Source organism: Enterobacter sp. Acro-832 (genome assembly GCF_011752745.1).
GTDB classification, from domain to species: Bacteria; Pseudomonadota; Gammaproteobacteria; order Enterobacterales; family Enterobacteriaceae; genus Enterobacter; species Enterobacter quasiroggenkampii.
In genome coordinates, this window is the sequence record NZ_VWWX01000004.1 from 230,686 (window position 1) to 344,700 (window position 114,015).

Genomic DNA, 114,015 nt, shown 5'->3' on the forward strand with positions numbered 1-114,015 from the left:
AGTGCGCACGCCTGCGCCGTTAGAGACGCCAACGATCGCTTCGGCCAGCGCCTCAGAGAGTTCATAGGTTGGCATAAACGCGCCGCTGCCTACCTTCACGTCCATCACCAGCGCGTCCAGCCCTTCTGCCAGCTTCTTCGCCAGGATAGAGGCGGTGATCAGCGGGATGGAGTCAACGGTCGCGGTGATGTCGCGGGTCGCGTAGAAACGCTTGTCTGCCGGAGCAAGAGAGCTGGTCTGGCCGATAATCGCCACACCAACGTCTTTAATAATGTCGCGGAAGCGGTTGTCATCCGGGAAGATATCGAAGCCCGGAATGGCTTCCAGTTTATCGAGCGTACCGCCGGTGTGGCCCAGGCCGCGTCCGGAGATCATCGGGATGTAACCGCCACAGGCTGCCACCATTGGGCCGAGCATCAGGGAGGTCACGTCACCCACGCCGCCGGTGGAGTGTTTATCCACAATCGGGCCGTTAAGGTTGAGGCTTTTCCAGTCCAGAACGGTTCCTGAATCTCGCATCGCCATGGTCAGCGACACGCGCTCAGGCATCGACATATCGTGGAAGAAAATGGTCATCGCCAGAGCCGCAATCTGCCCTTCTGAGACGGTGTTATCACGAATGCCGTTAATGAAGAAGCGGATCTCTTCGTCGCTTAATGCATGACCATCACGTTTTTTACGAATAATTTCTTGTGCGAGAAACACGGTAACCTCCATGCGGAATCGGGGGAATTGTGGCGGGTGGCGCTACGCTTACCCGCCCTACGATCCTGTAGGCCGGATAAGCGAAGCGTCATCCGGCATTGTTGGCAATCAGTAGCTGCTTGCGCTCTTACCGTCGCCGTGACCCAGCGCTTTCAGCAGGCTGGCCAGCAGGCTGGACGCACCGAAGCGGTAGTGACGGGAATCGGCCCAGTCGGCGCCGAACAGTTCGTCGGCAATCGCCAGGAACTGCTGCGCGTCTTCGGCGGTACGCACGCCGCCCGCAGGTTTGAAGCCTACGGTTTTGGACACGCCCATGTCGCGGATCACTTCCATCATGATGCGCGCGCTTTCCGGGGTCGCATTTACCGGCACTTTACCGGTAGAGGTTTTAATGAAATCCGCGCCGGCTTTGATGGAGATTTCAGACGCTTTACGAATCAGCGCCTCTTCTTTCAGCTCGCCGGTTTCGATGATCACTTTCAGCAGCACGTTTGCCGCCGCACACGCGTCTTTACAGGCCTTCACCAGGTCAAAACCGACCTGCTCGTTACCGGCGATCAGCGCGCGGTAAGGGAACACCACGTCAACTTCGTCTGCACCGTAGGCAATCGCCGCGCGGGTTTCTGCCAGCGCAATCTCGATATCGTCGTTGCCGTGCGGGAAGTTAGTCACGGTTGCAATGCGCACATCCGGGGTGCCCTGCTCTTTCAGCGTCTTACGGGCAATCGGGATAAAGCGCGGGTAGATACAAACGGCTGCGGTGTTACCCACTGGCGTTTTCGCCTGATGGCACAGGGCGATGACTTTCTCATTGGTGTCGTCATCGTTCAGGGTAGTCAGGTCCATCAGTTTCAACGCGCGCAGGCTGCTTGCAGTTAAATCGGTCATAACAATCTCCAACGGCAGTGCCGTATAAATTTTACCTTGCGGGTCTGTGAGTATTCTAACATCCACCCGCATCCACACTTCGACATTCATCACAGTTAATGAAAACTGCGTACAAATTTGCATTACTGTAATGAGATCTTCTTCAAACTTTAGTGCGCAGATTGCCGACTAAAGCAGCAATACCCCCTGTGGGATCAAAAGCGCCAACAGGCAGGCTTTCTACAATCCGTTCATCATCCGCAGAACATTCAAGGAAGCGAATATGCCTCACTCCAGCCTCGACGCCCTGCAGCAACGTTGCCAGCAAATTGTGACAAGCCCGGTGTTAACCCCGGAACAAAAACGTCATTTTCTGGCGCTGGAAGCGGAAAACAACCTGCCGTATCCGGCACTTCCTGAAGCTGCGCGCGCCGCGCTAGACGAGGGGTTTATCTGTGACATGTTCGAAGGCCATGCGCCTTACAAACCCCGTTACGTTCTGCCGGATTACGCAAAATTTCTGGCTAACGGTTCAGAATGGCTGGAGCTGGAAGGCGCAAAAGATCTCGACGATGCCCTCTCGCTGTTAACCATCCTCTACCATCATGTTCCGTCCGTCACATCGATGCCGGTCTATCTCGGCCAGCTTGATGCGCTGCTGCAACCGTATGTTAGAATTCTAACACAAGAAGAAATCAATAGCCGAATAAAACGTTTCTGGCGCTATCTTGACCGTACGCTGCCGGATGCCTTTATGCATGCCAATATCGGGCCGGAAGATACGCCCATTACCCGTGCCATTCTGCGTGCCGATGCAGAGCTGAAGCAGGTCGCGCCGAACCTGACCTTTATTTATGATCCAGAGATCACCCCGGATGATTTACTGCTTGAGGTGGCGAAAAACATATGTGAATGCAGCAAACCGCATATTTCTAATGGCCCGGTGAATGATAAAATTTTCACAAAAGGCCGTTATGGCGTGGTGAGCTGTTACAACTCCCTGCCTCTGGCTGGCGGTGGCAGCACCCTGGTGCGTCTCAACCTCAAGGCCATCGCCGAACACAGCACGTCAAGTGAAGACTTCTTCAGTCGCGCCCTTCCGCACTACTGCCAGCAGCAAATGGCCATCATTGATGCCCGCTGCGATTTCCTGTATCAACAATCCGGCTTCTTTGAGAATAGCTTCCTGGTGAAAGAGGGGCTGATAGATGCCGATCGGTTTGTGCCGATGTTTGGCATGTACGGTCTGGCAGAAGCGGTAAACGTGCTCTGTGAGAAAGCAGGCATCGCGGGACGTTACGGAAAGGATGAACAGGCCAACGCGCTGGGCTACCGCATCAGCGAACAGCTTGCGGCGTTTGTCGAAAACACGCCGGTGAAACACGGCTGGAAGCAGCGCGCGATGCTCCATGCGCAGTCGGGGATCAGCTCCGATTCGGGCACCACGCCGGGCGCGCGCCTGCCCTACGGCGACGAGCCGGATCCCATCAGCCACCTGCTGGTGGTGGCTCCCCATCACAAGCACTACTCTTCCGGGATAAGCGATATCCTGACGCTGGATGAAACGGTAAAACGCAACCCGCAGGCGGTGGTCCAGCTGTGCCTGGGCGCGTTCAGGGCGGGTATGCGCGAGTTTACCGCCAACGTCGCGGGTAACGATCTGGTGCGCGTCACCGGGTATATGGTGCGGCTATCGGATCTGGAGAAATACCGGGAAGCAGGGTCGAGAACGAACACCACGTGGCTGGGGGAAGAAGCCGCACGCAATACCCGCATTCTGGAACGTCAGCCGCGCGTGATTAGCCATGAACAGCAGATGCGCTTTAGTTAGTCAGGTCATCCCTTTTTCCTGCGTGGACGGGCCGGGCAGCCGCCTGGCTCTGTTCCTGCAGGGCTGCAACCTGCGCTGTAAAACCTGCCACAACCCGTGGACGATCGGCCGCTGCAACGACTGCGGGGACTGCGTGCCCCACTGCCCGCACGACGCGCTGACCATTCAGGCCGGGCGCGTCTGGTGGCAGGAGAACGACTGCCAGCAGTGCGACACCTGCCTGCACCTGTGCCAGCAGCAGGCGACGCCCATGGCGCACCGCCTGAGCGTGGAGGAGATCCTCACCCAGGTCCGCAAATCCGCACCGTTTATCGAGGGGATCACCGTGAGCGGCGGTGAAGCCACAACGCAATTACCGTTTTTAGTGACGCTGTTCACCGCGATCAAAGCCGATCCCGCCCTGCGTCATCTGACCTGTCTGGTCGACAGCAATGGTCTTTTAAGCGAAACCGGCTGGCAAAAGCTGCTGCCGGTACTGGATGGCGCGATGCTGGACCTTAAAGCATGGGAGAACGCGCATCACCGCTTCCTGACCGGGCGCGACAATCCGCAGATCAAGCAGAGTATCCGCTGGCTGGCAGAACGCCACCGTTTGACGGAGCTCCGCTTGCTGGTCATTCCGGGGCAGTGTGATTACCTGGAACATCTGAAGCCGCTGACGGCGTTTATCCACGGGCTGGGAAACGTGCCGGTACGCCTTAACGCGTTTCATGCGCACGGCGTATACGGTGAGGCAGCGTCATGGCGTAGCGCCACGCCGGAAGACGTTGAACCGCTGGCGCGGGCGCTGGAAAAACAGAGGATAACGGTGATTCGCCCGGCGCTTTATCTATAGCGTGATGCCAAATACCGAACGCGTATTTTCCAGCAGCGCATCGGCAATTACCTCTTCTGGCTCCTGTCGCAGTTCACACAGGGTGGTGAACACGCGCGCCGCCTGTTCCGGGCGATTCGGCTGTCCCTGAAAACCGTTCAGCGGCATATCCGGCGCGTCAGTTTCCAGCAGAAGCGCCGACAGCGGCAGCTGTGCCATCACGTCACGGGTTTTACTGGCGCGCGGATAGGTGATGGTGCCACCCACTCCAATTTTATAGCCCAGTTCAATGAAACGCTGCGCCTGCTGCAGGCTGCCGGAGAAACCGTGCACGACGCCCCTGCGCGGCAGATCGATGCGTTTCAGGTGCATCGCCAGCTTATCGTGCGTGCGTCTTGAATGAAGGATCACCGGCAGATCGTGACGCTTCGCCAGCCTGAGCTGCGCGTCGAGGATCGTCTGCTGGCGCTCAAACTGCGGGTCCTCGCGATAAAGATCGAGGCCGATCTCCCCGATGGCGACAAGCTTGTTCCCTGCGGTCCGCAGGATCTCATCAAGTCTCTCAATGTGCTCATCACGATGCCGCTCAATCACGATCGGATGCAGGCCAAGCGCGGCATAGAGCGCAGGATGACGCGTGGAAAGATCCAGCACGCGGGAAAAGTACGCCGCTTCTACTGACGGCACAATAATGGCCTGAACGCCTGCGTCAGCCGCTTTCGCAATACTGTGTTCTTCATCTCCCGTAAACGGCGGGAAATCAAAGTGGCAGTGGGTATCGATAAAGCGGTGCATCACGCCAGATCCTCGTTATCCAGTAAAGCGTCATTCGCCTGCGGAATGTCCACCAGGGGCACCGTCAGAGCGTCGTTGGCGACAATCGCAGGCGGCGTAATAATGCGTTTATGGCGATGAAGCGGCGGTTGCTCCGCCAGCATTTTCCCCACCGTCGCCAGGAAGTAGCGTCCACACAGCCGCCCCGTTTTGTAATCCATGCGCAGCGCAGGGACGCGGCTGCCCAGCGCCATGCTCAGCAGCGGCTTAGGCGGATAAATTTCAAAAATACGCAGCTTACCCGGTGGCTTTTCAATGAAACGCTGCATCGCGCCGTAGGTGGTTTCATGCTGCTTCGCGATGTTCACCAGCGGCTGCAGGCTGCTGTCGCCCAGCCAGCGCTCCATCCGCTTAAACCACTGTGGGGTGTAATACATTTGCGACGGTACGGTACGGATCACCACAATGGTTTTCGCCCCGCGACGGGCGGCTTCCTGCACCGGCACGGCGTCACTGATCCCGCCGTCCAGATAGCTAATGCCGTCCAGCAGCGCACCGGTACGATAAAAACCGGGAATGGCGCTGGAGGCGCGGATGATGTCCAGCCAGTTCTCCTTCTGCGGAGAAAAATAGCCCGGCGAATAGTCATCCCCCCGGCTGGCGCACATCCAGAATTCTTTACCGCTATCAAACAGGCGGGCCGCGGTGTCCATGGCCAGCGGCATCTGGCTGGAAGTTGATTCCAGCAGCCAGTCGAGGTCGATCAGGTTACCGCCGCGCACAAAGCGCACCGGATTAAAAAATTCTTTCGCCGTGGTGTAGCGCATGATGACCTTTCGCGCGTATCCGGGCTGGTTACAGACATAGGCAGAAAGATTCTGTGCCCCGGCAGACGTGCCGAAGTACAGGTCAAACGGGTTGAACTGCGCGCGCATAAATTCGTCCAGCACGCCAGCGGTGAAAATGCCGCGCTGTCCGCCACCCTCGCAGACCAGCGCGAGTTGACCTGCGCGAAACGGTTTTAACGTCAGCGGCGCAATGTTGCCGAGCGTAACGGGAATTCGTTGCCCCACCTCTGCTTTCCTGTTTTGATTATTTTATAACACCACAGTAACGCACCCGACCTGTTACGCAAATAAGAAAAAGCCAGTCGCAGTGACTGGCTTTATTTTGTTGACGGAATATTGCGTTTGCTACGGACGTCGACGCCCCGTAAACAGGCTGACCAGGAACAGAATAATACCGACAACGAAGACAATTTTAGCTGCCCATGCCGCTGTACCTGCCAGTCCACCAAAGCCCAATGCGGCGGCAATTAACGCGATAACCAGAAATATAATGCCCCAACGAAACATAAGCTTCTCCTTTACCATAGTTAATGTCGGCCGCTAAACGTGAGCGCTCAGGTCACTCACCGGCGTTTTTCCAGAGTCGTTCTTATATCGCCCGCAGGTTTTAGCCAGACGGGCGAATGGTCCAGATTTACTTCGTTTTCAGATCGTTTTTAACGCTTTTCACACCATCAATCGCTTTCGCAATGGACTCGGCACGCTCACTTTGCGCCTGCGAATCTACCGTACCGGAAAGCTGAACCACACCATCGGTGGTTTCCACTTTCACCTTACGGGACGGCACGATGTCATCTGCTAAAAGTTTAGCTTTGATTTCGCTGGTGGTGGCTGCATCACCGGCATAACCTTTCACCGACGCATTTTTGCCGTCACGGACATGCAGCTTATCGCTGACGGAGGCAACGCCTTCGACGCCTTTCGCCACTTTCACCGCCTGTTCTGCCTGAGCCTGGCTTTCAACAAAGCCGCTCAGCGTGACCACTTTTTTGTCGGTCTTAACGGAAATATCGGTGCTCTTGATGGCTTCATCATCCACCAGTGCGGCTTTCACTTTTGCTGTGATAGAGCTGTCATCCATGAAATTGCCGACTTTATTCATAGAGCTATCGATTTTTTGCCCTGCGCTGTCAGCCGTGGATTGTGCTTTATCCATGGTGCTGCTTTCCGCCAGGGCGGAGCCGCTCACCAGAACGCTACCCAGTGTTACAGCCAGCAGAGTTTTAGAAATCTTCAGTCTTGTCATATTCATCGATCTATTCCTGTGTTGACCCGTTATTCGGGCTACGTACTTCCTTAGTAGTGATATATATTGCGAATAAACACGCGGGCAAAATGGATAACCTAAAGCCATGCATTGAACAGTTAATTTATCCACACCCGGTGTTAAACACTGAGTTAAATATAGATCACTCTCACAGAGCCGCTTTCAGAATTGGGTAAAAAATGGGCGAATAGCGTGAAATTGCGTTGAATTAAGAACATTCCGCAAGGGATTAATAAGACAGGAATAAAAGAAGAGCACGGCTGCTGCCGTGCTCTGAGAGGGGATTAGTGCTCGCGGGTTTTACGGAACTGGACGTCAGGATAACGCTCCTGCGTCAGATTCAGGTTCACCATGGTTGGGGCAATATAGGTCAGGTTATCGCCGCCATCCAGCGCCAGCTGAACTTCATTCTTACGCTTAAATTCTTCGAATTTCTTCACGTCAGAACACTCAACCCAGCGCGCGGTCGCGACGTTCACCGATTCGTAAATCGCTTCTACGTTGTATTCGCTCTTCAGGCGCGCAACAACCACGTCAAACTGCAGCACGCCGACCGCGCCAACGATCAGATCGTTGTTCGCAATCGGGCGGAAGACCTGCACGGCACCCTCTTCGGAGAGCTGAACCAGGCCTTTCAGCAGCTGTTTCTGCTTAAGCGGATCGCGCAGACGAATGCGACGGAACAGTTCCGGTGCGAAGTTCGGAATACCGGTGAACTTCATCATTTCACCCTGCGTGAAAGTGTCGCCGATCTGGATGGTGCCGTGGTTGTGCAGACCGATGATGTCGCCCGGATAGGCTTCTTCAACGTGCGAACGGTCACCCGCCATAAAGGTCAGCGCGTCGGAGATGACAACGTCTTTCCCGATACGCACCTGACGCAGCTTCATGCCCTTTTCATATTTACCGGACACCACGCGCATAAAGGCCACGCGGTCACGGTGTTTCGGATCCATGTTGGCCTGAATCTTAAATACGAAGCCGGTGAACTTCTCTTCTTTTGCTTCCACTTCACGGGTGTCGGTTTTGCGCGGCATCGGCTGCGGCGCCCACTCCACCAGACCGTCGAGCATGTGGTCAACGCCGAAGTTACCCAGTGCGGTACCGAAGAAGACCGGGGTAATTTCGCCGCTCAGGAACAGCTCTTTGTCGAATTCGTGAGACGCGCCCTTGACCAGCTCCAGCTCGTCGCGCAGCTGCGCGGCCAGCTCTTCCCCGACCGCCGCGTCCAGATCCGGGTTGTCCAGACCTTTAACAATGCGCACTTCCTGAATGGTGTGGCCTTTACCGGTCTGATACAGGTAGGTTTCGTCTTTATAGAGGTGATAAACGCCTTTGAATAGCTTACCGCAGCCAATCGGCCAGGTGATTGGCGCACAGGCGATCTTCAGCTCGTTTTCCACTTCATCCATCAGCTCCATCGGATCGCGGATGTCACGGTCGAGTTTGTTCATAAAGGTGAGGATCGGCGTATCGCGCAGACGGGTGACTTCCATCAGCTTACGGGTACGATCTTCTACACCTTTCGCGGCGTCGATCACCATCAGACAGCAGTCCACCGCCGTCAGGGTACGGTAGGTATCTTCGGAGAAGTCTTCGTGGCCCGGGGTGTCCAGCAGGTTCACCAGGCAGTCGTGATACGGGAACTGCATCACGGAGGTGGTAATCGAAATACCACGCTGTTTTTCCATCTCCATCCAGTCGGATTTTGCATGCTGGCTGGAGCCACGGCCTTTAACGGTACCCGCAGTCTGGATCGCCTGTCCGAACAGCAACACCTTCTCAGTGATGGTCGTTTTACCGGCATCGGGGTGCGAGATAATGGCAAAAGTGCGGCGCTTGGCCACCTCTTGCAGATAAGGAGACAACGTCATAATTAAATCTTCTTTTATAAGCGCGGCAGCACGCCACGCATCATGGAATACAAAATTGCGGCTATTTTACCCATCAACGGGGGGCAGGCAATCATTGTTTACACAGGAGTTGCTCCAGTTCGTTCAACGACGTCACGGTCCAGGTCGGCTCGATGCCGTCAGGCTTCTCACGGCCATGCGCATTGAGCCACACGGTCGACAGACCGGCCTTCATGCCGCCCAGAATATCTGACTCTGCCGTATCCCCCACCATCAGGACACGATCGCGGTCGGGATTGCCGGCCTGCGCCAGCGCGTAGTCGAAAATTCGCGGATCTGGCTTCGGCACGCCAACCTCTTCCGAGATCACCAGCGCGTCAAAATGATCGCGCAGGCCGGTACGCTCAAGGCGGATCTGCTGCAGGGCGGTAAAACCGTTGGTGATGATCCCCAGTTTCACCTTGCCTTTCAACGCATTCAGCAGGGAAACCGCGCCCGGCAGCGGCGCACAGATATCGGCCATGGCGTTAAGGAAAGCCTCGTTAAGCGTCCCCGGACTGACCTTTAAGCGTTCCGCCCAGACGTCAAAGCGCTGATGCTGAAGCTGTAACGCGGTGATGGCACCGTTCTGGTAATCCACCCACAGCGGTTTGTTGACCGCCTGATAGTCCTGAAAATCTTCAGCGGTGAAGGTTACGCTATAGTCGAGAAACATCCGCTGCAGGCCGCCGAACGAGTCGAACGTAAACAGCGTTTCGTCGGCATCAAAGAAAATCCAGTCCCATTTCATCGTTACAACCTTATTTTTTATTATCCAATCGGCAGAGCCATTATGATGGCGTCTTCACGTCCCTCTGCGGTGGGGTAGTAGTTACGGCGGATTGTCGCCTCGTTAAAGCCTAAGCTTTCATAAAGCGCGATGGCGGCGACATTCGACGCGCGCACCTCCAGCCACAGGGTGAAAACGTCACGGGTTTCGAGCTCACGGATGAGGTGCTCAAGCAGTTCTCTTCCCAGCCCACGGCGCTGAAACGCGGGATCAACCGCGATATTAAACAGCGTCGCCTCATCAAGAACAACCTGCGTGATCGCGAAAGCGGCCATGGTGCCGTCAACGTCCAGGCGGTAGTTCAGATACCGTTCGCCCTGATTGCTGGCGAAGGTTTTTTCGCTCCACGGAAACGCGTGGGCGCGTGTTTCAATCGCGAACGCTGTGGACAGGTCAGGCGTCGTGAGGGAAGAAATCGTGTTCATATTCGCAGATTTGTTGCCATAGCGCGCTGCGCGCTTTTGGGTTGGCTTTCAGTTCGTCCAGCGCTGGCGAGCAGATCTGGCTCCCCTGAAGAGAGATCTCATTCGCCTCACCGATACGCCAGCTGTTACAGCGGCTATCAGGAGGCAGCATCGCGACACGCTCTGGCGTCAGCGGTAAAACCTGGTCGGCCGTCAGCTTCAGGCTGCGAAGGACATCATCGATCAGGGGGTCATTCAGGGCAGGCAGTTCTTCCGCCACCATCACCAGACGAACGTGCGCCGGGATGGAGATGGCGATTTCGCCCTGCAACGCCGTCGGGCGACGCAAAGCCCACTGGGTGATGCCCAGCTGCTGCAACTGCCAGTCTCGTCGGGATGTCATAGGGAAAACTCCTGTCTCTCAGGCGCGCAAATATAGCAAATGTGTCGAAAGTGCGCCATCTACCTACTATAATCCCCGGCTGAGTTTATTGAGGAACAATTCATGTCTGCATTTACCCCGGCAAGTGAAGTCTTGCTGCGTCACAGTGATGATTTCGAAGAAAGCCGTATTCTGTTTGCCGGAGATATGCAGGATGACCTGCCCGCGCGTTTCGACTGTGCTGAAAGCCGTGCCCACACCCAATACTACCACCACTGGCAGGTGCTGAGCCGCCAGATGGGCGAGCGCGCGCGCTTTAGCCTGGTGGCAGAGCAGAGCGATATCGCCGACTGCGATACGCTGATCTACTACTGGCCGAAGAATAAACCGGAAGCTCAGTTCCAGCTGATGAACCTGCTCTCCCTGCTGCCGGTCGGCTGCGATATTTTCGTGGTCGGTGAAAACCGCAGCGGCGTGCGCAGCGCGGAACAGCTGCTGGAAGGCTATGCGCCGTTGAACAAAGTCGACAGCGCTCGCCGCTGTGGTCTGTACCATGGCCGTCTGGAAAAACAGACAACATTTGATGCGCAGGCATACTGGGATGAGTACCAGCTTGACGGCCTGACCATCAAAACGCTGCCGGGCGTGTTCAGCCGCGATGCGCTGGATACGGGCAGCAAGTTGCTGCTTTCCACTCTGACGCCGCACACCAAAGGCAAAGTGCTGGACGTGGGCTGCGGCGCGGGCGTGCTCTCTACCGTGCTCGCCAGCCATTCGCCAAAGGTGCGTTTAACCCTGTGTGACGTGAGCGCCCCGGCGGTTGAAGCCAGCCGCGCAACGCTTGCCGCAAACGGCATTGAAGGCGAGGTGATTGCGAGCAACGTCTTCTCCGACATCACCGGTCGCTTCGACATGATCATCTCTAACCCGCCGTTCCACGACGGTATGGAGACCAGCCTGGAAGCAGCACAAACGCTGATCCGTGGTGCAGTCCGTCACCTCAACAGCGGCGGTGAGCTGCGTATCGTCGCGAACGCCTTCCTGGCGTACCCGAAAGTGCTGGACGAAACCTTTGGCTTCCACGAAGTCATCGCCCAGACCGGCCGCTTTAAGGTCTATCGCACCGTGATGACGCGTCAGGCCAAAAAGTAATCGCCTCCCTGTAGGCCGGATACGCGAAAGCGCCATCCGGCGATACATGGCGCGTCCATCGGCCATTTTTCCATCAATCAAGGCATCACGCGCACTTTTCTGTTGACGTAAAGCTGAAAACATCTAGAATGCGCCTCCGTGGTTACGATACTTTTACAGTATCGATGGTATGCGAAGGTGGCGGAATTGGTAGACGCGCTAGCTTCAGGTGTTAGTGTCCTTACGGATGTGGGGGTTCGAGTCCCCCCCCTCGCACCATAAATCACGATGATATTGCTCGCACTGGGCGAAGGTGGCGGAATTGGTAGACGCGCTAGCTTCAGGTGTTAGTGTCCTTACGGATGTGGGGGTTCGAGTCCCCCCCCTCGCACCAACGAGGCGATATCAACATAGCAATAAAAAGTAAGATGACTGTGCGAAGGTGGCGGAATTGGTAGACGCGCTAGCTTCAGGTGTTAGTGTCCTTAGGATGTGGGGGTTCGAGTCCCCCCCCTCGCACCAATTATCTTACACTCCCTCTGAATATCTTCTTTTCCCTGTTATTTCAAACTCATCAGTATCACCAGAATTCCGCTGACCAGCGCGACACACGATGGCAGTAAAACAAAGTGACGTAGTTGCTTATGCCAGATCATGCCTGACGTGACTAACAGTCCTGACACAATGATGGCTTTCCAGGTATCAAGAGAGAGATCGGCAAACGTCAAACCGCCGAGAATGGCTCCCGGTAGCAATACCCCCCAACCGCTGCCCAGCGCCCTGTTCAACATGATCTGCCCTCTTTCAACGATAATGATAACCAATATCATATGACAGAGATTATCATTTGTCAGCTGAATGAATCAAAATCCATCGACCTTTACCTTTCCCGTAATGACAGGAATTGCCTAAGGTGATAAATTGCGCACCTGTTAACAACGTCTAAAGATTTTCTGATAATTACTCTTTGCGCTTTTTGCATATTTTATTGCGAAACGACATCTATTTATTTGTTTTAATTAAATTTTAATAAAAACACACGACTATGACATCACAATCCTGGCGGTCTTTGGTTCACAGAAAATATCAATTATCGTTACGTTTATTTTTATTTCTGAACGCAACCTCGGCAGTGTTCTCGGTAACAAACCCGCTCAATTCTGTACGCCTGTTTTCCGCCCCTCTGATTGCTATTTTCTCCATCAGTACCGGCCTGTTCATCTGGCACTGGAGAAAGCGCGCGCGGAAGATAAATATTCCTGTCGTTTCAGGGATCTTCGGTATTTTGTGGGCCTGGCAAATTGTCTCCAAATTCGCCTTAATTACCCACGATCATGCGACGTATTTGTTAATCGCGCTTTTAACGGTGCTTTTTATCGGCACGCTGGCGTTCGCCAGTAATATCAAAGCCTTTACGCTGCATTCACTGCCCACCTTTATTGTCTGCCTGTGGTTAAGCGATCACGATATATGGCTGAGAATGACCTATTCTTTCGCACTTCCTGTGGTGGCAATTGCTATTCATAACATTTTGCAAAGACGCAACGACCGTTTCGCTCAGGAGCTGCTCTCTCGCCTTCTGGAAGAACGAGAAACCCTTACCGATCTCAGCATGATGGACCCGCTTACCGGGCTCTATAATCGTCGCGGTCTGCAAAGCCGTCTGGAGAATCTGCCCACGGTAGAAAATGGCGAGCACTTTGTTCTGCTGATGGATATCGACCACTTCAAAGCCTATAACGACCATTACGGCCATATGATGGGCGACCAGGCGCTGAAGCGCGTCTCTGCGGCAATCCGCGATGCCGTGCGTTCTCGCGATATTGTGGCGCGTTTTGGTGGGGAAGAGTTTATGGTGCTGCTGACCAACATTTCACTCGAACACGCCCGCCAGACGGCCGAGCGGATCCGTCAGAAAGTCTATGATTTGAAAATCCCGCATCTGTTTAACGAAAGCGTCGCGACAAACGTCACCATCAGCATTGGTATCGCCATTTTCGAGGATGAAGACGTGGAAGGCGCGCTGGAAAAAGCGGACAAAGCCCTCTATGAAGCAAAGCATATGGGACGCAATAACATTCTGTTAAGTGAAGAGATTCAGACGGCGTAGACATAACGACGATGTAACCCGGACAAAAGTCTTGCCATTGGTATGAGCAATAGTTAGGATTGGCAATCATTATCATTTAGATTTCTATCTATACTATGGCCACGCATACTGCACACATCGTCGAACCTCTCCTCTGGCGAGCGCCGCTCACCAGCGGGAATGCTTCGCTTGCAGATGCGATACGGGACAAAATTGCGGAAACGCGCGCCCACCTGCTGGATTTTATCCGGCTTGATGAAGCGCCCCCGTCCCACGCGATGACACTCTCAGAGTGGCGACAGCCGTCAAAGCTGCAATCGCTGCTGGCCACCTATTCCGACCATATCTATCGCAATCAACCCACCCTTACGCGGGAAAATAAACCCCTGCTCTCTCTCTGGGCGCAGTGGTATATCGGGTTGATGGTGCCGCCGCTCATGCTGGCGCTGTTAACACAGAAGAGCATGCTGGAACTCTCGCCGGATAATTTCCATGTTGAGTTTCACGAAACCGGACGTGCTGCCTGCTTCTGGATTGATCTCCACGAAGACCATAGCGCTGAACGCCTGACGGCTCAGGAACGTATGGAGCAGCTCATCACTCAGACTCTGATCCCGGTGGTGGAAGCGCTGGAAGCGACGGGAGAGATTAACGGGAAGCTTATCTGGAGCAATACGGGCTATTTAATCCACTGGTATTTAACGGAAATGAAGCCGCTGCTCGGTGATGAGAACGTTGAGGCCCTGCGTCAGTCCTGTTTCTTTGCCAGGCAGCTTTCCGATGGCCGTGACAACCCGCTATTCCGCACCGTTGTACTCCGTGACGGGCTTCTGGTTCGCCGCACCTGCTGCCAGCGTTATCGCCTGCCGGACGTTAAGCAGTGTGGGGATTGCACGCTGAAGTAGAGCAGTGAATTGCCCGGTGGCGCTTCGCTTACCGGGCCTACAAAAACTAAAAACGGCAACCTGCGTTGCCGTTTTTTTTTTACCTATGCCACCTGTTGATTGTCCTCTTCCGCGCTACGCTGCGCTTCTTCCGCTTCCTGCTCCAGCAGCTGCTTCTCATACACTTTGAAGAACGGGAAGTAGATGATCGCCGATACGCAGGCCAGAACCACAACCAGAATAGCCGCGCGGAAGTCCCAGCCCAGGGCCCACGCTGCGCCTATCGGCGCCGGTGCCGTCCAGGGAACGACCGAGATGACGCGCCCAATCAAATCAAACGTCATCGCCGCCCACGCCAGCACGGCGTTGACCATCGGTGCCAGCAGGAACGGAATAAAGAACACCGGATTCATTACAATCGGTGTACCGAAAATGACCGGCTCGTTGATGTTAAAGAAGCTGGGAACCACGCTCAAACGGCCAATAGAGCGTAAATGCGCTGAACGACTGCGCAGATAGCAAATCACCAGCCCCATCGTGGCGCCCGACCCGCCAATCACGATAAAGAACGTCCAGAACGCCTCCATGAAGATATGCGGCAGAGGCTGGCTGGCGGCCAGTGCGGTCTGGTTAGCGCCCAGGTTAGTCAGCCAGAACATCTGCAACATTCCGGAGACGATGGCGGCGCCGTGGATCCCGGCGAACCACAGCAGATGACCAATCAACACGGCCAGCAGGATCGCAGGCAGGGAATCCGCCGCGGAAACCAGAGGTTTAAAGACCGACATAATGGCCTGCGGGATCAGCATGCCGAACTGAGACTGAATCACCAGGCTCAGAGGATAGAGGGTCACCACCACCACCAGCACCGGGATCAGCAGATCAAAAGAGTTTTTGATCATCGGCGGGACCTGGTCCGGCAGTCGAATGCCGATGTTATGCGCTTTGAGGAAACGCATCATCTCAACACAGTAAATCGCCACCAGAATCGCGGTAAAAATGCCCGTTCCCCCCAGACTGTCGACAGGGAGCGTGCCTTTGGTTTTGGGTGCCGCGACCAGCAGAAACGCCATCAGCGACAGCATGGCGCACATAAACGGGTCCAGCTGATGAGATTTGACGTAGTGTTTGCCAAGGTTATAGGCAATCGCCGCACAGATATAAATGGACATAATGCCCATTGTCATATCAAACGGCGTCAGGATTTGGCCTTCAAACTGCTTCGCCATATCCAGCCAGGCGCGGGCGAAACCCCAGGTGGTATCAGGCGAAAAAGGTGGGTAAGCGAACACTAACAAAAACGAACCCACAATCATAAATGGCATCGCGGAGATGAACCCGTCACGAATAGCCATAACATGACGCTGGGAAGAGATCCGCCCGGCTATCGGGCTGACGTAATTTTCGACGAAACGGAATATCAGGTTAAACGCAGCATGGTTGGCAGACATGGCAGATCTCCTGTCAGACGTTTGTTACGGGCACATACGCGCCGCACGTTGTTCCATACATCAGCTTCACAACCTTGCTGGCTTGCCAACCAGCGGTACTGCTCAGACGAAATGGTTTCATATTTGGCTCTTATTATTGGATACAGGGGACGTTACGTACTCAGTATTAATCTACGCTTCCCGCTCTGCAACCGGTTACTGTAACCGGTTTCTGTGATTGTGAAGAGGATCCAGAAATCAGCCGTTTGGGATATTTGTTACTTAAGAGATATTTACAGAGCATAATTTCTTATGACAGATTACGCAGGATATTTGTCAGGAGGAAACAATGAGTTTGCAGTCTGTACAGCAGTTTTTTGCCGACAACGCGCCGGATATAGACGTTATTGAGCTTAGTCAAAGTACTGCTACCGTTGCGTTGGCTGCTGCCGCCCATCGTGTCGAGCCGGGACAAATCGCCAAGACCCTGTCACTCAAGGTTAAAAATGAGGTGATTCTGGTCGTGGCGAAAGGCGATGCGCGTCTGGATAACAAAAAGCTGAAAGACACGTTTGGTGCGAAAGCGCGCATGCTCAGCAGTGATGAAGTGGTGACCATCACCGGTCATCCCGTTGGCGGCGTATGCCCGTTCGGGCTGGAAAACCCGCTCGCGGTATATTGCGATATCTCTTTAAAGCAGTACGCCGAAGTGCTGCCTGCCGCAGGCGCAATTCACAGCGCTGTGCGCATTTCACCTGACAGAATGGCAGAGCTGACTTCCGCAAAATGGGTGGATGTCTGTATCTGATTGACGCGCCAGAGCGTATCTGGCGCGCAAAAAACGGTTTATAAAAAGGTGGGCGTGAGGAGAGTCAAACATTGCGGCTCTCTTGCAGGAAGATGCGTAATAATATCTGCCGCATCGAGTAACCCTACGTCTGAATTCACGCCCAGTTTCACCATCGCATTAAACTTATGTGCCCGGATGGTCTTAATATTCCGTTCAAGATGTGCCGCGATTTCAGGGATGGAATACCCGCAGGACATATAACGCAATATTGCCCGTTCTGTGGGGCTCAGCATCCTGTTTTGGCTCCGGTACCAGTGATTCAGCATATTGTCATTGATACGCAGCGTTTCGCTCAGCAACTCCACGAGTTCCTTCTGCAGATGCTCAAGCGTCACCGATTTACTGACGACACCGTGCAGGCGTGATGGTGAAAGATGGCTAATTAGCCGTGCTTCCATCTCGTCAGAAACCAAAATGATGCGCTGGATATGGCCGTGCGTAAACGCAAGGTCCCGCAGGTGCGCCAGGCAGTTACGGCGCTCCTCTCGCGCATCGGAAAGGGAATAGATCAGCGAGAAAAAATTAACGTGACGAAGTGCATTCTTAAAGCTGTCAAATTCACTAAACAGGTGTAGCTGATAATGGCTCAGGCCGGGCATCGCAAAAAGATGCTGTAGCCCGACAGCCGTCATCGTGCAACTTTCGATGATGGCGATATGTCTTGTTGAATCGGTTTTTTCCATTCCTCGAACTCTCCATAGGCTGACAACAAACTCAGCTCTCTCATTCCCTGTGTACTGTTGATCCAGGCGTACATATCCGCATTGCTGCGTAATGAAAGCCGTCGCATCGCACTGTTTTTCTGCGCACTGATGGTTTTATTGCTCTTCTTAAGCAATGTGGCGATTTGGTTAATCCCCCATCCTTTCCCTAACAGACGCAGGACCTTACGTTCGGAGTGCGTAAGCGCGATAACCTGTTCGTTTTCATCCTCCGCGCCCTGAGGCTCCGGGGTTAATAACGTCTGGCTTATCCGCTCTGCCCGCTCACTCCCTGCCCGAATCGCGTTAACCACGCCTTCAATGGGTTCCATATCAGAAAGCAACGTACTTTCCGGGCGCATAAGTAACTCAACCGCAATAGGGTAAAGCGGACGCGAGACTAAAAAGATCCAGTGAATGTCCCGGTATTGATTCAATAAACTGTAATATTCTTCAAGCGCACCCCGAGGATTCCTGTATTCGCCTGAAATATCGGCAATAATGACGTCCGCGCGGCGTAACTGGAGCAGCGTTAATTCCTGCAATGAGCGGCAATAGCTCAATTCAAAATCGGGGAAATGACGTGCCATCACGCCCCCTAACCCGTTTTGCATCACGGGTATCCGGCTAATGACAACGCCATGCTTACCATGCAATGACAACATAGACCCTCCGTGTCCATTTTTCATTTGATGAGTAACGTTAAAACACATCAACGTATGACTATTTCGTCCCTGAGTGTAAGACTGGTTAATACAAGCAGAAGATGAGATGTATGCTTAGTTTAAGAAATGCCTAAACAGCAGTAATATCTCACAAAGCGAAATAAAATTTAATTGTGGAGTCATTAAAATAACGACAATTTAAAATTAGAATAACTAAATACAAATATTTTATATTTTGATATTAATAATTCACGGCATTAATAAATTAATCCCGCCCCCTTTCACGACACCGCCTGCCACTGTTTGCACAAACCTTGATCTGGCCCACAGCAAGAGGGACTGCACTTTGTGCTAAAAGTACTCATTATGGGCTAACCGGCAACCTCTCCATCTTTTTCAGGACACGACATGCAGGCAGAGCGGTCAACGCAGCGTGCTATCACGCGGCTATGTATTCAGTGCGGTCTTTTTCTGCTCCAGCACGGCGCGGAAAGCGCGCTGGTTGAGGAGCTTTCCACCCGGCTGGGGCTGGCGCTAGGGATGGACAGCGTCGAAAGTGCCATCTCATCCAATGCCATTGTGCTGACCACGATCAAAGACGGTCAGTGCCTGACCTCCACGCGCAAAAACCATGACCGCGGCATAAACATGCACGTCGTGACCGAAGTGCAGCACATTGTCATCCTCGCTGAACATAAGCTTCTCGATCTCAGGGAGATTGAAAAACGATTCAACCAGATCAAGCCATTACGTTATCCGCGCTGGCTCGTTGTGTTGATGGTAGGACTCTCGTGCGCCTGCTTTTGTAAGCTCAACAAAGGCGGATGGGACGGAGCAATCATCACCTTTTTCGCCAGCAGTATCGCCATGTATGTTCGCCAGATGCTGACGCATCGGCAGCTGCATCCGCAAATTAACTTCTGCATTACCGCATTTGTCGCCACCACGGTTTCTGGCCTGCTGCTGCGTCTGCCGCAGTTTGCCAACACCCCGACCGTTGCCATGGCCGCCAGCGTGCTTCTGCTGGTTCCGGGCTTTCCGTTGATCAACGCTGTCGCCGACATGTTTAAAGGGCACATCAATACCGGTCTGGCACGCTGGGCGATCGCCAGCCTGCTGACGCTGGCGACCTGCATCGGCGTGGTCATGGCCATGACACTCTGGGGGCTACGCGGATGGGCGTGATCGATTTTCTGCTGGCGCTGGCGCAGGACATGCTTCTGGCCGCGATTCCGGCCATCGGATTCGCGATGGTATTTAACGTCCCGCAACGCGCTCTGCCTTGGTGTGCCCTGCTGGGCGCGATTGGCCATGGATCACGCATGGTGATGATGACGGCGGGTTTTAACATCGAATGGTCGACATTTATGGCCTCCATGCTGGTCGGCAGTATCGGCATTCAGTGGTCGCGCTGGTACCTGGCACATCCCAAAGTGTTCACCGTTGCCGCAGTGATCCCGATGTTCCCGGGCATATCGGCCTATACCGCAATGATTTCCGCGGTGAAAATCAGCCATTTCGGCTATACCGAGCCTCAGATGATCCTCCTCCTGAGCAACTTTCTTAAGGCGTCATCCATCGTCGGCGCGCTCTCCATCGGGCTGTCGATCCCCGGCCTGTGGCTATACCGCAAACGCCCACGCGTTTGATATTTGTGTTATTTCGCTGCCGTGGAGATAATCCGTCTGGTCCGTTTGGTGAAAATAAGGAAAGGATGTGGCTAACCCTGGCAGCGAACACCCCGAGCACAGTGAAGAATCCAGCCTGAAAGAAAAAATCTTTCAGAGCGCCATCGCGCTTTTTGCCGAGTATGGATTGAACGGTGCACGGATGGAGCAGATTGCAGAGAAAGCGGGCACCACCAAACGCATGGTGGTTTACCATTTCAAGAATAAAGAGAACCTCTATCTCCTGGTACTGGAACATGTTTACACCCAGATTCGCGCCAGTGAAAAAGCGCTAAGCCTGACGGGAATGCCCCCGGTCGAAGCGCTGGTCAATCTGGTTGAAGCCACCTTTGACTATCATGCCGACCACCCTGACTACATCCGGATTATCTGCATGGAAAACATGCAGCGCGGCCGCTTTATGCAGCAGTCGAGCTATCTCCGCCAGGTCAACCGCAGCGCGCTCGACCTGCTGGAGGAGATCCTGCGCCGGGGGAAAGAAAAACAGCTTTTCAGTGAGACGGTTGACGCCCGCGATCTTCATCGTCTGATAAGCAGCTTCAGCTTTCACTACGTTGCCAACAGCTACACCTTTACGCTGCTGTTTGAAGAAGGCGCAGACGAGCAGGCTCAGCGCCAGCACTACCGCAAAATGGCCGTTCAGGTGGCGCTCCGTTACACCTGCCCATAAAATTGCTTGCAATTAAATCGTACACTACCTATATTCATCTCATGAACGCGAAAACGAACGATGCAACCGCTGCGCTCAAGCTGGATAACCAGCTCTGCTTTGCCCTCTATTCGGCAAATCTGGCGCTTAACAAGCTGTACCGGCAGTTGCTGGCACCGCTGAACCTGACCTATCCACAATATCTGGTGATGCTGGTGCTGTGGGAGCAGGATGATATGACGGTGTCGGACATCGGTGAACGGCTGTTTCTTGACTCTGCGACCCTGACGCCGCTGTTGAAGCGTCTGGAAAGCGCCGGGCTCATCAACCGCCACCGTTCACGCAAAGACGAACGTCAGGTCGCCGTCACCCTGAGTGAAGCGGGACGTGAGCTCCAGCAGCAGGCTTTGGGTATCCCTCATGCGGTGGGGTGCGCAGCGCAGTGTGATACTGACACCCTGCTGGCGCTCAAACAGCAGCTCGAACTTTTGCGACAACAGCTACACCGCGCGTAACGCTATACTTTACGCGTGATTATTTACCCATATATATCGCACGCTATTTAATAGCACACGTTAAAACAAGATGAGGAACCTGCCATGTCTTTAGAAAAAGTTGTTTATACCGCCAAAGCAAAAGCCACCGGTGGCCGTGACGGTCGTGCCACCTCCTCCGATGGCATACTGGACGTCAAACTGGGTGTGCCAAAAGAGATGGGCGGCATGGGGGGAGACGTGACAAACCCTGAGCAGCTGTTTGCCGCGGGCTACTCTGCCTGCTTCCTGGGCGCGATGAAATTCGTGGCCGCTCGCGACAAATTTACCCTGCCTAAAGATGCTTTTATTGAAGGCGAAGTGGGTATTGGCCCGCTGCCTACCGGTTTTGGTATTGAAGCAAAACTGAACATCCATGTTGAAGGTATGGATCCTGCGGAAGCTAAAAAGCTGGTCGATGCGGCGCACATTGTTTGCCCGTACTCTAATGCAACCCGCGGCAACATCGACGTCACGCTGAACATCATCGCGTGATAACGGCCTGATGGCGCTGCGCTTATCAGGCCTACAACTGTAGCCCCGGTCAGCGCAGCGCCGCCGGGGAAATCCCCTCCTTCCCTTTCCCCTCTCTGTGCTACCATAAGCCCATATCACGCCCGTAGTCATCAGTAGAGTAAGCGTTATGTCCTCCAGAATTCTGACCACCAGCATTGCTGGTATTGATGCCTTTATGCGCGACCCTCGCGGTGTATTGACCCACGCCGAAGGGGGCACGGTTGCGGTTTTTGCCGACAACGCGCCAGCGTTTTACGCAATCACACCGGAACGTCTGGCACAGCTTCTGGAGATCGAAGCGCAATTGTCACGCCCGGCAAGCGATGTCACGCTGGATAACCAGTTCTTTGATGAACCGGTTAACGTTCCAGTGACCGTTCCGATGGGTAAATTTGCCCTCTATGCAGGCTGGCAGCCGGATGCAGATTTTCAGCGGCAGGCCGCGCTGTGGGGCATTGCGTTAACCCAACCCGCCACCGCGGAAGAGCTTGCCGCGTTTACCGCCTGGTGGCAGGCGGAAGGGAAAGTGTTCACCCATATTCAGTGGCAGCAAAAGCTCGCGCGTCATCTCCAGATTACCCGCGCCGGCAACAACGGCCAGCCAAAACGTGATATCAATGCGTTTTCAGAACCGGATAAACAGATCCCCAGCGGATTCCGAGGTGCGAAATGAAGAACGTCGGCGACCTGATGAAACGTCTGCAAAAAATGATGCCTGCCAACGTGAAGCCTGCTTTCACCACCGGTGAAGAGCTGCTGGCGTGGCAAAAAGAGCAAGGTAAGATCCGCGCCGCCGCGCTTGCCCGCGAAAATCGGGCGATGAAAATGCAGCGCACCTTTAACCGTTCCGGAATTCGTCCCCTGCACCAGAACTGCTCGTTCGATAATTATAAAATTGAGACCACCGGGCAGATGAACGCGCTGGCCGCCGCGCGGCAGTACGTGGATGAATTCGACGGCAATATCGCCAGCTTCATCTTTAGCGGCAAGCCGGGCACCGGCAAAAACCACCTGGCTGCCGCCATCTGCAACGAGCTGCTTCTGCGCGGTAAATCGGTCCTGATCATCACCGTGGCCGATATCATGTCCGCGATGAAAGACACCTTCAGCAACCGCGAAACCAGTGAAGAACAGCTGCTTAACGATCTGAGTAATGTCGACCTGCTGGTCATCGACGAGATTGGCGTTCAGACGGAATCCCGCTATGAAAAGGTGATCATTAACCAGATTGTCGATCGCCGCTCCTCATCCAAACGCCCCACCGGCATGCTGACAAACCACAACATCGACGAGATGACCCGCTTGCTGGGGGAACGCGTCATGGACCGCATGAAGCTGGGCAACAGCCTGTATGTCATCTTCGACTGGGACAGTTACCGTAGCCGCGTCACCGGGAAAGAGTATTAAGACAGTTCCAGGAATCGCCGACAGGTCGCAGGTATATACTGGAACCCCTTCGGCCCAAAACGGACCTTTTTGAGAGAGCCATGATGAAAAAACAGATTCTAATCAGCACCTTTTTAGGTGCGCTGCTGGTAACCGGTGCAGCGCAGGCGGCGTCCTGGCAGGAGTCCCTGTCAAGCGCAGCAAACGAGCTGACCAAAGAGAGCAGCAGCACGCAGGGCGGACTCTCCGCCTCTTCCCTCACCAGCCTGCTGGGCAACAGCGGTCAGAGCCTGAGCGCGGGCACGATGAACAACGCGGCGGGGATTCTGGAATATTGCGCGAAGCAAAAGCTGGCCTCCGTGACCGACGCGCAAAACGTGAAAAACCAGGTGCTGGGTAAACTGGGTCTGGATACCCAGGAGCAAAAAGCGGACACCAACTATATGGACGGCATTCAGGGCCTGCTTAACGCGCAGAACGGTCAGCAGCTTAACCTGAGCACCCTCGGCAACTCTTCTCTGGCCAAACAGGTGAAAACCAAAGCCTGCGATCTGGTGCTGAAACAAGGCGTTAATTTCATCTCCTGATCCACCCCATTTTCTGCCACAACACGCCGCGTTTAATGCGATAGTCTTGCAGCGCGGCGCTAAATGAGCGTTTTTCCTGCCTGCCACCGTCTCAGCGTCCGTTTGTCAGGATGTGCACGTCTTCATAAAAACGATTTTCTAAACCAAATCCTAACAACAGCACACTTTCGTGACACTAAAATTGCAGCTTAACGACATCGCAATTACATTGTATGACCCAAAAAATAAACAGTTAGCCAGCGAAGCATCTGGCGTCACGAGGATATGCTGTTGTCTGAATTCCTGTCTCTTATCCTTTTTCTGGCTTCTGTCGGCGTTTACGCCTGGAAAGCCGGCCGTCATACCTGGTGGTTTATCGCCACGCTGGTGGTGCTCGGCATTTTTATTATTTTAAACATTACCTTATACGCCAGCGATTACTTTACCGGTGACGGCATTAACGATGCGGTGCTCTACACGCTGACAAACAGCCTGACGGGCGCGGGTGTAAGCAAGTACATTCTGCCGGGGCTCGGCCTTGTCGTTGCACTGGTCACCATTTTTGGCGCGCTGGCCTGGGTGCTGCGTCGACGTCGCCATCATCCGCACCATCATGGCTACAGCCTGCTGGCGTTATTCCTGGCGCTGGCCTCCGTCGACGCCAGCCCGGCGTTCCATCAGATCACCGAACTGGTGAAATCCCAGTCGCGCGACGGCGATCCGGATTTCGCGGCTTACTACAAAGAGCCGTCGAAAACGATCGCTAACCCGACGCTCAATCTGGTCTATATCTACGGTGAAAGTCTGGAGCGTACGTACTTTGATAACGATGCCTTCCCGAACCTGACGCCAGATCTGGGTGCGCTGAAAAATGAAGGTCTCGATTTCAGCCACACCATGCAGCTGCCCGGTACGGATTACACGATTGCCGGTATGGTTGCCTCCCAGTGTGGTATCCCGCTGTTCGCGCCTTTTGAAGGTAACGCCTCAGCCTCCATGTCGACCTTCTTCCCGCAGAATATTTGCCTCGGCGATATCCTGAAAAACTCCGGCTACGAAAACTATTTTGTGCAGGGAGCAAACCTGCGCTTCGCCGGAAAAGATGTGTTCCTGAAATCCCACGGTTTTGACCATCTGTATGGCTCAGAAGAGTTAAAAACGACGGTTGCCGATCCGAGCTACCGCAACGACTGGGGCTTCTATGACGATACGGTACTCGACGAAACCTGGAAGAAATTCGAGGAGCTGTCCCGCGCGGGCAAGCGTTTCTCTCTCTTTGCGCTGACGGTGGACACCCACCATCCGGACGGGTTTGTCTCGCGCACCTGCAAGCGCAAAAGCTATGACATTGATGGTAAAAACAATAAATCATTTAGCGCCGTCACCTGCAGTCAGGAGCACATTGCCGCGCTGGTCGAGAAAATCAAAGCCTCGCCCTGGTTTAAAAACACCGTCATCGTCGTCTCGTCCGATCACCTGGCGATGAAAAACAGCGCGTGGGACCAGCTCAACAAGCAGGATCGCAGCAATCTGTTCTTCGTCCTGCGCGGCGACCAGCCGCAGCAGGAGGAGATCGCCACCAAACGCAACTCCATGGATAACGGCGCCACCGTGCTGGACATCCTGGGCGGCGACAACTTTATTGGCCTGGGCCGCAGCACGCTGTCGGGGCAATCCCTGTCGGAAGTGTTCCTCAACATGAAGGAAAAAATCCTCGCCTGGAAGCCCGACATCATCCGCCTGTGGAACTTCCCGAAAGAGATGAAGGACTTCACCGTCGATCGGGATAAAAACACCATTGCCTTCTCGGGCAGCAACTTCCGCCTGCCGCTGCTGGTACGCGTGTCGGAGGGTCGCGTTGAGCCGCTGCCAGAAAGCGAGTATTCCGCGCCGCTGCGCTATCAGCTGGCCGATTTTGCGCCACGCGATAACTTCGTCTGGGTCGACCGGTGCTACAAAATGGGCCAGCTCTGGTCGCAGCCGCTGGCGCTCTCTACCGACTGGTGCGTTTCTCAGGGCCAGCTCGGCGGCGAGCAAACCGTGCAGCACGTGGATAAGGCAAACTGGAAAGGCAAAACCGCCTTCAACGATACGGTGATTGATACCGCGCGCTATCAGCGTAACGTCGATATGCTGAAAATCGTCGACAACGATATTCGCTACAAAGCGGACAGCTTTATCTTTAACGTGGCTGGCGCGCCGGAAGAAGTGAAGCAGTTTAGTGGCATCTCGCGGCCAGAGTCCTGGGGACGCTGGTCCAACGCGCAGCTGGGCAATGAGGTGAAAATTGAGTACACCCATCCCCTGCCGGAACAGTTCGACCTGGTGATCACCGCCAGGGCCTATGGGCCGAATGCTAACAAGCCCGTCCCCGTGCGCGTGGGCGATCGGGAGCAGACGTTAACGCTTGGAAACGACGTGAGCACGCACACGCTGCATTTTGAGAATCCTTCACGCAGCAATACCCTGGTCATCGTGCCGCCGGACCCGCAGTCCACGAACGAGGGGAATATCCTTGGTCACTCACCGCGTGAGCTGGGGATCGGCATGGTCGAAATCAAAATCATCAGCAAAGCGGGTTAATGCACGTCGCGCCCGGCGTTCTGCCGGGCGCTTATGAAAATAAATAATCCTATATAATTCTTATAAATTAGATAAAAACACTTTATATAAGCCATTTTTATCTATCAATATCCTGCCAAAAACCAAATCCATAAAATGTGCAGCTCCTGAAATCACCACGGAGCGTTACGCACGTTTATCATGCTAACCGGCTATAAGTTCGAATCCATCCGGGCACTGCGCAGTGAAAATGTGGTTGCCTGGGAGGTATTGTCCACGGCAAAGCCCAACGTCAATCTTGAAGATTACTTTGGCTCGATGTCGGCGACGCAGCGTAAAGCGCACTTCTTTGCGCAGCTTCGTCACGCCATGTTTTGCAAGGATGGCGACAAGTATTATCTCAATGCGACATCGGATTTACTGCTGGAAACGGACTTCCTCGACAGGCTAAAAGAAGAAACCCCGTGCCCGGAGAGACTTGCTATCGAGATCACCGATCTCCATACGATGGTCCAACTCGACGATACGCAAAGCCGGGTGCTGCAAAAATGCATCGCGACGCTCCATCAGTGGGGGGTAGAAGTGTGGGCAGACGATGTCTGCGAAGACCTTCTTCCCGACCTGCTGACCAGCCAGATCCGCTTCTGCGGCATCAAAATTGACAAACATACCTTCTGGAACGGACGGACCGAGCAGGCGAAGTTTCTGCATCTCACCCGCGAGTGCAAGCGCGTCGCCAGCAAGGTGCTGATCGAAGGCATCGAAACCGCGGGTGATTTCGCGCTGGCCCGCGCCAGCGCAGCCGATTACGGCCAGGGCTATCTGTGGGGGAGAAAATGACCCCTTTCATTCCGAATGCTGGCGATCGGGTCATCGTTCTGCGCGGCAACGCCTGCTTATGGCCTTGCCCCACTTTTTGCTGCCACAACCTGGCGGAATGCCATCAAAAACGCTGCCTGCTGGACGCTCAGTCATTCGCTTTGTAATTGCACTGTTACTTACGTCAGGAAATAAGATCATGAAAATTATTCCCACCGTTGTATGTTGTTCCGCTCTCCTGCTTCCTGCTGCTGCGATCGCCGCAGACAGTACCGCAAGCGCGACGATGCACGTCTCACTTGAGGTCGTGAAGTCGTGCACCCTCAAAGCCAACGACCTCAACTTCTCGCGTCACGGCTCCGATGAGTCGAGTGAAATCCAGGCCAAAACGCAGGTCGATATCGTCTGTACCAACGGCACGCCGTTCACCCTCACCGCCACCAGCAACGACGGCGAAAACGGTACCTTCTGGCTGAAGCCGGAAAATGGCGAAACGGGCGCGCAGAAGATTGCGTGGAAGCTCTTTGCTGACGAAGGCAAACAGACGCAAATCACCGGCACGAATGGCCTGGACGATACCGGCAACGGTGCGGAACAGGAGGAAACGCTGTATGGCGTCATTGACGCCGGGGCGCTGACAACCGCCCAGGCAGGGAACTACAGCGACGATATCACGTTAAAACTGGAGTACTGATCGTGCGTCGTTACCTTCCCTGCTTCATTTTGTGGCTCATGATGCTGGCGCTGCTGTCGCGCTACGCGCTGGCCGCCACGCTTCAGGTGGCCCCGGTAACGCTCGATCTGCAGAGCGACCAGCGGGCAGCGGCGGTCTATCTCACTAACAGTGGGAAAGCGGCTATCCATGCGCAGATTCGGGTATACGAATGGACGCAAAAAAACGGTAAAGATGTGCTGGTGGCCACCGGGGAGGTGGTCAGCAGCCCGGCGATGACATCACTGGCGCCGGGCCAGCAGCAGCTGGTGCGCATTATCGTCATGCAGCCCGGCAACCGTGCGCAGGAGCAAAGTTACCGGCTGGTCATCGACGAACTGCCGGACGCCGCGTCCCGTGCCGCCAACCCCTCCGCGGTACACTTCCTGCTGCGCTACTCGATTCCGGTGTTTATTGCCGGGAACCAGAGCGCGCCCGTCAGCCACGATGCCCTGAGCTGTGAGCAGGCAGACATACCGGCCACTCTCCGCTGCTTTAACGCCGGAAACCGCCACATCCGCCTGAGCCACCTTGAGGCCCTGACGGCCGATGGGAAAGTTGTAGGGTCGATTAAAGGCCTGGCGGGCTATGTGCTCCCGGGACAAACCGCCCTTTTATCGCTCAAGCAGCCCACACGTCACGCGCTCAGCGCGCTGCGCGTCTATCTCAATGATGACCATCATGCCAGCCAGATACCTCTGCGCCCGCTCGCTTCTCGCGCTCCTGTTTTGGCTACCGCTCATGCTGTCAGCCCGGACTGACCCCGCCGACACCGTGCAATGGCTGGCCATTACCGTGAACCACGCCCCGCGAGGCGAGCTCTGGGCCTGCCGGGTGGTGGATAATGCGCTATGGATAAGCCGCAGCGACATGAAAAAGCTGGGGCTTCACGCCCCGGAGGATCGCGCCGGGTGGGTTGAGCTGACCTCCCTGCCGGGCCTGAAGGTCAATCTCGACGTGCTGTCCCAGCAGGTGTCGATTACCGCAGAGGCCGACGCGCTCGAAGGCCAGCAGCATCTGACCGTCTCGAAGCCCACGCCGATGTACCGCTATCCTGATGCGCAGCCCGTCAGCGCCTATACGCTCGGATACGCGCTCTACGCCAGCGACGTGCAGGGGAAGCGCCAGCTCAACGCCCAGACCATGCTGACCGCGTCCGGCGGGCTGCCCGGAACGTTCAGCAGCAGTTTTTCAAGCCATGCCGGGGAGGAGAACAGCGCCGGTCGACCGACCCACACGCGTCTCGAAACCCGCTGGCAGTGGGATAACACCGACTCGCTGACCACGCTGGCGCTGGGCGACAGCGTCACCACCGGCACCCGCTGGAGCCGACAGGTGCGCTTTGGCGGGCTGCACTGGGCACGTAACTTTGAACTCAATCCCCAGCTCAATACCGAACCGCGCAGTCGCTACAGCGACACCGCCGTACTGCCTTCCACAGTCGATTTGTATATCGACGGCCTTAAGCAGAGCAGCCAGCGCGTCACGCCGGGAGACTTTCTGCTGGATACCCTGCCTTCCTTCACCGGAAGCGGGCAGGCGGAGGTGGTGATTACCGATATCAACGGCCAGCGTCGCACCGTACAGCTCGATCTCTACGGCGCGCCGGGCATGCTGGCGGAAGGGCTCAGCAGCGGTTCGCTGGACATCGGCTGGATGCGCGAAAACTACGCCCTGCACTCCGACGACTATGCCGCCTCGCCGCTGCTGGACGCAGGCTGGCGCTATGGAGTGAATAATCACCTGACGCTGGCGCTGCATACGGAGCAGCAGCGCAGGCTGCACAACGTGGGCACGGGTGCTGACTGGCTGGTTTCCCCCGCCGTAGGGGTGCTCAGCCAGCACGTTGCCGTGAGCGACAGCCCTTACGGTCAGGGCGTTCAGTGGGGCCTCGGCTGGCAGTGGAACGGCAGAGGAACGGGCATTTCTGCCAGCACCGTCCGAACCGAGGCGGATTTCGCCGACAACGCCCGCATGAGCGGTGCCGCGCCCGTCAGGCGCAGCGACAGCGTGTGGGTAAGCCAGTCCATCCCCCACTTCGGTACCGTGGGCGCGGGCTGGGTACAGCAGAACATTCAGGGCAGCACAGAGCGTTACCTCAACGCCTCCTGGTCGGTGTCGCTGCCGGCACACATCTCCACCACGCTGAGCTACACCCGCTCGTTTACGGATGCGTCGAGTCACGTTCAACTGCTGTTTTCCGTCCCATTGGGTCGCGAGGACACGCTCTCCGCTCAGGCCAGCCGGGATACGCCGCGCATGGATTACCGCCACCAGCCGGACGATGAGGCCGGCGGCTGGTCATGGGAGTTGGGCCAGGGCTTTGGCGAACGACGTGAAAAATATGCGGACGTAGGCTATCTGGGCCGCGCGGGCGAATGGCACGTTGGGCTGCAGCAAGGTGCCAGCCAGGGCAACCAGTACGCCTCCGCCGAAGGTAGTCTGACGCTGCTCGACGGCAGCCTGCACGCGCTGCGCTACATCCAGCAGGGCATGGCGCTGGTCTCCACGCACGGTGTTGGGCACGTACCGGTGATGCTGGAAAACCGCCCGGCCGGTGAAACGGATGAGGACGGTTATCTCCTGCTGACCGACCTGCCGCGCTACCACAATAGCAAGGTCAGCATTAACCCGCTCGATCTGCCCGCCGATGTGATCGCCCCCGTCACCGACATGCATGCCAGACCGGGCAACAGCAGCGCGGTCAAAGTCGAGTTTAACGTCCATCACGCCGTCACGGTTCAGGCCCGGCTGGTCGACAGCCGACGCAGGCCGCTCCCGCTGGGCAGCGTTGTGTCAACGCCGCAGGGTGCCACCATCGTGGGACGCGACGGCTTTATCTGGCTTGAAGATCCGCCCCTGCCGGGTGAGCTGGTGGTGAAGACCGGTGAGGGGGAGTGCCGGGTCACGCTTCCGGCACCGCGTACCGCGTCATCTATACAGAATATCGGAGAACAACTGTGTCACTAAGAGCGCCGTTATTATTGCTGCTCGCCCTGTCCGTGAAGGCGATGGCGGCAGCCTGCTGGATAACCTCCATGCCCGCCATTAACTTTGGCAACGTCGTGGCGGGCAATACCACCTCCGTCAACACCGAGGTCAAGTTTAGCTGCCAGGCCGACAACGAGGGCAGGACGGAATATCTCAACGTCTGCCTCAGCAGCGTAGACGCCCCGCCCTTTGAGATGATCTCGCCGGGGGATCAGGAGGGGAAACAGTACACCCTCCTCTTCCGCCTGCTTAACGGCGCAGCGCGCTCTCAAGAGCTGGGGCCTGCCAGCAACGGGAACCTGATTCAGCAAACCCTGGCCGCGGAGAGCAATGCCAACGTCAGCGGTACCTTTCCGCTTATCGCTACCATTCCGGCAGGGCAAAGCCAGCTTCCGGCCTACCACTATTACAACTACAACATGAATCTGCGTATCGCCTGGCACAGCGCCCTGCGTCAGGATGCCCTGCAAAACTGCTCGGACGGTTCCGCAGAGGGGGAGCAGGTGCAGGGCGGCACCAGCGCGCAGGCCGAAATCAGCCAGGGGTGCTACATCGAGCGCGTGACGCCCCTTAACTTCGGCACCCTGACCAGCACCGCGACCCTGCGTCCGACGCGTTCCACCGCCACCCTCACCACGCGCTGTCCGGCCGGAACCGCGCTCACCCTTGCCATGGGCAAAGGCAACCATGCCAGCGGTAACCAGCGGCAGCTCTGCAACAGCGAGGGCCAGTGCCTGCGCTACGGGCTCTGGCAGGATGAGGCGGCCACGCAACGCTGGGGAGATCAAAGCAGCGGCGATGCGCTGCAGGTCACCAATCCCGCTGGCGGCACCCAGAACTACACCGTTTACGGCGAGGTCCCGGCGCAGCCGCTAACCGGTACCGGGGAATTTATTGATGACGTGATTATCACGCTGACTTATTAAACCACCCAAAATCCTGCCTGGATCAATGTTATCGGTAACAGTGGCGTTAAAATAGCCAACAATGCAGCCCGGCAAGGCGTAGGCCTTCTCTTTTTATTTTTTATCTCTGTTTTTATTACAAGAACTTATGAAATACCTGCTTGCTGACGCCATCGTCTACAACGACGAGGACGGTTCTGTTTCTCTTATCAATGCGCCGGATGAGGATGCGCAGCTCCTCACCTGTACGGCCAATACCATCATGAAGCTGCTGGTTCATCATCATGGGAACGTGGTTGAACGGGAAACCTTTCTCCAGGAAGTCTGGGATCGTCGAGGGCTCCAGGGGTCTAACAACTCCTTAAACCAGTACATCAGCATTCTGCGCAAGATGCTGGCGACCCTGCTTCCCGACGCGCTGTTTATCGTTACCGTACCGAAAACGGGCTTTATGCTCAGCGCAGACGTCACGGTCACTCCGCTGGAGGAGGCTCCGCCGACCGCCGAAACGGCGAAACCTGCATTGCGCGTTCGCCCGGAATGGCTGTTCTGCGGCGCGCTCACGCTGGTCGTCGTTGCGCTATGCCTCTGGATCGCGCTCATCAAGCCGGAAAATTCACAGCGGGAGATCCATCTGCTGACGCACATTGGCACCTGTCCGGTCTACACCTTTACGCCGCTGGCGGACGTGTTTCACGGGAAGGCGATTACGCTGGCGCAAACGCTTCAGAAGGACGGCCATCTTCCGTGCCTGAAAAATTCAATTTTCTACATGCACATTCAGAGAACGCTTTTCTACGGCCACGAAGGGCGGCTGGTGCTCTCCCAATGTTCCCTCACGCAGGGTAAAGCCAGCGCCTGTCGTACGCTTTACTATTACGAGTGGTGATATGAGACACAAAAAAGTTTGGCTAATCCTGATCCTCAACCTGCTGCTGCTGGGCACCGTGCTGGCGTGGTACTTTTACACGCCCCCGCTGTCGGTGGCCTGTGACGGAAACCTGACCTTCTCCGACCGGCGCGACAGCCACGATTTCACCTTTGACGGTGAGATCATTATGCGTTTTCATCCCGACAAAACGGGGTACATCACGGTTAACGGCAGCGTGGTGAATGCCCCGCGCAGCTGGGAGGTTTCCCGCCAGGAGATGTTTAAATGGCGTCACGTGGAAGGCGAACTGTATGAGATCGTTATTCAAAAAGTGGAGCGTTTTAGCCATGACGCCATGCCGCCCGGGGTCTTTGAAAAATACGTTGCCGGCCTGACGCTGGGCAATAAAAGGCTCCTGACAATAGAGCGCACGCCGGAAGACGCGCTGGTGATCAGCAATTTTTATTCGCCGGTGCTGATCTGCTCGGAATAATGTCGACGGGTCAGGTTATACTTGCCGCCATGACTATTCGCATTCGCCCCACCACCCGCAACGACGTTGCCGCCCTGTCCGCCATTGAACGCGCGGCGGCCGGGCGCTTCCGTGGCTTCCCGGCACTCGCCTGGCTTGCCGATTGCGAGGTCATTTCCGCTGAGCAACACCTCGGCTATGTCGAACGCGGGCTAAGCTGGCTGGCGCTGGCAAACGACCACCCCGTCGGGTTTATCCTTGCCGAAGCCCATCCGTCATCACTGTTTATTGTCGAACTCTCGGTTGATCTGGACTGGCAGGGAAAAGGGATCGGCAGGCAGCTCATCGCCTGCGTGGCAGACCAGGCCCGTAACAGGGGGCTGACAGCGCTGACGCTGACGACGTTCAGGAACGTACCGTGGAATGCGCCGTTCTATGCGCGGCTGGGGTTTGAAAAAATGACGACGCTGACGCCTGAACTGCGTCAGAAAAGGGAAGAAGAGACAGCGCACGGTTTCGCATATGAAACCCGCTGCGCCATGCGCCTGCCTCTGTAATATCGCCCGGTGGCGCTGCGCTTACCGGGCCTACAAAACCACGAACCGTAGGCCGGGTAAGGCATAGCCGCCACCCGGCAAAACCACGAACCGTAGGCCGGGTAAGGCATAGCCGCCACCCGGCAAAACCACGAACCGTAGGCCGGGTAAGGCGCAGCCGCCACCCGGCACAAGCCACGAACCGTAGGCCGGGTAAGGCGCAGCCGCCACCCGGCACAACATACGGCGTTAGAACGTTTCCCAGTTATCACCTGCATCAGCGGTAACCGTTTTACGCGCCATCGCCGGTGCTGCAACGGTTTTCGCAGAAGCGAATTCGCGCGCTTTCATCTGCTCCTGCTGAATGCGGAACACCGCCACGGCCTGCGTCAGACGGCTTGCCTGCTCTTCCAGTGCCGCTGCCGCTGCGGCAGACTCTTCCACCAGCGAGGCGTTCTGCTGGGTCACGCGATCCATCTCTGCCACCGCCAGACCGACCTGGTCGATACCGCGGCTCTGCTCGTCAGACGCAGAGGCGATTTCGCCCATGATGTCCGTGACGCGGGTGACCGCATTCACGATCTCACCCATGGTTTCACCGGCACTTTCGACCAGCGTTGACCCCACTTCCACGCGACCCACGGAGTCTTCAATCAGGCTCTTGATCTCGCGTGCCGCCTGGGCGCTGCGCTGGGCCAGGTTACGCACTTCACCTGCTACCACCGCAAAACCGCGGCCCTGCTCGCCCGCACGCGCCGCTTCTACCGCCGCGTTCAGTGCCAGGATGTTGGTCTGGAAAGCAATGCCGTCGATCACGCTGATAATGTCGGCAATTTTCTGCGAACTGCCCGCGATATCGCGCATGGTCTGCACCACGTTATCCACCACTTTGCCGCCTTTCTGCGCGGTTTCGGAGGCGCTCAGGGCAAGATGGCTCGCCTGACGGGCGTTCTCGGCGTTCTGCTTAACGGTCGCCGTCAGCTGCTCCATGCTGGCAGCGGTCTCTTCCAGGGAAGCGGCCTGCTGTTCAGTACGGGAGGAGAGGTCATTGTTGCCCATCGCGATTTCACTCGCGCCGCTGTAGATCGCATTCGCGCCGTTACGCACGTCGCCAACGGTACGCACCAGCTCGCCCTGCATATGGCGCAGCGAGTCGGCCAGTTCACCCATCTCGTTGGTGCCCTGAACTTCAATACGCTTCACCAGGTCGCCGCTGGCGATATGGCGAATGTTGTCGATCAGACGATTCAGCGGGGAGATCAGCGTCTGCTTGATGTTCAGCCAGACGGCCACGATCACCACCAGCACGGCAATCAGGACGCTGATCAGCACCCAGATAGCCTGGCTGTAGGAGCTGTTGCTGTCTTCGACCGCCATCTGGTATAGCTTGTCGTTCTGCTGCAGGTAGCTCACGTACTGCTTCTCAAAACCGTCCTGGTAACTCTGGGTCGGCTGGTCGAAGAAGGCGTTGATTTTGCCCGCGCCCAGCAGCTGGATCAGCTCCGCCAGCGCGCCGTGGTAAATATCATAGTTACGCTTGATCTCCATGGCATCCGCATCGCTTTGACGCGGATCGCGCGGCAGGGCTTCGTAGGCAGCCCAGTTTTTTTCCGCCTGTTTCAGAGACACAGAGGCGATTTGCATCAAATCGTTCACGGTCGCGCCGCTGCCGATATTGCTCTGATCCATCATGTAACGGATACCCGCGCGGTTCAGGGTATTACGGGTTTGCAGCAACGCTACCCAGCTGGCGTTCAGCGTGGACTGTTGCTGGCGAATGGTTTGCAGGACGGTGAAATTCTCTTTGTCATTCTTCAGAGCATTAAAGAAAAGACCACCGGATGTGAGTTGTAAAAGGCCAAATATCGCTAAAACCAGCATTAAGCTGGTGACAATCTTGATACGGTTTAACATGTTTTCTCTTTCCTCAGACAGATACAGAATTTTCGGCCTGGAAAGGGAAAACTTTACGAAATTCATCCTGGAATTTGTGGTTTTTACTCTTCATCCCGCGCTGCGTTATGACGGTTTCCGAGTTCAATAAACTCTTCCAGCAGCGCCGTCAGCTGTTTCATCTTCTCCGGCGTATATTCCGCCTCAATCTGCTGATACGCCTCTTCCACCTGCGCCTGGGCGTGCTCATACAGCGCATTGCCCTCTTTGGTCAGCGAGACGTACAGCTTGCGCTGGTCGTTCACCGGCTTTAAACGCAGCACCAGGCCGTCGCGCTCCATGCGCGTCAGGATGCCGGTCAGGCTCGGGCGCAGGATGCAGGTGCGAAACGCCAGATCGTGAAAATCCATCGACGGATGTTCAGCCAGCACGCGCACAATACGCCACTGCTGCTCGGTAAGATTATGGCGCTTCACAATCGGGCGGAAGTAGGACATCGCCGCTTCCCGCGCCTGCAGCAGCGCGATGGTTAATGAATCATGCATAGCCTGTTCCCTTCACATCATTAACAAGTAAACAAACACTAAAAGATGTTTTTATAAACAACACGTTTTCTGCCAAAAAGTCTAACAGAAACCCATTAATTTTATTAAACTACTGATTTTACTAGACATAAAAAATAATATGTAAATTTATTGTTATTCATATCACAAATTTTTCACTTCTGATTGCGAAATAAACAGCAAAAGCATAAAACCAGATCATTAACATATTAATGAAATCCAAACCGGACCTCCGGCCTGAGGAGTATGTGAATGAAAGGTACCGTTTTTGCCGTCGCCCTCAACCATCAAAGCCAGCGCGAAGCCTGGCGTGAGGCGTTTGAAAAAGCCCCCTACAACACGCCGCCGAAAACGGCGGTGTGGTTTATCAAACCGCATAACACCGTGATTCGCGCGGGCGAGCCCATTCCGTTCCCGCAGGGGGAAACGGTGCTGAGCGGCGCCACGGTGGCGCTGGTCGTGGGTAAAACCGCCAGCAAGGTGCGCGTGGAGGACGCCGCGGAATATATTGCAGGATACGCGCTCGCCAACGAGGTGAGCCTGCCGGAAGAGAGCTTCTACCGCCCGGCCATCAAGGCCAAATGCCGGGACGGATTCTGCCCGCTTGGCGAACCGGTCGCCGTTAATCACGTGGACAACCTGACCATCATCACCGAGATCAACGGCCGCGAAGCGGACCACTGGAACACCGCCGATCTGCAGCGTAACGCTGCCGAACTGCTGAGCGCCCTGAGCGAGTTCGCCACCCTTAATCCCGGCGATGCGATCCTGCTCGGTACCCCGCACAGCCGCGTTGAGATCCGCCCGGGCGATCGCGTGCGTATTCTGGCGGAGGGGTTTCCGCCGCTGGAAAACCCGGTGGTGGGTGAACGCGACGTCGCTAACACACACCGCACGCCGCCGTACGCCACGCTGTTTGCCCTCGGTCTGAACTATGCCGATCACGCCAGCGAGCTGGACTTCAAGCCGCCCACCGAGCCGCTGGTCTTTATCAAAGCGCCGAACACCTTCAACGGTGACAACCAGACCTCGGTGCGCCCGAACAACGTCGAGTACATGCACTATGAAGCGGAGCTGGTGGTGGTCATCGGCAAAACGGCGCGTAAGGTGAGCGAAGCCGAGGCGATGGACTATGTTGCGGGCTATACGGTCTGCAACGACTACGCCATCCGCGACTACCTGGAAAACTACTACCGCCCGAACCTGCGGGTGAAAAGCCGCGACGGGCTGACCCCCATTTCCCCCAACATCGTGCCAAAAGAGGCCATTCCCGACCCGCACAACCTCGCCCTGCGCACCTTCGTTAACGGCGAGCTGCGTCAGGAAGGCACCACGGCGGATCTGATCTTCAGCATCCCGTACCTGATTGCCTACCTGAGCGACTTTATGACCCTGCAGCCGGGCGACATGATTGCCACCGGCACGCCGAAGGGGCTGTCCGACGTGGTGCCGGGCGATGAGGTGGTGGTGGAAGTGGAAGGCGTGGGACGCCTGGTGAACCGAATTGTGAGTGAGGAGACGGCAAAATGAAAAAGATAAACCATTGGATCAACGGTAAAAACGTCGCGGGCAGCGACTACTTCCACACCACTAACCCGGCCTCCGGCGAGGTCCTGGCAGAAGTGGCCTCCGGCGGTGAAGCCGAAATCCATCAGGCCGTTGCCGCCGCCAAAGAGGCGTTCCCGAAGTGGGCCAACCTGCCGATGAAGGAGCGCGCGCGCCTGATGCGTCGTCTGGGCGATCTGATCGACCAGAACGTACCGGAGATCGCCGCCATGGAAACCGCCGATACCGGGCTGCCGATCCACCAGACCAAAAACGTGCTGATCCCGCGCGCCTCGCACAACTTCGAATTTTTCGCCGAGGTGTGCCAGCAAATGAACGGCAAGACCTATCCGGTTGACGACAAGATGCTCAACTACACCCTGGTGCAGCCGGTGGGCGTCTGCGCGTTGGTGTCGCCGTGGAACGTGCCGTTTATGACCGCCACCTGGAAGGTCGCGCCCTGTCTGGCCTTAGGTAATACCGCGGTGTTGAAGATGTCCGAGCTCTCCCCGCTGACCGCCGACCGTCTGGGCGAACTGGCCCTCGAAGCGGGTATTCCGGCGGGCGTGCTGAACGTCGTTCAGGGCTACGGCGCGACGGCAGGCGATGCGCTGGTGCGGCATCACGACGTGCGCGCGGTCTCCTTCACCGGCGGCACCGCCACCGGACGCAACATCATGAAAAACGCCGGGCTGAAGAAGTACTCCATGGAGCTGGGCGGCAAATCCCCGGTACTGATTTTTGAAGACGCGGATATCGAGCGCGCGCTGGACGCCGCCCTGTTCACCATCTTCTCCATCAACGGTGAGCGCTGCACCGCCGGCTCGCGCATCTTTATCCAGCAGAGCATCTACCCGGAATTCGTCAAGCGCTTTGCCGAGCGCGCCAACCGCCTGCGCGTGGGCGATCCGACCGATCCGAACACCCAGATTGGCGCGCTCATCAGCCAACAGCACTGGGAGAAAGTCTCCGGCTATATCCGCCTCGGTATCGAGGAAGGCGCAACCCTGCTGGCGGGCGGCCCGGACAAACCGGTCGATCTGCCTGCACACCTGAAATGCGGCAACTTCCTGCGCCCGACCGTGCTGGCGGATGTTGATAACCGCATGCGCGTGGCGCAGGAGGAGATCTTCGGGCCGGTGGCCTGCCTGCTGCCGTTCAAGGACGAAGCAGAAGGGCTGCGCCTGGCCAACGACGTGGAGTACGGCCTGGCGTCGTACATCTGGACCCAGGACGTCAGCAAAGTGCTCCGTCTGGCGCGCAATATCGAAGCGGGCATGGTGTTCGTGAACACCCAGAACGTGCGCGATCTGCGCCAGCCGTTTGGCGGCGTGAAGGCCTCCGGCACCGGCCGCGAGGGCGGCGAGTACAGCTTCGAGGTGTTCGCGGAGATGAAGAACGTCTGCATCTCCATGGGCGACCATCCGATTCCAAAGTGGGGGATCTGAAAATGGGTAAATTAGCGTTAGCGGCAAAAATCACCCACGTGCCGTCGATGTATCTCTCCGAGCTGCCGGGTAAAAACCACGGCTGCCGCCAGGGCGCTATCGACGGACACAAAGAGATCAGCAAGCGCTGCCGGGAGCTGGGCGTCGATACCATTATCGTCTTCGACACCCACTGGCTGGTGAACAGCGCCTACCACATCAACTGTGCGGACCATTTTTCGGGCGTCTACACCAGCAACGAGCTGCCGCACTTTATCCGCGACATGACTTACGACTACGACGGCAACCCGGAACTCGGCCAGCTGATTGCCGACGAGGCGGTGAAGCTTGGCGTGCGCGCCAAAGCGCACAACATTCCGAGCCTGAAGCTCGAGTACGGCACGCTGGTGCCGATGCGCTACATGAACGCGGATAAGCACTTCAAAGTGGTCTCTATTTCGGCGTTCTGCACGGTTCACGACTTCGCCGACAGCCGCAGGCTGGGCGAGGCCATCGTCAGCGCCATTGAAAAATACGACGGCACCGTGGCGGTGCTCGCCAGCGGCTCGCTGTCGCACCGCTTTATTGACGACCAGCGTGCCGAGGAAGGGATGAACAGCTACACCCGCGAGTTCGACCGCCAGATGGACGAGCGCGTCGTGAAGCTGTGGCGCGAGGGTCAGTTCAAAGAATTCTGCAGCATGCTGCCGGAGTACGCCGACTACTGCTACGGCGAGGGCAATATGCACGACACGGTGATGCTGCTGGGCATGCTCGGCTGGGACAAATACGACGGCAAGGTGGAGTTTCTCACCGAGCTGTTCGCCAGCTCCGGCACCGGCCAGGTCAACGCCGTTTTCCCCCTGCCCGCGTAAGGAGCCACCATGCCGCACTTTATTGCTGAATGTACCGACAACATCCGCGAGCAGGCCGACCTGCCGGCGCTGTTCGCCAAAGTGAACGAGGCGCTCGCCGCCACGGGCATCTTCCCGCTCGGCGGTATCCGCAGCCGCGCCCACTGGCTGGACACCTGGCAGATGGCCGACGGCAAGCACGATTACGCCTTTGTCCATATGACGCTGAAGATTGGTGCCGGGCGCAGCCTGGAGAGCCGGGAGGCCGTGGGGGAGATGCTGTTTGAGCTTATCAAAGCGCACTTCGCGGAGCTGATGGCGAGCCGCTACCTGGCGCTGTCGTTTGAGCTCGACGAGCTGCACCCGACGCTCAATTACAAACAGAACAACGTGCACACGTTGTTTAAGTAGCCGTCTGCTTGCCCGGTGGCGCTTCGCTTACCGGGCCTACAACGGCTCGAACGTAGGCCGGGTAAGCGAAGCGCCACCCGGCAACAGCCGCATAAAGGATACGCCATGCTCGACAAACATACCCATACCCTGATCGCCCATCGTCTGCATCAGGCGGAACAGTCCCGGGAGCAGATCCGCGCGATCTCGCTGGACTATCCGGAGATTACGATTGAAGACGCCTACGCCGTCCAGCGCGAATGGGTGAGCCTGAAGATCGCCGAAGGCCGCGTGCTGAAGGGCCACAAGATCGGCCTCACCTCTAAAGCGATGCAGGCCAGCTCGCAGATCAGCGAGCCGGACTACGGCGCGCTGCTGGACGACATGTTCTTCCATGACGGCAGCGACATTCCCGTCGATCGCTTTATCGTCCCGCGCATTGAAGTGGAGCTGGCGTTCGTGCTGGCAAAACCGCTGCGCGGCCCGAACTGCACGATCTTCGACGTCTATAACGCCACGGATTACGTCATCCCCGCGCTGGAGCTGATCGACGCCCGCTGCCACAACGTCGACCCGGAGACCCAGCGTCCGCGCAAGGTCTTCGACACCATCTCCGATAACGCCGCCAACGCGGGCGTGATCCTCGGCGGCCGTCCGATTAAGCCCGACGAGCTGGACCTGCGCTGGATCTCCGCCCTGCTCTACCGCAACGGCGTGATCGAAGAGACCGGCGTGGCCGCAGGCGTCCTGAACCACCCGGCCAACGGCGTGGCGTGGCTGGCCAACAAGCTTGCGCCGTACGACGTGCAGCTTGAGCCTGGCCAAATCATTCTCGGCGGCTCGTTTACCCGCCCGGTGCCCGCCAGCAGAGGCGACACCTTCCACGTCGATTACGGCAACATGGGCTCCATCAGCTGCCGCTTTGTCTAGGAGAGCACGATGCAAAACGCATTTAAAGCGGCGCTAAAAGCAGGCCGTCCGCAAATTGGGTTATGGCTGGGGCTGACCAGCAGCTACAGCGCCGAGCTGCTGGCCGGAGCAGGATTCGACTGGCTGCTGATCGACGGCGAGCACGCGCCGAACAGCGTTCAGACCGTCTTAACCCAGCTGCAGGCTATCGCCCCTTATCCCAGCCAGCCGGTGGTCCGCCCGTCGTGGAACGACCCGGTGCAGATCAAACAGCTGCTGGACGTGGGTGCGCAAACCCTGCTGGTGCCGATGGTGCAAAACGCCGACGAAGCGCGGCTGGCGGTACGTGCCACCCGCTACCCGCCTGCGGGCATTCGCGGGGTGGGCAGCGCCCTGGCACGCGCGTCGCGCTGGAACCGCATTCCCGATTACCTGCAGCAGGCCAACGACGCCATGTGCGTGCTGGTGCAGATTGAAACCCGCGAGGCGCTGAAAAACCTGCCGCAGATCCTGGACGTGGAAGGTGTCGACGGCGTGTTTATCGGCCCGGCGGATCTGAGCGCCGACATGGGCTTTGCCGGCAATCCGCAGCACCCGGAGGTGCAGGCCGCCATTGAGCAGGCGATCGCGCAGATACGCGCTGCCGGTAAAGCTCCCGGCATCCTGATGGCGAATGAACCGCTGGCAAAACGCTATCTTGAACTCGGCGCGCTGTTTGTTGCCGTCGGGGTCGACACTACCCTGCTTGCCCGCGGCGCGGAAGCGCTGGCGGCACGCTTTATCGAAACACAGGTTACGTCAGTTCATAACAATAAATCCGTCTACTAAACGTAAGAGCTGGAGCGCACCATGACGACCTCTACCCTGCAAACGCATGATAATAAAGCTGTTGAACACCGCGTCATTCACAAGCTGTTCCGACGCCTGATCGTCTTTCTCTTTATCCTGTTTGTCTTCTCGTTCCTTGATCGCATCAACATCGGCTTCGCCGGGCTGACAATGGGTAAAGATCTGGGCCTCACGTCAACCATGTTTGGCCTGGCCGCGACGCTGTTTTACGTCACCTACGTGCTGTGCGGCATCCCGAGCAACATCATGCTGGCGAAGATCGGCGCACGCCGCTGGATCGCCGGGATCATGGTGGTATGGGGTATTGCCTCTACCTGCACCATGTTCGCCACCAGCCCCGAAACCCTTTACGTCCTTCGCATGCTGGTGGGCATTGCCGAAGCCGGTTTTCTGCCGGGTATTCTGGTCTATCTCACCTGGTGGTTCCCGGCCTATCACCGCGCCCGCGCCAACGCGCTGTTTATGATTGCTATGCCGGTCACCATGATGCTCGGCTCGATCCTCTCCGGGTACATTCTGGCGATGGACGGACTGTGGAACCTCAAGGGCTGGCAGTGGCTGTTCCTGCTGGAAGGGCTGCCGTCGGTGGTGCTCGGCGTGGTGACCTGGTTTTACCTCAACGACACGCCGGACCAGGCCACCTGGCTGGATGAGGACGAAAAGCAGGCGCTCAAAACGATGATCGCCCGCGAGCAGGAGGTCGCGATTGCCCAATCCGTCACGCCGCGTTCGACGCTGCGCGAGGTGCTGACCCCGGCGGTGCTGCTCTACACGCTGGCCTACTTCTGCCTGACCAATACGCTGAGTGCGATCAACATCTGGACGCCGCAGATCCTGCAAAGCTTCAACACGGGCAGCAGCAATATCGTCATCGGCCTGCTGGCAGCGATCCCGCAGTTCTGCACCATCCTCGGGATGATCTGGTGGAGCCGCCGTTCCGACAGGCTGAAAGAGCGAAAAAAGCACACCATCCTGCCGTACCTGTTCGCCGCGGCGGGATGGATGCTGGCCTCCGCGACGGATCACAGCCTGATCCAGCTGCTTGGCATCATCATGGCCTCAACCGGATCGTTTACCGCCATGGCGATATTCTGGACCACGCCGGATCGGGTTATTAGCCTGCAGTCCCGCGCGGTGGCGCTGGCGGTGATCAACGCCATCGGCAACGTCGGCTCCGCCGTCAGCCCGCTGCTGATTGGGATCCTGCGCGACGCGACCGGCAGCTTCAGCTCGGGGCTGTGGTTTGTGGCCGGGCTGCTGGTGGTCGGCGCGCTGGTGCTGACGCGCATTCCGATGACGCAGCGGGATCAACAGAGGAACGATCATGTGCCAGAACCCTATCGCCAACATTGATATCAGCAAGGAGTACGACGAAAGTCTGGGCACCGACGATGTGCACTACCAGTCGTTCGCCCGCATGGCGGCCTTTTTTGGCCGCGACATGCAGGCGCATCGTCACGACCAGTACTTTCAGATGCACTTTCTCGATACCGGGCAAATCGAGCTCCAGCTCGACGATCACCGCTATTCGGTGCAGGCGCCGCTGTTTGTCCTCACGCCGCCGTCGGTGCCGCACGCGTTTATCACCGAATCCGACAGCGACGGTCACGTGCTGACGGTGCGCGAGGATCTGATCTGGCCGCTGCTGGAGGTGCTCTACCCCGGCACGCGGGAGGCGTTTGGCCTGCCGGGGATCTGCCTCTCGCTTGCCGACAAGCCGGACGAGCTGGCGGCGCTGAAGCACTACTGGCAGCTGATTGCCCGGGAATCCACGGAGCAGCTGCCCGGGCGCGAGCATACCCTGGTCCTGCTGGCCCAGGCGGTGTTTACCCTGCTGCTGCGCAACGCGAAGCTCGACGACCACGCCTCAGGCGGCATGCGCGGCGAGCTGAAGCTGTTCCAGCGTTTTACCCAGCTGATCGACACCCACTACCACCAGCACTGGACGGTGCCGGAATACGCCAGCGAGCTGCACCTGACCGAATCCCGACTGACCGATATCTGCCGCCGCTTCGCCAACCGTCCGCCAAAACGCCTGATCTTCGACCGCCAGCTGCGGGAGGCCAGGCGCTTGCTGCTCTTCTCCGACAGCACCGTCAGCGAGATTGCCTGGCAGCTGGGGTTCAAAGATCCAGCCTATTTCGCCCGCTTTTTTAACCGCTTAGTGGGATGCTCGCCCAGCGCGTATCGGGCGCAGAAAGTACCGGTTTCCTGAACGCATCACGGTTCGTAGGGCGGGTAAGCGCAGCGCCACCCGCCGAAAAGCCGCACAGATCACAAAACCACATCCCACCCGAAAAGTACCCGTCGTTGTCCCAATCGTCCCTTCACGTTACGCCCCTCTCAGGCTTCAATTAAACAACAAAAACAAAACATAAATTTAACAAATCTATTCCGATACGAGGTCCCTATGAAGCCTGAAGAGTTCCGCGCAGACGCCAAACGTCCGTTAACCGGTGAAGAGTATTTAAAAAGCCTGCAGGACGGTCGTGAGATTTATATCTACGGCGAGCGCGTCAAAGACGTCACCACCCACCCGGCATTTCGCAATGCGGCAGCCTCCATCGCGCAGATGTACGACGCGCTGCACAAGCCGGACATGCAGGACACGCTGTGCTGGGGCACCGACACCGGCAGCGGCGGCTATACCCACAAGTTCTTCCGCGTGGCGAAAAGCGCCGACGACCTGCGCCAGCAGCGCGATGCCATCGCCGAGTGGTCGCGCCTGAGCTACGGCTGGATGGGCCGCACGCCGGACTACAAAGCCGCGTTCGGCTGCGCGCTCGGCGCCAACCCGGCCTTCTACGGCCAGTTCGAGCAGAACGCCCGGAACTGGTACACCCGCATTCAGGAAACCGGCCTGTACTTCAACCACGCCATCGTTAACCCGCCGATCGACCGCCACAAGCCAGCGGACGAGGTAAAAGACGTCTACATCAAGCTGGAGAAAGAGACCGACGCCGGGATTATCGTCAGCGGCGCGAAAGTGGTGGCCACCAACTCCGCCCTGACCCACTACAACATGATCGGCTTTGGATCTGCGCAGGTGATGGGCGAAAACCCGGACTTCGCGCTGATGTTCGTCGCGCCGATGGATGCCGAGGGCGTGAAGCTGATCTCCCGCGCCTCCTACGAGATGGTGGCAGGCGCAACCGGATCCCCGTACGACTATCCGCTCTCCAGCCGCTTTGACGAGAACGATGCCATCCTGGTGATGGATCACGTGCTTATCCCGTGGGAAAACGTGCTGATCTACCGCGATTTCGACCGCTGCCGCCGCTGGACGATGGAAGGCGGCTTTGCGCGAATGTACCCGCTGCAGGCCTGCGTGCGTCTGGCGGTGAAGCTCGACTTCATCACCGCCCTGCTGAAGAAATCCCTGGAGTGTACCGGCACCCTGGAGTTCCGCGGCGTGCAGGCGGATCTCGGCGAAGTGGTGGCATGGCGCAACATGTTCTGGGCGCTGAGCGACTCCATGTGTTCCGAAGCCACGCCGTGGGTCAACGGTGCGTATCTTCCTGACCACGCGGCGTTGCAGACCTACCGCGTGATGGCCCCGATGGCCTACGCGAAGATCAAGAACATCATCGAGCGTAACGTCACCTCCGGGCTGATCTACCTGCCGTCCAGCGCCCGGGATCTGAACAACCCGCAGATCGACCAGTATCTGGCGAAATACGTGCGCGGCTCCAACGGCATGGATCACGTCGAACGCATCAAGATTTTGAAACTGATGTGGGATGCCATCGGCAGCGAGTTTGGCGGTCGTCACGAGCTGTACGAAATTAACTACTCCGGCAGCCAGGATGAGATCCGCCTGCAGTGTCTGCGCCAGGCGCAGAGCTCCGGCAACATGGACAAGATGATGGCGATGGTCGACCGCTGCATGTCCGAATACGACCAACACGGCTGGACGGTGCCGCACCTGCACAATAACAGCGATATCAACATGCTGGATAAGCTGCTGAAATAGCGCAGCGGGAGGTTTTCATGCAATCAGAACAACGCCTGCGTTTTCGCGACGCGATGGCCAGCCTGTCGGCCGCGGTCAATGTTGTCACCACCGAGGGTGAGGCCGGACGCTGCGGCATCACCGCCACCGCTGTCTGCTCGGTCACGGACACCCCGCCGTCGGTGATGGTATGCATCAACGCCAACAGCGCCATGAACCCGGTATTCCAGGGCAACGGCAGGCTGTGCGTTAACGTGCTGAACCACGAACAGGAGATCATGGCTCGCCATTTCGCCGGGATGACCGGAATGACGATGGAGGATCGCTTTGCCCTCTCTTGCTGGCAGAAAGGCCCGCTGGCGCAGCCGGTGCTCAAGGGCGCGCTGGCCAGCCTTGAAGGCGAAATAAGCCAGGTGCAAACCATCGGCACGCATCTGGTTTATCTTGTTGAAATTAAAAACATCATCCTGAGTGATGCGGGCCACGGCCTGATCTACTTCAGGCGACGTTTCCACCCGGTCATGCTGGAGGCGGAAGCCGCCGTGTGATCTCCCTCGCGCTGGCCTTTTTTCCGGCCAGCGCCGCTTTCTGCAAAAACTCCTAAGGTTTCCGCTAAATCACGCCGTTATATACCCATAAGAGAAATTTTCTGTGCCTGAATACTGACAGGTTGTGTCAGTGCCCCCGCATCATTCAGCGCATGCCTATATATACAGGATGACCTTATGGCTAAAACGACGCGGAGCCGCTCGGCTGAACGTCTGGTCGATATTCTCCTTGAGCTACATTTAAACGGTGTGGTAAACCGCAGTGCGCTAATGGAGAAATTTAAAATTACCGAGCGCACCGTCTATCGGGATTTAAATGCACTCTCTCCCATTGTTGAACATACCGGTAACGGGCTATATCGTCTGATTCATTCTGCACAATCGCCCGGCGGACAAGGATTGCACCACACTCTGGCTAACTTTCTGAATGCCGACAGCTTTTTCCCTGAAAGAAATACGGAATTCTGGCAAAAGCTTGAGACGCGCGTAGACGAAAACCATATTCTTATTCTTGGTAATGAAGCGGAACACACGTTAGAACGCGATATTCGCCGTCATTTAACGAAAGTCGAGAAATCGATTAAAAACCATAATGTTTGCCAGATCGTTTATAAGGGCAAAACCCGCCTGATTAATCCCTATAAACTCATTAACAAAAAAAATATATGGTATTTACAAGCCACCGAAAATAGCCGGCTGAAATCCTTCTCATTGAGCCAGATTAGCTGGTTTGATATTCAGAAAACAACCTTCACTCCCGAAGAAAATGTCCTTGAGCTGCTGGAAAAAAGCCTTGATCCCTGGGTGTCCGAAGATACTTTCGCGGTGAAAATATTCATTAAAGATAATATTTCACATTACTTCCTGCGCCGCGATCTTCTGCCGGAACAGGAGCTGCTGGAGGAGCAACAGGGCGGCGTCACGCTGCGCTGCCAGGCGGCCCACGAGAACCAGATCCTGCCGCTGCTGTTCTACTGGCTCCCCCATATTCAGATACTGGAACCGAGCTGGCTGAAGGAGAAGCTCATCAGGACGCTGGAAAGCTATCTGGCCGTGGAGCGTACCCCGAATAATCAAGTGATCTCAATCACATAATTTCGCCCACTGGCGGCGAGCCGAAACCGCTCGTCGCCGCCTTTGACCGCTCACCCGGCACTTTCAACCACTCATTCATTTACCGTCCTTTACGCGCGCGTTGATCTGGCACGATCGCTCCAGCATTAATCAATACCTCCTCACAACGAACCCTGACCCTTTTTTCTTTACATAAAAAACCAGGTCTTACTATGGATACTAAAAAACTACTGAAGCACGTGCCCTGGGCCTTACTCGGGATCCTCGGCGCTTTTTGTCTGGCGGTTGTCGCATTACGCCGGGGCGAACACGTAAGCGCCCTGTGGATCGTGGTCGCGTCGGTTTCCGTCTATCTTGTGGCTTATCGCTACTACAGCTTATACATCGCGCAGAAGGTCATGAAGCTCGACCCAACGCGTGCCACCCCGGCGGTCATTAACAATGACGGCCTGAACTACGTGCCAACCAACCGCTACGTGCTGTTTGGTCACCACTTTGCCGCGATCGCCGGTGCGGGCCCGCTGGTCGGCCCGGTACTGGCCGCGCAGATGGGCTACCTGCCGGGTACGCTCTGGCTGCTGGCGGGCGTGGTGCTGGCGGGTGCGGTGCAGGACTTTATGGTGCTGTTTATCTCTTCTCGCCGTAACGGCGCCTCTCTGGGTGAGATGGTCAAAGAGGAGATGGGCCGCGTGCCGGGGACTATCGCCCTATTCGGCTGCTTCCTGATCATGATCATCATCCTTGCGGTGCTGGCCCTGATCGTGGTGAAAGCGCTGGCCGAAAGCCCGTGGGGTGTCTTCACCGTCTGCTCTACCGTACCGATTGCGCTGTTCATGGGGATCTACATGCGATTCCTGCGTCCGGGACGCGTGGGTGAAGTGTCGGTGATTGGTATCGTACTGCTGGTCGCCTCCATCTACTTCGGCGGCGTGATTGCGCACGACCCGTACTGGGGCCCGGCGCTGACCTTCAAGGACACCACTATCACCTTCGCGCTGATTGGCTATGCATTTATCTCCGCGCTGCTGCCGGTCTGGCTGATTCTGGCCCCGCGTGACTACCTGGCCACCTTCCTTAAAATCGGCGTTATCGTCGGTCTGGCGATCGGCATCCTGCTGATCAACCCGGATCTGAAAATGCCTGCGGTAACGCAGTACATCGACGGTACCGGCCCGCTGTGGAAAGGCGCCCTGTTCCCGTTCCTGTTCATCACCATTGCCTGCGGTGCGGTCTCCGGCTTCCACGCCCTGATCTCCTCCGGTACCACGCCTAAGCTGCTGGCGAACGAGAAAGACGCACGTCTGATCGGCTACGGCGCGATGCTGATGGAGTCCTTCGTGGCGATCATGGCGCTGGTTGCCGCGTCCATCATCGAACCGGGTCTGTACTTTGCGATGAACACCCCACCGGCGGGTCTTGGCATTACTATGCCTAACCTGCACGAGATGGGCGGCGACAACGCGGCGCTGATTATGGCGCAGCTGAAAGACGCCAGCGCACACGCGGCGGCGACCGTCAGCTCCTGGGGCTTCGTGATTTCGCCTGAGCAGATCATGCAGACCGCGAAAGACATCGGCGAACCGTCCGTGCTGAACCGCGCCGGTGGCGCACCGACGCTGGCTGTCGGTATCGCACACGTGTTCCACAAAGTGCTGCCGTGGGCGGACATGGGCTTCTGGTACCACTTCGGTATTCTGTTCGAAGCGCTGTTCATCCTCACCGCGCTGGACGCCGGTACCCGTGCGGGCCGCTTCATGCTGCAGGACCTGCTCGGTAACTTCGTGCCGTTCCTGAAGAAAACCGACTCTCTGGTGGCGGGCATTCTGGGTACGGCGGGCTGCGTCGGCCTGTGGGGCTACCTGCTGTATCAGGGCGTTGTCGACCCGCTCGGCGGCGTGAAGAGCCTGTGGCCGCTGTTCGGTATCTCTAACCAGATGCTGGCTGCCGTGGCGCTGGTGCTCGGCACCGTGGTACTGGTGAAGATGAAGCGCACCAAATACATCTGGGTCACCGTGGTGCCTGCGCTGTGGCTGCTGCTCTGCACCACCTGGGCGCTTGGCCTGAAGCTGTTCAGCGCCAACCCGCAGCTGGAAGGCTTCTTCTTCATGGCTAACCAGTATAAAGAGAAGATTGCCGCAGGCGGCGCAGACCTGACTGCCCAGCAGATTGCCAACATGAACCATATCGTGGTGAACAACTACACCAACGCGGGTCTGAGCATTCTGTTCCTGGTGGTGGTGTACAGCATTATCTTCTACGGCATCAAAACCTGGTTGAAAGTGCGTAACGCTGAAGACCGTACGGATAAAGAAACCCCGTACGTACCGGTGCCGGAAGGCGGCGTGAAGACCTCTTCACACCACTAACACAATGGCGGGTGGCGCTGCGCTGACCCGCCCTACAACGGTACTGTAGGCCCGGTTCGCTGCGCGCCACCGGGCTTTTTCTTATCAGGACACGTTATGTTTGGTAACTTAGGCGAAGCAAAAAAATACCTCGGTCAGGCGGCGAAAATGCTGATTGGCATTCCGGACTATGACAACTACGTTGAGCATATGAAGACCAACCATCCGGATAAGCCATACATGACCTACACCGAATTCTTCCGTGAGCGTCAGGAAGCGCGCTACGGCGGAAGTGGAGAAGGCGGCGTCCGCTGCTGCTAAAGGAGAGACCATGACCCCGATTGCCGTTACCCTGCTGACCGGTTTCCTCGGCGCCGGTAAAACCACCCTGCTGCGCCACATTCTGAACGAGCAGCACGGCTTCAAAATCGCCGTCATCGAAAACGAATTTGGCGAAGTCTCCGTAGACGACCAGCTGATTGGCGATCGCGCCACGCAGATCAAAACCCTGACCAACGGCTGCATCTGCTGCACCCGCTCTAACGAGCTGGAAGACGCCCTGCTGGACCTGCTCGACAGCCGCGATCGCGGTGAAATAGACTTTGACCGTCTGGTGATCGAGTGCACCGGCATGGCCGACCCCGGCCCGATTATTCAGACCTTTTTCTCTCACGAAATCCTCTGCCAGCGCTACCTGCTCGACGGCGTGATTGCCCTGGTCGATGCGGTCCACGCGGACGAGCAGATGAACCAGTTCACCATCGCCCAGTCTCAGGTGGGCTACGCCGACCGCATCCTGCTGACCAAAACCGACGTGGCGGGCGAAAGCGTTAAGCTTCGCGAGCGCCTGACGCGCATCAACTCCCGCGCACCGATTTACACGGTGACGCACGGCGATATCGACCTGTCCCAGCTGTTCAACACCAACGGCTTTATGCTGGAGGAGAATGTCACCGCGAAACCGCGCTTCCACTTTATGGGAGACAAGCAAAACGACGTGGCGTCGATTGTGGTGGAGCTGGATTATCCGGTGGATATCAGCGAAGTCTCCCGCGTAATGGAGAACCTGCTGCTGTCGTTTGCCGACAAGCTGCTGCGCTACAAGGGGATGCTGTGGATTGACGGCGAGCCCAACCGCCTGCTGTTCCAGGGCGTGCAGCGCCTGTACAGCGCCGACTGGGACCGACCGTGGGGCGATGAAGCGCCGCACAGCGTGATGGTGTTTATTGGCATCCAACTGCCGGAAGAGGAGATTCGGGCGGCGTTTGCGGGTCTGAAGAAATAGCCTCCCCGCTTAACTATGCGATCCGAACAATCCCCTCTCCCCTGTGGGGAGAGGGGTGAGCGGTAAACTTATTTCACCGCCTCCGGCAGCGTCACAATCCACAACTCGCTGTCGGACTCCGGCTTCTTCAGCGGCTTCACGCTGAGCGTGGTTTCCACCGGTTTATCATCTAGCGTCAGCTTGCCTTCCGCGTTTACCCGGTAATCCTTGAGCTTCTTGCCCTCGACCGGGTTTTGCATCGCGACCTTCACGCCAAAATCGTTATCGTTCGCCACCGCAAGCGTTTTGCTGTCGATCAGCGCCAGCCCTTCAGCCTTCTCCTGCTGCCAGCCCAGCGCGCGGAGATCGACCATCTGCGTTTTTGACGCAAGCGTAATGCCGCGCTGCGCCAGGGTTTTCTCATCATCAAACTCTGGATACTCGCCCGGCTTGTCAAAGGCGGAAAGATCGCTCGCCTTGCTGAGATCCACCTTGTAAATCAGGTTACGCATTCCGTCGTTTTTATCGCTTCCCTGCTCAATCAGCAGGATGCGCTGATTATCGAGCGCCACGATGTCGCCGATTTTGGCGTCGCTGTTTTTGTCGTAGGCCGCGCTGTCGATAGGGTAACCGTACATCGCGGTTTTGCCGGTCGCCGGGTCAAAGCTCACCAGACGGGTGAACAGCGCCTGCTTTTTGCTCTTACCGTCGATGTCCAGCGTGCTCTGCACCGCGGCGATAATCCGTCCGTCCGGCATCCGGGTCAGGCCTTCAAAGCCCCGGTTGGGCTGGCGCCATTTGATGATGTTTGGCAGACCGCCCGCGATGGATTTTTCCCCTTCCGCGGCCTGCGGCCCGTGGATCGCGAGGATCTTGCCTTTGCTGTCGACGTTAATCAGGAACGGGCCGTACTCGTCGCACAGCCAGTAGCCGCCTTTGCCGTCCGGCGTGATGCCTTCCGTATCCAGTCCGCGGTTGTCACCCTTGAGCGTCTTTAAGGTATCGCTGAACGCCACTTCATTGGTGGAACCAATCACGCCGCTTTGCAGCGGCAGACCATTAATCTCACCTTTATCGTCATGCAGCGGGCGGGCATCAACCGCCTCCGCTTTGCCGTTCTGGACGCGGATGGTCATCAGCAGCGGCGCGAAATCTGGCGTGACAAATATTTTGGCTTCGTTTTTACCCATTTTTGGCGCATCGGCGTTGGGACCGCGATCGGTCACGGTCGCAAACGTCAGGGCATCGCCCTGCTTGCCCGTAAACAGCAGACCAGAGCCAATCCCCACCGGGAGCCCGTTCGGGAACGCATCGGCAAACGCGCCGCTGTATTTCACATGGGAGCCGTCAGGGAAGCTGACGACATAGCGCTCAGCGGTAGGCTGTGCCGCCAGGCCAGAGAAAGAGAGCGCACAACCGATAAGCACAGGAATAATTTTTCTTTTCATATTGTTAGCATCCAGTAAGTGAAGCCAACAACGTAAAGAATAAACGTGTCAGAAAAATGACATGGAAAGGCAACCGGCATGGGCGAGTGAACGTATATTCATTGCCCGGAAATGTAATGTTATGTTGTATTGTGTGTCATCTGAAATACTTTTGGAAATTATTAGAAACTCAATTAATTCGCCTCTAATCACTATCCCTTCCTCGTTCAGTTTATGTTTAGTCAAAAAATTAAACGGTGCCTAAACGTCCAAACATCACGCATTGACACCTCGACAATCAAACATCGATGCAACATTTCAAATAAAAAAGTTAACAATATCAGCATAAAACAGCGAACTTCATCACATTTGCAGTCATAAACATCGCTTGTTAAGGTGCCTCCAGATGAATTTAATGACGAGGCATAAAACATGAAAAAACTGAATATCCTTCTTCTTTCTGCTCTGACCGCCCTCTCGGGTTCCGCTCTGGCAATGGGTGGCAGCATTGAGCAGGGTAAAAACTTTACCAACCTCAACCTCGAAATGGGGAAATCCTCATCCGGCCTGTATGCCGAAAGCAACTGGCTTAAAAACACCGATGACGGTACCCAGACCGGCGGCGTGGGCGCAGGCTATAACCTGGAAGTGGGCCCGGTAATGCTGAATGCAGGCGCGAAAGCCATCTACATCGGCCCGAAAAAAGGCGATAACGGCGTGGCGTTCCCCATCGGTGGTGGCGTAAACGTTGCCCTGACCGACAGCATTCACGTGTACGGTGAAGGCTACGTGGCGCCAGAAGGGCTGAACAACAGCGTGAAAAACTACGTGGAAGCCAACGGTGGCGTAAGCTGGACGCCGATCGCGCCAGTGACCCTGAAAGTGGGCTACCGCCACGTGAGCGTTGATGGTAAAGACGGTCGTCCGAACCACACGCTGATTGACGGCGCATATGTAGGCGGTGGAGTGTCCTTCTAAGCCTGTGCGTGCGTTTCGCCCGGCGGCGCTACGCTTGCACGGGCCTACAATGAAAGGGGCAATATATTAAAATTGTTGCACATTGTAGGCCGGGTAAGCGCAGCGCCACCCGGCAAGAAAGGCGATGACAGTGTTCATAGTAAACCTGCCGGCTGGCAGGTTTTTTTATGACCTCTTACTGACGCACCACCACCAGCTTCTGGTTCACAAACTCTTTGATCCCCAGATCCGACAGCTCGCGTCCGTAACCGGAGCGCTTCACGCCGCCGAACGGCAGCTCTGGCGCGGTATCGGTAAGCCAGTTGATGTACACCATCCCGGTCTCGATCCGCGACGCCATTTTCTTCGCACGCTCGATATCCTGACTGAATACCGCCCCGCCCAGGCCGTAGTGGGAGTCGTTCGCCAGCGCGACCGCCTCGTCGTCGTTTTTCACCACGTACATCTGCGCTACCGGGCCGAAGAACTCTTCGAAGTACGCCGGGTTGTCGCGCGAGATGTTCGTCAGGATCGTCGGTTCAAAAAAGCTCCCGTCGCGCTGCACCGGCTTGCCGCCATAGTGCAGCGTCGCGCCGTTTTTCACCGCCTCGTTAACCTGTTTGGTCAACGTTTCTAGCGCATCTTTCGACGACAGCGGCCCCAGCGTGGTGCTTTCGTCCAGCGGATCGCCAATCTTCACCTGCTTAAATGCCTCGGTGAATTTGCTCAGGAAGGCGTCGGCGATCTTTTCATGCAGGATAAAGCGCTTCGCCGCGGTACAGACCTGCCCGGCGTTGTTGAGCCGCGCATTCACGCCAATCTTGACGGCTTTGTCCAGGTCCGCATCGTCCAGCACCACGAACACGTCGTTACCGCCCAGTTCAAGGGTAGATTTCTTGATGTGCTTCGCCGCCTGCGCGGCCACCACGCTACCCGCTTTTTCAGAGCCGGTTAATGCGGCACCCTGCACGCGATCGTCGGCAATGATGTTCGCCACCTGCTCGGACGAAATAAACAGGTTAGTCCATGCCCCTTCCGGCGCGCCCGCCTCGCGGACCAGGTGGGCAAAGGTCTCGGCGCAATGCGGCACGATGCTGGCATGCTTGGCGATCACCGGGTTGCCCGCCGCCAGGTTTGGCGCCAGAACGCGCATCAGCTGGTAATACGGGAAGTTCCACGGCTCAACGGCCATCAACACGCCGATGGGATGATGCTCCACCCACGCTTCCCCGAGTTCGGATTGATACTTCACCGGAGCCAGGAACTGCTTTGCGTTGTCGGCGTAATAGCGGGCGATCTGCGCGCATAGCTTCACCTCGCCACGGCTCTGTTCGATGAGCTTGCCCATCTCCTGGCTGGCGATTTTCGCCAGATCCTCGGTGCGCTCGTCGATCAGATCGGCAAGCTTATGCAGCACCGGCAGGCGCTGGCTGATGTCGCCTTTCGCCCAGTCCGAATGGTAAAGCGCATCGGCCGCCTTCAGTGCCGCGTCGATATCCGCGTCGGTATGTGAGGGGTATTCTTTGATGAGCTGGTTAGTGGCAGGATTTACTGTCTGATAAGCCATGTCGAATCTCCTTGTTTTACCGCTTAGGCTATTAAGGGTAGTCAACATGACTGGCTGTGGACGTAAAGTTGGGTATATCCGGAAGGTTCTTAATGAAGCGCTGCCAGACGGTTCGCTGACGTGGTATAAAAAACGTCCAGAAGGAGGGCTTATGACCGATACCCGACACATCCGGCAGACTTTTCACCGCGCCTCAGGCCTTGAGCTGCGCAGCACGTGGCAGAGCACGCAGGCGTACAAACGCCACAGTCACCCTCAGCTCTCTATCGGCGCGATTATGGAAGGCCAGACCTGCTGCATTTGTCATGACAAAGAATATATCCTTAACCCCGGGGACCTCATCGTGATCCCGGCCTGTGCGCCGCACAGCTGCAACCCCGTCGCCGGGCAACCGCGCAGCTACCATATGCTCTATATCGACACCGATATTCCTCTGGCGTTACAGGTGATTCGCGACCCTACGCTGTTTAAGCGCTACCTGGATATTGTTGAGATGATGTCGCCTGTATCCGTGGACAGGCTGCTTTCAGCCCTGCCCCGCTGCGTGGAAAACACAGATGCGCTTCGCTCAACCAGTCAGCACGTGCGGCAGGCGTTTCTTGCCGACCTGGCCACACCGCCTTCGCTTGACGAACTTGCCCAACGATTCTCGCTGCGCAAGGAGACACTGATCCGCACCTTCCGGCAGGATACCGGCCTGACGCCGGGCAGCTTCCTCAACATCTCCCGCGTGGAGTTCGCCAAAGCGCGGCTACGTGCCGGGGACGACATCGCCGACGTCGGCTACCAGAGCGGCTTTGCCGACCAGAGCCATTTTCATAAGACCTTCGTCAGCTATACCGCCGCCACGCCGCGCCAGTACGCGACGGGCCGATCAATATCTGACAATAAATAACGTTGGCATCACCGTAGCCTGACCTCAAATTGTTAACCGAGGTTGCTATGGAACTGTTCTTCCCTTCTGCTTTTCTCGCCCTGGCGCTGGCGCATTTTGTTGCGCTGTTGAGCCCCGGGCCGGACTTCTTCCTGCTGGTGGGCTACGCTGCGCGCTATCGGCTGCGCGGCAGCGCCGGATTGTGCGTCGGCATCGCTGCCGGCAACGGGCTGTATATCTTACTGGTGATTATCGGCTGGAGCGCGTTGCGCCAGTTTGACTGGCTGTTTACGCTCATCGAGTTATCCGGCGCACTGTACCTGCTGTGGATCGGCTCGCATCTGGTGCGCAGCCAACCGCAGGCGATGAGGCTGAATGAAACCCGTCAACACTGCCCTTCGCTGCGCAAGCAGATCCTGCTGGGGCTCGGCTCGGCGCTGCTTAATCCGAAGAACGCGTTGTTCTATCTGGCGCTGATGACGGCGCTACTGGGGCCGGACGTGACGCTGCTTCAGCAGGCAACGTGCGGCGTCTGGATGGTGACGGTGGTGCTGGCGTGGGATCTGGCACTGGTGTCGATGATGGGGCTATCGGCGGTGCAACAGAAGCTCAGCCGTGCGCTGTGGCTGATAGAGCGCACGGCGGGGGTGGTGCTGATGGGGTTTGGCGGGTGGGTGCTGTGGCGATTAGAAGTTAGTGCGATATAACACAACTTCATCATTTATTTTGAAAAACACATTGATTAAATCCATAATTCATCACAATCAATAATCGTAACATATTGATTTAGATCTATTTTTTAGTGAATAATGGATTTAACCATGCTAAAAAGAGGGTTTTAAATCATCATTCAAAATGCCTGAAATATGGGCAAGGATGCTTTTATGACTTCCCTGAATTTTTCCCAAACGGCAGCCTTTATCTGGTCTGTCGCCGATCTCCTGCGCGGTGATTTTAAGCAATCTCAATATGGCCGTATTATTCTCCCGTTTACCCTGTTGCGCCGCCTGGAATGCGTGCTTGAAGAGACGAAAGAGGCCGTCGTTCTTGAAGCTCAAAAAGTCCGCTCGTCTCCCCTACCGGAAGAAGCGAAAGAAAAGTTAATCCTGCGCGCCACCAACGGGCTGACGTTTTTTAACGCCTCGCCGTTGAACCTGAGCAAAATGGGCCAAAACGACATCAAGGCCAACCTGGAAAACTACATCCAGTATTTTTCCAGAGACGCGCGGGAAATTTTCGAGCACTTTAAATTCAGCGAATTCATTGGGTTGCTGGATGATGCCAATCTCCTCTACAAAGTGGTGCAGAAGTTTGCCACCACCGATCTCAGCCCGCAGGCCATCTCCAACCATGACATGGGGCTGGTCTTTGAAGAGCTAATCCGTCGTTTTGCCGAAAGCTCGAATGAAACCGCCGGGGAACACTTCACGCCGCGCGATATCGTGCGTCTCACTACCTCGCTGGTGTTTATGGAAGACGACGAGGCGCTCACCAAAGAGGGCGTCATTCGAACCCTTTACGATCCGACTGCGGGCACGGGCGGATTTCTCTCTGCCGGGATGGAGTACGTTCATGAACTCAACCCGAATGCGGTGATGCGCGCGTTTGGGCAAGAGCTAAACCCGGAGTCCTACGCTATCTGTAAGGCCGACATGCTGATAAAGGGTCAGGACGTCAGCCGCATCAAGCTGGGCAACACCCTTTCTAACGATCAGCTTCCAGCCGACCGCTTCGATTACATGCTGTCGAACCCGCCGTTTGGCGTGGACTGGAAGAAGATCGAAGCCGACATTAACAACGAGCATCGCAAAGGATTTGACGGGCGTTTCGGGCCTGGCCTGCCGCGCGTTTCCGACGGCTCGCTGCTCTTCCTGCTGCACCTGATCAGCAAAATGCGTGATGCCGATACCGGCGGGCGCATCGGGATCATCCTCAACGGTTCGCCACTGTTCACGGGCGGCGCGGGCAGCGGCGAAAGCGAGATCCGTCGCTACATCCTTGAAGCCGATCTGCTGGAAGGGATCGTCGCCCTGCCCACCGACATGTTCTACAACACCGGGATCGCCACCTACGTGTGGATCCTGTCCAACAAAAAAGCGGCGGAGCGTAAGGGCAAGATCCAGCTGATCGACGCCAGCAAGCTGTGCAGCAAAATGCGTAAGTCACTGGGCGCGAAGCGCAACATGATGAGCGAGGAAGACATTCGGCTCATTACCCGCACCTTTGGCGACTTCGATGTGGTGGATCTTAAGGACGCTGATGACAAGCGCGCCGCCCCCAGCAAGATATTCAACAGCACCGACTTTGGCTTCCGCCGCCTGACTATTGAGCGCCCGCTGCGTTTAACGGCACAGATCACGGATGAATCCATCGCCGTGCTGCGCTTTGCCCCGAAACCTCTCAACGCGCCGATGGCGTGCCTGTACGACGCGTTCGGTGCCTTCTGGCAGGACGAGAACTACGGCAGTTTTGCCGAGTTTGAGGTGGAAGCACGCGCCGTTATTAAGGCCGAATTCCCCGATCTGAAAGAGAAGCAGATTAAAGATCTGCTCGACGCAACGCTGTGGCAACACCAGCGCGCGCTGATGGTAAAAGCGCAAAAAATCCAGTCGGTGCTGGATGGTAAAGCGGGTGGTCGCGCTCAGGCGAGTGATGATTTCAACCAGTTCCAGCTAACGCTCAAGGAGGCATTCAAAACTGCCGCCGTGAAGCTGGATGCCAAAGAGCATAAGCAGCTTATCGAGGCGATCACCCACAAAAACCCTGACGCAGAGCCGGTCGTCAAAAAGGTGCTCAAGGAAGATGCGCAGCCGCTGTACGGCGCGTTTGCGTACCGCGGTCAGGTGGTGGAGTTTGAGCAGGACGCCGACCTGCGCGACAACGAGAACGTAGCGCTCGATCCGTCTGTTTCGACCAGCGATTTGATTGAAGGCTATGTGAAGGCGGAAGTGCTGCCGCACGTGCCGGACGCCTGGATTAATGCCGACAAGCGCGACGCCCGCGACGGCGAGGTTGGCGTTGTCGGGTATGAGATTCCGTTTAACCGACATTTTTATGTCTATAAGCCACCGCGCCCGCTGGAAGAGATTGACGCGGAGCTGGATGCGCTGAGCGCGGAGATTATGAAGCTGCTGCAGGAGGTACACTCCTGATGGGCTTAATATCATTTGATAAATATAAAACTTCAAAAAAAGAGTTGATAGGAAAATATCCTCATCATTGGAATTTGTCTCTAATAAAATATGAGACTTATGTTAAGGCACGTGTTGGTTGGCATGGTCTTAAATCTGATGATTTCACAGAAGAAGGTCCCTATCTTGTTACAGGAACTGATTTCCAAAGTGATAATATTAATTGGGAAGGATGCTATCACTGCGACATAGTAAGATATGAGCAAGATCCATTCATACAATTAAAGAATGGTGATTTACTTATTACAAAAGATGGCACAATTGGTAAGGTAGCACTTGTAAGTGGTTTAGATAATAATGAGAAAGCAACCTTAAATAGCGGGATATTTGTTGTCAGACCTCTAAAGGAAAATATTTCAACCAGATATTATTTTTGGTTACTTCAATCGTCCCTGTTTTCTGACTTTATTAATTACCACAAACAAGGTAGTACTATTATCCATTTGTATCAGGATACATTTTTAAACTTTTCATTTCCATTTCCTGAGTTAAAAGAACAAAATAAAATAGTAGCTTACCTTGACAGATACATATTAAAAACCAACAATCTTATTATTAAATTACAGAAGCTTATAGAGCTTCTAAATGAAAAACGCCAAGCAATGATTAGCCATGCCGTAACCAAAGGGCTAGACCCTGATGTACCGATGAAAGATTCTGGGGTTGAGTGGTTGGGGCAAGTTCCCACGCATTGGTCAATAAGCAAAGTTCGATATTGCTTCTTATTTGACAAAGGCCTTACTATTACTAAAGAAAACCTCCAGGATGAGGGTATACCTTGTATCAACTATGGAGAAATACATTCCAGGTACGGTTTTGAGATTAATCCAAACATTCACAAATTGAAGTATGTTAATGAAACACATTTAAAAAATGACAAAAACTCATTACTTATAAAAGGTGACATTATTTTCGCTGATACATCAGAAGATGTTAATGGGTCAGGAAATTTCTCACAACTCACTACTGACTCTAGTATCTTCGCTGGTTACCATACAATTATCGCTCGCCCTATAGATCGGCAAAACTATCGATTCCTTGCTTATCTATTCGATTGCCAAGAATTAAGATCGCAAATAAAACATGCTGTTAAGGGCGTAAAAGTATTTAGCATCACTCAAGCTATCTTACGCGGATTATCTATTTGGCTTCCACCGACGAATGAGCAAGAGTCTATTTCAAAACTACTTGATTATCAGACCGCAAAAATCGACACCCTAATCCAAAAACAACTCAAACAAATTGAACTCCTAAAAGAACGCCGCACCGCCCTGATCGCCGCCGCCGTCACCGGCAAAATCGATCTCCGCGACTGGACGCCTCCCGCCAGCAGCACCGAAACATCCCTCACCGCTGAGGAGGCCACAGCATGATCGCCGACGTCACCAAAGAATCGAACCTGCAGGCCGATATCATTCAGCAGATGTGTCAGAACGGCTGGGTTCCCGGCACAGGCAGCAAGTACGATCGCGAACGGGCACTCTATCCGCAGGATGCGCTGACGTTTGTCCAGACCACCCAGCCGCAGGAGTGGGAAAAATTCACCCGCATCTATCCCAACGACACCGAGCGTCATTTTCTCGATGCGCTGGTCGCACAGCTTAAAAAAGCCGATGCCAATGCCACCGATCTCCAGTCCCGAACCTACGGAACCCTGGGGGTGCTGCGCCACGGCATCAAAAGCCATAACGCGCGTTTTAACCTCTGTCAGTTTAAACCGGATCACAACCTCAACCCGGACACCCTGGCGCGCTATCGGCAAAACATCTGCCGTATCGTTCCGGAACTGGTTTACAGCCCTCACGCCACCAGCAACGCCACGGATGTAAAAGCCAAACGCTGGCGCATCGATCTGGTGCTGTTTGTCAATGGCCTTCCCGTTGCCACTCTTGAGCTGAAATCCGAGTTCAAGCAGACGGTCAACAGCGCCATTAACCAGTACAAAAAAACGCGCCTGCCGAAAGATCCGGCGACCAACAAGCCTGAGCCGCTGCTGACCTTCAAGCGCGGCGCGCTGGTGCATTTTGCCGTCAGCCAGTATGAGGTCTATATGACCACCCGGCTTGCCGGTGATGACACGTATTTTCTGCCGTTCAACAAAGGCACTAAAGAGGGCGGCGCGGGGAACGACATCCCGGAAGATAACCAGGAATACGCCACCCGCTATCTGTGGAACGAGGTATTACTCCCTGACAATCTGCTGAAAATCCTCGCCTGCTTTGTGCATCTGCAAATTGAGGAAAAAGAGAGCTGGGACGGTAAAAAGGTCAAAAAAGAGAGCCTGATCTTCCCGCGCTATCACCAGTGGGACGTGGTGAACAAGCTCATTGCCGCCGCAGATGAAGAAGGCACCGGCAACAAGTACCTTATCCAGCACAGCGCCGGATCCGGAAAATCAAACTCCATCGCCTGGACGGCGCATCAGCTCTCCTGCCTGCATAACGAAAAGGGTGAAAAACGCTTCCACTCGGTGATTGTTGTGACTGACCGTACCGTGCTGGACGATCAGCTCCAGGACACCATCTATCAGTTTGAACACGCGGACGGCGTGGTCGGGCGAATCAACAACCGCGAGGGGGAAGGCTCGAAATCGGAGAAGCTTGCCAGCGCGCTGGAGCACTCGCAGCCCATCATCATCGTCACCATTCAGACTTTCCCGTTCGTACTCAAAGCGATCGAAAACAGCACCAGCCTCAAAGAGCGAACCTACGCGATCATCGCAGATGAAGCGCACTCCTCCCAGAGCGGCTCCACGGCGCGTCAGCTGAAAGAGGTGCTGATGAGCGAAGGGGCCGACGACGACGTGGTCCTCACCTCTGAAGACATCCTCGACGCCACACTTGCCGCACGCAGCGGGAGCAGCAATCTTAACTTCTACGCCTTCACCGCGACGCCGAAGGCGAAGACCCTGGAGCTTTTTGGCCGCCGACCCAACCCGCACGAACCCGCATCCAGAACCAACAAACCTGCGGCGTTCCATGTTTACTCTATGCGCCAGGCTATTGAGGAGGGCTTTATCCTCGACGTGCTGAAGAACTACACCAATTACAAAGTCGCCTATAAGCTGCTGCAAAAAATGGGTGATAAAGACCGGGAAGTGGACAGCAACCGGGCGAAGATCAGGCTCAACCAGTGGGTGACGTTGCATGAACACAATGTCGCGCAAAAGGTAAGAGTCATCGTTGAGCACTTCCGTCAGCACGTGATGCATCTGCTCGGCGGGCAGGCGAAGGCGATGGTGGTGACCAGCTCGCGCAAGGCTGCGGTGCGCTACAAGCTGGCGTTTGATAAATACATCTCTGAAATGGGCTACGGGAAGATCACTGCGATGGTGGCATTCTCAGGCGAGGTCGAATTCCAGGAAAATGACATGAACGACCTCGCGCTGTTGCACCAGAAATTCACTGAAATCAGTATGAACCCGGCGCTCAAAGGCCGCGATATGCGTAAGGCGTTTGATACTGATGACTATCAGGTGATGCTGGTGGCCAATAAATTCCAGACCGGCTTCGACCAGCCGAAGCTGTGCGCCATGTACGTGGATAAAGCACTTGGCGGCGTGGAGTGCGTGCAGACGCTGTCGCGTCTCAACCGAACCTATCCCGGCAAAAAAGAATCCGGCACCTTTGTACTCGATTTTTATAACGAACCTGACGATATCCTCGCGGCCTTCCAGCCCTACTACCAAACGGCTGAATTGACCGATGTCAGCAATCCAGATCATGTGTTCGATCTGTATGAGAAACTTCGCGCGATGGGCATATTTTTATGGCACGAAGTGGAACAGCTATGCGAGGCTTTTTACAGCAAGAAAAAATCGAATGCGAAGATCAGCAATATTTGTCTGCCCGCAGTAAACCGTTGGGCAATGCGGTATACCTCCGCGAAAGAGGCGTATATCAGCGCCAAGCAGATCTACGAGTTAACAAAAAGGGATTCCCCTAACCCCATTTTGCTCGCAAACGCGGAAAACAGTTTTAAAGCCTGCAAGAAGGAGAAAGATCGTCTGGAGATCTTCAAAAAAGATCTCGGCAGCTTTGTACGTTTTTACGAATTTATGTCCCAGATCGTCGCCTACGATGACAAGTCGCTGGAGAAGTTAAGCCTTTATTGTCGTCACCTTCACCCCTTGCTGCGCGAAGAGGCAATTGATGAAGATGATGTCGATCTTTCCAATGTTGAAATGAGCCACTATCGGCTTTCAAAGATCCAGGAACAGCATATTAAGCTTCAGGAGGATGCTGCAGAGTATAAGCTCAAGCCGGTTAATGACGTCGGCACCGCAAAAGCAAAAGATAAGAAAGAGGAGTTTATGTCGCAGGTGCTGTCGCAGCTCAACGAGCTGTTTATCACTGAAAACCTGACCGACAAAGATATGCTCAACTACGCCTTTGTGGTTTACGATAAGCTCGCAGAAAACAAACTTGTCATGACACAACTCGACAACAACACCCGTGAGCAGGCCATGCTGGGCGACTTTACGAAAGCCATTGATGATGCCGTGATGGACAGCAACGAAGCGCACAAGGAGATGATGATGCAGTACTTATCGTCTCCTGACGTTGCCAGAGGGTTTGCTCACCTGATGTATGACATTGCAAAAATGCGCAGGGAATCGATTCATGAGTGATATCCAGCTCTTTCGTTACAGTGCTATCGGCGTAAAAGAACTTTCCGGTAAAGCAGCAACCATCGAAAAAGAGCTGCAAACCTTGATCGAATCCCGAATGGAAACCTTTCTCGGGGTTCGTTTTCTCGACAGTGAATACAGCACTGGTAAGACCCACCGTGGGCGTATTGATTCACTGGGGCTGGACGAAAATAACTGCCCGGTCATTATCGAATATAAACGTCACAGCAACGAAAATGTCATTAACCAGGGGCTGTTTTATTTAGACTGGCTTCTCGATCATAAGGCTGAATTTAAGTGGCTGGTGATGGAAAAGCTCGGCAAAGAGACGGCGGAGGCTATAGACTGGTCAGGCACGCGCTTGCTCTGTATTGCCGCTGATTTCAATAAGTATGACGAACATGCCGTTCAGCAGATTAACCGCAACATCAGCCTGATTCGTTACAAGCTTTTTTCTGACGATCTGCTGATGTTCGAACTGGTCAATGCCGTTGTTGAGAACGCCTTTTCTGAGGCGGCAACCGAAACATTACCCTCCGCAATTGGCAAGCGTAATACGCGAACGCATAGCGAACAGCTCGCCAGCGCATCCACAGAATTAGCCCTTCTTTTCGAACAGCTAAAAAGCTATGTCCTGTCTCTCGGCGATGAGGTGCAGTATAAAGAGCTGAAGCTGTACGGCGCATTCCGTCGTCTGCGGAATTTTGTTTGTGCCGGGATTTACCCCGTAACCGATCCGCATATCCGTTTGTGGTTGAAACTGGATCCTGAGCATATTCAGTTTGAAGAAGGCTTTAGCCGGGATGTGACTCACATCGGACACTGGGGGACAGGCAACGTTGAACTCGCTGTACGCAATGAACATGACCTGATGAAAGCTAAGCTGCTCATCGAAATGGCATATCAGGAGAATTGATGCTGATTTGTTTCAGGACAGGAGTATTACATTCTTTTCGTCATCATGCGTTCTTGCTCCGGGAAAATTTTTCTCCCGGAGTAAGCGAATCAGGCCCCTAACCGATAATCCCAGTCATCCGAATGAATAACGTTACCGTCACGGTAATGCCAGGTAATCTTTTCATAACGAAGCAAAACAAGCTCAAGATGACCCTGTTTTTCATGGTAAGTCTCTTTCACGTCATGCATTAATGATAACACCGTGACGACCTTCACCGCTTCCAGCGTTATCGTGAAATAGATTTCTTCCTGACCGGCATCATTGATTCTGTACAGGTCGATAGTCGCTTTCCTGAACGTACCGCCCGTGCTGAGTGCTTTATAGAGAAAAACGCTGGAGGCATCAATTTCCTTCTCAATCAGAAAGGGACGATGCTGGCGTTTGCTCAATGCTCTGCCATTATGCAGGTCAGAATTATAGCTTACGTTATGATAGAGCCCTAAAACCTCAATCTGGTTTTCACGGTCTTTAACTTTCACGCTGCCTTTTATGTTATTACCCGCATCGTCAGTTAATGACATATATCCCGGAATGGCCATTTACATATCCTTATCGAATGGAAAAGAGTGTTCAACAGTTGAGATCATAACGGCGAGACATCTTTTACCCTGCGGGCTTTTTATTTTGAACATCTCCCTGATTGAATCCACAAAAAGCTTGTTACTTTCTGCCTCCGTTTCGGGGAAATTCGCAAACGCGCAAATTTGTTCAACAGTGAGTAACGGTTTATCGTCTTTTAAGATTGCTAAGACACCTTCAGGGTTATGTGGGATGGCTTCAGAAAGCGCCGCCTTTAAATCTTCAGCCGTACTGGCGTCCACTCCGGGTTCAAGGGCACTCGCCACGGCTAACCATACCTGAGTTCCTTTACTTATCTCTGGTATGACATGATTCCACCATTCCGACTCACCCGTATCATTTGAATCCAGCTCCGCTACAACAGACATGGCGCCTTTGCCGTTTATCATCTGCAAGATCTGTTCAGGAGTGTGGTTTTTGGCAAATAAACCCATCGGTAAAGACAAGAAGAATAGCGCAATAATATACTTCATTATCGCACCACCAGTATTGTATCACCCGAATCATAAATCATATGACGTTTGTCCTGACCGTTCATAATGATGCAACCTGCTGATGCAGAACCTGGCGGCTGGCCTTTTTTATCACCGTGAATTTGAAAATGATCTCTACCAAAGGTATTAGTCCCCGCTATAGGCTCAAGAATAATGGCCTCAGCACTTTTATGATTATTCCACCCGGCAATAAAATAAATACCTCTGGGAATAGGGCCTCTGTTTCGTTGACTTTCACACTCTGGCTTATCTTTCGATTCACCCGCACCGCTGTAGCAGTTAGCGACAAACACACCATTATGACTCAATACCCCCGTCGAAACTTTATACTCCCATGTCATCGATACCGTCTCCTTTCATAAATAGTCCTTTATCTTATGGCTAACAGGAGCGTTAAAATGACTACGACGGTCACAAAACATTACGTCCGAAAATAAATAAGCACAAAAAATATAGAAAAATTAATAATAGAAAATTTAAATGTATATATTTTTTATATAGACGCCATTGGTTCACACTGAGAATGCGTCTCCCCCCTTACGCCAGTTTTGCACTTTTGGTTCACTTGCCTCTATCCTTAAACCATGGAAAAAATAGCTGAACTCAAACGCGCCAAGCTGCTGGCGCTGTCGCTGCTGCTGGTTGCCGCCGCGGCCTTTATCACCACCCTGTTCCTGCCGCAGACCTTCTGGGTGCGCGGCGTCAAGGCCATTGCCGAGGCGGCAATGGTCGGCGCGCTGGCTGACTGGTTTGCGGTCGTCGCGCTGTTCCGCCGGGTGCCGATTCCCTTTATCTCCCGCCATACGGCGATCATCCCGCGCAATAAAGACCGGATCGGCGACAATCTCGGCCAGTTCGTGCAGGAGAAATTTCTGGATACCCAGTCGCTGGTGGCGTTGATCCGCCGCTATGAGCCTGCCCAGATGATTGGTGCCTGGTTCAGCAAGGCTGACAACGCCCAGCGTGTCGGGCTGCATCTGATGCAGGTGATGAGCGGTTTTCTCGAGCTGACCGACGACGGGCGCATTCAGCGCCTGCTCAAACGCGCGGTGCATAAGGCCATCGACAAGGTCGATTTCACCGAAACCAGCGCCGTGATGCTGGAGAGCATGACCAAAAACAACCGCCATCAGGTGCTGCTGGACACCATCATCAACCGACTGATTACCCTGATTCAGCGGGAAAGCACGCGGGACTTTATCGCCGACCAGATCGTCCACTGGCTCAAAACCGAGCACCCGCGCAAAGCGATGGTGCTGCCCACGGAGTGGCTGGGCGATCAGAGTGCGGAGATGGTATCGAACGCGGTCAACACGCTGCTGGACGATATCAGCCACGACCGCACGCACCAGATCCGCCAGGCGTTTGACCGCGCCACGCTGAAGCTTATCGACAACCTGAAAAACGATCCGGACATGGCGGCCAAAGCCGACAACATCAAGCATTACCTGAAAAACGATGAGGCGTTTAACCGCTATCTGGGCGAGATGTGGGCCGATCTGCGCCAGTGGCTGAAGGCGGATATGCAGAGTGAGGACTCGCGCGTGAAGCAGCGCATCGCCAACGCCGGGCTGTGGTTCGGTGAAACGCTGACGAACGATGCGAACCTGCAGGCCTCGCTGAACGAGCATCTGGAGCAGGCCGCGCACCGCCTCGCGCCGGATTTTGCCGCGTTCCTGACACGCCACATCAGCGACACGGTGAAAAGCTGGGATGCCAAAGACATGTCCCGCCAGATTGAGCTGAACATTGGCAAGGATCTGCAGTTTATCCGCGTCAACGGCACCCTGGTCGGCGGGACGATTGGCCTGATCCTGTTTTTACTCTCGCAGTTGCCTGCCGTGCTGGGACATTAATCCGCTTTGGGCGGCGCGATGACGTAGCGCGTCGCCTCGAAGCGGTTCAGGATCAGGTGCACCAGAAAGACCATCGTCAGCGTCGCCACCAGCGAAAAGGTGACGGAGGTGATGCGGTACAGATCGCTGAACACCAGGTCAGTGTCCGGGTGCATGTTCTGCCCGAACATTATCCCGATGGTGGTGATGCTGGAGAAGCCCACGCCCGCCCCCACCTTCTCCATCACGTGGAGTCGCGCACCAAACGCCAGCCCAAGGCCGATCAGCGGCATCATCAGCAGCATATGGCTGCTGTGATCGTAGAGGATCAGCTGCACCACCAGAATATAGAGACAGCCCAGCACCACGCCGACCACGCGCCAGATGGAGCTCATCACCGCGCCGCGATAGTGCATCGGGAACAGGATCAAAATCCCTGCCATCAGCGCCGAAAGCGAATCGCTTAAGTCGCTGATCTGAAAAACGACGAATATCAGCGTCGCGACGGTGCCGGAGAGCAGCGACTCGTGGCGCACGCGGGCGTCGTCTTTCTCAATCAGCGGCGGCGGCTTGCGGGGCTCCACGTCCGGCAGGAGATAGTTCATCAGCGCGCTCAGGCACACCGCCATCACGCTGGCTTCGATGTTGGAAAACAGCAGCGTGTGCCAGTTGGTGGTGGGGTAGCTCATAAAGTTGAGCATCACGCTCTGGCACACCACACCCATCGAACCGAACAGAAACAGCGGGCCTTTACTCATAAAGCGAAAGCGCATCACGTACAGGGCCAAGACCACCAGCGTCATGATGACCGGCCATTGCGACAGATAGCCGATGATAATCACCATTTCGACGCAGTTGAGCGATGCGCTGAAGATAAACTGCTTCGCCACGTGGCGGTTAAACACCGGCACCAGCGAGAGCAGCATGATCGGATAGACCACGAAAAACACGCCGTAGCTGGTGTTGTAGAAACTGGAGATGCTGAGCGCAATCATCCCGGCAAAGACGATGCGCAAGGTCTGGCGAAAGTCGTTTGCCGTGTAGACGATGTTGCCGTGCGGGGTAAAGACCCGCGCCAGGGTACTAATAGACATAGTGAAGTAGGCTTACCAGGTGGATCTGCATCCCGGAGAAGAAGCGCGCAAACGGCCCTTCGCTGTTGTAGAGCTGCACGGTCGCGCGGGCGCCGGTCGGCAGATGCTTCGGCAGCGCCTCGTCCAGCGTCACGTGAATGCGCATGCGCTGGGCGTCGCGCACCCAGCGGTTGGAGGTTTCCGGCTCGGAGAGTTGGCCGTTAACGGCCTCCTGACCTGCCAGGATCCCCGCGTCGCTGCTGGTGACGTGGGCGCGGAAAACGTGTCCCGGGAAGGCGTCAAACACCACGGCCGCATCGGTGCCCTGATGGGTATGGCGCAGGCTCTTCTCACGGAAATCGGCCACGATATCGGTCTGGTTGTTCACCAGCGCCAGCGCGGCGGAACCGGATGAAGCGTAGAAGCCGGGGCTCAACTGCAGGTTACTGATCGTACCGTCCGCCTGGGCGTAGACCTTCGTCCAGCCGAGATTCAGCTCTGCTTCATCCAGCGCGTTACGGTATTTTTGCAGCGTCACGTTGCGGTGCTCGTCGCGCTCGCCTCGCTGGATACGCAGGTTCTGAATGTTGGCCTGAATTGAGCTGACGGCCTGTTCGCTGCTCTGCCAGGTGGTGCGGACTTTATCCAGATCCGCCTGCGAGACGTTCTGCAGCGTGCTCAGCTTCTGGTAGCGATCAAAAGTCACTTTGTCGTTACGCGCGGTCAGCAAGGCGGTTTTCAGGCTGGCCTGCGCGGCGGCGATCTGCGCATCCAGCTGTTCGTTGGACAGGCGTGCCTGCTCGAGCGCGATTTGCGCCGCTTCCACCTTATTGCGAAACGGCGTGTCATCGAGCTCAAACAGCAGATCGCCTCTCTTCACCTGGCTGTTGTTGTGGACATGCACCGCCGCCACGTAACCGGAGACGCGCGGAGACACCGGCGTCACCACGCGCATCACGGTGGAGTCCGGCGTCAGCGGGATCCAGATATCCGCGACGATAAAGTAGACAAACATCAGCAGGAAAGAGGCAATACTCACCCTTACCCAGCGGGCAAACTTTTGTTCAGGGGTCATTATTTTTCGGTCTTGTTATCTTCTTCGCGGATTGTCCGCAAATTGCAGGCGATTTGATTCAACGTGGCGCTGAAAATGTCGAGATGTTCCGGCGCGATGTTTAGCGATACGCGCGCCTGATACGTCTCAATCACCTGAGTGAGCCTTTGTAACAGGGCTTTTCCCTCAGGTGTCAGCGTCAGAAGCCGGATGCGCTTGTCATAAGGCGATACAGCGCGCAGCAGGTATCCCTGCTTTTCCAGCTGTGTCAGGGTGCGCATCAGCGGCGGCAGTTCAATGCCCTGCACCTCCGCCAGCTCACTCATTGAGACGTTATCCCCGAGCTGATGAAGCTGCATCATCACCGTCCAGCTCGACTGGGTTAACCCGGTATCGAGAATGGCCTCGTCGATGACGGCACGCCACTGGCGCACGATCATCGCCATCCGCATGCCCATTGGCCTGCGGCAGAACAGTTCTTCTTCACTCATGGGGAAACCTCTCGTCACACGCGGCCAAGATAATAGTTATCAGGGTAACTATCAAGAAACGAGAGGCGAAAGCGCAGGAATTGCGAAAGGTGTTACTGGAGGCGATGTACGCGTAGGCCCGGTAAGCGCAGCGCCACCGGGCGTTTTTAGCGGCTAAAAAGCCTCTTTACAGCGGCCTTCCCCGACGCCGTCACCACCACCTCCCGATACCCCGCCACCCGCTGGATCCAGCCTTTACTTTCCAGATGGTCGAGCAGCAACGCGCCGGCTTCTCCACCCAGGTGAAACCGCCGCTCGCTCCAGTCCAGGCAGGCGCAGCAGGCCTTCCGGCGCGGATGCGCACTTAACGAAATGCCGAGCGTCAGGAACTGCTCCCGGCCATAGAGTGTCAACGCTGAACCGTCAGCCTCCAGCCAGCCTTCCGCCTGCATGAAATCATAGATCTGCACCGCCACCGCGCCTGCGAGATGGTCATAGCAGGTCCGGGCTTCACGCATGGCTTTCGGCGCCGTGGTTTCCGGCGGGGTAATGCGGCTCCACGAAAGCCCCATCATCTGCTCCACCAGCGCCGCCACGTCGTGCCCGGCAAGACGATAATAGCGATGCCGCCCTTGCGACAGGCAGGTTATCAGTTGCCCTTCAAGCAGTCGGGCGAGATGCCCGCTGGCGGTCGACGGTGCGACATCTGCCGCCGCGCTCAGTTCGGTGGCCGTCCACGCCCGCCCGTCCATTAGCGCACAAAGTATCTTCACGCGCGACGGATCGGCCATTGCTGCCGCCACCGCGGCAATCGCCTTTTCCAGCATCGCGCTGTTGTCAGGGGGTAAACTCGTCTTAAGCATGGGCCGCCCAGGGTTCGGTGATCTCTGCGGCCAGCTTATCATCATCCGTCAGCAGAATAAGGTGATTCGCATGGTCGCTGTACTGGGTCAGGATAGACACACCGCGTGCCGCCAGCGCCGCCGCGATCTCGCCCAGCTCGCCAGGGCGTTCCTGCTTAAGCTTTCTGATCACCGGCTTTCGCACCGCCTGCACGGTAAACCCGGCGTCAAGCAGCACGCGTCGCGCTTTTTCCCCGTCTTCCACCAGGAAATGGGCATGTGTACCAAATACGCCACCGCCCTCCAGCCCCACGCCGTTGCGGCCCAGCAGCTGCCCAAAGCGCGCCAGTTCCCCCGGGATATCGCGAAAAATGACATGAACGTCATACATCGGCATGCCCTCCGGTTTCAGAGGTATATTCCCGCACGACCTGCGCCACCCGAATGCGGTAGTACGCAAAAATTGACTCCCGTCCTTCGGCCTGCGCCGCCTGATGGAAGACGTTCTGCTTCCAGCGGCGGACAGCCTCTTCATCCCGCCACCAGGAAAGGGAGAGGATTTTGCCCTCGGTGGTCAGGCTCTGGAACCGTTCGATATCAATAAAGCCGTCGATGTCGGCCAGCAAAGGCTTAAGCTCTGCAGCAAGCTGAAGATAGCGCGCCTGATGGGCAGGCGCGGCTTTGGCTTCGAAAAGGACTGCGATCATGGTTTTCTCTCCGTTGTGATGTTGGGGAGAGAATGCAGGAGGGAAAAGCACAATGCTTCGGTAAGGAGCGAAGTGTTGCGCCGGATGGCGCTGCGCTTATCCGGCCTACGGGCTCATGTAGGCCCGGTAAGCGCAGCGCCACCGGGCGGGTTTTAGCCCACCATCGACCTCGGCTCCATAAACGCCCGAATTCCCCACTCGCCCATCTCGCGCCCCAAACCGGAGTGCTTAAACCCGCCGAACGGCGCTTTCGGTTCATGGGCCAGGGTGTTCACCAGCACGCGACCGGAAACAATCTGCTGCGCCACGCGTCGTGCGCGGTCCACATCGCCGCCCAGCACCATCGCGCTCAGGCCGTAGTCGGTGTCGTTGGCAATGGCTATCGCCTCCGCCTCGTCATGATAGGGGATCACGCACAGCACCGGACCGAAAATCTCGTCGCGGGCAATCGTCATCCGGTTGTTCACGTCGGCAAACAGCGTCGGACGCACAAACCAGCCGTCCTGCGTGCCGTCCGGTCGTCCTTCACCACCCACCAGCAGGCGTGCCCCCTCTTCGAGGCCTTTACGGATATAGCCCTGCACCCGCAGCCACTGCTTCTCGCTGACCATCGGGCCGACGTCTGTCGTGCTGTTGCGCGGGTCGCCGGATTTCACCGCCGACACGGCTTGCGCCAGCGCGGTTTCGATCTCCGCCTTACGCGCCTGCGGCACCAGAATGCGCGTCCCAGCCACGCACGCCTGCCCGCTGTTCATAAACCCGGCCTGGATCACCAGCGGGATCGCCTGCGCGAGATCCACATCATCCAGCAGGATCGTCGGCGATTTACCGCCCAACTCCAGCGTTACGCGCTTAAAGCTTTCCGCCGCGTTGCGCAGGATCGCCTTGCCGGTATTCGTGGAACCGGTGAACGAGATTTTTGCCACGTCCGGATGACGGCTAATCGTTTCGCCGACCGTCTCGCCGCGTCCGGTGACGATATTAAATACCCCTGGCGGTAATTCAGCATCGCGCAACGCTTCCGTGACAATCTGCGTTTGCAGGGCGCTCATTTCGCTCGGCTTGATCACCGCCGTGCAGCCCGCGGCGAGCGCGGCCGCCAGTTTGCCGCAGATAAACCCGGCATCGCTGTTCCACGGCGTAATCAGCCCGGCCACGCCAAGCGGCGTCATCTGCACCGTTGCGGCACCTGCGGGGGTGACAAACTCAAACGCCTCCAGCGCCTCGATGGCCTGAGCAATCACCTCTGCCGGATAGCTTGCCATCCATGCCGAGCGCGAGGCGGGCGCGCCGTACTCCTCGACAATGGCGTCCAGCAGCGCATCGTGACGGGCGGCCACGGCGGCGTGCATGCGCTTCAGCGCGGCGATGCGTTCCTGCTTTGTGGTCTGCGACCACGCCGGAAACGCCGCTTTCGCCGCCGCGATAGCGCGTTCAGCGTCAACCTCATCCGCCAGACGAACCTGGCCGATGACCTGCGCCGTCGCCGGATTGTACAAATCAAACCGTTCGGTCCCGTGCGGGGTAACAAACTCGCCGTTAATAAAGATCTGTTCGATAGTGTGCATATCACCCTCCTCAGGCTGTGTGAGACCAGTCTGTCACGGCTTCTCCGTTGCGATAATCCACGCTATGCTGCAAGGGTTGTTTCGATTTTCAGGATAATCTATGCATCGTTCAGGTCTGACAGAGCTGGAAGTGGTGATGGCGGTGGTGCGACGCGGCAGCTTTCGCGGCGCAGCGCAGGAGCTGGGGATGTCCGCCACGGCGGTCAGCAACGCCATCGCCGGGCTGGAGAGCCGCCTTGAAACGCGACTTTTCAACCGCACCACCCGCAGCGTGGCGCTTACCGACGCCGGACAGCGCTACGTGGCGCGTATCGGCCCCGCCCTTCAGGAGATCCGTCTCGCCGGGGAAGAGATCCACAGTGACACCGGGGAACCTGCCGGCACGCTACGGCTGAATGTGCCGAATCATATCGGCACCCTGTTTCTGGACCAGCTGCTGATCGACTACATGATCCGCTACCCGAAAATGCGCGTGGAAACGGTGAGTGAAGCAAGGATGATCGACATCGTTGCCGAAGGCTATGACGCAGGGATCCGCCTCGAAGAGTCCGTTCCGCAGGACATGATCGCCGTGCCGCTGACCGGAGAGATCCGCCAGCTCGTCACCGCCACGCCGGACTATTTCGCCCTTCACGGCATACCCGAGACGCCGGACGATCTGCTTTCACATCAGGGGATCGGCATGCGTATGGCTCACGGTGGGATCTACCGCTGGGAGCTGGCCCGTCGGGGGGAAACGTACGCGCTTGCCGTGCCGCCGCGCTTTGCGACGTCCGATCTTTTTGCCTCGATCCGCGCCGTAAAAGCGGGGTTAGGGGTGGGATTTTTACCGGAACTCTATATTCAGGACGAGCTGAAAAGTGGGGAGCTGGTGAGCGTCTTAAACGACTGGACGCAGCCGTTTGCCGGGCTGCGCCTGTACTATCCCGGTCATCGCCACGTCCCGCCAGGGCTGCGGGCGCTGGTGGCGATGATCCGCGAGCGCGGGATTATTCCAGGTTAGCTTTATTCAGCCCGTACGCCGCATCCAGCGAACCGGGCGCCATGCGGGAGGTGATGCCCAGACGGTTCCAGGCGTTGATCGCCACGATAGCGAAGTTCAGCTCTGAAATCTCCACGTCCGAGAAGTGCTCCGCCACGCTGCGGTACAGCGCGTCACTCACCCCGTGAACGCCAATCTGGGTCAGCGCTTCGGTGAAGGCCAGCGCGGCTTTCTCACGGGCGCTGAACAGCGGGGACTCGCGCCAGGCCGCCAGATGGTACAGGCGCAGTTCGCGCTCGCCGGCGATTTTCGCCTCTTTTGAGTGCATATCCAGACAGAACGTACAGCCGTTCAGCTGCGACACGCGAATGTCGATCAGGTGCTTCAGCGCCGGATCGATGGAGGTTTTTGCTACCTCCATGCTCAGGGCAGACAGCGCGTTGGCGAGGGCAGGTGTAACTTTATGGTGGTTAACGCGAGTGCTCATGGTCTTTCCTCTTTTTGTGCGGCATGTGCCGTGCGATGAGGCAAATCTACGCCGTTCATGACATAGTAAAAAGATACAAAAAGCGTGAAATGAGGTAGGACATGAAGCCGGGCTATCACGAGATTTATTCCCGCTACCGCGACAACATCATGCGCGGCGTGCTGAAGCCGGGCGACAGGGTGCCTGCCATCCGCGTGCTGGCGGAAGAGCTGAAGGTGGCGCGTAAAACCGTCGAAACGGCGTACGCCATTCTGACGGGTGAAGGGTATCTGGTGAGCCAGGGCGCGCGCGGCACGCAGGTTAACCCGGACTTACTGCTGCCGGATAAGAGTGCCCCTGCGGAGCAGCCCACCGGAGCGCTTCCGGCCTCGCTCATCAGCCAGCGCGAGCGGGCCGGGTTTCTGCGTCCCGGCATCCCCGCCCTCGACAGCTTCCCGTATAAAAAATGGCTGCTGCTGGCGGGCCAGGCGACGCGGGCTATGCGACAGGAGGAGATGCTCAACCCGCCCGTTCTGGGCTGGTATCCGCTGCGCCAGGCCATCGCCAGCTACCTCAATATTTCACGCGGTTTATCCTGCACCGCTGAACAGGTGCTGATCACCAGCGGCTACAGCGGCAGCCTGCGGCTGATCCTCGACACCCTCGCCAGCCGCAGCGACAAGGTGGTGTTTGAAGATCCGGGCTATTTTATGGGCCAGCAGCTGCTCAAGCGGATCGTGCCGCGCCTGCACACCGTGCCGGTCGACCGTTCAGGTATCGATACGGACTACCTGCTGCGTCACCATCGCGACGCCCGATTTGCCATCGTCACCCCGTCACACCAGAGCCCACTGGCGGTCACGCTCTCCCTGCCGCGTAAGCAGCAGCTGCTCGACTGGGCCAGCCAGAACGAGGCGTGGATTATCGAAGACGATTACGACGGGGAGTTTCACTACACCCGCAAGGTGCTGCCGTCGCTGAAAAGCCTCGACCATCACGACCGGGTGATTTTTATGGGCACCTTCAGTAAAACCATCATGCCGTCGCTGCGCATGGGCTACGTGGTGATGCCCGCCAGCACCGTCGGAGCCTTTACCGACTGCGCGGACATCACCACCAGCGGCCAGCCGGTGCTGACGCAAAAGATCCTCACCGCGTTTCTCAACGAAGGGCATTTTTTCCGTCATTTGAAAAAGATGCGCGCGCTGTATCAGACCCGCCGCGACTGGATGATTGCCGCCCTGCAGGAGGTTTATGGCGATCTGTTTTTCACCGAGCAAAACGACGGTGGGATGCATATCGTGGCGTTTCTGACCAAAGGAAGCCGTGATCGGGAAGTGGCCTGCTGCTGGCAGGAACAGCAGTTGCAGGTCAATGTGCTCTCGGAGTGGTATCGCGGGTCGGGCAAACGCTACGGGCTGGTGATGGGCTATAACAACGTGCGCTCGTATGAAGAGGCGGTTGAGCTGCTGGAAAGGCCGAAGCGGCAGACGTTTGCGCTGTTGCGCTGAAAATCGCCCGGTGGCGCTACGCTTACCGGGCCTACGGGATCGAGTAGGCCGGGTAAGGCGCAGCCGCCACCCGGCGACAACGTGGATCACACATCATATCGCGATAACCCAACGTCCTTGAGTTGCTCGTCGCTCATCTGGCTCAGGATGCGGCGGGTGCGGTTGATGCGATACCAGCTACGCAGCGTTTTTGCGATCCAGACAAACACAATAAACGGACGTTTTGAACGATTCTCGTAGAATTCCATGATGCTCTCCTCACTGTGTCAGTGGGGTTATCATCCCGGAAATCCACCCGTGCAATACAGATGCAAAAACAACTTTTGTTTAACATACAGATCCGCTAAAACAGTATCTGCATGGCAATTTTCGCAGCAATCTGTACTGGTTTTATAATCTGTATGGTGAAAACAAAGGATACAGCATGACACGCTACCAACATCTGGCCAATCTTCTGGCTGAACGCATTGAGCAAGGGCTGTATCGCAGCGGCGAACGTCTGCCGTCGGTGCGCACGCTGAGTCAGGAGCACGGCGTGAGCATCAGCACCATACAGCAGGCCTACCAGATCCTCGAAAACCTCCAGCTGATCACGCCTCAGCCGCGCTCCGGCTATTTTGTCTCACCGCGCAAGGCCCAGCCGCCCGTCCCGGCGATGACGCGCCCGGTGCAGCGCCCCGTGGACGTTACCCAGTGGGATGAGGTGATGATGCTGCTGGACGCCCGCGCCGACAAAGAGATGATCTCCTTCGGCGGCGGTTCGCCGGACATTAACCAGCCGAGCCTGAAGCCCCTGTGGCGCGAGATGAGCCGCATCGCGCAGCATAACCCTGGCGAGATGCTGAGCTATGACGTGCTTGACGGGCGTCTGGAGCTGCGCGAGCAGATCGCCCGTCTGATGCTGGACGGCGGCTCGACCGTCTCGGCAAGCGACATTGTGATCACCAACGGCTGCCACGGCGCGCTGTCGATTGCCCTGCTGTCGGTATGCAAACCGGGGGATATCGTGGCGGTGGAATCGCCGTCGTTTCACGGCACCATGCAGATGCTGCGCGGGTTTGACATCAAGGCGATTGAAATTCCCACCGACTCTGAAACCGGGATCAGCATCGAAGCGCTAGAGCTGGCAATGGAGCAGTGGCCAATCAAAGCGGTGATCCTGGTGCCCAACTGCAATAACCCGCTCGGGTTTATCATGCCGGAGGCGCGGAAAAAGCAGGTGCTGGCCCTCGCCCAGCGGCACGATATCGTGATTGTCGAGGATGATATTTACGGCGAGCTGGCGGCGGAGTACCCGCGTCCGCGCACCATTCATTCAATGGATATCGACGGCCGCGTGATCCTCTGCAGCTCGTTTACCAAAACCGTGGCGCCGGGCCTGCGCGTCGGCTGGATTGTGCCGGGACGCTACTACGACCGGGTAATGCACATGAAATACGCCGCCGGCGGATTTAACGTGCCGGGCACGCAGATGGCGGTGGCGGCGTTTATTCGCGACGGTCATTACCATCGCCACGTGCGCCGTATGCGCCAGATTTATCAGCAGAATATGGAAACCTACACCTGCTGGGTGCGGCAGTATTTTCCGGCAGAGATTTGCGTCACGCGCCCGCAGGGCAGCTTCCTGCTGTGGATTGAGCTGCCGGAGAAGGTCGATATGGTGTGCGTCAGCAAGCAGCTGTGCCGGATGAAGATCCAGGCCGCGGCCGGGTCGCTGTTTTCCGCCTCCGGGAAGTACCGCAACTGCCTGCGGATCAACGTGGCGCTGCCGCCAACGGAGAAACATCGCGAGGCGTTGAAGAAGATGGGTGAAGCGATTGTGATTGCGATGGAGGAGTAGTGTTTTGCCGGGTGGCGGCTTCGCCTTACCCGGCCTACGTTCTTACCGTTGTAGGCCCGGTAAGCGCAGCGCCACCGGGCAACAGGCCGCACTACTCGTCGAAGTACCAGTATCCTTGGTTAATCAGCCCGGTGAGCTCCTCGACAAACGCCGGGTTTTTCAGCGCATCGCCCAGCTCGGCCTGACCGAGTTCGGTATAGCGGCACAGCGCATCCGCCGCCTTCGCGTCTACCGTCTCCAGCTGTTCGCTGTTGATGAAGAAGCTGCCGTTGATGTTCAGCACGCGCAGGCCGCTCAGGCGAGACAGCGTTTCTCCGCCCTGCAGCGCGTCCAGCACCTCTTCCGGCGCGTACGGCGGCTCGGCGGCGGCAATATCCAGCTCGTGGCGCGGCGTGGAGACAAAACTGCCGAACCATTTTGTGAAATCATCGGGCTTGCCGATCATGTCGATCATCATCTGACGAATGCGATCGAGCTCGTACTGCTCCACGCGGCCCGGGTGTTCGCGGCAGGTCAGATCCGAATCGCTGTAGTGCTCGCCGCCCAGATCGTTTTCCAGCGCATAATCGGCGAAGCTGCTGATCAGATCGCGGCCGTTTGGCCCACGGAAGCCGACGGAGTAGTTAAGCGCCGTTTCATGGGTAAAACCGTCGTGCGGGAATCCAGGCGGAATATAGAGAATATCGCCCGGGGCCAGATCTTCGTCGATGATCGGTTCGAACGGATCCACATGCAGCAGCGCCGGATGCGGGCAGAACTGACGCATCGGCAGCTTGTCACCCACGCGCCAGCGGCGGCTGCCCATCCCCTGAATGATAAACACGTCGTACTGATCGATATGCGGACCCACGCCGCCGCCCGGCACGGAGAAGGAGATCATCAGATCGTCCAGACGCCAGTCCGGCAGAACGCGGAACGGACACACCAGCTCCGCCGCGGGCATATGCCAGTGGTTCACCGCCTGCGCCAGCAGCGACCAGCCGGTTTCGCCCAGATCGTCAAAGTGCTCGAACGGACCATTGCTGGCCTGCCATTTACCGTTGAAATGGCTCACCAGACGGCTATCGACCTCAGGCTCCATCGCCAGACCCGCCAGCTCGTCCGGGGTAATCGGGTCGACAAAATTCGGGAAGGCATTTTTCAGCACAACGGGTTGCTTTTGCCAGTATTTCTCAAGAAATTCCGGCCAGTTCAGGTTCAGTTGATACGCCATGGGTAGCACCAGTGAGAAGGGAAACAGGCGCGATTATAGGCAAGAAGGCAGAGGGGGAACTTGTCATGGGTCAAACCAGCACGTGTAGGTCGGGTAAGGCGAAGCCGCCACCCGACACAAACACGCCGCGAAAACTTAATCCAGCTTCAGCTCGTCATAATGGGTAATCAGTTTACCCACGATGCCGTAGTCCAGCGCTTCCGCCGGGGACATCCAGAAGTTGCGGTCGGTGTCTTTTTTCACTTTTTCCAGCGGCTGGCCGGTAGCGTCGGCGATCAGCTTGTTCACGCGATCCAGCATGCGGATGATCTCGCGCGCTTCGATCTCAATATCGGTCGCCTGACCGCGCACGCCGCCCAGCGGCTGGTGGATCATGAAGCGGGTATTTGGCAGCGAGTAGCGGTGCTCTTTTTTCGCAGCCAGGAAGATGGTGATCCCGGCGCTCGCGACCCAGCCGGTGCCGATCACGTGCACTTCCGGGCGAATGAATTTGATGAAGTCGTGGATGGTGTCGCCCGCTTCCACGTGGCCGCCCTGGCTGTTGATGTACAGCTTGATCGGATCGTTGCTGACGCTTTGCAGCAGGATCATCTGGGTGATCACTTTCTGCGCAAGCTCCTGGTTGATCTCACCGGAGATCACAATCGAACGAGACTCCAGCAGTTTTTGCTGCAGAGCGCCCGCGCCGTTTGACCCTTCCGCTTTTTCCTTGTCGCTTTCTTTCAGTGTGTAGTGCATTGTTATTTCCTCAGCTTGTCGCGCTCAAAACCAGAGTGTAGCCTGTTTTACCGATCAAAGTCCTCACAGACAAATAACGAGGGAGCTTATGCATATTGCCCATGTTGCACTGTGGACCCGAAACCTGAACGCCCAGGTTCAGTTCTGGGAAACGGTTTTTAATGGCCGCAGCAACGAACGCTACGTCAGTAAAAATCGTCCCGGGTTTGAATCACACTTTATTACGCTGAATGATGGACCGACCATCGAGCTGATGACGCTGCCGGACCTGCCCGCAGCCCCGTCACATCCGGAGTTTATCGGCTGGGCGCATATTGCCATCAACGTCGGCAGCAAGGCGCAGGTGGACGACATGGCCGAACGGGCGCAGGCCAGCGGCACGCTGCTCAGCGCCCCGCGCATGACCGGAGACGGCTTCTATGAAGCGGTGATTGCGGATCCGGACGGCAACCGGATTGAGCTTGTCGGTGCATAACATCAGCGTTTCGTTCCTGAACTCGCCCGGTCACGGATCGCTATACTTCATATGATTATCATATTGTTAAATGATAATTATAATTAATGTGTTAAGATGAAAGTCAGCATAAACAGTCCCTTACGTCACTCCTGGGGGCTGTTTGCATCCTCGACATGTAAATCAGCACCGGGGCGGTGAATGGAACACATTGTGTATGTGGTTGATGACGATGACGCAGTCAGACAGTCCGTAATCGGGCTGCTGGAATCCGCAGACTTAAACGCCATCGGCTTTTCATCGGCAGAAGCGTTTCTTCAGCACCGCTTTGAAGAGCTCCCCTCGTGCGTGGTCCTCGATATGCAGATGCCCACCATCTCGGGTTTTGAGGTGGCAGATGCCCTCAAGGACAGCGGGCGTGAAATCCCGATTATCTTTCTCACCGGCCACGGCACCATTCCGATGTCGGTGCGCGCCATTAAAGGCGGCGCTTACGAATTTCTCACTAAGCCCGTCGAATCCACCGCGCTTATCGACGCCATTGAGTCCGCGCTGCAGCTGGCGGAAAACAACGCCGAGCGCAATAAAGAGCACTACGCCCTGAAGCAGCGCCATCTCTCCCTCACACCGCGCGAACACGAGGTGCTCACGCTGGCGATAAGCGGCATGCTGAATAAGCAAATTGCCGCCGAGCTGGGCGTCAGTGAGATCACGGTGAAAGTGCATCGCCGCCGCGTAATGGAGAAAATGCAGGTGCGCTCCGTGGCAGAGCTGGTCAGGGCCGTTGAGCGCCTGACCAAAAGCCAGCCTGCGGAGTAACGTTTACCCTTCCTGTACCGCCAGCGGCAGCGCAAAGGCAAACACCGTGCCGTAAGGCTCCCGGCGGCGCGCGCTCAGCTTCCCGCAGTGGCGCTCAATGATGCTGGCGCTGATGGTCAGCCCCATCCCCATTCCCTGTGGCTTGGTGGAGTAGAACGAGTCAAAAATCTGCTCCAGCCGCTCGGGCTCAATGCCGCTCCCGGTATCGGCGATCTCAACGATCGCTTTCCCGTCCGCGTTGCTGGTGCTGAGGGTAATGGTGCAGGCGCGATCCTTCACCTCGGCCATCGCCTCAACGGCGTTCATCACCAGGTTAAGCAGCACCTGCTGGATCTGCACGCTATCACCGGTGATAAAGCTGTCCTGCGCCTTCAACAGGTAATCAACGCTAATGTGTCGCTGCTCCAGCTCGCTGCGGGAGAGCGCGATGATATGGTGGATCAGATAGTGCAGATCGATGCGCGAGAAAGTGGGATCCTGCTTGCGCGTCAGGGACTGGATGCTGCGAATGATCTCCCCCGCCCGCGCGCCTTCCGCGGCGATCTCTTCCAGCCCTTCCCGCACTTTATCCAGCCGGGCCGGCTCCCGGCTGAGCCAGCGCAGGCTCGCTCCGGCGTTAGAGACGATCGACATCAGCGGCTGGTTGATCTCATGGGCGATGGAGGAGGTCAGCTGCCCGACGGTGGTGGCGCGGGACACCCTCGCCAGATCCGCCTGCGCCACCCGCATGGCATCCTCCGCGGCGCGCTGGCTGGTGATATCGGTGATGATGCCGTAATACTCATTCACCTCGCTGCCCACGCCCACCGGATCGCCAATCCCGAGGATATAGCGCGTTGAACCGTCGGTACGCTTCACCCGAAACTCCGCACGCATGGAGAGCCCTTCGCGCACGCTCTGCGTGACGATGGTGCTGATGCGGGCGTAATCGTCTTCATGAACGAAGGTCAAAAATTCCGCCATGGAGATCATCTTTTGCTGCTCGGGCAGGCCGAGGATGCGGGCGTACTCCTCCGAGACAAACATCAGATCCTGCTCCAGCTCCCAGCGCCAGCTGCCGGTGTGGCTGATCTGCTCGCCCAGCATCAGCGAGGTCTGGCTGGCGCGCAGCTCTTTTTCCACCCGACGGCGCTGGATGTTCTCCCCCAGCAGTTCGGCGTACAGCCGCGCCGTTTCCAGGGAGACCGCAGCCTGCGCCCCCAGCAGGCTCACCACGCGAGAATGCTCGGCGGTGAAGACCTCCGGCATCAGGCGGTTTTCCAGGTAGAGCACGCCTACCAGCCGCGCCTGTTTGAACATCGGGACGCACATGACGGCCGCCCCCGAGGTCACCAGATAGGGATCCTGACTGAAGGGGTGAAACTCCTCCGGCTTACCGGTGCGGATCTCCTGCCCGGTGCGGATCACCGCCGCCAGCACCGACAGGGGCATGTCGGTCGCCGTCGGCACGTCCTTCAGGATCCGCACCCGCACGCCTTCGGTGCTGGTCCAGGCGCTGGCCTCGATCTCCGGGATCAGATTATCGCTCACGCGAAGCAGCAGGCCGCGCTGCGCCCCGGCGCGTTCGAGGAGGATCGTCATCAGGTTTTCGATTAAGCGCTCGAGGTTGATCTCTTCCGACAGCGCGCGGGAGGCTTTGATGACGCTCTGCAGATCGCGGATCGTCTCGTTCTGAGCGAACGCCACCGTGTCATAGGCGCTCGCCTGCCCTGAGGCCAGCAGATGCGGGAAATCCTGCTCCAGCTGGCGCACCTTGGCCTGCGCGCCCGCCCGGCCCCAGGCGGCAATTGCGCCACGGAAGTGTGCGTCCGAGGCGGTTGGATAGCCGCAGGCCAGCGCAAAGCGGCCCGCCAGCTCGTGGGCCAGGGCATTAATCGGATTAAACCCGCCCTCGCGGGAGAGCCGGACCGCCTTCTCATACTGCTCAAGCGCGATGCTGTTCATCCCGTCCAGACGCACGATTTCGGCGTAGATCAGCGCCTCTTTATCCGCGAACGTGCCGGGATTAATGCGCGCCCAGAGGGCGATTTTGTCATAGTGGGCGTGAATGCTGCGGCGGTGGTTCGCCGAGAAGGTCTCCGGCGTTAACTGACGCGAAAGCGCCAGCGCGCTGTAAAGATGGTAATCCAGCAGATGGATGTGCCCCGGCGCAGACCACGCGTACCACCCCGCCATTTCCAGATCCGCCTGCGCGTCGGCATACTCCCCGCAGGTAAAGTGGGCCATGCCGCGGTAGAGCCAGTACCAGAACAGCATGGTGGAGGTCTGCTCCGGTGCCTGCTCCGGCGACGCGGGCAGCAATGCCTCCGGCAGCACCTGCGATGCGGTCCAGGTGCCGATAACCGGCGTGCGCAGGAACTCAACGTAGCCGCGCTGGACCATCAAAATGGTCTCCACGTCCTGGAAGTGGGTTTTACGCACGAACGCCAGGCCGCGATCGATGCTGGTCAGCACCCCGTCCAGGTGATCGCCCCGGGAGAGGAAGTTAATCACTTGGTGGCAGGCCGCAAAGCAGGCCATCGTCATATCCCCGTGGGTCACCGCCGAGGTAAAGCAGGCCTTCGCGCACTCGATGGTAAACGATAAAGGCTGGGTCCAGACGCTTAGCTGGTCGAGCGGTAGCAGGGTTTTGGCTTCAAACGCGTCGTAGCCGTGGCGATTCACCAGCTCGCGGGCCAGGGTGCCGTATTGAAAGCCGAGGCGATACTCGGCGTAGCGGTGGCCCATCAGCACGCCAAACCAGGCCATCGCCGTGGTGGAGGCGCCGGTAATACCGTGGTCGAGCGTCAGGTGCATCATGCGGCAAAGCAGTAAAAAGTGCAGGCGCGGACAAATGAAGCTGGCGCAAATGCTGGCGCTGTAAAGCAGGTTCATCACCGCTTCGGTTTCCGGGTTATCCATCCGCGAGAGCGGGGCAAACAGGGTTTGCGGCGCGTCGCCCGCGCGGTTACAGAAGTGTTCCCAGGCCTCGTCGCAGTCGGCATCTTCCGGATAGCGGCCGATCTGAATACCAAAGACCCCCAGCCAGCAGAGCGCTGCCTCCAGCGCCAGACGGCTGTCCGACTGGCGAATGTACACTTCCACCAGCAGATTGGCCGCCAGCGCCTTTTCGGTCAGCCCGCCGGGGCACCCGAGGATCGCGTCACACAGTTCGCGGGTACGCTCCAGGTGCCCCAGCGCAAACTCGCAGCCCGCCTCTTCGATATCGAGCATAAAGTCTGACACCGTCCCGGCGTTGCCCAGCGCTCGGGCAGTCTGGATATAGCTCAGCGCCGAGAGATAATCCCCCGAGCGTTTCGCGCGTCGCGCGGCCAGCAGGCTCAGCTCGCGGAACATCTGGCGCTGCGGGGCGGGCTGGATGCTGTCCAGCGCGGCCGTGACGTGATGTACGGCGCGAAACAGCAGCTCGTTCCCCGCCGCCTGCCGCGCGGCGTCGGCCAGCAGGCTGGCGGTGGTCAGATGAAGATGGCTTTTCTCATGCCGATCCAGCAGCGCAAAGGCGGCCTCCTGCACCCGGTCGTGGGTGAAAGAGTACGCTTTCTCCGTCAGCACGATCAGCTGCGCCATGACCGCCGGATGCAGCGCGTAGCGCATTTCCGCCATCGATATACCGACCACGCGGCAGATCATCTCCATTTCGCCCGTGCCGCCGAGGCAGGCAAGGCTACCCAGCAGGCGACGCGTCTCGTCGGGCAGCTCTTCCAGCTTCTCCAGCACCAGGGTGACGACGTTTTCGGTGTAATGCCGGGCGCGGATGGCCTGCAGATCGTAGTGCCACTTGTCCTGATATTTGTTGTGCACCACCAGCCCGTCATCGACGATGCGGCGGAAAAATTCGTGTACAAAGAGTGGGTTGCCCCCGGTCTTTTCATGGATCAGCGTGGCGAGGTCGGTCGTCGCCGTGCTGCGGGTACGAAATACCGTCCCCAGCCAGCGGGACACGGCTTTGACAGAGAGCGCCTGCGGGACAATTTCGCTCGCGTGCTGTGCCGCCTCCGGCAGGCTCGCCAGCTGCTGTTGCAGTGTGGGTTCGGACAACGAACCGATGTCGCGGTGAGCCACAACCACCAGCAGTGGGATCGCGCCGCAGTTCACCAGCAGATAGTTGAGCGTATGCAGGCTGGCGGCGTCGCTCCACTGGAGATCGTCGAGCACCAGCACCAGCGGGCAGCCCTGCGAGGCAAAGGTTTTCACCAGCGCCAGCACCATATGGCTGAAGCGCGCCCGGGCATCAATGGAAAACGTATCCGCCGGGAAGCGCGGCTTGCGCTCAAGCAGCAGGCCCAGCTCGGGCACGAGGCTGACGGCCAGCGCCTCGTGTCCTTCCAGGGCGCGAGAAAGACGGATTTTCCACTTCGCCACCTCGTCTGCCGGCAGGCCCAGCAGGTGCAGGGTCAGGGGGCGGAATGCGGAGCTTAATACGCCGTAGGGCAATGACGGTGAAAACTGATCCACTTTGCCCACCGCCAGCAGCACCGTACGCTGCTGGAGCGTTTTTAACGCCGTCGCAATGATGGAGGATTTGCCGATCCCCGACGGCCCGCCGATGGTCACCAGCTCCGGCACACGGTTCTCCCCCACCCGCTCAAACGCGGCAATGACGTCATTCGCCTGCGGATGCGTCGCGAACAGCGAGTCCGCCAGAAGAATAGCCGGGGTGCGGTCCTGCTGGCCGGGGGTAAAGGCAACGATCTCGCCCTCACCGGTCAACGTCGCCTGGCAGCGGCGGAGGTCGGCAATCAGCCCGTCAACCGTCTGGTAGCGGTTATCGGGGTGCTTCTCCAGCAGCTTCAGGATGATGGTCGACAGCATTCCCGGCACGTCCGGGCGTATCGCATCCGGAGCCAGCGGCGCCGAGGCAATATGGTAGTGCGCCCAGTTGGTCCGATCGTCCTCCCCCAGTTCAAACGGCAGACGTCCGGTCAGGAGTTCATACAGCACCACGCCGAGGCTGTAGAGATCGCTGCGGCCATCGACGGGGCGCTGGGTGCGGGAGGTGTGCTCCGGGGACATATACGCCGGCGTGCCGCCTGAAATGGCAAGCCGGGTCTGCGCGAAGGCGCCGGAGAGGCTGCATGAAAGGCCAAAGCTGCCCAGACGGCAGGTGGCATCGTGATGAACAAAAATATTGCCAGGCTTGATATCGCCGTGGATCAGGTTTTGCAGATGCATCTGGCGCAGAGGAACGCAGATCTGGATCGCCAGCTCGATAAAGCGCGCGATCCCCGAGATCGCCCTGCCCGCGCGCCGCGCCAGCAGCTCAAACGAAAACGGGGCGTACACCAGCGCGAAGCGTCCCCGGTACTGGGTGGACGCGACGGCACGAATGGCCCAGCTGTCCTGCAGCGCGTCACGCAGCGCAAACTCGTTTTTCAGCAGCCGGGTGGCCCGCTCTTCCTCTTCGTCGCTGACCGCGGTGGCGATAATGAACGAGCCGCCGGAATGAGGATGTCGCGCGTGCATCCAGGCGATTCCGCCCTCCTGCGCCAGCACGGTAAAAATCACATCCTCTTTAAGGACAAAAACCCGCCCCTGGTGAAGATTTCCCTGGGCGGGCCAGAATGCAGGCTGCTCGTGTTCGTTCATCCGCGATCCTTATTGTCGGCGGGCCAGCTCCCGCTGAATATGATCCAGCAGAATATCGATGTTAATCGGCTTACGCAAAAAAGCAGCGGCGCCCAGACCGAGAGCGTACCGCTGCATATTTTCATCAGCATGACCGGAGATAAAGAGCACGGGCGGAGGCGGTACGGCCAGCAGCCGCAGCTTGTCAAATAGCTCAAGGCCGCTCATACCCCGGAGCTTGATATCGGTGATCACTAGCGCCGCGCCGGACAGGGCAAGCGGATGGCTCAGAAATACCTCTGCCGAATCAAACGTGTCGGTTGAATAGCCTTCCGACTCCAGGAGATTACTCAACCCGCTGCGGACGGAACGTTCGTCATCAATGATGGCAATGCGCCACGGCAGCGTCATGCTGTTATTCCTCTAACCAGTCATTTAACGTCGCGAGGGTCCTTCGCGGGCGCAGGGGGCGCCGTGCCGCTGATTTTCGGTACGCATTCGTGACGAAACCAGGCGAGGGTGAGCGGTTCGCGACTCAGTAAACGTCGTCCCACCGGGATGAGCTGTTCGCCCACCAGCATGCCGAACAGGCCAAGCAGGGCGACAACCGGCGGTGCCGGGGAATGGACGTCGAGCAGAGCGTAAATTACCCCAGCAACCACGCCGCACACCAGCGAAATTATCCATGCTTTCATGATGACGCTCCCGTCTGCGATGCCGCCTGCGGAACGGTCACCTGAGGAGGTGGGGCGCCGTCGCGGGATAAGAGATGGCGCGTCGCCTGTTCACCCGCCAGCATCCCCAGCAGACCAATCAGCGCCAGCGCGGGCGGCGCGGGGGAGCGCACCTTCAGCACGGCATACATCAGGCCAATCAACACGCCTGCCGCAAGGGATATCAGCCCAGTACTCATCGTGAACTCCAGAGAAAGAGGCAGCGGCGAGCCGGATGAGGGACCAGCCCGCCGACGGGACTTAGCGAGCCGGGACCGGCGCTAAGGTGCGGTGCTCGCTCTTCTGGCGAGACGGCGCTTTGTGCACCATGGTGTAGGCGTAATCCACGCCCATGCCGTACGCGCCGGAGTGCTCGCGCACGATGTCCATCACCGCGGTGTAGGTCTCTTTACGCGCCCAGTCGCGCTGCCACTCCAGCATTACCTGCTGCCAGGTCACCGGGATCACGCCCGCCTGGATCATGCGCTGCATCGCGTAGTCGTGGGCTTCTTTCGAGGTGCCGCCGGACGCGTCCGCCACCATATAAATTTCGTAGTCGCCTTCCAGCATTGCGCACAGGGCAAAGCTGTTGTTGCACACTTCTGTCCACAGACCGGCCACCACGACCTTCTTCTTGCCGTTGGCCTTCAGCGCGTCGCGCACCTTCTGGTCGTCCCAGGAGTTCATGGAGGTGCGCTCCAGAATGTCCTGACCCGGGAACACGTCCAGCAGCTCAGGATAGGTATTGCCGGAGAAGCTTTCGGTCTCTACGGTGGTGATGATGGTCGGGATGTTGAACACCTTAGCCGCTTTCGCCAGCGCCACGGTGTTGTTTTTCAGCACCTGGCGGTCAATCGACTGCACGCCAAACGCCATCTGTGGCTGGTGATCGATAAAGATGATCTGACAGTTCGCAGGGGTTAACACTTCGAGCTTTGAAGAGGTCATAGCATTTTCCAGTGGTTAAGGGTAGAAATCGCCGCGAGCGCCACGGCGATAAAGTCACCCTCATCCTGCGGTTTTCCTTCTCCGCGCGTAATTATCTCTTCGTATAGTTAACCTTAGGTATAGTTATACTTTGGTATACCTATCCTATTGTATAACTGGATCTTTGCCGAAACCGGTTCCCATAATCCTGACCATTCCCCTCTCAGTCAGGAGCAGTTATGGTTACCCTCGGTAAAGCCGATCTCATTCTGGTTAACGGCCAGTTTCACACCGTCGATCGCGAGAATCCTGTCGCGGAAGCCGTTGCCGTGCGCGACGGAAAATTTCTGGAAGTGGGTACCGTCGCCGAGGTGATGCAGCACCACGGCGACGCCACCAAAGTGGTGGATTTGAAAGGCCACACCGCCATCCCCGGCCTCAACGACTCGCACCTGCACCTGATCCGCGGCGGGCTGAACTACAACCTCGAGCTGCGCTGGGAAGGCGTGCCCTCTCTGGCCGACGCCCTGCGGATGCTGAAAGAGCAGGCGCTGCGCACCCCGTCGCCGCAGTGGGTGCGCGTAGTCGGCGGCTGGACCGAGTTCCAGTTTGCCGAGCGCCGCATGCCAACCCTGGACGAAATTAACGACGCCGCGCCGGATACCCCGGTCTTCATCCTGCACCTGTACGACCGCGCCCTGCTCAACCGCGCCGCGCTGAAGGTGGTCGGCTACACCAAAGACACGCCAAACCCGCCGGGCGGCGAGATCCAGCGCGACGCCAACGGCAACCCGACCGGGATGCTGATCGCCCGTCCGAACGCCATGATCCTCTATGCCACGCTGGCCAAAGGGCCGAAGCTGCCGCTGGAGCAGCAGGTTAACTCCACCCGCCAGTTCATGCGCGAGCTCAACCGCCTGGGGCTGACCAGCGCCATCGACGCGGGCGGCGGCTTCCAGAACTACCCGGAAGATTACGAGGTGATCGCCGAGCTGCACGCGAAAAAGCAGATGACCATCCGCATCGCCTACAACCTCTTTACCCAGCGTCCGGGCCACGAGCTGGAAGACTTTGAAAAATGGACCGACATGCTCACGCCGGGCCAGGGCAGCGACTTCTTCCGCCACAACGGCGCGGGCGAGATGCTGGTCTTCTCCGCCGCCGATTTTGAAGACTTCCTCGAACCGCGCCCGGATCTCGCGCCGGGCATGGAGGACGAACTGGAGCGCGTGGTGCGCCATCTGGTGGAGCACCGCTGGCCGTTCCGCCTGCACGCCACCTATAACGAATCCATCAGCCGCATGCTGGACGTCTTCGAGAAGGTGAACCGCGACATTCCGTTCAACGGCCTGCACTGGTTCTTCGACCATGCGGAAACCGTGTCACAGGCCAACATCGACCGCATCAAAGCGCTCGGCGGCGGCATTGCCGTCCAGCACCGCATGGCCTTCCAGGGCGAGTACTTTGCCGAGCGTTACGGCATCGAAGCCACCCGCCACACGCCGCCGGTGGCGAAAATGCTCGAGACCGGCGTGCCGGTGGGCTTAGGGACGGACGCCACCCGCGTGGCGAGCTACAACCCGTGGACCGCGCTCTACTGGCTGGTCTCCGGCCGTACCGTCGGCGGAATGCAGATGTACGACCACAGTGCCCGTCTGGATCGCGATACCGCCCTGATGCTCTGGACCCAGGGCAGCGCGTGGTTCTCCAGCGAGCAGAACCAGAAGGGGCAGATTAAAGTCGGCCAGCTCGCCGACCTGGCGGTGCTCAGCAAAGACTACTTCCGCGTGCCGGAAGAGGAGATCAAGGGCATCGAGTCCGTTCTCACGGTGGTCAACGGCGACATCGTCTACGCCGCGGGCAGCTTTGGCCCGCTCGCGCCGCCGGCCATCCCGGTCCTGCCCGAGTGGTCCCCGGTGGTGAAGGTGCCGGGCCACTACCGCAGCGCGCCGCCGCAGGCTACGCGCGTGGGTATGAGTGTGGCTCACCACTGCAGCGGCCCGTGCGGGGTTCACAGCCACCAGCACGATTTCGCCCGCACGTCAGCGATGCCGGTGTCCGACGATAACGCTTTCTGGGGGGCGCTGGGCTGCAGCTGCTTTGCATTCTGATGAAAAACACCACTATGCCGCCCCGGATCGACCTGGGGCTGTTCTTCCTGCGCCTGACCGGCAGCCTGCTGCTGCTCTATGTGCACGGCCTGCCGAAGGTGCTGCACTTCAGCGAAGAGCTGACGCGCATTGAAGATCCGTTCGGCTTCGGGCCTTACGCCAGCCTGATCCCGGCGATTGTCGCCGAGGTGATCTGCCCGCTGTTGATCATTGCGGGCGTCTACACCCGCCTGGCGTGCCTGCCGATTATCGCCGTGCTGCTGGTGGCGATGCTGGCGGTCCACCCGAACTGGTCGATTGCCGAAGGGCAGTTTGGCTGGCTGCTGCTGATTATCTTCACCACTCTTGCCCTCACCGGGCCGGGCCAGTGGCGGCTGCAGCGTAAGGCAACGGAGAGGTTCGCATGACCCAGGTTAACGACGTTCGCGACGCACACGTCGAGACGACGCCCGCACCGACGGTTTCACCCTGGCAGCCGCTGAGCCAGCCGGTGTTCCGCATGCTGTGGATCGCCACGGTGGTCTCTAACGTCGGCTCATGGATGAGCGACGTCGGCATCAACTGGAGCATGCTGACCCTGAGCGCCGACCCGCTGGATATCGCGCTGGTGCAGGCAGCCAGCAGCCTGCCGATGTTCCTCTTCGCCCTGCCGTCCGGGGTGATGGCGGACATCGTTGACCGGCGTAAATACCTGCTCTTCTCCCAGCTGTGGGTGTTCATCGCCGCCGCCGGGCTGACGGCGCTCTCCTTCACCGGACACGTCACCCCGACCGTGCTGTTGGTGGCGACGTTTCTGCTGAGCGTAGGGGCGGCGATGAGCTCGCCGCCGTTCCAGGCCGTGGTGCCCGATCTGGTGAGCAAGCCGGAGCTGGGTGCCGCCGTGGCGCTGAACTCGCTCGGGGTGAACATCAGCCGGGCGATTGGCCCCGCGCTGGGCGGTTTCCTGCTTTCGCTCGCCGGGCCGTGGATGGTGTTTGCCCTGAACGCGCTGTCCGTGGTGGGCGTGGCGTGGGTACTGTGGCGCTGGCGTCCGGCCCCGTCCATTCAGCGTCTGCCGCCGGAGCACTTCTTCTCTGCGGTGCGCACCGGCATCCGCTACGTGCACGCCGCCCCGGTGCTGCGCAACGTGCTGGTGCGTACCGTGGCCTTCTTCGTTTTCGGCAGCGCGGGCTGGGCGCTGCTGCCGCTGGTGGCGCGCCGCGAGCTGGGCCTGGGCCCGGCGGGCTACGGCGTGATGCTGGCGTGCATTGGCCTGGGGGCGATTGCCGGGGCCATCCTGCTGCCGCGCCTGCGCCAGCGGCTGAACGCCGACCGCCTGATGGTGGCCGCGAGCCTGGTCTTTGCCCTCACCATGCTGGCGCTGGCGTTTGTGCGCCACGTCTGGCTGCTCAACCTGTTTGAGTTCTTCACCGGCTTCGCGTGGATTGCGGTGCTCTCGACGCTGAACCTCGGCGCCCAGCGCAGCGCCGCCCGCTGGGTGAAGGCCCGCGCGCTGGCGGTCTACCTGACGGTATTCTTCGGCTCGATGACCACGGGCAGCGCCATCTGGGGGCAGATAGCCTCCCGGTTTGGCACCCCGACCGCGCTGGTTGTCGCCACGCTGGGGATGGTGCTGGCAAGCGCCACCGTGTTCCGCTGGAAGCTGGAGAAAGACCCGGAATTAAACCTCGACCTGAGCGGCCAGCCGCTGGACGGCGTGGAGATCGACCTGCCGAACGAGCGTGGCCCGGTGCTGGTCTCGCACGAGTACATCATCGACCCGCACAACGCAAAAGCCTTCCTGGAGGCGGTCCACGAGCTGCGCCGGGTGCGACGCCGCGCCGGGGCGATGAGCTGGGCGGTATACGAAGATATTGAGCGCCCCGGCCTGTTTATCGAGACCTTCCTGATGGGCTCGTGGATTGAGCATCTGCGCCAGCAGGAGCGCCACACCATGAATGACCTCCTGCTGCAGAGCCGCGTTCTGGCTTTTCATCAGGGCACAACATCACCGGCAATTCGTTATCTGGTCGCGCCGGTATAACCATAACCATCACCTGCACAGGAACACACTATGGCAACGTTTAAGGCAAAAGACGGCACGCAGATTTACTACAAAGAAGGCGGCGCGGGCAAACCGGTTCTCTTCAGCCACGGCTGGCCGCTGGACGGCGACATGTGGGACAGCCAGCTGAACTACCTGGCCGAGCGCGGCTTCCGCGCCATCGCCTTTGACCGCCGCGGCTTTGGCCGCTCGGATCAGCCGTGGAACGGTTACGACTACGACACCTTTGCGTCCGACATCAACGACCTGATCACCACCCTGGACCTCCAGGACGTGACGCTGGTGGGCTTCTCCATGGGCGGCGGCGACGTGACCCGCTACATCAACAACTACGGCAGCGCGCGCGTGGCCGGTCTGGCGCTGCTGGGCGCGGTCACGCCGATCTTCGGCAAATCCGGCACCTTCCCGCAGGGTGTGGATCAGAGCGTGTTCGACGGCATTCGCGACGGACTGCGTAAAGATCGCGCCCAGTTCATCAGCGACTTCGCCACCCCGTTCTACGGCACCAACGCCGGGCAGACCGTTTCCGCCGGTGCCCTGACCCAGACGCTGAACATCGCCCTGCTGGCCTCCCTGAAGGGCACCATCGACTGCGTGACCGCCTTCGGCGAAACCGACTTCCGCCCGGATATGGCGAAAATCGATGTGCCGACGCTGGTGATCCACGGCAGCAACGACCAGATCGTGCCGTTTGAAAGCACCGGCAAGCTGGCGGCAGAGATGATCAAAAACGCCACGCTGAAGGTGTACGACAACGCGCCGCACGGCTTCGCGCTGACCCACCAGGACCAGCTTAACGAAGACCTGCTGGCGTTTGTGAAGTCGCTGTAAGTCTTAAAAAGCGAAGCCTGATGGCGCTTCGCTTATCAGGCCTACAAGGGCTGGTCCTGTAGGCCGGGTAAGGCGCAGCCGCCACCCGGCGCTTTCGCAGACGCGTTGCGCTCCGCCAGCAGCCTACAAATCTCCGCATGCTTCTCCTCGGTAAAGGTAAAGCGCGACATAAAGCCCATTCGGATCAGCGACCCTATTGCCGGCAGCAGGCAAATCCCGAAGAACAGCCCCGACAGCACGCTCTCGCTCTGAATTTGCGCCTGCGGCACATAGCCGATCATCGTCAGAAACACCCCGATTAACCCGCCGCCCACCGCCACCGACATCTTGCCGGTAAAGGTCTGCCCGGAGAAGGTGATAGCCGCGCAGCGCTTGTGGGTGTGGTACTCCGCGTACTCGATGGTGTCGGCAATCATCGACGAGGTGAGGATGTTGGTCATCATCACGAACAGCGTGCTCAGGCCGAGCAGAATAAACAGCATCGTCACCTGCTGATAGCCCACAAACCACATCACCACGCGCACCGCCACGTCCAGCCCGCAGAGGATCATAAACAGCTTCCGCTTCTGCATCCGGCGCGTCAGCATCGGGGCGACCAGGCACAGCACCGCCGCGACTATTCCCATCACGCCAATCGCCATCTGCAGGCTGCCGTCGCCCAGATTGTTGATAAAGAAGTAGATATAGAGACCGCCCGCCACGTTATGAAACACGCAAAAGAAGAACGACAGCAGGACGATAAACAGCGGCTTGTTCTGGCGCAGGTTGTGGAAGGTATCGCGGATGGTCACCTTTTCCGGGCTTGGCGGCACGCGCTCTTTAATCTGCATGAAGCCGTTAAGCATCAGCGGCAGGCCCACCAGCATCATCACCAGCGCCGCCATAAAGTAGCCTTTGTCATTGCTGTACTGGGCGAAATAGGCCGCCAGCTTCGGGAAGAAGATGTTGGCGCAGGCAATCCCGGCGTTCACCCCGAGCATCGCCGCCGTCACCGCGCGGGTGCGCTGCCCGGAGTCGTTGGTCATCACCGACGACATCGACCAGAATGGGATATCGGAGATGGCGTACAGCGTCCCCCACAGAATATACGTCACCCCGGCGTAGAGGATTTTGGTGGTCATGTCCGCTTCGATTTTATAGAACGACAGCAGCGTGACGCCGGTGATCAGCAGCGGGGCGATCAGCAAAAAGTGGCGAAACTTGCCGAACCGGCTGTTAATGGTATCCATAATGCTGGCAAACAGCGGATCGTGAACCGCGTCCCACGCGCGGGCAATCAGGAAGATGGTGCTCGCCGCCAGCGCCGAGATCCCCAGCACGTCGGTGTAAAAATAGTTAATAAACGAACCCACTAAACCAAAGCTAAAACACTGACCTAAACCATAACCAAAATAAGACCACAGCTCGCGAGACGGTATTTTCATTGTCGTTGCCATTGTTATATGCCTGCCTGGTTGCCCGGCGGTGGACCGCCGGGTCGATATTATTAGTCCTGCGCCTGTGGGGCGATCTTGCGCAGCTGCTGCATCAGGGCGATTTCACGGCGCGAGAAAGGAATGCCGTTCTCCTCAAACACGTCGTGGAACCAGAGGCGGCAGTAGTCCGTGGACTCCTTCATCACCACCGGCCACGGCAGCCACGTCTGGGTTTTGCCGCGCACCAGACCCCACTGGTACGGCGCGACCTTCGCCGCGTACATCAGCGGAAGCTGCTCTTCGATGGTGCTGCCCACGTGGCGGGCCAGCCATTCGGTGCAGAACAGCGGTCGTCCGAGCTTTTGCAGCTGCTGAATAATCGCCGTCATGCGCCCGGTGTGGGTGTAAGCGTGGAAGCTCACCACGTCCGAGAGCGCCAGCGCGGTCTGGTCCAGCGGATGCTGAAAGAACGTCTCGCCCTCCTCTTCCGGCGGCAGACGCCACGCGCAGACGGTGAGCGGCTGGGTCGGATCTTCTTCACGCACCCACTGGAACGCCAGCTTCATCAGCGCGTGGGCGCAGGTCTCCAGCTTCGCGTCGTACTGCACTTCCTGCGTGCCGGTGGCGAAAATGCCGCGGTTGCCCGGCTCGTTGTAGAGATCCCACAGCAGCACGCGCCTGTCGTCGCGGTACTGGCGTACAACGTCGCGGATATAGCGTTCAATGTCTGCCCAGCAGTCCGGATCGCACACCTTGTCACGCCCCGGGCTCGCCGCCGCCTGGCTGTTGTGCTTGCCCGGTACCGGCGGCTTTTGCGGGCCGAGGTACGGCTCGTCGCCGGAGAAGCCGCAGTCGTCCATCAGGGTCAGCATGGTGCTGAACCCGTGGCCGTCGGCAATCGTCAAAAAGCGGTCGATGCGCGCCATCAGCCCGTCGCGGTCGTGCTCCCAGACGATAAACGGCAGGTTGATGCGCAAGGTGTTGTAACCCGCGTCCGCCGCCCAGCCCAGCTCGCGCTCGATGGTGGCGGCATCGAAGGTCTCTTCCTGCCAGATATCGGTCCAGTTCACCGCCGTCGACGGCAGATAGTTAAACCCGCACAGCCAGCCCTTCTGCTGATACCACGCCTGTGCCTGCTCCCTGCTCCACTGCTCTTTCATTACGCGTCCTCTTACTGATAATATTTAGCTAATAAATATTAGTTGCAGGATAAATGCGCAAATCACGGCGATAAGAAAAGCGACGCCCCTCACAAAGTTCACGCTTCGATGAATGAGAAACGTGATCGACGGCGCGTAAGCGTGCGGTTAGGGTATGATGCGAATTCGCGAAAGGGAGAGGACGGATGAAGCGAAAAACGAAAGTGACGATGAACGATATTGCGCGGGCGGCAGGGGTGTCGCAGGCGACGGTATCGCTGGTGCTTAACCAGTCCCGTAACATCAAGCTCAGCGACGACACCCGCCAGCGGGTCATTGGCGTCGCTACCGAGCTCGGCTACGACCGTCTCCCCGCCGTTCACGCCCCGCGCAACCAGGAAGAGATCGCCCTGCTGGTCAGCTCGCTGCAGAGCTTTGACCCGTTTATCGACGCCATCAGCCAGGCGCGGGAAGCCGCGTGGCGCAATGAAACGTTGCTCACCGTCTACGACTACGGCGACGGCGACGACATCGAGCTGGCGCTGAACATCATCCGCCAGCTGGAGAAGCGCAACTGCATCGGGATTGTCCTCGCCTCACCGGTCACCACGCTGGTGGACATGACGGCATTCCAGGACTGCACCCGCATCCCGCTGGTGCTGCTCAACCAGCGCGACCCCGGCTCGCCGCTGCTGCCGTCGTTTATCCCGGACGACTACGCCAACGCCTTCCAGGTGACTAAACACCTCATCGCCTGCGGGGCCACGCGCATCGCCCACATCACCGGCGAGAGCTGGATGGAGGCCTCGCGCCAGCGTCTGGCGGGCTACCAGGCCGCGCTGCAGCAGGCCGGACTCACGTGCGACGACGGTCTGGTGCGCCAGACCAACTGGCAGTTCAGCGAGTCCTTTACCGCGACGACCTCTCTGCTGGAACTGGCCGAGCGCCCGGACGCCATCTTCTGCGCCAGCGACTGGCTGGCGATCGGCTGCTATCAGGCGCTGGCGGTGAACGGCGTGCGCATCCCGCAGGACATGCTGCTGGCGGGCTACGACGACCAGAAGATTTCCGAGCAGCTCACCCCGCCGCTGACCAGTATCCAGCTGCCCTACAGCGAGCTGGGACGGCTGGCGGTGGAGTACCTGTGCAATCAGGAAGATGCCGCCACGCACGTGACGCTGGCGGGCAGGCTAAAGGTGCGCGCCTCAAGCCTCGTCTGAGGTAAACACCATGCCCGCGTAGGGTTTCTCGCGACACGCCGCCAGCCGCGCGGCGAGGCTGCCCACGTGCAGCTCCAGCTTGTGCCCGTCCGGGTCGAGAAAGTAGAACGACGCCCCCTCGCTTTTGTTCTGCTTCCAGACGGTGACGCCCGCCTGTTCCAGCCTTTGCGAGAACGGTTCAAAATCCTCTTCCGCCACGGTAAACGCGTAGTGGGTGTAGTCGCTCTCCTGCGGCGGCACGTACTGGCGCGCCTCGTCGTACGACAGGCAGACCCACAGATCGCCACAGGTGAGGTAGGCCCCGGTATTCCAGCGGGCGTGCAGGGTCAGGCCCAGCAGCGCGTGCCAGAAGGTGACGCTTTTTTGCAGGTCGCTGACCGCGAGGGTCAGGTGGTTGAGTGATTGCAGCATGACGTGCCCTTTTGTTTTTCGCGCCGGACGTGGTACGGTAAAGAGATGAACATAAACCACGCCGTGCTCACCGTAAACCGCTGGTGGCTGCCTTCTTAAAGGCGGCACGGAGTAGTTTTCCCCATTTTCAGATAGCCGCCGAAAGGCGGCTTTCACTTTTCTAAGACCCCTTTCGGCTTTACAACGTTAAGGAGTCTTTATGAACCCGCAGACCATCCTCACCGGCGATCGCCCAACCGGCCCGCTGCACCTCGGCCACTTCGTCGGATCGCTGCGCCAGCGCGTGGCGCTGCAGCAGACGCACAGCCAGTTTGTGCTGATTGCCGACCTGCAGGGGCTGACCGACAACGGCAGCAACCCGCAGAAGATCCGCGACAACATCCCTGAAGTGCTGGCCGACTACCTCGCCGCCGGCATCGACCCGAACCTGACCACAATCTGCCTGCAGTCCGCCCTGCCCGCCCTCGCCGAGCTGACGATGCTGTATATGAACATCGTCACCGTCGCCCGCGTGGAGCGTAACCCGACGGTGAAAAACGAGATTGCGCAGAAAGGCTTCGCCCGCTCGCTGCCGGTCGGGTTTATGGCCTACCCCATCAGCCAGGCGGCGGACATCACCGCGTTTAAGGCCGAGTGCGTGCCCGTCGGCGACGACCAGCTGCCGATGATTGAGCAGACCAACGAGATCGTCCACAAGATGAACAGCCTGCTGCCCGCCCCGGTGCTGCGCCACTGCAAGGCGATGCTGAGCGACACCAGCCGCCTGCCCGGCATCGACGGCAGCGCCAAGATGTCGAAATCGCTGGGCAACACGCTGCACCTTTCGGCCAGCGAAGAGACGATTCACCGTGCGGTGAGCGCGATGTACACCGACCCGAACCACCTGAAGGTGAGCGACCCGGGGCAGATTGAGGGGAACGTGGTGTTTACGTACCTCGACGCGTTTCATCCGGACAAGGAGAAAGTGGCGGCGATGAAGGCACATTATCAGGCGGGCGGGCTGGGCGACCGGGCGTGTAAGAACGAGCTGGAGGCGTGCCTGCAGGAGCTGATTGCGCCGATGCGGGAGCGGAGGGCGATGTATATGCAGGACAAGGGGGAGCTGATGGCGATGCTGAAGCGCGGGACGGAGCGGGCGCAGGGGGTGACGCAGGAGACGTTGAGGGAGGTGAAGGTGGGGCTGGGGGTGCCGGTATTTAGTTAAAGTCGATTTAGCGGTGGAATGCGGGGGGTTAGCATCAAGCCGCTAATTATCTCATTAAAGATAAAATTGATACCTATAACAATTCTTAATTTCTTGTTTAGATAAAATAAATTGCTTCAGTCACATTAATATTACATTGATAAATCCTTTATTGCGCATTTAAAGGATTATTATGGCCGATGTAGAAGATATAGCCCGGAGATTATGCAACATAATAGCTTCTCCTGATACAGTTACTGGGCTTATAAATGGAGGGCTATCTGTACCGCTAGATTATGGATATCTGGTTTATGGTATCTTTGACACGGATACCAGGTATGCTCGTGAAACTCAACGAATAAGAATGCTCACTGCCATAAAAAACGACATTCTGAATTACGAGAACATTGTCAATGCAGTTAAAGCCATATTCGAAGCGTTCAACAGATATTTAACTGAGGCGGAGCAGGATAAAATATACAGATCTGTAATGACTTCAATCGCAGGTAGAGTATCAACCAATATTATTGCATCTACTATCGCGAAACATGTTATTGAAAGAACGTCCTTCACGTTTGTTGTTTTCAAAGGGAAAAAAAAACCAATCACGGCACTGAGCACACTCCTTTTGTTTGGGGGAATGGCTGAACGTTCAATTAGAACATCTGACAGACTCAAAGCCGAAGCCCCAGAGGTATATCAACTTCTGAGACCAAGAGACTATGACTTACTTTATTTTCTGTTCGCTGATGCCGTCCAGCCTTTCGTAGATGCTATCCATGCAGGTTATTCAGAAGGAAAGCCTGTATTTAATCAGATCATGAAGAAAGTTAATGAAAAACTAACTGCATACACTACGGCAGGCGCGTATGAGTAAGTTTATCATCCCCATTATAAACCTGCTTCTTTGCTCATATTTAGTTTTAGCCTATATCCTTAGCTGGGTTGAATTCGAAACCTGGAATGATAAAACAATCGCCTTTTGCATCATTACCCTAAGCGCTTACATTATTTCATTAGTAATGAATAAATTACTGCCAGGAAAGATACGTATTTTTGGCGGGATCCTGGATGTGTTATCAGGTCCCTTACTGATCATCGGTGCATGTGCTTGTATAGCTGTCCTTGAACCATGGCCGCTGAAAATTATTGGCTTATTCATATGGGTCGTTGCGATGTTGCACCTACCTTCTTTTGTAAATATAGATGAGGAATAATTATGTCAAATCCAGCGTATCTTTGATTAACCGATGCTAATGGCTCACCCATCGTAGGAGGTTCCATGGTGTCCGGCCGGTTTGGTGCTATTGAATTAAAGGCAGTCGCTCATCACCTCACCATTCCTGTGAGTGAAAATACAGGCCGACTAACAGGTACCCGCGTACATACACCGATTGCCGTTCAGAAAGAGTTTGATAAAACGACACCGGTTCTAATCAGGGCACTGTGTGAAAACCAAACACTGAAATCGGCTACGATAAAAATGTACCAAATTGATGATGCAGGAATCGAGAGAGAATATTTCAACATTATCCTGGAGAATGTAAAAATCACGGGTATCACGCCCAATCTGTTCCCGGGTTCTGGAACAGGAACGCATACAGAGACAATCGAGCTAAGATATGAGGCAATCACCTGGAAACACTGTGACGGGAATATCGTTTACAGAGATGCCTGGAATCATATGGCGATAGCCTGAACCGACTTTAACATTTCTCGGGCCGAGGTAACGTTGTGCTTGTCGGTCCGACCAAGCGGAGCGCCACCGGGAAGCGCTGGCGATTATTTCTACCGCCTTAAAGGAGAGCATCATTATGGAACCCACACTCTCTCAAGTCATTGAGGTTGTTCGAAACTCCTCAGGTGAGCATCGTAAACCTATCGATAGCAATACGTTGATTGAGGCCGATTTGCATATTTGCGGTATCGACGGCGAAGACCTACTGGAAGACTGCGAAGAAGCGTTTGGCGTTCAGCTTGCCACGGAAGAAGATGGCTACAGGAAAACGTTCTCTCTCGCAGAGAATGAGTATCTGTTTACGGGTGAAGGCATAGACTTTTTTGGCATCTGTCGGTTTATCCGCTGGATACGTGGCATACCCGAACCTGTTATATGTGATTTAACCGTCGGCAAACTTCACGCTGCGCTGGTTAAGGCTGTGAAAGAGCAGGTTAAGCGTGATTGATTTTTACTTAAAACGGGCATGAGATGACATGCCCGTTTTATTGCTTCAAGCGTTACATTAGATGGGAAGCACAGTTACTCCGACATCGCCTGCCCTGTTCCACGCTTAACAGCCGGTATATCGCCAGTATCATTCAGCGCTCCCGGAAACGTCTTCAACCACTGCGCGACTTTCTGTTTATTGATATTCACCACACTCATACCTTCCAGGCATCCCCATAATTCTCTTGTATGCTGTGGTGTAATCACAATGCAGTCTTTCATGGCTCGGATTTTTACGGGCATGCCGTCGATAAAGCCCGCACGGGTTAGCCACTCGCCGCCCAAAAGAAGGTATTTCATATCTATGCGGGAATAAATTTCGCAGCAGGCGGCACTGTCCTGCGGCGTCTCCGCGCGGGGATGGACGGGGGCCGCGTTGAGCTGGTTGCCGTGTAAACGGCGGGCGCTGTTTTTGCGTACCAGCTCGCGGTTTTCAATCATGCCGGTGAAAGCGTCTGATTCTGTTTTGCAAACAGTAAACTCTGGCTTAAAATTCGTCGCAGCCATATACAACTCCATATTAGTTGGTTGTGGTTAGCGGTATGGGGGTGTTGCAGCACCTTCATATCGCGAATTGTTCATTAAATATTCTTCAATATTTCCTTTGCCGTTCGGCGTAATTTCTGGTGCTCATTATACCGTGCTGAATATAAACACAGCGGTTTGGCGTGGGGTAAATTTGGAATTTGCGAGGGGGGTTCAGGAAAAAAGTTCGTGTGCGGTAAGATCATGTTTTTGCTGATTGTGGGTTGATTGGTCTGGGTTTTGCGAGCATCATCGCAATTATTTACCTTCTTCCGTAACGCGATGGCTTCCAGCAAAACTCTCGAACAGGCAGTTGCCGATATCACCATCTGGCGCAAAGGCGAACAGCGTGCGCCGCATAAGCCTTTATTGCTTCTGTACGTGCTGGCGAACTATCAGCAGGGGCATGCGCGACTGTTTGATTATGGAACCGAGGTTCACGAGCAGTTGCTTAGCCTGTTAGAACGCTTTGGCCCACAGAGGAAGGCGCATTACCCGAATATGCCTTTCTGGCGGCTCAAAGGGGATGGATTTTGGGATCTGAAGAATACTGAGTTCTGTTCGACCATTGGCAGTAAGCAACCGCCTGTTAAAGAACTTGTGGAACATAACGTCGCAGGCGGGTTTGATGAAGAACACTTTGCGCTGCTAAGTAAGAACAAAAACCTGATCGGCTCGCTGGCGCAGCAGATCCTTGAAGCGCACTTTCCTGAAAGCATTCAGGAAGAGATCGCGGATGAGATGGGCTTTAATATTCAGCAAATCCGTAAGGTTCGCGATCCGCTGTTCCGGCAGCAGGTGCTACGTGCTTATAACTATGAGTGCGCAATCTGCGGGTTTAACATGCGACATGATAACGCCTCTGTTGGTCTTGAAGCCGCGCATATCAAGTGGAAGCAGTTTGGTGGACCGTGTGAGATCCCAAACGGGCTGGCGCTGTGTGCGATTCATCATAAGGCGTTTGATAAGGGATCGATTGGACTAGATGAGAGTATGCGGGTGCTGGTGTCCGAGGCTGTGAATGGGAGTGGGATTGTTGGGCGGTTGTTCTGGGATTTTGCTGGGAAGCAGATTGCGTTGCCGATGGTGAAAGGTAATTATCCTGGGGAGGGGTTTGTAGAGTGGCATCGGAGGGAGGTTTTTAGAGAATGAGTGCGAAGGCCGGGCTCGCCTTTTCGTTTAATTTATTGAAAATTAATGGGTTGTTTAGGGATTCGCCCCCAGAATGGGACATAAAATTGAATACTGGGTGGAAGATCACAAAGTTGCGTGATTATTTTCCAGGTCCGAAACGCATTCCAGAGTAAGGCTTCTCACGGCATTGCACCAGTCGAGATACTAAATCTCCCACATACAACTCCAGCTTGTGACCATCCGGGTCAAGAAAATAGAAAGATTGCCCTTCGCTTTTATTGTCTTTCCAGACCGTCGCTCCCGCCTGTTTCAGCTTATACGAGAACGACTCAAAATCCTCTGGCGCGATGCTGAATGCATAGTGGGTGTAGTCGCCTTCCTGCGTGGCTACGTAGTTGCGCGATACGTCGTACGAAAGATGCCGGTAAGAACAATACATCTAACTAACCAATCAATCTTACTTGTTTTACAAATGAATGAGTTAATGCACCTTGGCCAAACTATCCAGATTTTTATTTAACATACTCAAGTTACGTACTTCCTATCTCAGATTTGATTTGTTACATTATAACAAAAATTGAGGTACTCATGAAAACGACTCTGTATAAAGATTTCACATTTGAAGCCGCACACCGACTACCCAATGTACCTGATGGGCATAAGTGCGGACGTTTACACGGGCACTCGTTCGTTGTTCGCCTTGAGATCACCGGAGAGGTGGATAAGCACACGGGGTGGATTATCGATTTCGCAGAATTAAAAGCGATCTTCAAACCTACGCTGGATAGGCTGGACCACTATTATCTCAACGATATTCCTGGCCTTGGGAACCCAACAAGCGAAGTTCTGGCTCAATGGATCTGGAATCAGATTAAACCACAACTCCCCATCCTGAGCGCAGTTATCGTGAAAGAGACATGCTCTGCAGGCTGCATCTACCGTGGTGAATAACAAAAAGGAATAGCAGAAGCTATCCCTTTTTTACTCAATCCAGCGCACTGACGAAGGCTGCGATCATACTCGACGCCCCTTTACCGGAGGGATAGATTATCTCTTTGCGATAATCAGTCACGGTATAGAACGCCTGATGCTTTGAGCTACCGCTGGCGAAGATAAAGTAGTCAGCTTTTTCCGCCAGATTTATCAGCGCCGGAGTAGCTACGTGATCGTGATTGAGTTCCACATTCAACCCAGGATATAACTTAAGTAGAGCCTCTTTTCCGCGTCTCGCCGCACCTTCCATCAGGCTGTATATTGCCAACGTTTTACCGTCGAGATCGCGATGAAGCGAAGACGCTACGCCCGGCGTATTGTCCTCTGCCGGGAAAGCGTGTCCGGCATGTTCGCCGAGATAGAGTCTTTCCACCATGCGCGCGGAAAGTTGCATACTGACATCCAGACGCTCCCAGCGCTGCTTGAGCAACTCCTGCAACGTGACCCAGAAACCTAATCTGGCGGCGTCGTCAGCGGAGATCTTATCATAAAGAAGTTCAGCAATATCAATCGAGTAGCATAAGGTTCTTACCGACAGGTTTTCAGAACACAGCATTGCTACCGATTCAATTGCGGACGCATATTCCTGGTGGTTGAAGGTACCAGAAAGAAATTTATCCAGAATCATCCCACCGAGACGCACATCCTCCTCTGAGCGAATATCCTCAACAGCCAGCAGCATAAGCCAGTCCGGCCACAAGGAGGCAGATACCTGAACGTCATATTCTTCCAGCCAGTTCAGAAGGGTTGGCAGTACGTCTCGTAAAACTTTACTCAACTGGGCGTTGGACTGCTGCTCAAGCAACGCCTGCCACTGCGTTTCGCTGAAGGTTGACGGTGTCCAGTCCATGTAATGAACAGTCGCCTGCTGGCGCAGTGATTCAAACCGTTCAGATTCCGTAGCCTGTTGTAAATCTTCAAGCCAACGACTCCAGCCATAGTCCTGCGGTTCGCAGCGATTTTTCAGCGCCTGCCACGTCTCCCATAGTTTGGGTATTTTTTCCAATGCCTGTCGTGTTGCTTCAGGCATCGCCGCCAGTTGCGCGTATATCTCACTTTCGCGCTCAGCGTCCGCCAGTAGGGTTTCGAGTAACAAATCGGTAGCATTTTCAAGGTTTATCAGCATGATAACAGGAGCCTGGATCAGCACCTGTTCTTCCGCTTCTACCGGTGCTGGCAGCGAACTTGCACCTGTCGCCCACCCCTCGACCTGCTGTATCCAGTCAGTTTCTAACAGAGGCGTCGCCGTTTGCCATTCGTCGATCCCCAGCAGCGCGGCCCCCATGGTCCACAGTTGCCAGTCAGGCCGGAAACTCGCCTGATGAGCAAAGCGGGGCTTATGCTTGTACAGCGGCAATAAGCCCAGTACCAGTCGCCTGGCGTCATCACGCCTGTCCAGTGGGAAATGCGCATCGCGGATGGCGTTAAGCATTAAATGGCCAGAGGATCGCAACAACAGGCGCTGGATACGCTCCGGCACACGACCGCGCAACAATACTTCCAGCCGAGGATGGTTGAGAATCTCGCCCCATCTTGCCGAAGCCGCCATCCCCTGTAGTTCAAGAAACAGGAGATTAAGAGAAGACAGTGCCTGATTACCGCGTAACTCTTCCAGATACTGTTCTGCAATCTTGCCGTCGCGCGCGTGGCATGCCGTGTAGAAATCCCTGAGAATCCGTCCGGTTTGCCGACTGACTAGCGAATGTAAAATGGGTCGTTGACGATAAAGATCCATCAACAATTGCAGCATGGCGTATACCCGCTTCATTCGCGCTACCTGCCACTCTTTTACCTGTTGCGGCGATCCATCCGGCACCGGTAAAAAGTCGAAGGTCAGAATTCCGTCCGGAGATTTATCCAGAAGCAACTGTTCCCCTGGATCGTTAGTGTGATAGAGGGATCTGATATCCGGATTAGTGTCGGCGGAACCCAGCGCCGCGGTCAAAATGCGCCGTAATTCGTCCAGGCTTCTCGCATTCTCTGCCAGAGCATAAAACACCGTTTTTCCCGTTCGCGTAGAAGGAACGATGCAGGGCATCCGTTGCGCAGCGGCCCGCTGAATCAGCGAGTTCATTTGTTGGATGCTATAACCGCCCTGCATCGCCCTGTCATAATCCAGATGTTTATCTTCAGCGTAAAAGTTTTTCAGCCAATCTGCACACATCAGAACGCTTCCTGTGATCCACTAAAAAGATACTGACTTTCAAATTCGGCCATCGCTTCACCGATCATATGCGAATCGCAGTTCAGTTCTACAAATTCTTCATTTCGATTGACGCCGCTCCGGGTAAAATTCATAGAGCCCTTCAGGAAGACGTTAGGCGTCAAAAAACCTTTTGTATGCAGCTGGTTACGCCATTCCAGACGAAAATTCGCAAAGCTGCTCAGGCGCTTTTCCAATGCTTTTACAAAGATACGGTTCATAGGGTCGTCGCGGGTCACCAGCGAAAGCGGCGCACCGTTATTCGCCGCACAGGCTAGCAGTTCAATGAAATCCATCTCCCGGCCTCCCCATGCAGGATCAATGCTGTCCCAATGGCCTGAGCGATTGTCCAGTAGTGGGAAGTTACTCACCCACGGCGAAACCAGCCAGATTGGCTCTGGCTGCATAATCAGAGCAACAAGCTGGGCGCTGAGGACTTCTCGCAACTGCCGTTGCCCTGCGGAGCCATGTAAAAAAATCTGCCGCTGTTTTGCTCGTCCGATCATTGCATCGCCTCCGCCAGTTCAATACGCAATATGAGCAAATCCTGCTCACGGCGGACTTCACCGAGACGCGGATACAGCAGCAGTCCCAAATGATCGATGGGTTCAATTTGCACGGTGGTAATGACCTGATGTAATTGATTTCGCTGCTGCCGAGTGAGGATCAGCTCCGCACGACCGCCTTTACGCAGCGCCGCATGCAAATGCCCAAGCCAGTCATCGTCAAGAGCGATCTTTTCGATTTGTTCGCTAAATAACGCGCCAGCAAGCAGACGCTCGGTTGTGACTTTGCGCGAGCAAAACATATTGTAAAAGCCGAGCTCAGCCTGGCGGATCGTGTAGCCACGCGGCCAGAGCAGGTTTTGGTTCCGGCACTGCGCGTTAAACACGACGGAAGCATCGGTTTCCACACTAAGCGCGTTCACCGCCAGCGCGTGCGCCATGGTGTTCATACTGAACTCAATACCCGCGCTCACTTCAAGCGACGACCAGTCCGACAGTAACTGATAAAGCTGGGTGTCTGTGTCATCGCTGCTGCCCGCCCGCAGAATCCGCGAGTACAGCACCGTGGTAAAGCTGTGGGAAAGGCGCAGACCGCGCTGTGAAAGCCGCAAATGCAGATTCTTGTTAGCCTCCCGCCGGGCGTCCATGTTGCTGGCTTCACGTACGGCTGAGATCGCCATACGAAGCGCCTCATCCGTTTGCAGCATCTGCAACACAGTTCGCAGATCGTAATCGATCTGCTCGTAGTCGCTGGCTGAAAGATTACGCACCAGCACATTGAGGAAGGAGACAGGATCTTCTGCCCACTTCTGCTGTAAACGAATCAGAATACCGCTACCGCCAGACTCCATTTCACAGAGCCAGATCTCCAGCCATTCTGCGCCCTTGTCGGGATCGCTCATCCAAAAGGAGTCTGTCACCACCGCCCGCTCATCAACGTCTGGAAGCAGCGTGCTTAGCGTTTGCTGCACACCCGCAGCCAAGGTATCCGCTAATACCTGGCGTGCCCATTCAACAAAACCGTCGATTTCAGCCAGGGGTTTCCAGAGCGCCTGCGCGCAGTTCAGCAGCAGTTGCTGTATTTCCGGTCGCTGAAGAAGTTTGTTGAGGCCAATCTGTAGCGCCTGGTCAGTGCCTGCTTCATTGTCGGTATCCGGCTGGAACAGGCTGGCCGGGATCTCTGCCAGCCTTTCTACCCCTGTTTCGGAGGCCATTTCTCGTAATGCCGACTCAACCGAGGAGTGAGCGCCGTTTGCCAGTGTCTCCGCAAGCTGAGCCATAAAACATTCAATGGCCCAGTCCGCGTTGAAGCTGTCAAATTCAAATTCCGGCGACTGTCTTACAAGATGTTGAAAATAAACGGGGCGCATGCCTCGCTGAATTTCTTCCTGATGCAGCAGAACAAGCACATCATCACAGGTGAGGTTAAAACGCAGGCGCATTGCATCCACCCATTGACGACTTCCTACGCCAACCTGTTCCTCGCCATTAACCCAGGTGAAATCAACGTGAGCCCGCTCCTTATTCCTGAACCGAAGCGACGCCTGCGATCCGGTAGAAAAGCGGACCAGTTCCAGCGGAGTCATATGCTGGTGGTTGTAGAACGTGACATCACTCAGCGTGTGCTTCCAGGGTCCCTTCGGCACCTCGTCTGGCGTAGCAATAGCGGGGTTAATGACGTTGAGTACCCATTGCAGTTGCGCATTACTTTTATCATTTATACGGCGAATGTCGGCCCGGGTGGTCATGACCTTCGACGGTTTAACAACCTTGATGGTTTTTCCCTGATAGTCAACTTCACACTCGTTTTGCCAGCTATCACCGAACGCATCGCTTATCTGGAAATCAACGAATTGCTGCCCTTCCCCTGCCATCGGCTCGTAGGATTGTGGCACCAGCCAGTCGGTACTTTTGTTCGATTTGACGGCATAGCGTTTAGAGAGTCGCCCAGGCGCAAATTCACGTATTCCCTGCCAGAAAGAGAGAGTTTCCCAGTGGTCTTCATCGTCAAATCCACGCTTCAGGCGAATGTCCAGTTCCGGCAAATTCAGCTCGCTAAACAGGTTCTGCGGGATGTATTCCGGGGCGGGCGAATTGCTCCGGTGCTGTTCGCCCTCGCCATTCGGCTGATTCGGGCGCAGTCCGGCCCACTCCACGCCGTTAATCGACCAGCGAGTTCTGAGGTTACGTAGTATGGTTGGGAGAAACTCAAACATGACCGAGCGCGGCGGGCTCCAGAGGATATTCTGCACCGCGTCGTCAGATAATTGCAGGGCGTCCTGAAGGTAGCGCGTCAACTCGTTCAGCCGTCTGCCGCCGCTCAGAACCTCCTCAATCAGCTTGATAAGCGGGCCATACATTCGGTCATATTTCAGCTGATTATGTTCAACTTTTTTCAACATGCCCCAGAGGTCTTTGAACTGCCCGACTTTGCTGATCCAGTCGAGGGTCGCCATAGCTGCCTGCATTTTCTGCACGTGCTGGTTGCCCAGCGGGAGGCCCTGACGTTTGATCTCCGGGCTCATCAGCCCTTCATAACGCTGGAACTCGACGCGATCGCGGCCAAACTCGGAAAGCACTACCAGCATCCAAGGACGCATGCCCCGTGGACGTCCGGCACGACCTTTACGCTGTAAATAAGAGGCGACATCGTTAGGCGCTTTATGCTGAACAACAGCACCGACCAGCGGGTCGTTATATCCCACCTCGAGCGAAGAGGTAGCGACCACGACATCCGCTGATACATCAACACCAGCATCCTGGCTCGACGTTCGGGAAATAGATTTGTTTTGCGCGAGGTCGTGACCAATCTCCATAGCCGCCTTCCAGTTCTGCCCCAGTTCGGTTTTAGACCGCTCAGGTGCAGTATCATCAAAGGGGCTGCGTAATACGGCCAACGGTGGGTGATCAATGCGCGACGCCCCTGGCCCCGTGACCCAGCCTTCGGCATCGCTGAGGTCATGGTACAGACGGTTGTTACCATCAAGAGTGTCGGTGAAGATGAAGGTTTTCTTACCCCACGTGCCTTTCGACTTATTCGCTTCACTATCCAACATGCGCGCCATCAGCATACTGGCCTGGATGGTGGTGGAGAGTAATGCCGTTTCAGAGACAGGATCGCCTCGCAGCGCCAGCAGGTACTCAGCCCCCTCTTCGATCATATCTTCCGCGTAGGGGTAGATCAGCGCAACCTGCTCTTCAGGTGCGCCCACCAGTTTGGCAAAGAAGTGCCGCGCGTCGGCAAGCGTTGCCGACAGGCCAACAAAATGAGGCAGGCAATCGGTGCGCTGCATCCAGCGCCGTAGCAACAGCGCAGTTTGAGCGCCGGTGGTTCCGCTGTAGGTATGGACCTCATCAAGCAGGACCAGCGTCGGGCCATAGCCCTCTCCGACGCCAAACAGATGATTACTCCAGGTGGAGTTCAACTGGAGATTCAGCATCTCCGTTGTGGTAAATAGAATATCAGGAGCATCGCCGCGATTTTGCTGCGCATCACGGGTGATCATGATTTCACTCTGATCCAATTGATGCTGGCACTGCGTACAGGTGAGCACCTCTCGCGCGTCAAATATGTCCTCACGACGCCAAATCAATGCCCCTCCGCACGCTTGCTTAGGATGATGCGGGTGGGGATGCTGGCATTTCATCAACCCGAACGGCAGCCCAACCTTACCCTTAACGTCTTTCCTCGACCATTCCGCTTTCACTGGCGTATCGCCAAAAAAGGCGCCGATTCGAATTTTTCGTCCGGCCGCCGTTAGCATATAGTCGTCAAGCTTGCGGCACTGTGAAAAAGTTTCAGCAAACTGGTCCTTTAGCAGTTCTTTTCGCGGATAGATAGCGAGGATACGCACCTTGCGCTCAGGGTTGCTGCAAATCTCCTCGGCAAGACGGGTCAGCGCAGGCAGGTAAAACGACAGCGTTTTACCGCTACCGGTACCGGCACAAATAATGGTTCCGCTGGCCGTGTCGCTTTTCACCTTGTGATCCTGCCAGCACTGCATAATGCGTTCGGTAGATCGCACCTGAAAACCCGCCAGCAGGAAGGACTTATCTGACGCCAGCGCTTGGCGCATAATGTCACAAACGCGTTCGCTTAATTTCAGCTGCTTTTTCCAGCCAGTAATCAGCGTGCTCGGTTCGTAAATGCGATCGGGATAAGTGCGCGGCCGGCGAATAAAGCGATAGTCCGATACCAGCGTTTTGCTCTGGTCCAGCTTTTGCCCATGCATCCACTGGCGCAAGTTACGCAAGAGATGGACCGTCTCCCCCATTCGGGTTCGCCAGACAGGCATGCCGCTGAGGTGCGGCACTTGGATCAGCATGGCGGCGTCTAGCATCGCCAATTGTGTATTATCACATTCCTCATCGGTCGGAGTGCGTTTAAAAACAACGCCCAACTCTCTTCTGATGTGAGTCAGTAACTCTTCTTCACTGAAGAAGCCACCTGTGTCTCCCCACACCAGCAATGCATTTTCCTCTGCTTCAAGAGCGTCAAGGACGTGATGCAGCACAGCAGTAGTGATTTCACTCATCCCAGTAAACCTTTGCGCATCACATTGAATGAGTTCAGCATTTCTTTTTCCGTCAGCCAGCTTAGGACTTCAGGCGTCAGCAAAGTCAACGGTGCGCGATTGCTATTATTGAGCGCCTGGAAAAAATCAAGGACGCAGGCTGGCGCTTTAAAATCCATTTTGCCTTTTAACTCGACCATTTCATCACAGTACTGCTGTAGTTTTTTAATCACAATGGAATTAGCGGGCCCCATCATTTTCTGATGATTGAAGCCATCTAGTGCCTTTCGGTAGTCGTTATAGGTGTTATTGAATCCTAACGTCTTTTGCTGTTCAAGGAAGACCGTTTCCAGCATCTGTTGGCTTTCAAGATCGTGGATGAATGTCTGCCAGTTGCTATCAATTTTATCTGCAAATTTCGATTGGACGGACATCAGCGCATCGAGCATCTCGCCTAATCCCCCTTTTTGCTGAGCCTCATCGGCCATATGCTGGAATTTTTCTGCAAATTCTTTCAGAGCTGTTTCAGCGTCATAAATCGCCGCTTTTTCATGGGCATCAAGAGTGATTTGCGACAACGGTGAAGGCAGTTGAGAAATGACATGAAGCTGAGTTGCCGTCTCCTTTAAAGATGAAGCAACGTTGTGCAAATCGTCGCGAATTTGCCGGTACTTTTCGTAAACATTATCTTCTTGTTTCACCTGCTTCTTCAGTTGAAAATCCTTGCGAAGTTGGATGAGTTGCTGCTTAAGCGTGTTCATCGCTACCTCCTGCATTCTCTTTGAGGATCTGAAGATCCTGCATCATCTCCATCAGGACTCTGTCAATTTGCGCGCGACACTCACTGATTCGGTGACCACCTTTATCCTGGTTGTACCCCGTAATCGCACTCAAGGTTTGCTTACAAATCTTTTGCCACCGCTGCAGAGTATCTGTAAAACGCTTGAGTAATTTTCCATCTAAATCGCAAAGCAACTGCCACAAAGCAAGTGGTTCTTCTTTCTGCGTAATGCTTCGTAATTTGAGGATCATTGCCCACGTGCCACCTTCTTTTAAAGCACTTAGTTCTGCTTGCAGCGTACTGCAGTCCACCTCAGCATTAACCGGATAGTCACCTTCTTCACGTAACTCTTCCAACAACGATACGGCATCCTCGATAAGTTGAGCGAATGCCTCACTGTTTTCGCAATCGGAGAAATACGTGACCTCGGTCAGCGTTGACGCAATCTCTCTTACCGTTCTGTTCGCCGCCTGCTCTATCCTGCTGTCTGCTGGTTGTTTCAGGGCCTCCAGCACCATTTTCTGCACAATATCGCCTTCCAGTGCATGATCGTTTGGGGCATAGAGATTTAGCCATTTCGACTTCACCTCCTCCCACTTATCAAGAGCATCAGAGCGTACTTTGGCAATGCTCTCTGTGGCGGCAGATTTATGTTGGCCGATCAATGCCTCTTTGTTCATTAGCAATTGATTCAGCACCTCTTTGGAGGTCGCATTCGGTTTGATAATGCCAAGGGCCCGGGCCAACTGCAGATGTTCAGTCAGTATCATCCCCTGATTTTCACGCTTGCTGCGCAGGAGTTCGGTGAGAGCGTAGGGCACCCAACGGTCAGCAAAGGACTGTATAACCAGATAATCTTCTGCAGCTTTCGAATAAGTCCAGTCCGGGCCATTTTTTTTGTCCATATAGAGCCCGAAACGTGCAAGGGCCAGCGATACCTCAGTTATCCAGACTGACCGTTTCTTATACTCCGCCTCGGAGACAAAATTCACTACCTGTTTCAGCCTGTTACCGTGCGCATTTGGGACATTAATGTTAACGAAATTCCCACTGCGAATATCGGGCTTAGACTTCGCACCATACCAGTCAGCATTGGCGTGCTGGTCATAAATCATTGCCAGCGAGTTACGGATATATTTCGCCGTATCCTGATCGAGTAATACATCTTTCAGTATCCAGTCGGAAACGCTTGCCTCCATCTTGTAAACACGTGCTTCGAGGGGATCAACAGGCTCAACCGATTCTTGCGGAACAGGGTTGGGCTTCACCGTTTTCGCACTGACAGGCTCGATTTTTCGTCCAACCGTTGCAGCATTACCGGGGTTGATCGCGCCTTTCTCAGTCGACGCGAGTTCGTTTGCCAAATCATTGAGGCCAAAGCAGCGCACAACCGCAGGAGGCAATGCGGTAGCAAGGGCGGGACCATTGTCTGCCGGATATCCCCAAATAGCCGCGACGGTTTCAGAGCGGTCCTGCTCCGCCAACGTTTTTCGACTCAGCCAGGTTCGCAGCCCATGAGGTGCGGTAATGCCATCAAGTTGCGGAGGCGGAAACCGTCCTTCTTGTGCCATAACCCGATAGTTGAACAAGATGTTTAACAGGATTTTGTTAAGGATGATTCTGGGATTAAATTTTATGCCCTTATTACCATCGCCACAGTGAACATCCGCCAGCGCATGAATTGCGCGTTCATTAAAGGGAAAAAGCGCATAGCCCAGAGAGCTGTAGCCAAAAGCATCAATACCCTCAATGGCTTCAGCATGCTGATCCCAGTTTGGCACCCAGTTCGTATCGCTGGTACGTTTTTTCCAGAACTCGAGCAGAGACTTATCCCCAAAACGCGCGGCATTGATATAGCGACTGCAAAAGTCGACAATCCGCTGCCGCGTCTCTGAACGCTCACCTACAACCTCTTCGATCCGCCATTCACCTTTCGCACGGTCACGCATCCCCTGGCGACGACGGTTATATCCCTGATAACCTTCAGTCGTCGCAAAGGCCGAGCACACCGGACAAAGCACTTCTTCACCATCGCGCGTCCCCTCACGCTCCAGGCTGTCGATAAGCACATCTTCAATAGCGGTGATCAGAGACATATCTTCCACCAGCACCATCAGGGTCATTCCCCGTTCATGCAATGCTTTTCGAATCTGTAGAAATAGATCGGAAAAGCTGCGCCCC

Annotated in this window: 108 protein-coding genes, 3 tRNA genes and 1 pseudogene (2 of these 112 cut by a window edge); 65 read left to right on the forward strand and 47 right to left on the reverse strand. The window is 56.5% G+C overall.

Annotation, left to right across the window (positions count from 1 at the left end):
* Positions 1-705, reverse strand: the 5' portion of a protein-coding gene (gene deoA / locus F3J31_RS15865; RefSeq protein ID WP_024908263.1) for a thymidine phosphorylase. The gene continues 618 nt to the left of window position 1, outside the view; 705 of the gene's 1,323 nt are visible here — the first part of the coding sequence; it begins with the start codon at positions 703-705; its stop codon lies beyond the left edge, outside the window.
* A 108-nt stretch (positions 706-813) separates the two neighbouring features.
* Positions 814-1,593, reverse strand: coding sequence for a deoxyribose-phosphate aldolase (gene deoC, locus F3J31_RS15870; RefSeq protein WP_003856543.1), 780 nt, complete (start codon positions 1,591-1,593; stop codon positions 814-816).
* Positions 1,594-1,855: 262 nt separating this feature from the next.
* Here deoC and F3J31_RS15875 point away from each other — a divergent pair, with 262 nt between their 5' ends.
* Positions 1,856-3,403: a YjjI family glycine radical enzyme gene (locus tag F3J31_RS15875; RefSeq protein ID WP_167214062.1), complete on the forward strand. Its 1,548-nt coding sequence runs from the start codon at positions 1,856-1,858 to the stop codon at positions 3,401-3,403.
* A complete protein-coding gene (locus F3J31_RS15880) occupies positions 3,378-4,238 on the forward strand; it encodes a YjjW family glycine radical enzyme activase (RefSeq protein WP_167214064.1) in 861 nt (286 codons plus the stop codon). The genes F3J31_RS15875 and F3J31_RS15880 overlap by 26 nt, the downstream gene beginning before the upstream one ends.
* Here F3J31_RS15880 and F3J31_RS15885 read toward each other — a convergent pair.
* From F3J31_RS15885 to F3J31_RS15920, 8 genes are all read right to left on the reverse strand, one after another.
* Positions 4,233-5,015: a TatD family hydrolase gene (locus tag F3J31_RS15885; RefSeq protein ID WP_167214067.1), complete on the reverse strand. Its 783-nt coding sequence runs from the start codon at positions 5,013-5,015 to the stop codon at positions 4,233-4,235. The two genes, F3J31_RS15880 and F3J31_RS15885, sit on opposite strands and share 6 nt — an antisense overlap.
* The gene (locus F3J31_RS15890; protein ID WP_008502074.1) at positions 5,012-6,064 is read right to left on the reverse strand and encodes a patatin family protein; all 1,053 of its coding nucleotides are present in this window, start codon (positions 6,062-6,064) and stop codon (positions 5,012-5,014) included. The genes F3J31_RS15885 and F3J31_RS15890 overlap by 4 nt, the downstream gene beginning before the upstream one ends.
* 120 nt (positions 6,065-6,184) lie before the next feature.
* Positions 6,185-6,346: a DUF1328 domain-containing protein gene (locus F3J31_RS15895; protein ID WP_003856556.1), complete on the reverse strand. Its 162-nt coding sequence runs from the start codon at positions 6,344-6,346 to the stop codon at positions 6,185-6,187.
* A gap of 127 nt (positions 6,347-6,473) precedes the next feature.
* On the reverse strand, positions 6,474-7,091 hold the full coding sequence (osmY, locus tag F3J31_RS15900) for a molecular chaperone OsmY (RefSeq protein ID WP_008502075.1): 618 nt from the start codon (positions 7,089-7,091) through the stop codon (positions 6,474-6,476).
* Between the two features lie 299 nt (positions 7,092-7,390).
* Positions 7,391-8,980 carry a peptide chain release factor 3 gene (gene prfC / locus F3J31_RS15905; RefSeq protein WP_008502076.1) on the reverse strand — a complete coding sequence of 530 codons (1,590 nt, stop codon included), beginning with the start codon at positions 8,978-8,980 and terminating at the stop codon, positions 7,391-7,393.
* 91 nt (positions 8,981-9,071) lie between these two features.
* Positions 9,072-9,749, reverse strand: coding sequence for a pyrimidine 5'-nucleotidase (yjjG, locus tag F3J31_RS15910; protein WP_045907737.1), 678 nt, complete (start codon positions 9,747-9,749; stop codon positions 9,072-9,074).
* 20 nt (positions 9,750-9,769) lie between these two features.
* Positions 9,770-10,213: a ribosomal protein S18-alanine N-acetyltransferase gene (gene rimI / locus F3J31_RS15915; RefSeq protein ID WP_008502078.1), complete on the reverse strand. Its 444-nt coding sequence runs from the start codon at positions 10,211-10,213 to the stop codon at positions 9,770-9,772.
* Positions 10,182-10,595, reverse strand: a complete 414-nt coding sequence (locus F3J31_RS15920; protein ID WP_045907736.1) for a DNA polymerase III subunit psi — start codon at positions 10,593-10,595, stop codon at positions 10,182-10,184. Before F3J31_RS15920 ends, rimI begins: the two co-directional genes overlap by 32 nt.
* 102 nt (positions 10,596-10,697) lie before the next feature.
* On the opposite strand from F3J31_RS15920, the gene rsmC reads away from it, so the two are divergent.
* The 4 genes from rsmC (at position 10,698) to F3J31_RS15940 (ending at position 12,227) form a co-directional block, all read left to right on the forward strand.
* A complete protein-coding gene (gene rsmC / locus F3J31_RS15925; protein WP_039265277.1) occupies positions 10,698-11,726 on the forward strand; it encodes a 16S rRNA (guanine(1207)-N(2))-methyltransferase RsmC in 1,029 nt (342 codons plus the stop codon).
* 171 nt (positions 11,727-11,897) lie between these two features.
* Positions 11,898-11,984: transfer RNA gene (locus F3J31_RS15930), tRNA-Leu, on the forward strand.
* 28 nt (positions 11,985-12,012) lie between these two features.
* A tRNA-Leu gene (locus F3J31_RS15935) sits at positions 12,013-12,099 on the forward strand.
* Between the two features lie 42 nt (positions 12,100-12,141).
* A tRNA-Leu gene (locus tag F3J31_RS15940) sits at positions 12,142-12,227 on the forward strand.
* Between the two features lie 38 nt (positions 12,228-12,265).
* On the opposite strand, the gene F3J31_RS15945 is transcribed toward F3J31_RS15940, so the two are convergent.
* A complete protein-coding gene (locus tag F3J31_RS15945) occupies positions 12,266-12,535 on the reverse strand; it encodes a DUF1435 domain-containing protein (RefSeq protein ID WP_048028591.1) in 270 nt (89 codons plus the stop codon).
* A gap of 215 nt (positions 12,536-12,750) precedes the next feature.
* Here F3J31_RS15945 and F3J31_RS15950 point away from each other — a divergent pair, with 215 nt between their 5' ends.
* Positions 12,751-13,815, forward strand: coding sequence for a GGDEF domain-containing protein (locus F3J31_RS15950; protein ID WP_045907733.1), 1,065 nt, complete (start codon positions 12,751-12,753; stop codon positions 13,813-13,815).
* A 95-nt stretch (positions 13,816-13,910) separates the two neighbouring features.
* A complete protein-coding gene (gene fhuF / locus F3J31_RS15955; RefSeq protein WP_048225555.1) occupies positions 13,911-14,699 on the forward strand; it encodes a siderophore-iron reductase FhuF in 789 nt (262 codons plus the stop codon).
* 83 nt (positions 14,700-14,782) lie between these two features.
* Here fhuF and F3J31_RS15960 read toward each other — a convergent pair whose 3' ends face one another.
* Positions 14,783-16,129, reverse strand: a complete 1,347-nt coding sequence (locus F3J31_RS15960; protein WP_045907731.1) for a PTS sugar transporter subunit IIC — start codon at positions 16,127-16,129, stop codon at positions 14,783-14,785.
* Positions 16,130-16,457: 328 nt separating this feature from the next.
* Here F3J31_RS15960 and F3J31_RS15965 point away from each other — a divergent pair, with 328 nt between their 5' ends.
* Positions 16,458-16,916 (forward strand): YbaK/EbsC family protein, encoded by a 459-nt coding sequence (locus tag F3J31_RS15965; RefSeq protein ID WP_008502085.1) that lies wholly within the window; start codon positions 16,458-16,460, stop codon positions 16,914-16,916.
* 38 nt (positions 16,917-16,954) lie between these two features.
* Here F3J31_RS15965 and bglJ read toward each other — a convergent pair whose 3' ends face one another.
* Positions 16,955-17,590, reverse strand: a complete 636-nt coding sequence (bglJ, locus tag F3J31_RS15970; RefSeq protein WP_063620702.1) for a DNA-binding transcriptional activator BglJ — start codon at positions 17,588-17,590, stop codon at positions 16,955-16,957.
* Positions 17,587-18,324, reverse strand: coding sequence for a response regulator transcription factor (locus F3J31_RS15975; RefSeq protein WP_167214069.1), 738 nt, complete (start codon positions 18,322-18,324; stop codon positions 17,587-17,589). The genes bglJ and F3J31_RS15975 overlap by 4 nt, the downstream gene beginning before the upstream one ends.
* A gap of 408 nt (positions 18,325-18,732) precedes the next feature.
* Here F3J31_RS15975 and F3J31_RS15980 point away from each other — a divergent pair, with 408 nt between their 5' ends.
* From F3J31_RS15980 to F3J31_RS16060, 17 genes are all read left to right on the forward strand, one after another.
* Positions 18,733-19,509 (forward strand): threonine/serine exporter ThrE family protein, encoded by a 777-nt coding sequence (locus F3J31_RS15980; protein WP_167214072.1) that lies wholly within the window; start codon positions 18,733-18,735, stop codon positions 19,507-19,509.
* A complete protein-coding gene (locus F3J31_RS15985) occupies positions 19,500-19,973 on the forward strand; it encodes a threonine/serine exporter (protein ID WP_045907727.1) in 474 nt (157 codons plus the stop codon). Before F3J31_RS15980 ends, F3J31_RS15985 begins: the two co-directional genes overlap by 10 nt.
* A gap of 67 nt (positions 19,974-20,040) precedes the next feature.
* Positions 20,041-20,682: a TetR family transcriptional regulator gene (locus F3J31_RS15990; protein ID WP_008502090.1), complete on the forward strand. Its 642-nt coding sequence runs from the start codon at positions 20,041-20,043 to the stop codon at positions 20,680-20,682.
* Positions 20,683-20,723: 41 nt separating this feature from the next.
* Positions 20,724-21,176: a MarR family transcriptional regulator gene (locus F3J31_RS15995; protein ID WP_023293337.1), complete on the forward strand. Its 453-nt coding sequence runs from the start codon at positions 20,724-20,726 to the stop codon at positions 21,174-21,176.
* Positions 21,177-21,260: 84 nt separating this feature from the next.
* Positions 21,261-21,689 (forward strand): organic hydroperoxide resistance protein, encoded by a 429-nt coding sequence (locus F3J31_RS16000; protein WP_167214075.1) that lies wholly within the window; start codon positions 21,261-21,263, stop codon positions 21,687-21,689.
* Positions 21,690-21,837: 148 nt separating this feature from the next.
* Positions 21,838-22,383 (forward strand): primosomal protein DnaT, encoded by a 546-nt coding sequence (gene dnaT / locus F3J31_RS16005; RefSeq protein WP_048225551.1) that lies wholly within the window; start codon positions 21,838-21,840, stop codon positions 22,381-22,383.
* Positions 22,380-23,117 carry a DNA replication protein DnaC gene (gene dnaC / locus F3J31_RS16010; protein WP_008502094.1) on the forward strand — a complete coding sequence of 246 codons (738 nt, stop codon included), beginning with the start codon at positions 22,380-22,382 and terminating at the stop codon, positions 23,115-23,117. Before dnaT ends, dnaC begins: the two co-directional genes overlap by 4 nt.
* 83 nt (positions 23,118-23,200) lie before the next feature.
* Positions 23,201-23,683, forward strand: a complete 483-nt coding sequence (locus F3J31_RS16015; RefSeq protein ID WP_024908282.1) for a DUF2501 domain-containing protein — start codon at positions 23,201-23,203, stop codon at positions 23,681-23,683.
* 270 nt (positions 23,684-23,953) lie between these two features.
* Positions 23,954-26,245 (forward strand): phosphatidylglycerol--membrane-oligosaccharide glycerophosphotransferase, encoded by a 2,292-nt coding sequence (gene opgB, locus F3J31_RS16020; protein ID WP_167214077.1) that lies wholly within the window; start codon positions 23,954-23,956, stop codon positions 26,243-26,245.
* Between the two features lie 180 nt (positions 26,246-26,425).
* Complete coding sequence (locus tag F3J31_RS16025; protein WP_167214080.1) at positions 26,426-27,064, forward strand: EAL domain-containing protein; 639 nt, start codon at positions 26,426-26,428, stop codon at positions 27,062-27,064.
* Positions 27,065-27,242: 178 nt separating this feature from the next.
* Positions 27,243-27,737 carry a spore coat protein U domain-containing protein gene (locus tag F3J31_RS16030; protein ID WP_045907722.1) on the forward strand — a complete coding sequence of 165 codons (495 nt, stop codon included), beginning with the start codon at positions 27,243-27,245 and terminating at the stop codon, positions 27,735-27,737.
* A 2-nt stretch (positions 27,738-27,739) separates the two neighbouring features.
* Entirely contained in the window at positions 27,740-28,516 is a 777-nt protein-coding gene (locus F3J31_RS16035) for a molecular chaperone (protein WP_167214083.1), read from the forward strand.
* Positions 28,437-30,725: a fimbria/pilus outer membrane usher protein gene (locus tag F3J31_RS16040; protein WP_240152768.1), complete on the forward strand. Its 2,289-nt coding sequence runs from the start codon at positions 28,437-28,439 to the stop codon at positions 30,723-30,725. Before F3J31_RS16035 ends, F3J31_RS16040 begins: the two co-directional genes overlap by 80 nt.
* A complete protein-coding gene (locus F3J31_RS16045) occupies positions 30,716-31,672 on the forward strand; it encodes a spore coat protein U domain-containing protein (protein ID WP_167214085.1) in 957 nt (318 codons plus the stop codon). The genes F3J31_RS16040 and F3J31_RS16045 overlap by 10 nt, the downstream gene beginning before the upstream one ends.
* A gap of 127 nt (positions 31,673-31,799) precedes the next feature.
* Positions 31,800-32,540 (forward strand): winged helix-turn-helix domain-containing protein, encoded by a 741-nt coding sequence (locus F3J31_RS16050; RefSeq protein ID WP_167214087.1) that lies wholly within the window; start codon positions 31,800-31,802, stop codon positions 32,538-32,540.
* Position 32,541: 1 nt separating this feature from the next.
* Positions 32,542-33,015, forward strand: coding sequence for a hypothetical protein (locus F3J31_RS16055; protein ID WP_167214090.1), 474 nt, complete (start codon positions 32,542-32,544; stop codon positions 33,013-33,015).
* Positions 33,016-33,044: 29 nt separating this feature from the next.
* Entirely contained in the window at positions 33,045-33,551 is a 507-nt protein-coding gene (locus tag F3J31_RS16060) for a GNAT family N-acetyltransferase (RefSeq protein ID WP_167214093.1), read from the forward strand.
* Between the two features lie 228 nt (positions 33,552-33,779).
* On the opposite strand, the gene tsr is transcribed toward F3J31_RS16060, so the two are convergent.
* A complete protein-coding gene (gene tsr, locus F3J31_RS16065; protein WP_069720120.1) occupies positions 33,780-35,444 on the reverse strand; it encodes a methyl-accepting chemotaxis protein in 1,665 nt (554 codons plus the stop codon).
* 83 nt (positions 35,445-35,527) lie between these two features.
* Entirely contained in the window at positions 35,528-35,968 is a 441-nt protein-coding gene (hpaR, locus tag F3J31_RS16070) for a homoprotocatechuate degradation operon regulator HpaR (RefSeq protein ID WP_045907716.1), read from the reverse strand.
* Positions 35,969-36,238: 270 nt separating this feature from the next.
* Here hpaR and hpaG point away from each other — a divergent pair, with 270 nt between their 5' ends.
* From hpaG to yjiA, 14 genes are all read left to right on the forward strand, one after another.
* Positions 36,239-37,516 carry a 4-hydroxyphenylacetate degradation bifunctional isomerase/decarboxylase gene (gene hpaG, locus F3J31_RS16075; protein WP_167214096.1) on the forward strand — a complete coding sequence of 426 codons (1,278 nt, stop codon included), beginning with the start codon at positions 36,239-36,241 and terminating at the stop codon, positions 37,514-37,516.
* On the forward strand, positions 37,513-38,979 hold the full coding sequence (gene hpaE / locus F3J31_RS16080) for a 5-carboxymethyl-2-hydroxymuconate semialdehyde dehydrogenase (RefSeq protein ID WP_045907714.1): 1,467 nt from the start codon (positions 37,513-37,515) through the stop codon (positions 38,977-38,979). The genes hpaG and hpaE overlap by 4 nt, the downstream gene beginning before the upstream one ends.
* 2 nt (positions 38,980-38,981) lie before the next feature.
* Complete coding sequence (hpaD, locus tag F3J31_RS16085; protein ID WP_014830538.1) at positions 38,982-39,833, forward strand: 3,4-dihydroxyphenylacetate 2,3-dioxygenase; 852 nt, start codon at positions 38,982-38,984, stop codon at positions 39,831-39,833.
* Between the two features lie 9 nt (positions 39,834-39,842).
* Positions 39,843-40,223 (forward strand): 5-carboxymethyl-2-hydroxymuconate Delta-isomerase, encoded by a 381-nt coding sequence (locus F3J31_RS16090; RefSeq protein ID WP_167214099.1) that lies wholly within the window; start codon positions 39,843-39,845, stop codon positions 40,221-40,223.
* A gap of 105 nt (positions 40,224-40,328) precedes the next feature.
* Positions 40,329-41,132, forward strand: a complete 804-nt coding sequence (hpaH, locus tag F3J31_RS16095; RefSeq protein WP_024908290.1) for a 2-oxo-hept-4-ene-1,7-dioate hydratase — start codon at positions 40,329-40,331, stop codon at positions 41,130-41,132.
* A gap of 9 nt (positions 41,133-41,141) precedes the next feature.
* Positions 41,142-41,939, forward strand: coding sequence for a 4-hydroxy-2-oxoheptanedioate aldolase (gene hpaI / locus F3J31_RS16100; RefSeq protein ID WP_167214102.1), 798 nt, complete (start codon positions 41,142-41,144; stop codon positions 41,937-41,939).
* A 21-nt stretch (positions 41,940-41,960) separates the two neighbouring features.
* The gene (gene hpaX / locus F3J31_RS16105; protein WP_063622611.1) at positions 41,961-43,313 is read left to right on the forward strand and encodes a 4-hydroxyphenylacetate permease; all 1,353 of its coding nucleotides are present in this window, start codon (positions 41,961-41,963) and stop codon (positions 43,311-43,313) included.
* Positions 43,285-44,175 carry a 4-hydroxyphenylacetate catabolism regulatory protein HpaA gene (hpaA, locus tag F3J31_RS16110; protein WP_048028628.1) on the forward strand — a complete coding sequence of 297 codons (891 nt, stop codon included), beginning with the start codon at positions 43,285-43,287 and terminating at the stop codon, positions 44,173-44,175. Before hpaX ends, hpaA begins: the two co-directional genes overlap by 29 nt.
* A gap of 195 nt (positions 44,176-44,370) precedes the next feature.
* On the forward strand, positions 44,371-45,933 hold the full coding sequence (hpaB, locus tag F3J31_RS16115; protein ID WP_008501307.1) for a 4-hydroxyphenylacetate 3-monooxygenase, oxygenase component: 1,563 nt from the start codon (positions 44,371-44,373) through the stop codon (positions 45,931-45,933).
* Between the two features lie 17 nt (positions 45,934-45,950).
* Positions 45,951-46,460 carry a 4-hydroxyphenylacetate 3-monooxygenase reductase subunit gene (locus F3J31_RS16120; RefSeq protein WP_048028630.1) on the forward strand — a complete coding sequence of 170 codons (510 nt, stop codon included), beginning with the start codon at positions 45,951-45,953 and terminating at the stop codon, positions 46,458-46,460.
* A 177-nt stretch (positions 46,461-46,637) separates the two neighbouring features.
* A complete protein-coding gene (locus tag F3J31_RS16125; protein ID WP_045907709.1) occupies positions 46,638-47,555 on the forward strand; it encodes a WYL domain-containing protein in 918 nt (305 codons plus the stop codon).
* A gap of 191 nt (positions 47,556-47,746) precedes the next feature.
* Entirely contained in the window at positions 47,747-49,900 is a 2,154-nt protein-coding gene (locus F3J31_RS16130; protein ID WP_167214105.1) for a carbon starvation CstA family protein, read from the forward strand.
* 96 nt (positions 49,901-49,996) lie between these two features.
* Entirely contained in the window at positions 49,997-50,200 is a 204-nt protein-coding gene (locus F3J31_RS16135) for a YbdD/YjiX family protein (protein ID WP_003856610.1), read from the forward strand.
* Positions 50,201-50,210: 10 nt separating this feature from the next.
* Positions 50,211-51,164: a GTPase gene (gene yjiA / locus F3J31_RS16140; RefSeq protein WP_167214108.1), complete on the forward strand. Its 954-nt coding sequence runs from the start codon at positions 50,211-50,213 to the stop codon at positions 51,162-51,164.
* 68 nt (positions 51,165-51,232) lie between these two features.
* Here yjiA and F3J31_RS16145 read toward each other — a convergent pair whose 3' ends face one another.
* Positions 51,233-52,591 carry an esterase-like activity of phytase family protein gene (locus F3J31_RS16145; protein WP_167214110.1) on the reverse strand — a complete coding sequence of 453 codons (1,359 nt, stop codon included), beginning with the start codon at positions 52,589-52,591 and terminating at the stop codon, positions 51,233-51,235.
* 411 nt (positions 52,592-53,002) lie between these two features.
* Between F3J31_RS16145 and F3J31_RS16150 the strand changes: the two genes are divergently transcribed.
* Complete coding sequence (locus tag F3J31_RS16150) at positions 53,003-53,548, forward strand: YfaZ family outer membrane protein (protein ID WP_024908300.1); 546 nt, start codon at positions 53,003-53,005, stop codon at positions 53,546-53,548.
* A 175-nt stretch (positions 53,549-53,723) separates the two neighbouring features.
* On the opposite strand, the gene F3J31_RS16155 is transcribed toward F3J31_RS16150, so the two are convergent.
* The gene (locus F3J31_RS16155) at positions 53,724-55,094 is read right to left on the reverse strand and encodes an NAD-dependent succinate-semialdehyde dehydrogenase (protein ID WP_167214113.1); all 1,371 of its coding nucleotides are present in this window, start codon (positions 55,092-55,094) and stop codon (positions 53,724-53,726) included.
* Between the two features lie 151 nt (positions 55,095-55,245).
* Here F3J31_RS16155 and F3J31_RS16160 point away from each other — a divergent pair, with 151 nt between their 5' ends.
* From F3J31_RS16160 to F3J31_RS16185, 6 genes are all read left to right on the forward strand, one after another.
* Entirely contained in the window at positions 55,246-55,989 is a 744-nt protein-coding gene (locus F3J31_RS16160) for an AraC family transcriptional regulator (RefSeq protein ID WP_167214116.1), read from the forward strand.
* Positions 55,990-56,036: 47 nt separating this feature from the next.
* The gene (locus F3J31_RS16165) at positions 56,037-56,675 is read left to right on the forward strand and encodes a LysE family translocator (protein ID WP_167214119.1); all 639 of its coding nucleotides are present in this window, start codon (positions 56,037-56,039) and stop codon (positions 56,673-56,675) included.
* A gap of 177 nt (positions 56,676-56,852) precedes the next feature.
* Positions 56,853-59,120 (forward strand): class I SAM-dependent DNA methyltransferase, encoded by a 2,268-nt coding sequence (locus tag F3J31_RS16170; protein ID WP_167214122.1) that lies wholly within the window; start codon positions 56,853-56,855, stop codon positions 59,118-59,120.
* Positions 59,120-60,532 carry a restriction endonuclease subunit S gene (locus F3J31_RS16175; protein ID WP_167214125.1) on the forward strand — a complete coding sequence of 471 codons (1,413 nt, stop codon included), beginning with the start codon at positions 59,120-59,122 and terminating at the stop codon, positions 60,530-60,532. Before F3J31_RS16170 ends, F3J31_RS16175 begins: the two co-directional genes overlap by 1 nt.
* The gene (locus tag F3J31_RS16180) at positions 60,529-63,789 is read left to right on the forward strand and encodes a DEAD/DEAH box helicase family protein (RefSeq protein ID WP_167214128.1); all 3,261 of its coding nucleotides are present in this window, start codon (positions 60,529-60,531) and stop codon (positions 63,787-63,789) included. Before F3J31_RS16175 ends, F3J31_RS16180 begins: the two co-directional genes overlap by 4 nt.
* The gene (locus tag F3J31_RS16185) at positions 63,782-64,705 is read left to right on the forward strand and encodes a DUF5655 domain-containing protein (protein WP_167214131.1); all 924 of its coding nucleotides are present in this window, start codon (positions 63,782-63,784) and stop codon (positions 64,703-64,705) included. The genes F3J31_RS16180 and F3J31_RS16185 overlap by 8 nt, the downstream gene beginning before the upstream one ends.
* An 89-nt stretch (positions 64,706-64,794) precedes the next feature.
* Here F3J31_RS16185 and tssD (F3J31_RS16190) read toward each other — a convergent pair whose 3' ends face one another.
* The 3 genes from tssD (F3J31_RS16190) to F3J31_RS16200 are packed head-to-tail and all read right to left on the reverse strand — an operon-like array spanning position 64,795 to position 66,161.
* Positions 64,795-65,286, reverse strand: a complete 492-nt coding sequence (tssD, locus tag F3J31_RS16190; protein ID WP_167214134.1) for a type VI secretion system tube protein TssD — start codon at positions 65,284-65,286, stop codon at positions 64,795-64,797.
* Entirely contained in the window at positions 65,287-65,799 is a 513-nt protein-coding gene (locus F3J31_RS16195) for a hypothetical protein (RefSeq protein ID WP_167214137.1), read from the reverse strand.
* Positions 65,799-66,161, reverse strand: a complete 363-nt coding sequence (locus tag F3J31_RS16200) for a tlde1 domain-containing protein (RefSeq protein ID WP_021240619.1) — start codon at positions 66,159-66,161, stop codon at positions 65,799-65,801. The genes F3J31_RS16195 and F3J31_RS16200 overlap by 1 nt, the downstream gene beginning before the upstream one ends.
* Positions 66,162-66,404: 243 nt before the next feature.
* On the opposite strand from F3J31_RS16200, the gene F3J31_RS16205 reads away from it, so the two are divergent.
* Entirely contained in the window at positions 66,405-67,676 is a 1,272-nt protein-coding gene (locus F3J31_RS16205; protein WP_063622629.1) for a DUF445 domain-containing protein, read from the forward strand.
* On the opposite strand, the gene F3J31_RS16210 is transcribed toward F3J31_RS16205, so the two are convergent.
* The 7 genes from F3J31_RS16210 to F3J31_RS16240 form a co-directional block, all read right to left on the reverse strand.
* Positions 67,673-68,749: a DUF2955 domain-containing protein gene (locus tag F3J31_RS16210; protein WP_167214140.1), complete on the reverse strand. Its 1,077-nt coding sequence runs from the start codon at positions 68,747-68,749 to the stop codon at positions 67,673-67,675. The genes F3J31_RS16205 and F3J31_RS16210 overlap by 4 nt on opposite strands.
* Complete coding sequence (locus F3J31_RS16215) at positions 68,739-69,806, reverse strand: HlyD family secretion protein (protein ID WP_167214350.1); 1,068 nt, start codon at positions 69,804-69,806, stop codon at positions 68,739-68,741. The genes F3J31_RS16210 and F3J31_RS16215 overlap by 11 nt, the downstream gene beginning before the upstream one ends.
* Positions 69,803-70,273: a MarR family transcriptional regulator gene (locus tag F3J31_RS16220; protein WP_167214143.1), complete on the reverse strand. Its 471-nt coding sequence runs from the start codon at positions 70,271-70,273 to the stop codon at positions 69,803-69,805. Before F3J31_RS16220 ends, F3J31_RS16215 begins: the two co-directional genes overlap by 4 nt.
* Before the next feature lie 146 nt (positions 70,274-70,419).
* Positions 70,420-71,115 carry a winged helix-turn-helix domain-containing protein gene (locus tag F3J31_RS16225; protein WP_167214145.1) on the reverse strand — a complete coding sequence of 232 codons (696 nt, stop codon included), beginning with the start codon at positions 71,113-71,115 and terminating at the stop codon, positions 70,420-70,422.
* Complete coding sequence (locus F3J31_RS16230) at positions 71,108-71,485, reverse strand: amino acid-binding protein (protein WP_048028657.1); 378 nt, start codon at positions 71,483-71,485, stop codon at positions 71,108-71,110. The genes F3J31_RS16225 and F3J31_RS16230 overlap by 8 nt, the downstream gene beginning before the upstream one ends.
* Positions 71,478-71,801 carry an antibiotic biosynthesis monooxygenase gene (locus F3J31_RS16235; RefSeq protein ID WP_048028659.1) on the reverse strand — a complete coding sequence of 108 codons (324 nt, stop codon included), beginning with the start codon at positions 71,799-71,801 and terminating at the stop codon, positions 71,478-71,480. Before F3J31_RS16235 ends, F3J31_RS16230 begins: the two co-directional genes overlap by 8 nt.
* Positions 71,802-71,953: 152 nt before the next feature.
* Entirely contained in the window at positions 71,954-73,369 is a 1,416-nt protein-coding gene (locus F3J31_RS16240; RefSeq protein WP_167214148.1) for an aldehyde dehydrogenase family protein, read from the reverse strand.
* Positions 73,370-73,469: 100 nt separating this feature from the next.
* Between F3J31_RS16240 and F3J31_RS16245 the strand changes: the two genes are divergently transcribed.
* Positions 73,470-74,372, forward strand: a complete 903-nt coding sequence (locus F3J31_RS16245; RefSeq protein WP_167214150.1) for a LysR family transcriptional regulator — start codon at positions 73,470-73,472, stop codon at positions 74,370-74,372.
* Here the strand turns inward: F3J31_RS16245 and F3J31_RS16250 are convergent.
* A complete protein-coding gene (locus F3J31_RS16250; protein WP_014882392.1) occupies positions 74,359-74,838 on the reverse strand; it encodes a carboxymuconolactone decarboxylase family protein in 480 nt (159 codons plus the stop codon). The genes F3J31_RS16245 and F3J31_RS16250 overlap by 14 nt on opposite strands.
* A 101-nt stretch (positions 74,839-74,939) precedes the next feature.
* Here F3J31_RS16250 and F3J31_RS16255 point away from each other — a divergent pair, with 101 nt between their 5' ends.
* Positions 74,940-76,328 (forward strand): PLP-dependent aminotransferase family protein, encoded by a 1,389-nt coding sequence (locus tag F3J31_RS16255; protein ID WP_167214152.1) that lies wholly within the window; start codon positions 74,940-74,942, stop codon positions 76,326-76,328.
* An 86-nt stretch (positions 76,329-76,414) separates the two neighbouring features.
* On the opposite strand, the gene F3J31_RS16260 is transcribed toward F3J31_RS16255, so the two are convergent.
* Positions 76,415-76,576, reverse strand: a complete 162-nt coding sequence (locus F3J31_RS16260) for a DUF1127 domain-containing protein (RefSeq protein WP_032675878.1) — start codon at positions 76,574-76,576, stop codon at positions 76,415-76,417.
* Positions 76,577-76,752: 176 nt separating this feature from the next.
* On the opposite strand from F3J31_RS16260, the gene F3J31_RS16265 reads away from it, so the two are divergent.
* The gene (locus tag F3J31_RS16265) at positions 76,753-78,168 is read left to right on the forward strand and encodes a PLP-dependent aminotransferase family protein (RefSeq protein ID WP_167214153.1); all 1,416 of its coding nucleotides are present in this window, start codon (positions 76,753-76,755) and stop codon (positions 78,166-78,168) included.
* 91 nt (positions 78,169-78,259) lie between these two features.
* On the opposite strand, the gene F3J31_RS16270 is transcribed toward F3J31_RS16265, so the two are convergent.
* Complete coding sequence (locus F3J31_RS16270) at positions 78,260-79,381, reverse strand: cupin domain-containing protein (protein WP_167214154.1); 1,122 nt, start codon at positions 79,379-79,381, stop codon at positions 78,260-78,262.
* Between the two features lie 135 nt (positions 79,382-79,516).
* On the reverse strand, positions 79,517-80,119 hold the full coding sequence (locus tag F3J31_RS16275; protein ID WP_024909504.1) for an ATP-dependent Clp protease proteolytic subunit: 603 nt from the start codon (positions 80,117-80,119) through the stop codon (positions 79,517-79,519).
* An 88-nt stretch (positions 80,120-80,207) separates the two neighbouring features.
* Between F3J31_RS16275 and F3J31_RS16280 the strand changes: the two genes are divergently transcribed.
* Both F3J31_RS16280 and F3J31_RS16285 read left to right on the forward strand, forming a co-directional pair.
* Positions 80,208-80,594: a VOC family protein gene (locus F3J31_RS16280; protein ID WP_045908085.1), complete on the forward strand. Its 387-nt coding sequence runs from the start codon at positions 80,208-80,210 to the stop codon at positions 80,592-80,594.
* A 180-nt stretch (positions 80,595-80,774) separates the two neighbouring features.
* Positions 80,775-81,392: a response regulator gene (locus F3J31_RS16285; RefSeq protein ID WP_048028672.1), complete on the forward strand. Its 618-nt coding sequence runs from the start codon at positions 80,775-80,777 to the stop codon at positions 81,390-81,392.
* Positions 81,393-81,395: 3 nt separating this feature from the next.
* Here the strand turns inward: F3J31_RS16285 and F3J31_RS16290 are convergent, their stop codons facing one another.
* From F3J31_RS16290 to F3J31_RS16310, 5 genes are all read right to left on the reverse strand, one after another.
* Positions 81,396-86,978 (reverse strand): AAA family ATPase, encoded by a 5,583-nt coding sequence (locus F3J31_RS16290; protein ID WP_167214155.1) that lies wholly within the window; start codon positions 86,976-86,978, stop codon positions 81,396-81,398.
* Between the two features lie 9 nt (positions 86,979-86,987).
* Positions 86,988-87,368, reverse strand: a complete 381-nt coding sequence (locus F3J31_RS16295) for a response regulator (RefSeq protein WP_008501346.1) — start codon at positions 87,366-87,368, stop codon at positions 86,988-86,990.
* A gap of 20 nt (positions 87,369-87,388) precedes the next feature.
* Positions 87,389-87,652, reverse strand: a complete 264-nt coding sequence (locus tag F3J31_RS16300; protein WP_024909507.1) for a XapX domain-containing protein — start codon at positions 87,650-87,652, stop codon at positions 87,389-87,391.
* The gene (locus tag F3J31_RS16305; protein WP_024909508.1) at positions 87,649-87,870 is read right to left on the reverse strand and encodes a DUF1427 family protein; all 222 of its coding nucleotides are present in this window, start codon (positions 87,868-87,870) and stop codon (positions 87,649-87,651) included. The genes F3J31_RS16300 and F3J31_RS16305 overlap by 4 nt, the downstream gene beginning before the upstream one ends.
* Positions 87,871-87,931: 61 nt before the next feature.
* Complete coding sequence (locus F3J31_RS16310) at positions 87,932-88,618, reverse strand: hydrolase (protein WP_008501349.1); 687 nt, start codon at positions 88,616-88,618, stop codon at positions 87,932-87,934.
* A 218-nt stretch (positions 88,619-88,836) separates the two neighbouring features.
* Between F3J31_RS16310 and F3J31_RS16315 the strand changes: the two genes are divergently transcribed.
* Genes F3J31_RS16315 through F3J31_RS16330 form a run of 4 tightly spaced genes read left to right on the forward strand, consistent with a single transcriptional unit; the run spans position 88,837 to position 93,583 of the window.
* Positions 88,837-90,708: an amidohydrolase gene (locus F3J31_RS16315; protein WP_167214156.1), complete on the forward strand. Its 1,872-nt coding sequence runs from the start codon at positions 88,837-88,839 to the stop codon at positions 90,706-90,708.
* The gene (locus tag F3J31_RS16320) at positions 90,708-91,115 is read left to right on the forward strand and encodes a DoxX family protein (protein ID WP_032649971.1); all 408 of its coding nucleotides are present in this window, start codon (positions 90,708-90,710) and stop codon (positions 91,113-91,115) included. The genes F3J31_RS16315 and F3J31_RS16320 overlap by 1 nt, the downstream gene beginning before the upstream one ends.
* The gene (locus F3J31_RS16325) at positions 91,112-92,731 is read left to right on the forward strand and encodes an MFS transporter (RefSeq protein WP_024909511.1); all 1,620 of its coding nucleotides are present in this window, start codon (positions 91,112-91,114) and stop codon (positions 92,729-92,731) included. Before F3J31_RS16320 ends, F3J31_RS16325 begins: the two co-directional genes overlap by 4 nt.
* Positions 92,732-92,761: 30 nt before the next feature.
* Positions 92,762-93,583, forward strand: coding sequence for an alpha/beta hydrolase (locus F3J31_RS16330; protein WP_167214157.1), 822 nt, complete (start codon positions 92,762-92,764; stop codon positions 93,581-93,583).
* A gap of 41 nt (positions 93,584-93,624) precedes the next feature.
* On the opposite strand, the gene F3J31_RS16335 is transcribed toward F3J31_RS16330, so the two are convergent.
* Positions 93,625-95,019: an MFS transporter gene (locus tag F3J31_RS16335; RefSeq protein ID WP_032649974.1), complete on the reverse strand. Its 1,395-nt coding sequence runs from the start codon at positions 95,017-95,019 to the stop codon at positions 93,625-93,627.
* A 50-nt stretch (positions 95,020-95,069) separates the two neighbouring features.
* Positions 95,070-96,158, reverse strand: a complete 1,089-nt coding sequence (locus F3J31_RS16340; RefSeq protein WP_167214158.1) for a cellulase family glycosylhydrolase — start codon at positions 96,156-96,158, stop codon at positions 95,070-95,072.
* Positions 96,159-96,343: 185 nt separating this feature from the next.
* On the opposite strand from F3J31_RS16340, the gene F3J31_RS16345 reads away from it, so the two are divergent.
* Complete coding sequence (locus tag F3J31_RS16345) at positions 96,344-97,357, forward strand: LacI family DNA-binding transcriptional regulator (protein WP_167214160.1); 1,014 nt, start codon at positions 96,344-96,346, stop codon at positions 97,355-97,357.
* On the opposite strand, the gene fosA is transcribed toward F3J31_RS16345, so the two are convergent.
* Positions 97,343-97,768 (reverse strand): FosA/FosA2 family fosfomycin resistance glutathione transferase, encoded by a 426-nt coding sequence (gene fosA, locus F3J31_RS16350; protein ID WP_148768628.1) that lies wholly within the window; start codon positions 97,766-97,768, stop codon positions 97,343-97,345. The genes F3J31_RS16345 and fosA overlap by 15 nt on opposite strands.
* Before the next feature lie 199 nt (positions 97,769-97,967).
* Here fosA and trpS point away from each other — a divergent pair, with 199 nt between their 5' ends.
* The 5 genes from trpS to F3J31_RS16375 all read left to right on the forward strand — a co-directional run bounded on the left by trpS (position 97,968) and on the right by F3J31_RS16375 (position 101,137).
* The gene (trpS, locus tag F3J31_RS16355) at positions 97,968-98,972 is read left to right on the forward strand and encodes a tryptophan--tRNA ligase (RefSeq protein ID WP_167214162.1); all 1,005 of its coding nucleotides are present in this window, start codon (positions 97,968-97,970) and stop codon (positions 98,970-98,972) included.
* Positions 98,973-99,144: 172 nt separating this feature from the next.
* Positions 99,145-99,828 (forward strand): hypothetical protein, encoded by a 684-nt coding sequence (locus tag F3J31_RS16360; protein ID WP_167214164.1) that lies wholly within the window; start codon positions 99,145-99,147, stop codon positions 99,826-99,828.
* Positions 99,821-100,168: a hypothetical protein gene (locus F3J31_RS16365; RefSeq protein ID WP_167214166.1), complete on the forward strand. Its 348-nt coding sequence runs from the start codon at positions 99,821-99,823 to the stop codon at positions 100,166-100,168. The genes F3J31_RS16360 and F3J31_RS16365 overlap by 8 nt, the downstream gene beginning before the upstream one ends.
* Positions 100,169-100,218: 50 nt before the next feature.
* Positions 100,219-100,650 carry a type VI secretion system tube protein TssD gene (gene tssD, locus F3J31_RS16370; RefSeq protein ID WP_345790470.1) on the forward strand — a complete coding sequence of 144 codons (432 nt, stop codon included), beginning with the start codon at positions 100,219-100,221 and terminating at the stop codon, positions 100,648-100,650.
* A gap of 115 nt (positions 100,651-100,765) precedes the next feature.
* Complete coding sequence (locus F3J31_RS16375; protein ID WP_045348371.1) at positions 100,766-101,137, forward strand: hypothetical protein; 372 nt, start codon at positions 100,766-100,768, stop codon at positions 101,135-101,137.
* A 74-nt stretch (positions 101,138-101,211) separates the two neighbouring features.
* Here the strand turns inward: F3J31_RS16375 and F3J31_RS16380 are convergent, their stop codons facing one another.
* The gene (locus F3J31_RS16380) at positions 101,212-101,685 is read right to left on the reverse strand and encodes a SymE family type I addiction module toxin (RefSeq protein ID WP_084832599.1); all 474 of its coding nucleotides are present in this window, start codon (positions 101,683-101,685) and stop codon (positions 101,212-101,214) included.
* 300 nt (positions 101,686-101,985) lie between these two features.
* On the opposite strand from F3J31_RS16380, the gene F3J31_RS16385 reads away from it, so the two are divergent.
* Positions 101,986-102,855, forward strand: coding sequence for a phosphorothioated DNA-binding restriction endonuclease (locus F3J31_RS16385; RefSeq protein WP_167214168.1), 870 nt, complete (start codon positions 101,986-101,988; stop codon positions 102,853-102,855).
* A 121-nt stretch (positions 102,856-102,976) separates the two neighbouring features.
* Here F3J31_RS16385 and F3J31_RS16390 read toward each other — a convergent pair.
* Positions 102,977-103,255: pseudogene (locus F3J31_RS16390) on the reverse strand (FosA family fosfomycin resistance glutathione transferase); the annotation flags it as partial.
* 170 nt (positions 103,256-103,425) lie between these two features.
* Between F3J31_RS16390 and queD the strand changes: the two are divergent.
* The gene (gene queD / locus F3J31_RS16395; RefSeq protein WP_167214170.1) at positions 103,426-103,788 is read left to right on the forward strand and encodes a 6-carboxytetrahydropterin synthase QueD; all 363 of its coding nucleotides are present in this window, start codon (positions 103,426-103,428) and stop codon (positions 103,786-103,788) included.
* Positions 103,789-103,822: 34 nt separating this feature from the next.
* On the opposite strand, the gene dpdD is transcribed toward queD, so the two are convergent.
* The 5 genes in view from dpdD to dpdH are tightly spaced (each overlapping or abutting the next) and all read right to left on the reverse strand, a layout consistent with a single transcriptional unit that may run on beyond the window.
* Positions 103,823-105,994, reverse strand: coding sequence for a protein DpdD (gene dpdD, locus F3J31_RS16400; protein WP_167214171.1), 2,172 nt, complete (start codon positions 105,992-105,994; stop codon positions 103,823-103,825).
* Positions 105,994-106,539 carry a phospholipase D-like domain-containing protein DpdK gene (dpdK, locus tag F3J31_RS16405; RefSeq protein WP_032175793.1) on the reverse strand — a complete coding sequence of 182 codons (546 nt, stop codon included), beginning with the start codon at positions 106,537-106,539 and terminating at the stop codon, positions 105,994-105,996. The genes dpdD and dpdK overlap by 1 nt, the downstream gene beginning before the upstream one ends.
* A complete protein-coding gene (dpdJ, locus tag F3J31_RS16410; protein ID WP_167214172.1) occupies positions 106,536-111,074 on the reverse strand; it encodes a protein DpdJ in 4,539 nt (1,512 codons plus the stop codon). Before dpdJ ends, dpdK begins: the two co-directional genes overlap by 4 nt.
* Entirely contained in the window at positions 111,071-111,814 is a 744-nt protein-coding gene (gene dpdI / locus F3J31_RS16415; RefSeq protein ID WP_167214174.1) for a protein DpdI, read from the reverse strand. Before dpdI ends, dpdJ begins: the two co-directional genes overlap by 4 nt.
* Positions 111,801-114,015 carry the 3' portion of a protein DpdH gene (dpdH, locus tag F3J31_RS16420; protein ID WP_240152770.1) on the reverse strand. It continues 923 nt past the right edge of the window, so 2,215 of the gene's 3,138 nt are visible here — the last part of the coding sequence; the start codon falls outside the window, past its right edge — the gene reads right to left on this strand; its stop codon occupies positions 111,801-111,803. The genes dpdI and dpdH overlap by 14 nt, the downstream gene beginning before the upstream one ends.

Bases quoted from the DNA above. Each gene is read 5' to 3' on its own strand.
- deoC (WP_003856543.1), bottom strand. From the start codon at position 1,593: ATGACCGATTTAACTGCAAGCAGCCTGCGCGCGTTGAAACTGATGGAC.
- F3J31_RS15875 (WP_167214062.1), top strand. From the start codon at position 1,856: ATGCCTCACTCCAGCCTCGACGCCCTGCAGCAACGTTGCCAGCAAATT.
- F3J31_RS15880 (WP_167214064.1), top strand. From the start codon at position 3,378: ATGAACAGCAGATGCGCTTTAGTTAGTCAGGTCATCCCTTTTTCCTGC.
- F3J31_RS15895 (WP_003856556.1), bottom strand. From the start codon at position 6,346: ATGTTTCGTTGGGGCATTATATTTCTGGTTATCGCGTTAATTGCCGCC.
- osmY (WP_008502075.1), bottom strand. From the start codon at position 7,091: ATGAATATGACAAGACTGAAGATTTCTAAAACTCTGCTGGCTGTAACA.
- prfC (WP_008502076.1), bottom strand. From the start codon at position 8,980: ATGACGTTGTCTCCTTATCTGCAAGAGGTGGCCAAGCGCCGCACTTTT.
- yjjG (WP_045907737.1), bottom strand. From the start codon at position 9,749: ATGAAATGGGACTGGATTTTCTTTGATGCCGACGAAACGCTGTTTACG.
- rimI (WP_008502078.1), bottom strand. From the start codon at position 10,213: ATGAACACGATTTCTTCCCTCACGACGCCTGACCTGTCCACAGCGTTC.
- F3J31_RS15920 (WP_045907736.1), bottom strand. From the start codon at position 10,595: ATGACATCCCGACGAGACTGGCAGTTGCAGCAGCTGGGCATCACCCAG.
- rsmC (WP_039265277.1), top strand. From the start codon at position 10,698: ATGTCTGCATTTACCCCGGCAAGTGAAGTCTTGCTGCGTCACAGTGAT.
- F3J31_RS15945 (WP_048028591.1), bottom strand. From the start codon at position 12,535: ATGATATTGGTTATCATTATCGTTGAAAGAGGGCAGATCATGTTGAAC.
- F3J31_RS15950 (WP_045907733.1), top strand. From the start codon at position 12,751: ATGACATCACAATCCTGGCGGTCTTTGGTTCACAGAAAATATCAATTA.
- fhuF (WP_048225555.1), top strand. From the start codon at position 13,911: ATGGCCACGCATACTGCACACATCGTCGAACCTCTCCTCTGGCGAGCG.
- F3J31_RS15960 (WP_045907731.1), bottom strand. From the start codon at position 16,129: ATGTCTGCCAACCATGCTGCGTTTAACCTGATATTCCGTTTCGTCGAA.
- F3J31_RS15965 (WP_008502085.1), top strand. From the start codon at position 16,458: ATGAGTTTGCAGTCTGTACAGCAGTTTTTTGCCGACAACGCGCCGGAT.
- bglJ (WP_063620702.1), bottom strand. From the start codon at position 17,590: ATGACGGCTGTCGGGCTACAGCATCTTTTTGCGATGCCCGGCCTGAGC.
- F3J31_RS15975 (WP_167214069.1), bottom strand. From the start codon at position 18,324: ATGTTGTCATTGCATGGTAAGCATGGCGTTGTCATTAGCCGGATACCC.
- F3J31_RS15980 (WP_167214072.1), top strand. From the start codon at position 18,733: ATGCAGGCAGAGCGGTCAACGCAGCGTGCTATCACGCGGCTATGTATT.
- F3J31_RS15985 (WP_045907727.1), top strand. From the start codon at position 19,500: ATGGGCGTGATCGATTTTCTGCTGGCGCTGGCGCAGGACATGCTTCTG.
- F3J31_RS15995 (WP_023293337.1), top strand. From the start codon at position 20,724: ATGAACGCGAAAACGAACGATGCAACCGCTGCGCTCAAGCTGGATAAC.
- F3J31_RS16000 (WP_167214075.1), top strand. From the start codon at position 21,261: ATGTCTTTAGAAAAAGTTGTTTATACCGCCAAAGCAAAAGCCACCGGT.
- dnaT (WP_048225551.1), top strand. From the start codon at position 21,838: ATGTCCTCCAGAATTCTGACCACCAGCATTGCTGGTATTGATGCCTTT.
- dnaC (WP_008502094.1), top strand. From the start codon at position 22,380: ATGAAGAACGTCGGCGACCTGATGAAACGTCTGCAAAAAATGATGCCT.
- F3J31_RS16015 (WP_024908282.1), top strand. From the start codon at position 23,201: ATGAAAAAACAGATTCTAATCAGCACCTTTTTAGGTGCGCTGCTGGTA.
- F3J31_RS16025 (WP_167214080.1), top strand. From the start codon at position 26,426: ATGCTAACCGGCTATAAGTTCGAATCCATCCGGGCACTGCGCAGTGAA.
- F3J31_RS16030 (WP_045907722.1), top strand. From the start codon at position 27,243: ATGAAAATTATTCCCACCGTTGTATGTTGTTCCGCTCTCCTGCTTCCT.
- F3J31_RS16040 (WP_240152768.1), top strand. From the start codon at position 28,437: ATGCCAGCCAGATACCTCTGCGCCCGCTCGCTTCTCGCGCTCCTGTTT.
- F3J31_RS16050 (WP_167214087.1), top strand. From the start codon at position 31,800: ATGAAATACCTGCTTGCTGACGCCATCGTCTACAACGACGAGGACGGT.
- F3J31_RS16055 (WP_167214090.1), top strand. From the start codon at position 32,542: ATGAGACACAAAAAAGTTTGGCTAATCCTGATCCTCAACCTGCTGCTG.
- F3J31_RS16060 (WP_167214093.1), top strand. From the start codon at position 33,045: ATGACTATTCGCATTCGCCCCACCACCCGCAACGACGTTGCCGCCCTG.
- tsr (WP_069720120.1), bottom strand. From the start codon at position 35,444: ATGTTAAACCGTATCAAGATTGTCACCAGCTTAATGCTGGTTTTAGCG.
- hpaR (WP_045907716.1), bottom strand. From the start codon at position 35,968: ATGCATGATTCATTAACCATCGCGCTGCTGCAGGCGCGGGAAGCGGCG.
- hpaG (WP_167214096.1), top strand. From the start codon at position 36,239: ATGAAAGGTACCGTTTTTGCCGTCGCCCTCAACCATCAAAGCCAGCGC.
- hpaE (WP_045907714.1), top strand. From the start codon at position 37,513: ATGAAAAAGATAAACCATTGGATCAACGGTAAAAACGTCGCGGGCAGC.
- hpaD (WP_014830538.1), top strand. From the start codon at position 38,982: ATGGGTAAATTAGCGTTAGCGGCAAAAATCACCCACGTGCCGTCGATG.
- F3J31_RS16090 (WP_167214099.1), top strand. From the start codon at position 39,843: ATGCCGCACTTTATTGCTGAATGTACCGACAACATCCGCGAGCAGGCC.
- hpaH (WP_024908290.1), top strand. From the start codon at position 40,329: ATGCTCGACAAACATACCCATACCCTGATCGCCCATCGTCTGCATCAG.
- hpaI (WP_167214102.1), top strand. From the start codon at position 41,142: ATGCAAAACGCATTTAAAGCGGCGCTAAAAGCAGGCCGTCCGCAAATT.
- hpaX (WP_063622611.1), top strand. From the start codon at position 41,961: ATGACGACCTCTACCCTGCAAACGCATGATAATAAAGCTGTTGAACAC.
- hpaA (WP_048028628.1), top strand. From the start codon at position 43,285: ATGTGCCAGAACCCTATCGCCAACATTGATATCAGCAAGGAGTACGAC.
- hpaB (WP_008501307.1), top strand. From the start codon at position 44,371: ATGAAGCCTGAAGAGTTCCGCGCAGACGCCAAACGTCCGTTAACCGGT.
- F3J31_RS16120 (WP_048028630.1), top strand. From the start codon at position 45,951: ATGCAATCAGAACAACGCCTGCGTTTTCGCGACGCGATGGCCAGCCTG.
- F3J31_RS16125 (WP_045907709.1), top strand. From the start codon at position 46,638: ATGGCTAAAACGACGCGGAGCCGCTCGGCTGAACGTCTGGTCGATATT.
- F3J31_RS16130 (WP_167214105.1), top strand. From the start codon at position 47,747: ATGGATACTAAAAAACTACTGAAGCACGTGCCCTGGGCCTTACTCGGG.
- F3J31_RS16135 (WP_003856610.1), top strand. From the start codon at position 49,997: ATGTTTGGTAACTTAGGCGAAGCAAAAAAATACCTCGGTCAGGCGGCG.
- yjiA (WP_167214108.1), top strand. From the start codon at position 50,211: ATGACCCCGATTGCCGTTACCCTGCTGACCGGTTTCCTCGGCGCCGGT.
- F3J31_RS16145 (WP_167214110.1), bottom strand. From the start codon at position 52,591: ATGAAAAGAAAAATTATTCCTGTGCTTATCGGTTGTGCGCTCTCTTTC.
- F3J31_RS16150 (WP_024908300.1), top strand. From the start codon at position 53,003: ATGAAAAAACTGAATATCCTTCTTCTTTCTGCTCTGACCGCCCTCTCG.
- F3J31_RS16155 (WP_167214113.1), bottom strand. From the start codon at position 55,094: ATGGCTTATCAGACAGTAAATCCTGCCACTAACCAGCTCATCAAAGAA.
- F3J31_RS16160 (WP_167214116.1), top strand. From the start codon at position 55,246: ATGACCGATACCCGACACATCCGGCAGACTTTTCACCGCGCCTCAGGC.
- F3J31_RS16165 (WP_167214119.1), top strand. From the start codon at position 56,037: ATGGAACTGTTCTTCCCTTCTGCTTTTCTCGCCCTGGCGCTGGCGCAT.
- F3J31_RS16170 (WP_167214122.1), top strand. From the start codon at position 56,853: ATGACTTCCCTGAATTTTTCCCAAACGGCAGCCTTTATCTGGTCTGTC.
- F3J31_RS16175 (WP_167214125.1), top strand. From the start codon at position 59,120: ATGGGCTTAATATCATTTGATAAATATAAAACTTCAAAAAAAGAGTTG.
- F3J31_RS16180 (WP_167214128.1), top strand. From the start codon at position 60,529: ATGATCGCCGACGTCACCAAAGAATCGAACCTGCAGGCCGATATCATT.
- F3J31_RS16185 (WP_167214131.1), top strand. From the start codon at position 63,782: ATGAGTGATATCCAGCTCTTTCGTTACAGTGCTATCGGCGTAAAAGAA.
- tssD (WP_167214134.1), bottom strand. From the start codon at position 65,286: ATGGCCATTCCGGGATATATGTCATTAACTGACGATGCGGGTAATAAC.
- F3J31_RS16195 (WP_167214137.1), bottom strand. From the start codon at position 65,799: ATGAAGTATATTATTGCGCTATTCTTCTTGTCTTTACCGATGGGTTTA.
- F3J31_RS16200 (WP_021240619.1), bottom strand. From the start codon at position 66,161: ATGACATGGGAGTATAAAGTTTCGACGGGGGTATTGAGTCATAATGGT.
- F3J31_RS16205 (WP_063622629.1), top strand. From the start codon at position 66,405: ATGGAAAAAATAGCTGAACTCAAACGCGCCAAGCTGCTGGCGCTGTCG.
- F3J31_RS16210 (WP_167214140.1), bottom strand. From the start codon at position 68,749: ATGTCTATTAGTACCCTGGCGCGGGTCTTTACCCCGCACGGCAACATC.
- F3J31_RS16220 (WP_167214143.1), bottom strand. From the start codon at position 70,273: ATGAGTGAAGAAGAACTGTTCTGCCGCAGGCCAATGGGCATGCGGATG.
- F3J31_RS16225 (WP_167214145.1), bottom strand. From the start codon at position 71,115: ATGCTTAAGACGAGTTTACCCCCTGACAACAGCGCGATGCTGGAAAAG.
- F3J31_RS16230 (WP_048028657.1), bottom strand. From the start codon at position 71,485: ATGTATGACGTTCATGTCATTTTTCGCGATATCCCGGGGGAACTGGCG.
- F3J31_RS16235 (WP_048028659.1), bottom strand. From the start codon at position 71,801: ATGATCGCAGTCCTTTTCGAAGCCAAAGCCGCGCCTGCCCATCAGGCG.
- F3J31_RS16240 (WP_167214148.1), bottom strand. From the start codon at position 73,369: ATGCACACTATCGAACAGATCTTTATTAACGGCGAGTTTGTTACCCCG.
- F3J31_RS16245 (WP_167214150.1), top strand. From the start codon at position 73,470: ATGCATCGTTCAGGTCTGACAGAGCTGGAAGTGGTGATGGCGGTGGTG.
- F3J31_RS16250 (WP_014882392.1), bottom strand. From the start codon at position 74,838: ATGAGCACTCGCGTTAACCACCATAAAGTTACACCTGCCCTCGCCAAC.
- F3J31_RS16255 (WP_167214152.1), top strand. From the start codon at position 74,940: ATGAAGCCGGGCTATCACGAGATTTATTCCCGCTACCGCGACAACATC.
- F3J31_RS16260 (WP_032675878.1), bottom strand. From the start codon at position 76,576: ATGGAATTCTACGAGAATCGTTCAAAACGTCCGTTTATTGTGTTTGTC.
- F3J31_RS16265 (WP_167214153.1), top strand. From the start codon at position 76,753: ATGACACGCTACCAACATCTGGCCAATCTTCTGGCTGAACGCATTGAG.
- F3J31_RS16270 (WP_167214154.1), bottom strand. From the start codon at position 79,381: ATGGCGTATCAACTGAACCTGAACTGGCCGGAATTTCTTGAGAAATAC.
- F3J31_RS16275 (WP_024909504.1), bottom strand. From the start codon at position 80,119: ATGCACTACACACTGAAAGAAAGCGACAAGGAAAAAGCGGAAGGGTCA.
- F3J31_RS16280 (WP_045908085.1), top strand. From the start codon at position 80,208: ATGCATATTGCCCATGTTGCACTGTGGACCCGAAACCTGAACGCCCAG.
- F3J31_RS16285 (WP_048028672.1), top strand. From the start codon at position 80,775: ATGGAACACATTGTGTATGTGGTTGATGACGATGACGCAGTCAGACAG.
- F3J31_RS16290 (WP_167214155.1), bottom strand. From the start codon at position 86,978: ATGAACGAACACGAGCAGCCTGCATTCTGGCCCGCCCAGGGAAATCTT.
- F3J31_RS16295 (WP_008501346.1), bottom strand. From the start codon at position 87,368: ATGACGCTGCCGTGGCGCATTGCCATCATTGATGACGAACGTTCCGTC.
- F3J31_RS16300 (WP_024909507.1), bottom strand. From the start codon at position 87,652: ATGAAAGCATGGATAATTTCGCTGGTGTGCGGCGTGGTTGCTGGGGTA.
- F3J31_RS16305 (WP_024909508.1), bottom strand. From the start codon at position 87,870: ATGAGTACTGGGCTGATATCCCTTGCGGCAGGCGTGTTGATTGGCCTG.
- F3J31_RS16310 (WP_008501349.1), bottom strand. From the start codon at position 88,618: ATGACCTCTTCAAAGCTCGAAGTGTTAACCCCTGCGAACTGTCAGATC.
- F3J31_RS16315 (WP_167214156.1), top strand. From the start codon at position 88,837: ATGGTTACCCTCGGTAAAGCCGATCTCATTCTGGTTAACGGCCAGTTT.
- F3J31_RS16320 (WP_032649971.1), top strand. From the start codon at position 90,708: ATGAAAAACACCACTATGCCGCCCCGGATCGACCTGGGGCTGTTCTTC.
- F3J31_RS16325 (WP_024909511.1), top strand. From the start codon at position 91,112: ATGACCCAGGTTAACGACGTTCGCGACGCACACGTCGAGACGACGCCC.
- F3J31_RS16330 (WP_167214157.1), top strand. From the start codon at position 92,762: ATGGCAACGTTTAAGGCAAAAGACGGCACGCAGATTTACTACAAAGAA.
- F3J31_RS16335 (WP_032649974.1), bottom strand. From the start codon at position 95,019: ATGGCAACGACAATGAAAATACCGTCTCGCGAGCTGTGGTCTTATTTT.
- F3J31_RS16340 (WP_167214158.1), bottom strand. From the start codon at position 96,158: ATGAAAGAGCAGTGGAGCAGGGAGCAGGCACAGGCGTGGTATCAGCAG.
- F3J31_RS16345 (WP_167214160.1), top strand. From the start codon at position 96,344: ATGAAGCGAAAAACGAAAGTGACGATGAACGATATTGCGCGGGCGGCA.
- fosA (WP_148768628.1), bottom strand. From the start codon at position 97,768: ATGCTGCAATCACTCAACCACCTGACCCTCGCGGTCAGCGACCTGCAA.
- trpS (WP_167214162.1), top strand. From the start codon at position 97,968: ATGAACCCGCAGACCATCCTCACCGGCGATCGCCCAACCGGCCCGCTG.
- F3J31_RS16360 (WP_167214164.1), top strand. From the start codon at position 99,145: ATGGCCGATGTAGAAGATATAGCCCGGAGATTATGCAACATAATAGCT.
- F3J31_RS16365 (WP_167214166.1), top strand. From the start codon at position 99,821: ATGAGTAAGTTTATCATCCCCATTATAAACCTGCTTCTTTGCTCATAT.
- F3J31_RS16375 (WP_045348371.1), top strand. From the start codon at position 100,766: ATGGAACCCACACTCTCTCAAGTCATTGAGGTTGTTCGAAACTCCTCA.
- F3J31_RS16380 (WP_084832599.1), bottom strand. From the start codon at position 101,685: ATGGCTGCGACGAATTTTAAGCCAGAGTTTACTGTTTGCAAAACAGAA.
- F3J31_RS16385 (WP_167214168.1), top strand. From the start codon at position 101,986: ATGGCTTCCAGCAAAACTCTCGAACAGGCAGTTGCCGATATCACCATC.
- queD (WP_167214170.1), top strand. From the start codon at position 103,426: ATGAAAACGACTCTGTATAAAGATTTCACATTTGAAGCCGCACACCGA.
- dpdD (WP_167214171.1), bottom strand. From the start codon at position 105,994: ATGTGTGCAGATTGGCTGAAAAACTTTTACGCTGAAGATAAACATCTG.
- dpdK (WP_032175793.1), bottom strand. From the start codon at position 106,539: ATGATCGGACGAGCAAAACAGCGGCAGATTTTTTTACATGGCTCCGCA.
- dpdJ (WP_167214172.1), bottom strand. From the start codon at position 111,074: ATGAGTGAAATCACTACTGCTGTGCTGCATCACGTCCTTGACGCTCTT.
- dpdI (WP_167214174.1), bottom strand. From the start codon at position 111,814: ATGAACACGCTTAAGCAGCAACTCATCCAACTTCGCAAGGATTTTCAA.